The organism is Sphingomonas sp. LaA6.9, from assembly GCF_022601895.1.
Classification (GTDB): domain Bacteria; phylum Pseudomonadota; class Alphaproteobacteria; order Sphingomonadales; family Sphingomonadaceae; genus Sphingobium_A.
In genome coordinates, this window is sequence record NZ_JAKVIO010000004.1 from 1 (window position 1) to 109,957 (window position 109,957).

A 109,957-nucleotide genomic window follows, 5' to 3' on the forward strand; every position below is an offset into this window, starting at 1 on the left:
GGTTTCGACGTTGGTCGCCGAAGCCGACCCCTCCGGCTCACCAGCGCGCGCGGGCAGCCCCGCCTCCGAAACATCGGAACCGATCGTGGTCAGTCCCGGCTTGGGGCTGATCGTGACGCCGCTGTCACCGATCGCGATCGTCAGCGTCGTCGTCGACGTGTCGCCATCGCCATCGGTGATGCGATAGTTGAAGACGTCGTTGACGCCGCCCGGCGTGCCCGGATTTCGGACATAGCTGTAGCTGCCGTCCGACTTGAGCGTCAGCACGCCATATTGGCCGTTGATCGTGACGCCCGCCGCGGTGACGGCTGCGAAGACACCGTTCCCGACCTGCACCCCGGTAACGGTCGCGCCGTCAGCGCCCGGCGTGTCCGCGCCCGGAGCTCCGCTGGTGGTGCCAATGCCGGTGAAGACGTTGCCCGCCTCAGGGCCATAAGTGCCCGCCGCGACAGCGTCGGTGTCGGCGCGCGCGACCGGCGCATCGTCGATCACGTTGATCGTGAGCGTACCCGTCGCGACGTCGCCGTCCACATCGGTTACCGTGACGGTGAATGTGGCCGCAGGGCTGCCGGTCAGCAGATTGTCGGTCAGCGTATAGCTGTAGTCGATCCGCCCGTCGCTGATCGCCGTGATCGTCAGCGTGCCGGAGGGACCGGTGAAGGTCTGGCCGACGCCTGTGACCGGCGTACCGTCAATCGCGACGCTGCCGAGCCCGTCGGGCGCTGAAAAGACGATCGAGCCCGTCGTCGTCTCGCTGCTGGAGTTCGCGTTCGAACCCGCCGGCTCGCCGCCGCGCGCGGGCAATCCCGCCTCGTTGACCGACGCCGAAGCGATCGCCGCGCCCGCCGCATTGTCGGGAGTTACGATCAGGGTCGTGGGCTCGCGATCGGCCAGCGCGGGGAAAATATCGCGCTCCTCATATTGAGGGAAGGCGAGTTCGGTGGGGGGAAGCAGGTCGCCCAGGTCGAAGGGATCGGAGATTGCGCCTGCGGGCGCTTCGAAATTGCCACCCGAACTCTGCGGCGGGCCGGCAGCGGGCTGTGGCTCGTCGCCGACCAGCAGCGCGGCGAGGTTGAGCGGTGGAATTTCGATGCCGCCGATCACGATCTGCGGCACGAAAACCGCACCGTCGACGATGATCATCTGCGAACCATCGGGCAGCAGGACGACGAGGTCGCGACCCGAAACGCTGATCTGGTCGAGCGAGGCACCCTCGGGAAGCGTCACGACGCCATCGGGGCCGGGGATCACACGGAGCGCTCCGGGCGCCATCGCTGCCTGCTGCAGCGCGGCCAGGGCCCGCGCCTCCTGCGGGTTCATGGCCTGTTCGGCATCACCCGTCGCCTGCTGCGAGAGTTCGCGGCCTGAAATGCGTTCGAAATCCATAATCCCCACTCCCCACAATTTCGCCGGCCGAAACCGCGCTGGTCGATGGAAGGGGGATCTGGCCGTCGCAGCGCCCACTGACGCCAAAAAGGCAGCAGGCTACCCAGCTAAAAAACCGATGAATCCCGGCTCTTTAGATGTGGGGAACGCCCCTCCACATTCGCCAAGCGTGGTCATGCTTCCAGCACGACTACTCTTTGCGTCGCTCTCAAGGGCACGGGGCGACCCCACGACTCGGCCCTTATTTGGTTTTAATAATTTGGTAACCAATCCGAGTCACGCGCTTTTAGGGTTAATGCTTTTTAATAATTGTAAACTTTGTTCCCTTCATTACGGAGCCGTGGCGATTCAGCATGGCTGTTTCCGTCGCGCGCCCGAACTGTTCGGGCACAGAAAATTCCGTCGAATCCGATACCTATCGATGGAATCGCGAGCCCGAGGCGGCCCGGCTCGAGGCACTGGTTGCCTGTCCGCGAAAAACTTGCTCCGATGGCGGCGGGGACATTTCACGATCCAAAAAGGGGGACCGATCCGCATGCCAGTCGCCGAGGCACGCAGTGCTGGAAGCATCGATGAAGCGCTGGCCTATTGTCGTGCATTGCTGCGCGATTCGCCCGCGCTCGCCGCGCAGCAGGCCCATGAGATCCTCGCAGCCGATCCGGCCAATGCCGAAGCCTTTCGTCTGCTGGGGCGCGCGCTGCGCGCGACGGGCGATGCAGACGCGGCCGAACAGGCCGAACTCGACGCAATCGCGGCGTCGGTCCACGATCCCCTTCTGATGCAGGCCGCGCACGCGCTGCTCGAAAACGCGCTTTCCGACGCCGAATGCATCCTGCGCCCGCGGCTCAAGGCCAATCCCTTCGACGTCGCGGCGATCCGGATGATGGCCGAACTCGCGGGCCGGCTTGGCCGGTATGGCGATGCAGAGAACCTGTTGCGCCGCGCGCTTGAGCTCGCGCCCGGATTTCAGGCCGCGCGCGCCAATCTCGCCACTGTCCTCTATCGCCAGAATCGCGCGCCCGAGGCGATCGCCGAGCTCGACCGGCTGCTAGACGCCGACCCCGCCAATCCGGCGCACCGCAACCTCAAGGCGGCCGCGCTCGGCCGCGTCGGCGGCTTCGAGGAGGCGATCGCGTTGTACGAGGATGTACTGAAGCGCTTTCCCGAACAGCCCAAGGTCTGGATGAGCTACGGCCATGTGCTCAAGACCGTTGGTCGCCAGCAGGAATCGATCACCGCCTACCGACGCGCGATCACGATCGCGCCCGAGCTTGGCGAAGTGTGGTGGAGCCTCGCCAACCTGAAGACTGTCTCCTTCGACCCCGACGACATCGCCGCGATGACTGCGGCACTTGATCGCGACGACCTTGCCGCGGAAGACAGGTTTCACCTGCATTTCGCGCTCGGCAAGGCGCTCGAGGACCGGGGCGAGGCGGCGACATCCTTTGCGCACTACGCCAAAGGCAACAACCAACGACGCGCGATGATCGACTATGATCCGCAAGAGATCAGCGGGCTCGTCGAAGCGAGTCGCGCGATATTCACACCCGGCTTCGTTGCGGACCGCGCCGGGCAAGGATCGGTCGCGCCCGATCCGATCTTCATCCTTGGCATGCCACGCGCAGGCTCGACGCTGATCGAGCAGATCCTGGCGAGCCATCCCTTGATCGAAGGAACGCAGGAGCTTCCCGACATCTCAGCGATCGCTCGGCGTCTGGGCAAACGAAAGACGAAACAAGAAAAAACCTCTTACCCCGAAAGCATCATCGATCTCGAGTTCGAAGAATTGCATAAACTTGGCGAGGAATATCTCGAGCGTACGCGGGTTCATCGCAAGACCGACCGCCCCTATTTCATAGACAAGATGCCCAATAACTGGGCGCACGTCCCGCTCATCCACATGATCCTGCCCAATGCCAAAATCATCGACGCGCGGCGTCACCCTCTCGCCTGCTGCTTCTCGAACTTCAAACAGCATTTCGCACGCGGCCAGGGCTTCAGCTACGCGCTGGATGACATGGGTCGCTACTACCGCGACTATGTCACGCTGATGGCGCATGTCGACGCGTTGCTGCCGGGCCGCGTGCACCGGGTGATCCATGAGGCACTGGTCGAGGATACCGAGACCGAGGTCCGCCGGCTGCTTGACTATCTGGGCGTCGACTTCGACCCTGCATGCCTGCGCTTCTGGGAAAATGACCGCCCTGTCCGAACGGCAAGCTCCGAGCAGGTCCGCCGCCCGATCAGCCGTGCCGGGCTCGACCAGTGGCAGGCGTTCGAACCCTGGCTCGACCCGCTCAAGGCCGCGCTCGGCCCGGTGCTCGATCATTATCCTGCCGCACCGCCTTTGTGAAATTTTCGTGATATTTTCATCACAGTAGCTTCTCAATCGTTTGCGACAGACGGCTTCGGTCGAAATCAAAATTGACGCGTTGCACAAAGCGACTCAGATTTCCCCCAATATGAACGCTTTCCCCAGGGGGCAGGAAGAATGCGTGTTTCCGATTTCAACCCGAGCAGCAATCCCGTTCGTCTGACCATCGCCGCGCTGCTGGGCTCGACCATGCTCGCGACCAGCGCAACCGCACTCGCGCAGGATCCAGCGGCATCGAACAGCGACGTCATCATCGTGACCGCGCAGAAGCGCGAGGAGAACCTGCAGGACGTGCCCATCGCCATCACCGCGATCGGCACCGAGAAACTCGAGCAGCTCCAGGTCACCGATTTCGACGATTATGCGCGCTATCTGCCGAGCGTCAGTTATCAGACCACCGGTCCCGGCGGATCGAACGTCTATTTCCGTGGCGTCGCCTCCGGCGAGAATGCCAACCACTCGGCATCGCTGCCCTCGGTCGGCATGTATCTCGATGAACAGCCGATCACGACGATCCAGGGCAATCTCGACATCCATGTCTACGACATCGCACGCGTCGAAGCGCTCGCGGGTCCGCAGGGCACACTCTACGGCGCCTCCAGTGAGGCGGGAACGATCCGAATCATCACCAACAAGCCCGATACGTCAGGTTTCTACGGCGCGGCCGATGTCGAACTTAACAGCGTCTCGCATGGTGGCGAAGGCTATATCGGCGAGGCGTTCATCAACGCGCCGCTCTCCGACAGAGCCGCGGTCCGCATCGTCGGCTGGTACAAGAAGGACGCGGGCTATCTCGACAATATCCCCGCGAGCATCACCTTTCCGACCTCGGGCATCACCTTCGACAACGCGCCCTTTGTCGAGAAGGACTATAACGACGTCGAAACCTATGGCGGCCGCGCCGCGCTCCGCATCGACCTCGACGACGATTGGACGATCACGCCGACGATCATGGGCCAGAAGCAGGTCAGCCACGGCCTGTTCGCACAGGAATCGGGGCTTGAGCCGCTCCAGGTCGCACAGTTCAATCCCGAGCGCTTCAACGATCGCTGGTACCAGGCGGCGCTCACGATCGAGGGCAAGATCGGCAGCTGGGATCTGACCTATGCAGGTGCCTATCTCAATCGCCGCATCACCGGCGAGTCCGACTATGTTGACTATAGCTATTTCTACGACGCGCTCTTCGGATATGGTGCCTATTTCTACGACAATAATGGCGATCTGGTGAACCCGAACCAGTATATCCAGTCGGTGGACCGCTTCGAAAAGATCAGCCAGGAATTGCGCTTCGCCTCTCCGGCAGAGAAGCGCGTGCGTTTCGTCGGCGGCCTGTTCTATCAGCGCCAGGAACACAATATCGAGCAGAACTACATCATCGACAACATTGCCGATTCGATCACTGTCGCGGGTACGGACAGCAACATCTGGCTGACCAAGCAGCTGCGCGTCGACCGCGACTATGCGGCATTCGGCGAAATCACCGCCGACGTCACCGACAAGCTGAGCGCGACGATGGGCACGCGGATCTATTACTACAAGAACTCGCTGGTCGGGTTCTTCGGCTACCAGAACCCGGGTTACAGCTCGAATCCCATCTACGCCTGTCAGGGCCCGGTAATCGTCAAGGGATCGCCCTGCACCAATCTCGACAAACAGACCAGCGACACGGATTTCATCCACAAGCTCAATGTGACCTACAAGTTCACCGACGACGCACTGGTCTATGGCACCGTTTCACGCGGCTTCCGTCCGGGCGGCATCAATCGCCGCGGTTCGCTGCCACCGTACCAAGCAGACTTTGTCGACAATTACGAACTCGGCTTCAAGACGAGCTGGTGGGACAACCGTGTCCGGCTCAATGCCGCGATCTACCAGCTCGACTGGACCGACGTGCAGCTATCCTTCATCGGTGCCAACGGCCTGACCGAGATTCGCAATGCGGGCAACGCGCGCATCCGCGGCGGCGAGTTCGATTTCTATGTCCGGGCGGCGGAAGGGCTCACATTCAATCTCAGCGGCTCGTACAACGACGCGAAGATCACAGAGGATTTCTGCGACTTCGCGAACCAGGCGTTCGACTGCACGCTGCCCGGCCCTGATGGTGATCCCAACTCGGTGCTCGCACCTGCGGGAACGCGACTTCCGATCACCGCTAAGTTCAAGGGAAATGCACAGGCGCGCTACCAGTTCGAGGTCAGCGACAGCCTCGATGCCTTCCTGCAGGGGACTGCGGTCTATGAGGGGCGCAGGACGAGCGACTTGCGCCTCAAGGAGCGCGACATCATCGGCGACCTGCCCGACTATACGACGGTCGATCTGAGCGCAGGCCTGAACAACGACAAGTGGTCGGCCGAGATCTTCGTGCGCAACCTGTTCGACTCTCGCGGCCAGGTGGGCAAGCTCGTGCCCTGCGACGAGGACACCTGCGGAGATCCGGATGGCGTGACCGCGATGGGACCGAAGATCTACACCTACCTCACCCAGCCGCGGACCATCGGGATCAAGCTCGGAACCAAGTTCTGACGTCGCGCCGCCGGGATGAAGGCCAGCTTCGTCCCGGCGGGCGAAACCGCTTTGCGTTCGCGATCCATCCGCTAAGCTCACCCCGATGAACCGCCCCGTCCCCGCCCGCGCGCTCGGCTTCTGGATGTGCCTCGCGCTCGTCGTCGGCAACATGATCGGCTCGGGGGTCTTCCTGCTCCCCGCAAGCCTCGCGCCCTATGGCTGGAATGCGCTTTTCGGCTGGATCTTCACCATCGGCGGGGCACTCTGCCTTGCGCATGTGTTGTCACGGCTGTCCTCGGCACTGCCGCGCGCCGGCGGGCCCTATGGCTTCGTCCACGCCGCCTTCGGGCCGCTGCCCGCTTTTGTCATGGGGCTGAGCTACTGGATCTCGGTCTGGGTCGCCAACGCGGCGATCGCGATCGCCGCGGTCAGCGCGCTCAGCATCTTCGCGCCGGGGATCGCGAAGATATCGGGGCTGCCGGCGCTGCTGGCCGCCGGACTGCTCTGGGCCGTCACGCTCATCAACCTGCGCGGCGCACGATCGGCGGGGTGGTTCCAGATCGTGACGACGGTGCTGAAGCTGCTTCCGCTTGTAGCGGTGGTCGTCATTGCGCTGCTTATCGGAGGAGGCGTCGAGAACGCCGAGATTGCCCCCTTCCGTATCACCGAAATCTCGCCTTCTGCAATCACCGCAACGGCGGCGCTCACGCTTTGGGCAATGCTGGGTTTCGAGTGCGCCGCGGTGCCGCAAGGCAAGGTCGACAAGCCCGAAGTCACGATTCCGCGTGCGACCATGATCGGTACGCTGCTCGTCGGGCTGCTCTATATCCTGGTGTGTTCGGCGGTGACGCTGATGCTGCCCGCAACCCAGGTGGCACAGTCAAACGCGCCCTTCGCCGATTTCATCGCGCGCTATTGGGGACCGACGCCTGCCTTGTTCGTCGCGCTCTTCGTTGCGATCGCCGCGATCGGCGCGCTGAACGGCTGGGTCCTGATGCAGGGCGAGGTCGCATTGTCGATGGCGCGCGCGGGCAGCTTTCCGCGATGGTTCGCGAAGACCGATGCGCGCGACACCCCGGTTCGCGCGCTGGTCGTATCGAGCGCTCTCGTCAGTCTGCTCATCTACATGAACTACGACCGCTCGATGGCGAACCTGTTCACCTTCATGGCGCTGCTTTCCACCGCGTCGGCACTCGTGCTCTATCTGCTTTGCGCGCTCGCCAGCCTCAAGCTCGCGCATGAGAACGTCATTCCGCGCTCGGCGGGCTTTGCCGTGATCGCAGGCCTCGGCGTGATCTATTCGCTGTGGACCTTCTACGGCGCAGGCTGGGAGCCGAGCGGGCTGATCCTCATTCTGCTCGGACTCGGCATCCCCGTCTATTTTCTCACCAGGCGCTGGTGCGAGGCCCTTGCGCCCGCCTGAGCCGCGATCAGACCCTAGTCGCGCGCAGCAATCGCGATGATCTCGACCTTGTAGTCGGGGGTGGCGAGCTTCGCCTCTCCGGTGGCGCGCGTGGGGGCGTCCTTGCCGTCGATCCAGGCGTCCCACACCGCATTCATCTCGGCAAAATCGGCCATGTCGGCGAGCCAGATCGTCGCGGAAAGCAGCCGCGACTTGTCGCTGCCCGCCTCGGCGAGCAGCGCCTCGATCTGCGCAAGAATGGCACGGGTCTGCGCGGTCACGCTCTCGCCCGGCGCACCGACCTGGCCGGCGAGATAGACGGTGTTGCCATGGACGACGGCCTGGCTCATGCGCGGGCCGGATTCAATGCGGCGAATGGTCATGGTGCTTCCTTTTGCTCTGCTGGAAATCAGCGCGCCACATAACGCGTCGACGCGGGATCGTAAGCCCCAATCGGCGCGGCGTGCTACGGCTGCCAGCTCAGCCCCGGCGCAGCAGCCGTCCGAAGACGCTCCGGTCCGCCAGAATCTCGTGCGCCGCATTGTGGCCCGGTGCGCCCGTCACGCCGCCGCCGGGATGTGTGCCCGCGCCGCACATATAGAGTCCCTTGAGCGGCCCGCGATAGGCGCCGTTGCCCAGCACGGGGCGCGCGGACCAGAGCTGGTCGAGCGACATGTTGCCATGCATGATGTCACCGCCGACGAGGCCAAATCTGCGCTCAAGCCCCTTGGGGCTGAGGATCTGCCGACCAAGGACCGAGGCACGGAAGCCCGGCGCATAATGCTCGACCGTGTCGATGATCGTGTCGGCTGCAGCGCCTTCTTCCTGATCCCAGTCGCGGCCATCGGGAAGCTCGGGCGCGAACTGCTGGCAGAAGAGGCTCGCGACATGCTGCCCGCTCGGCGCGAGGCTGTCATCGACGGTAGAGGGAATCAGCATCTCGACGATCGGCTTTTTGGACCATCCATGCGCCTTCGCGTCGATAAATGCCTGATCCATATAGTCGAGCGTCGGCGCGATGATGATGCCCGACTGGTGATGCTCGCCGGGTTCGGGCAGGCAGGTGAAGCGCGGCAATTCGCTGAGCGCGACATTCATCCGGAAGGTACCCGAACCCGCCTTGAACGCCTTGATGCGCTTGAGGAATTCGGGGCCGACATCGGCCGGATCCATCATCCGCTCATAGAGCAGCTTGGGTCCGACATTGGCGGCGACGATATCGGCCATGACCTCTTCGCCGCTTTCGAGGCGCACGCCGACGGCCTTGTCGCCGTCGACCAGCACACGATAGACGGGCGCTTCGAGCGTGATCTCCACACCCGCGTCCCGGCACACCTTTGCCATGGCCTGCGTGATCGCACCCATGCCGCCGACGCTGTGCCCCCATGCGCCCTTCTTGCCGTTCACCTCGCCGAAGACGTGATGGAGCAGGACATAGGCGGAGCCGGGCGTATCGGGGCTGGCATAGTTGCCGACCACCGCGTCGAAACCGAAGGCGGCCTTGACCGCCTCGCTCTCGAACCAGCTGTCGAGGAAGGTGCGTGCGGACTTGACGAACAGGTCGAGCACGTCGCGCTGCTGCTCGATCGGCATCTTCGCAAGCCGCCGCCCCTGCCGCGCTGCATCGACCAGCGTCTTCAAGCCATCGCCGACATTGGGCGGCGCCTTGAGCGCGAGATCGCGCAGTACCTCGGCGACATTTTCGAGCGCGTCGTAATAGGCCGGCACCGCCTTTGCGTCGTGCTCGGAGAAACGCCGGAACTCCGCCTGTGTCCGCTCAAGCCCGCCGCCGAGCTTGAGATAGCCGCCATCCTCCTGCGGCAGAAAGTTGGATATGGGGCGTTCGATCACGCGGTAGCCATGATCGACGAGCTTCATGTCGCGGATCACCTTGGGCTGGAGCAGGCTGACGGTGTAGCTCGCGACCGAGTTCCGGAAACCGGGATGAAATTCCTCGGTGACCGCGGCGCCGCCCACGGTGTCGCGCCGCTCGACGATGCGGACCTTGAGCCCCGCCTTCGCCAGATAAAAGGCGCAGACCAGCCCGTTATGCCCTGCCCCGATGATGACGGCGTCGTATTTTTTGGTCACGCGTTTCCCTCTCGACCCGAATATTCTGTTGTTGTGCTCAAGCCGCGACCGGCGCTGCGCTGCGATGACTCCAGCCTGGCGCGGGGGCGCGGTGCAGCCGCGCCTCGGGGATCAGCGCGCGCGTCTTGCGACAAAAGGCGCGCAGGCAGACCTCGCTCTCGCCCAGCGGCCCGACCGTATAGCTCTGGGACATCATGCCTTGCTGCACCCGCGTGATGAGCTCGGTGTCCTCGGTATTGACCTGCCGGTTGATCCGCCAGTTGAGGTAGCGCGCGGCCTTCATCTCGCGGCGCTCATCGGGGAGCGCGTAAGAGATCTCGCGGATCGTCGTCTCGGTCGGCGACACCGGAATGAACTGCATGAAATCGACCTGGTCGGGATAGATGTCGAACGCGACGTTGGGCCACAGCTTGAAATAGAGCCACAGCCGCTGATGATCCTCGGGCAGATGGTCAACGCGCGGCAGGATCCTCTGGTACATGCGTTCGGAAAGATTGGCCGAGGGGCGATCGATCAGCGCACCCCACATGCGGTCGACATGCTCCTCGGCCTCGATGCCGTACCCTTTTCCGAACAGCCGCGTCAGCCCCGGATGCGCCACGGGAATGTGCAGGCCGTCCGAATAATTGTCGGCAACATTCTTCCAGTTCACCTTGCGCGGGCGCATCGTCACGCGGCCCAATGCCTGCATTTCCTCGAAGCGATAGGGCGCCACGCGCTCCTCATAGGGCGCCATCATGCTTGCGACCGACGGACCGCCGCCTTCGAGACGCACGAAGATGAAGCCCTGCCAGATCTCGAGCTCGACCGGGGCGAGCCCGTTGTCCTCGATCACCAGCGTCGGATATTCGCTCTTGCCCGGAACCCCGGTCAGCCGCCCGTCGAGTGCATAGGTCCAGGCGTGATAGGGGCAGACCAGTTTCTTCGCGCAGCCCGAGGATCCGTCGACCAGCTTCGACGCACGGTGCCGGCAGACATTGGTGAAGGCGCGCACCTGCGCATCATCGCCGCGGATAACGAGGATGCTCTCGCCCAGAAACTCGAGCGTATGCCAGTCGCCAACATTGGGCACGTCATTGACATGGCACACCACCTGCCAGCTCGGCCGCATCATCCGCGCCATCTCGACCTGAAAATATTCGGGGTCGTGATAGATCCATGCGGGCAGGCTCCAGCCCTCATCGGGATCGGTGTTGGGCCGCAGATCGGCGAAGGCGGGTCGGGTCATTGGCGCTCCTTGTTATACAAACGTACAACAAGGTGACGCACCGCGCAACAACTGCTATGGACGGGTGCGATGCTCAACCAGACCCGCGCCAGCTTCACCCGCGAGCCCGCCGATGCGCGCCGTCAGGCATTGATCGACGCGACAGCGGCCTGCCTTGCGCAAAGGGGTGTCCCGGGAACCTCGGTGCGCACGATCTGCGCGCGCGCGGGCGTATCGCCGGGGCTGCTGCGCCACTATTTCGCGGGGGTCGACGCGCTGATCGCCGAAACCTATCGCGAGGTGACGGGCCGCGTCGCGGACACCTTCGCCGCCGCGGTGGCTGGTGCGGGCGACAATCCTCGCGCGCGGCTGATCGCCTATGTGACCGCGAGCTTCCGCCCGCCGATCACCGATCCTTCATTGCTCGCGACCTGGCTCGCCTTCTGGAGCCTTGTCAAGACCGATGTCGCGATCGCCGCGATCCACGGCGAAACCTATCGCGCCTATCGCAGCGACCTTGAGGACATGCTCATCGCTTGCGGAATGACCGCCGTCGAGGCGGGACCCGTCGCGATCGCGCTGACGGCGCTGGTCGACGGGCTGTGGCTCGAACTCTCGCTCGATCCCACCACCTTCACCGCCGAACAGGCGAGCGCGATGGTGGTGCGCTGGCTGGATACCCTGCTCGAACGCCCCGCATTCGGATAAAGTTCGCCATTGCGAGGCGCGCAGCGACGAAGCATCCAGTGTCCGGATCTGGGTTGCTTCGCCGCGCCGCGCTCGCAATGACGGTGATGCGGGTTACTTGCTGCCCAGCTCGGTCAGCACCGAGTGCCACTGGCCGAGCGCATCGCCGATCGTGTCGACGGGGACCCGTTCGTTCAGCCCGTGCGCATAGCCGTCCTCGGCGCGCATGAACAGGCTCGCCACGCCATAGCTCGGCACACCCTGCGCGCGGAAGTGGAGGCTGTCGGTTGCGCCCGCCGACATGCTCGGCGTCACCGCGATTCCCGGATAGCGCGCACGCACCGCCCTGGTCACCGCGTTCATCACATCGGGTCGCAGCGGCGAGGCATCGCTCGCGGTCGGATCGTCGAGCACTGTGATCTTCGCGCTGTCATCGGCCATCACCTTCGCGAGCTCGGCCTTGATCGTATCGATCGATGTGCCCGGGAAGATGCGGCAGTTGATGTTGGCGGTCGCGCGCTGCGGCAGCGCGTTCTGCGCGTGCCCGCCGCTCACCATCGTCGCGACGCAGGTCGTGCGGATCTGGCCGACATATTCGGGCTTCGACGCGATAATCTCGGCCGCAGCGCTGTCCGCAGGGTTGGTCGCGTACCGCGCCATCGCCGCGCCCAGTTCACCGCCGACCTGCTTGCTCGCCGCGGTCAGCGAGGCCTTGGTCAGTTCGTTCGCCAGATTGGGAAACTTGTACGCGGCCAGCCGGTCAAGCGCCCTCGAGAGTCGATAGATCGGGTTGGTCGGCGTCGGCGCGCTCGAATGCCCGCCCGCATCGGTGATCGCGACCTCGAAATCGGCATAGGATTTCTCGCCCGCCTGAAGCCCGTAGAACAGCGGCTTGCCCGCCTCGTCGAGCAGCCCGCCGCCGCCGTCCCCGTTAAGCGCCATCCCGGCGCCCTTGAACTTCTGCGCCAGCGCGCGCGTCGTCAGCATCGAGGTTTCCTCGTCGCCCGACAAAGCGAGCACGATGTCGCGCTTCGGCTTGAATCCTTCCTTCTTCAGCCGCGCCATCGTCGCGACCATCATCGTCACGTCATATTTGTTGTCCTCGGCGCCGCGTCCGAAGACATAGCCATTCTCTTCGACCGCGGTGAAGGGATCGCGCGTCCAGTCCGCGGCCTTGGCCTCGACCACGTCCATATGGCCCAGCAGCACGATCGGCTTTTCGCGCGTCGCGCCCTTCAGCGTCGCGACCAGCGTCGCGGTCTCGCCCATCGGCGTGATCTCGATATCGCTGTCGGCATAGCCCGCCGCCTTCAGCACCGAGGCGAGGTAGGCGGCATAGGCGGGCACCTGACCCTGCCCTTCGACCGTACGGAAGCCGACGCCCTTTTTCAGCATGTCTTTCGCTTCGGTCGCCTGCACCGCGCTTGCGGGCTTCGCATGGGCCGGCTGGCTCGCGCCGGCTGCGAGGGCGAGCCCCAGTACTAACGCGGTGCCCGTCCGATACGCCTTGGTCATTCCTGCCTCCATGTCATTGTGCGGACCTTGTGTTCGCTGGCCGGGTTTCTGACAAGGGGGCGTATGGCGGTCGCTCAGCCTTCGATGTCCGACAGTTCGAACCCATCCTGCCCGGCACACCATTGGCGAAGCAGGTGGATCGCATGATCGAGATGCGCGCCGCACTGGTGCGCACCGATCGCATCAAGGCAGTTGAGAGCCTGTTTCATCGCGACAAGCGCATCGGTCGCAAGGCCCGGGCGATGCTGTGGCGCGGCGAGTGGCAATCCCTGATCCAATCTCAATCCTCATTTTCGATCGCGTCCAGTGCGGCCCGGCCCAGCGGACTGATGCCGAACACCTGGTCGGCGACTTCCTCGGCGAGGCCGAGGCGAGCGAGCAGCCCGATCTCGTCCGCGATCCGGCCATCGTTCCGCTGACGCAGATTCAGCGGCGCAATCAACGCACCATCGCTTCGCTGCGCCGCGGCCGCGAGCAGCACCAGTCCCAGATGGCTGATCGCGATCTCGCGCGCGCCGATTCCATCGGGATCGGCCGGCCTCACCTGCATAGTGGCGCGGCCATCAGGGATCGCGGTCGATGCTATATGCAGGACTATCCCGCGCCCGCCGGATTGGTCACCGGGGCTGTCGGGCATCAACGAAGTCGAAATTGGGCCGTTGTCGCTGTTTCACCGCACCGATCCTCTCGCCCCCGCCCTGCCGACAGCCCCGGCGCCTTGCATTGCGACCCACCGAGACCCCAGGCACTTCAGCGCCTGTCGGATCCGCGAATAGTCGAAGGTTTCGGGCAGGAGAACGTCAATATGCGGGTTTGACAATTGTTGACGGTCTTGTCGTCGACTTGGCCAAGATCGCGCATCCACCCGATGCATGACTTGGCGGTATCCACGTACTTCATGGAAGTCGCGCGCCATGTTACAACTATTTACGTTTCGGTCGCGCAGTCGCCTCCCGTGGCGACACCGTTCGTGCTAGGGCGCGCTGGCGGAGCATTTTGCCGTATGGCCTTGTAAAAGCGATTGAACAGCATGCGCATTGCGATCGTTGAAGATGATCCGGACTATCGCGAATATGCGAAGTCCTTGCTGCGAGGCGCGGGCTACATCGTCCACGCCTTCGAGAACGGCAACGCCTTCATGAAGCAATTCCGGCAGGACACGTTCGATATCGTCCTTATCGACTGGAACATGCCCGGAGTATCGGGTTTCGATCTCGTGAAATGGATCCGAAGCGAATGCGGATCAGGCGTGCCCGTCGTGATGGTGACCTCACGCACAGAGGTCAACGACATCGTCGCCGGGCTGCAGGCGGGCGCCGACGATTATATCTCCAAGCCCGTCGACAATGCGGTCCTGCTTGCGCGGCTCAATGCCCTGGGCCGCCGTACCTATCCGTCGGACGCGCCCGGCGCGGTCCAGACCTTCGGTGCTTATGCCTTCAACGTGCCCGCCGAGGAATTGCGGATCGCGGGCGACCCCGTGACGCTGACCTCGAAGGAGTTCAATCTGGCGCTCACGCTGTTCAGCAATCTTTCGCGCCCCTTGTCGCGCAATTATCTGCTGGAGGCCGTGTGGGGGCGCAATCCCGATCTGCCCACGCGAACGCTCGACTCGCACATTTCCAAGATCCGCACCAAGCTCGGGCTTCGGCCCGATCGCGGCTTTCGGCTGACGCCCATCTACAGTTATGGCTATCGCCTTGAATCGATGACAGATTCATCTTCCGTCGCCAGCGACCCGCAATGAGCGCAATGCTCGCGCTCCTTGCCGCGTTCGCCGCCGCTCAGGCGCCGCGCGCGGCCGAAAGCGCAGACATCGTCACCTATCGCGTCAAGCGCGGCGACACGCTGTTCGATCTGGGCGAACGGTATTTCACGCGTCCCGGCGACTATCGGCTCGTTCAGCGCCTCAATCGCGTCGCCAATCCGCGGCGGTTGTCGATAGGCCATGTGCTGCGCATCCCGCGGCGTATTCTGCGGACCGAACCGGTAAAGGGCAGCGTCGTGGCGTTTCGCGGAACCGTGATGATTGCCGAGCGCGAAACGCGGCGCCCCGTCGCGATGCGCGCGTCGATCGGCGAGGGCATGACGATGGAGACCGGCGCGAAATCCTTCGTCACGGTCGAGCTTCCCGACGCGTCACGTTTCAGCCTGCCATCGAGCAGTCGCGTTGGGGTCGCGCGCCTCAGGCGCACGCTGCTGACGGGCGAGGTCGAACGTCGCTTCCGTGTCGAGCAAGGGCGCAGTGACTGGGACGTGACTCCGGGCACAAGGGATCCCTTTTCGGTCGAGACGCCGGTGGCGACGACGGCGGTGCGCGGTACCGGCTTCCGCGTCACCTTTGCGCCCGACGTCGAGGCCATGACAGTGGGCGTGCTCGAAGGACAGGTGGCTGTCCGCAGCCCGGCCACGAGCGAAACCGCGCTGGCGGCGGGCACCGGTGCCGCGATCCGGGCCGATTCCCCGATCGTGGCCGCGACGCTTCTCCCGGGACCGGTGCTCGAACGCCCTGGTGCAGTGCAGAAGGCCGAGCAGCTCGCCTTTGCGGCGCGCCCGGTGCCGGGCGCGTCGGGCTATGGCTTCGAGATCGCGAGCGATGCGGGCTTTATCGACCGGATCGCCGAGACCAAGGCCGATACGCCCGAGGCGCGATTCGACGGACTGCCCGGTGGCACCTATTTCATCAGGACGACCGCGTTCGATGCGCAGGGCCTCGAGGGACTGGCCAATGTCTATGGTTTCGATCGCCAGATGAACACACTTGACCTCGACGCTCCGCAGGCCGGAGGCGTTGACGGGCGCAGGGATTATCTGTTCCGCTGGCGCGGATCGGGCGAGGGCACCGTCGAGTATCGCTTCGTGCTGTCGCGCGACGAAGCGGGGCAGGATCGCGTCGTCGACGAAGCGGGCCTTGCCGAGACCAACATCAGCGTCAGCAATCTGCCGCCCGGCGCGTGGTACTGGCGCGTCTGGTCGGTCCGCTACGAAAATGGCCGCCATTCCGAAACGGTCTCGCCGACCCAAAAGCTGCAAATCGGTGAACCGCAATAGACTTGCCCGGCCAGGCTCGATGGTCTCGCTGCTGAACCGCCGCCGGACCGCGATCGAATGGGTGGCGTTGTTCCTGCTGTCGCTTGGCCTTGTCGCACTTCTGGTGGTGACCCGCGTCGCCGACCGTGCGGACAATCTCGTCTATGATGCGCTGAGCCGGGCCGTGCCGCGCCCGGCAAGCAACGCGCTCGTGATCGTCGCGATCGACAATGCCAGCCTGACCCAGATCGGGCGCTGGCCCTGGTCGCGCAGTGTCCATGCGCAGGCGCTCGAAAGGCTCGCCGAAGCGCGTCCGCGCGCCGTGCTCTACGACATCCTTTTCGTCGAGCCAGCACCCGGGGACGACGCACGCCTCGCCGACGCGATGGCCAAGGCACGCCCGGTTTTCCTGCCGCTTCTGCTCCAGGCGCCCGGCGCCAATGGCGCGTCGTTCGATGAAAAGCTGCCCGTCCCGCCGCTGGCGAAAGCAATGGCGGGCGCGGGACAGGTCATCGCGCGGCCCGATGACGACGGCGTCGTGCGCCGAGCCAGGATCGAAACCGTGATCGGTATGCGTTGCTGGCAACATCTGGCACTGGTCACGGCGCACGCGCTGACCGGCACGGCCACCACGCCATGCGGCAGGGGACCTGCCGAGGGGCTCGTTCCCTATGCTGGTCCTGCGGGGCGCTATCCGACCGTGCCCTTCAGCGCGGTGCTCAAGGGCGAGGTGCCCGCCGAACTTCTCGCGGGCAAGATCGTGCTGGTCGGCGCTTCCGCCTCTGGGCTGGGTGATCAGTATGCGACGCCGATGCAGAGCCGGCGCGATCTCATGTCGGGGGTCGAGTTCCAGGCCAATCTGCTCGATGCCCTGCTCGGGACCGGGCTGCGCACAGAAGCGGGGACCGCGTGGACGCTTGTCTACAGTTTCGTGCCGCTCGTCATATTGTGGATCGGCTTTCTCTACCTTCCGCCACGCAGCAACCTGCTGCTCGCGGCATTGCTCCTGTCGCTGCTGGTGCTCTTCAGCGGATGGCTGCTGATCGAACATGCACTCTGGATCCGCCCCGCGCCCGCGATCATCGTGATGGCGCTGTTCCTGCCAATCTGGGGGTGGCGGCGATTAGCGGCCGCGAGCCGCTACTTCGTCACCGAGCTCAACCGGCTGCGCGAAGAACCCGGCATATTGGGGATGGCGGCGCCGTCGGTGGCCGCGGCAGACCGGCTCGAGCTCCAGATGAACCTGTTGCGCGACGCTGTGCGGCAGGTGCGCGAACTCAAGCACTTCATCGAACAGTCTCAGGCAAGCCTTCCCGATGCGACACTGGTGACCGACGCCCGCGGGATCATTGCACTCGCCAATGATCGCGCACAGCAATTCTGGGAACATTACGCGCTGCGGCGCGCGCAGGGATCGCTGCCTCCCTTGTTGCAGGCGCTCAGGCCGCACATCACCGACGGACTGGCAGAATTCGACGCCCTCATCGACAGCATGGGCGACGGTACCGCGACCGAGCAGGAATGCGAGATCGACCTGGTTGACGGCGGCGCCTATCTGCTCCGGATCAAGCCCTGTTTCGACGTTGACGGGAGCTTCTCCTTTGGCATCGTCCGGCTCACCGACATATCCGAACTGCGCGCGACCGCACGCCAGCGCGACACGATGCTGCAGTTCCTGACACACGACATGCGTTCGCCGCAGACCTCGATCCTCGCGCTGCTGGCCAATGCAAACGAGACCGACATCGCGGGCGACCTATCGTGGCGGATCGCGGGACATGCGCGCCAGACGCTCGATCTTGCCGAAGAGTTCGTCCAGATCGCGCGCGCCGAGGCCGCGGATTACGAGATGGAATTGCTCGACCTGCGCGACGTCGCGGTCGAGGCGGCCGACCAGCTCTGGGCGCAGGCGCAGGCGCGCGGCATGAAGATCCTGCTGGAGGCGGACAAGGACGAACTGCTCGTCCGGGGCAATGCCTCGCTGCTCGCGCGCGCCGTCGCGAATCTTGTCAGCAATGCCGTCAAATATGGCGAGGCCGACGGAGAGGTGCGCATCCGCACTTCGGTCGACGATGCGGGCCGCGCGATCTGCACCGTCGAGGATGACGGGCGCGGCATGTCGCCCGAGCAGGTAGCGCGGCTGTTCGAACGCTTCAGCCGCTTCGTCCCCGCCAATGCCGAGGAAGCCGGGATCGGACTCGGTCTGGTGCTCGTACGCACCGTCGCCGCGGGACATGGCGGCGTGATCGAATGCGCAAGCGAGCCGGGCAAGGGCAGCCGCTTCACGCTGCGGCTACCGCGCGCCGAATCCTAACCAGCGGGCGATTGGATCCGCCCTGCGGCAGCGCCTTCGACGATCGGCGCGACCACCAGTTCTGCCTGGCGCTTGCCATGGCGAGCCTCGGCGCGCACCTTGCGGACGACCGTACCAGTCGCTGGATCGACGAAGCGAAGCGCCAGCGTGGTCACGCGCCGGCCCTGCTTGTCGGGAGTGGCAATCCAGTCTGGTTGTTCGGCGGCGTCACCCGGATTTGCGCGCGTAAAGCTTCCCATCTCGGCGGGACGCTGCGCCCAGGTGGCAAACAGCAGCAGGTCGGGTCTTGCGTTCGGTCCGGCCCTTATCAGCCCGTGCGCGGCGAGCGCAGGCACCAGCGCGGCCTCGATTTCGGGAGATAGCGCAGGCGCCTCGCCCTCGGGTTGCACGAGCGCATAGCGCGTCGATGCGCTGGCCACGTCGCCGCTCGCGACGACCGAATATTGCGGCGCACGCGCACAGCCTGCCAGTGCCACAATGGCGGCCGTCGCAATGCCCCATGTCCTGAGCTTCATCGTCATGGCGCCAGCCTAGCGCCGATGGCCGGAAATAGCGATTCCCTGCCCTTCAGCCGGCGGTGGAAGCCCCCAGCATCCGATCGCGAACATCGAGCATCTCGGTCTTGAGCCGCGTCAGCGTCTCGACGTCGCAGCCCGTCGCGCACAGCAGCGATTCGGGGAAGTCGCGCGCGGTCTCACGCATCACCCTGCCCTGCTCCGTCAGGCGGATACGCACCTGGCGCTCGTCCTCGGGGTTGCGTTCGCGGCGTACGATCCCCGCGGCCTCGAGCCGCTTCAGCAGCGGGGTGAGCGTGCTCGAATCCAGCAGCAATTTCTCACCGATCTCGCCGACGCTGCGATCGTCGCGTTCCCACAGCACGAGCAGCACGAGATATTGAGGGTAGGTGATACCGAGCCGGTCGAGGAGCGGCTTATAGGTACGGTTGAGCGCATGCGCGGTCGAATAGACCGCAAAGCAGAACTGCGCGTCGAGCGATAGCGGGTCACGCGGGGCGTTCGTCATGATATTCTCCTCACCGCGATATAGGCGCAATCATATCGCGCGCAAATATATCGCCCAAACAGATTTTGAAACGATTGATAGATTTTCTTCTTTTGCACGATTAAATCGTGCACGATATAAATGCCCCATCGGCAGCGACCAATCCGCTTCCGCCCACGCTTTGGAAGGAGAAAACGCCATGAAGACGCTCTACACCACCCAGGCCACTGCAACCGGGGGGCGCACCGGTTCCGCCCGCACCGCCGATGGCGCGCTCGAGGTCACGCTTGTCACCCCCAAGGAACTCGGCGGGCCGGGCGGCGAGGGCAATAATCCCGAGCAGCTGTTCGCGGCGGGTTATTCGGCGTGTTTCCTCGGTGCGATCAAGTTCGTCGCCGCACAGAAGAAGGTGCAGGTCGCTGAGGACAGCACCGTTTCCGCCACGGTCGGAATCGGCCCGCGCGACGACGGCCAGGGCTTCGGCCTCGACGTCGCGCTCGCCGTCACCCTGCCGGGCATCGAGCGCACGACCGCGCAGGAGATCGTCGATCAGGCGCATATCGTCTGCCCCTACAGCCATGCGACGCGGGGCAGCCTCGACGTGCGCATCACGCTTCTTTGACTAGCTGACATAACGACACAAAAGGCCGGCCGGGGACAGCCCCCGGCCGGCTTTCTCGCACCTGACGCGATTTTCGCTTGGCCTTGCCGCCTCTTGGCGGCATCGAACGAGCCATGGCGACGATCAACGAGCCACGCCCCGGTGCGCTGGCGCCCTTCCGGCACCCGGTCTTCCGCGCGGTATGGATCGCCAGCCTCGTCTCGAATTTCGGCGGGCTGATCCAGTCGGTCGGCGCATCCTGGATGATGACCTCGATTGCGGGCTCGGCGGACATGGTCGCGCTCGTCCAGGCGTCGACGACGCTTCCGATCATGCTGTTTTCGCTCGTCGCGGGCGCGATGGCCGACAATCTGGACCGCCGCCAGATCATGCTGGTGTCGCAGTGTTTCATGCTGTTGGTATCACTTGCGCTCGCGGGAGTTGCCTGGGCTGGCTGGGTCAGCCCGTGGCTATTGCTCGCCTTCACGTTCCTCATCGGTTGCGGTTCTGCGTTCAACGGTCCTGCCTGGCAGGCGTCCGTCGGTGATATGGTACCGCGCGCCGATCTGCCCGGTGCGGTCGCGCTCAATTCGATGGCGTTCAATATCGCGCGCAGTCTAGGCCCCGCGATCGGTGGCGCGATCGTCGCGGCCGCAGGTGCCGCGACGGCCTTCGCCGCCAATGCCGTGAGCTATCTCGGCCTCATCCTCGTGCTCGCGAGATGGCGGCCCGAACGGCCGGCACGGCTGCTCCCACGCGAGTCGCTGGGCGTCGCGATGGCAGCGGGGGTGCGCTATGCCGCGATGTCGCCGGGAATCCGCGCCGTCCTCGCACGCAGCGCGATCTTCGGGCTCGGCGCAAGCGCGGTGCCCGCGCTCATGCCGCTGATGGCGCGCGACCTCATCGCAGGCGGTGCGCTCACCTATGGCCTGCTGCTCGGCGCCTTCGGACTGGGCGCGGTAGCGGGCGCATTTGTCAGCGGACGCGTGCGCAGCCGATTCACCAATGAAGCGATCGCACGGCTGGCCGCGCTCCTCTTCGCGCTCGCCGGGATGGCCGCCGGGTTCAGTCACAGCGCGCCGCTTACCATGACGGCGCTGCTGGTTGCGGGCGCGAGCTGGGTGCTCGCGCTGTCGACCTTCAACCTTACCGTCCAGCTCTCCGCGCCGCGCTGGGTCGTCGGGCGCGCGCTTTCGCTCTATCAGATGGCGGCCTTTGGCGGGATGGCTTTGGGAAGCTGGTCCTGGGGTGAAACCGCTGATCAATGGGGCATTGCCGCCGCGCTCGCCGCGGCCGCGATGCTCCAGCTCGCGGGTGTGATCGCGGGCTTCTGGATTTCGCTGCCGCAGACCGGGGGGCTCAATCTCGATCTGCGCGATTGGCGCGAACCCGAAACTGCGGTCCAGATCGAGCCACGTAGCGGGCCCGTCGTCGTTACGATCGAATATCGCATCGCGCAGGCGGACATCGTCGAGTTCCTGACCGCAATGGCCGAGCGCCGCCGGATACGACGCCGCGACGGCGCGCGCCACTGGACGCTGCTGCGCGACCTTGGCGACCCCGAACTATGGGTCGAGCGCTACCATACCCCGACCTGGCTCGATTATGTCCGCCACAATCAGCGCCGCACCCAGACCGACGCGATCAATTCCGAGCGGTTGCTCGCGCTGCACATTGGCCCCGCCAAACCCGTCGTGCACCGCATGATCGAACGGCAGACGGGCTCGCTCCCTCCCATGGGACGCACGCCGGGTCCGCGCGAGATCGGCGAGCCGCTCACCGATCCTGCGCGCGGCGCCTGATCCCGGCTTGCGCGCCCCCGGGTGGCCGGGCATGTTCGGCTCCATGCAAACCGACACGCCACGCTCGCTCTATCCCGACATCGAACCCTATGCTGCGGGTCATCTCGACGTCGGCGACGGGCACAAGGTGTATTGGGAACTGTGCGGCAACCGCGAAGGAACACCCGCAGTGTTCCTCCATGGCGGACCTGGCGGTGGCTGCAGCCCGGCGCACCGCCGGCTGTTCGACCCCGCGCGGTACAACATCCTGCTCTTCGACCAGCGCGGCTGCGGACGCTCCACCCCGCATGCCGAGCTCGAAGCCAACACCACCTGGCACCTCGTGCGCGATATCGAAAGGCTGCGCGAGATGGCAGGCTTCGACTCATGGGTCGTCTTCGGTGGATCCTGGGGCTCCACGCTCGCGCTCGCCTATGCGGAGACGCATCCGGACCGCACCAGCGCGTTGATCCTGCGCGGCATCTTCACCATTCGCCGTTCGGAGATCGACTGGTATTATCAGGACGGCGCATCCCGAATCTTTCCCGACAAATGGGAGAAATTTCTCGCACCTATCCCCGAGGCCGAACGCGGTGCGCTCGTCGAGGCCTATCACAAGCGGCTGACGCATCCCGATCGCGCCGTCCGGCTCGAGGCGGCGCGCGCCTGGAGCCAGTGGGAGGGCGGCACGATCACGCTGCTTCCCAATCCGGCGCTCAGCGAGGCCTTTGGTGAGGATGATTTCGCGATCGCCTTCGCGCGCATCGAGAATCATTATTTCGTTCACGAAGGCTGGCTCGAACCCGAACAGCTCATCCGCGATGCACGCAAGCTCGAGGGCATCCCCGGGGTTATCATCCAGGGTCGCTACGACGTCGCGACCCCCGTCAGGACGGCTTGGGACCTGCACCGGGCCTGGCCCGAAGCCGATTTCCACCTCATCGACGCGGCGGGCCACGCCTTTGACGAACCCGGCATCCTCGACAAGCTGCTTGAGGCGACCGACCGCTTCGCGGGCGGCTGAAGCGATCCGTCAGTTCGCCGCGAAGACCCTGGCGAGCCACGCGTCGACAACGGGCGTGGCCGGATAGTCGGGATCGCCGAGCGATCGATTGATCTCCATATGACCGCGAAGCCCGGTGCCCGAAAATGCGCGGACCTCGACCGAGGTGCCCGCCCGGCCAAGCGCTGCGGCCAGCGCCTCGGACTGCGCCTTTCCGTCGGCGCGGTCGACGTGCGGGATCAGGAAGGCCGGCGCATTGGGCGCCGCCGCATGGAACGTCGGTGACAGTGCGCGTTGCCGCGCCGGATCTTCACCAAAGGCCTGCACATAGGTTGCCCGCATGAAGCGGCCGCCCTCGACCATCTGGCGGGGCACGTCATAGCATGCGCCGTCAAGCGCGATGATCCCGCGAATATGGGAGGGCGAAAGTCCTGCGGCACGCAGATAGCCCGGATCGGTTCCGACAAGCGCGACCAGATGCGCGCCCGCGCTGTGCCCCATCAGCACGATCCGGCCGGGATCAATCCCCAGCCGCGCGGCATTACCGCGCACCCATGCCAGCGCCGTCGCCACATCGGCCGCTTGCTGCTCGACATTGGCATCCGGCACCAGCCGATAGTTGACCGATGCAAAGGCATAGCCCTGCTCCAGCATATGCATGACCTTGGCGGTACCCGTCGCGTTGCGCTTGTCACCGCGTTTCCATCCGCCGCCATGGACGAAGACGACGAGCGGTGCGGGCGTCGAGACCTTGGAGCGCCAGAAATCGAGTTTCTGCAGCGCATCCCTGCCATAGGCGTATTCGGTCGCGCCGGCGCCCCGAGGCTCCTCGGCCCCCTCAGCCATTCGCGCTTCTTGCGCATGCGATGTGGCGATGGCGGCACCCAGTATGGCAATGCCGCCCATCAACGCAATTGTCCCTGATCTCACGCGGCGCTCCTCAACGACACAAGGGATCGACCGTCGCTAGCAGGCACTTGCTGAACCTTGGATTGCAAGTTCCGGGCGCACGGCCGGCTATGCCAGCGCCTCGCGGATCGCGTCGAAGGCGTTGGCGTGGATCACGTCGGTAAAGCTGTTGCTCGCCACGGGATGCGATCCCGTGCGGATCACCGCCAGCCCGCTGCCCGGTTCCAGATACAGGCGCTGGCCAAACACCCCGAGCGCAGACAGGCTGCCATAACCCTCGTGATTGACCCACCACTGGCTGCGGTACGATCCGCCGGGGCGCGTAGGAAAGCCCGCTTGTTCGAATAGCGCGCGGTCGCCGCCGACCGCTATATTGTCGAGCGCAGCGGGCGGGATCGCGAGCCTGCCATCGACCCAGCCGCCATCGAGCAGCATCAGCGCGACGCGCGCCAGGTCGCGCGCCGTGGCGTTGAGCCCCGCGCCCGCGATTTCATGCCCTGCGGTGTCGAGAAGAATCTGGGCATTGTCGGCACAGCCCGCCGGTCGCCAGATCCGGTCCCCCAACAATTTGGTGAGCGACTGCCCCGTCGCACGCAGCAGGATCCAGCCGAGCACGTCGGCGACAGGCGTGCGATAGCTGAACAGCGTGCCCGGCTGGGCGTTACGCGTCTTCAACGCCTTCAACGCCTCGAACACGCCGCCGAACCCTGCCTGCGGAGTCCAGTACGCAGCCGAGTAACGGTGCACCTCGGCGTCCAGATCTGCATAATTCTCGTCGAAGGCGACACCATCGGTCATGTCGAGGATCTGCCTTACCGTGCAACCGGCAAAGGCGCTCGCGCCGAGTTCGGGCACGTGCTGCTCGACGGTGCTTTCCGGATCGAGCTCGCCATGTACGATCATGATCTCGGCGAGCAGTCCGAAGAAGGATTTGGTGATCGAAAAGAGCAGGTGCGGCGTCTCGGCGGTCATGCCGTTGGCATAATGTTCATAGACCAGCGCGCCGCGGTGTAGCACGAGGAATGCGTCTGTATAGGTGCGCTCGAGAAACTCGGCCCAGCGCACCATGCGCCCCTCGCCATCGGGAAAGCGGAGTTCCGAAAGGTCACGCCAGCTTTCCTTCAGCACGCGCGGTGCGCTGCTTCGCCGGATCATGCGTGAGGGCACCAGTTCGCGTGCATGCTGAAACGCCCAGCGCGAAAAGGGATAGGTTCGCCAGTTGTCGCGCGTGACGCGGAGTTCGGCCGGCACGTCGGCATCGGGGCCGATCCCCGCATTCGGCCAGTCGAGAGGCGGTGGCATCTTCATCCGGCCCATGGATAGACCGAAATCACCGTGCTTTCATAGCGGCAACATTGTACCGGAAGATCGTTCGGATTCTGTCGCACCGAGGTCCACGGCGGGTTGCGCAAGCGCATATCGGCGCTAGCATAAAAGAAGGGTGGGCCGACGCAGCCGTGCTGTCGGACGAGCGGCGTACAACTCTGCGAACAAACCAGAAAAGTGGATGAGAGGATATCATGGCCGATGTGACACTGGCCGGTGCGCGCAAGTCCTTCGGCGCAGTCACGGTTCTGGAAGGAATCGATCTGGAAATCGCTGACGGCGAATTCGTCGTGTTCGTTGGGCCGTCGGGTTGCGGCAAATCGACATTGCTGCGCGTGATCGCGGGTCTTGAGGATCTAGACCATGGCGAGCTCAGCATTGGCGGGCGCCTCGTGACAGATCTGCCGGCCGCCGAGCGCGGCATCGCAATGGTCTTTCAGTCCTATGCGCTCTATCCGCACATGACGATATACGACAATCTTGCCTTTTCGCTGAAGCTCGCCAAGGCGCCGAAGGCTGAGATCGACAAGGCTGTGCGCGCCGCCGCGAAAACGCTCGGCATCGATCATTTGCTCGACCGCAAGCCCGCCGCGCTGTCCGGAGGCCAGCGGCAGCGCGTTGCGATCGGCCGCGCGATCGTGCGCAAGCCGCGGGTTTTCCTGTTCGACGAGCCGCTGTCCAATCTCGACGCCGCGCTCCGCATGAAGATGCGCTACGAATTCGCGGCGCTCCACCGCCAGCTCGCTACGACCATGATCTACGTCACGCACGACCAGGCCGAGGCCATGACGCTGGCGGACCGGATCGTCGTGCTTTCGGGCGGCAGGATAGAGCAGACGGGACGCCCGCTGGCGCTTTACGAAAACCCGGTCAATCTGTTCGTCGCCGGATTCATCGGCTCGCCGCGGATGAATTTCCTCCCCGGACAAGTCATCGAGGCAGGGCCGCACGGGGTGATGATCGAACTGCGTTCGGGCGACCGGTTGCGCGCGGCAGTCGATGGCAGCGCCGCAAGCGCGGGCGACGCGGTCACGCTTGGCGTCCGGCCCGAACATATCCGTAGCGGTGGCGCCGAAAATTCGCTGACCGCCCGGGTTCGCTTCGTCGAGGCGCTCGGCAGCTCGACTTATGCCCATCTCGACCACCCGGCGCTCGACGATCCGATCAACTGGCAAATCGCCAGCGGTGCGGCGCCCGCTGTCGATGCGGAGGTACAGGTAACCCTGCCGCCGGCGGAGCTGCATCTGTTCGACGCGCTGGGTAGCGCGTTCCGGCGACTGCAGCCATTGGCGCAACGGCACGCGGCATGAACGGGATCGCCGCGCGTCGTCGTTTCGGCAAGGCGCGTAAAGGGACTTGGCAATGGTCGATGTAACCGGTTACAGTTTTTGATTGGACGGACCGGCGCGAACAGCGTCAGTTCCACCTTTTGGCGCGGCGCCAGAGCCATCGTGCGCCGAAATTCAACTGAAGGGGGTCAGATGGCAACGCCGACGATCAGGGATGTGGCTCGCGAGGCGGCCGTATCGGTCGCGTCGGCGTCGCGCGCGCTCAACGGCCACAGCAATGTGACCGACAAGACGCGCAAGCGCGTGATCGAGGCTGCGGCCCGACTCTCCTACGTCCCGCACAGCGGCGCGCGCAGCCTGACGATGCGCCACACCGGCACGATCGGCGTCGTCCTGCCCGACCTCTTCGGCGAATTCTTCTCCGAGATCATCCGTGGCATCGACCGGGCTGCGCACCAGCGCGGTCTGCAGCTTCTGCTCGCCAATATGCACGGCAGTCCCGAAGAGACTGCGAGCGCGATCCGTGCGATGCGCGGCCGCGTCGACGGACTGCTGGTGATGTCACCCAATGTCGATTGCGATTTTCTCGCCGCCAACCTGCCTGGCGGGCTGCCGACAGTGATGTTGAACGGCCATATAGACGGGATCGGGCATGGCTCGCTGTCGATTGACAATTACGCCGCGGCGCAGGCCATGGTCGGCCATCTCGTTGATCGCGGCTATCGTCGGATCGCGCACATCGCTGGCCCCATTGGCAACTCCGACGCGGAAGAACGCCTGCGCGGCTTCCGCCACGCGATGACTGAACTGCTGGGCGATGCCAACCCGCTCGTCTTCCCCGGCGATTTCAGCGAGGACGCGGGACGCGAGGCAGGCCGCAGCATCGCCGCGGATCCCCAGGCCGTGGACGCGGTGTTCGCGGCGAACGATGTGATGGCGGTCGGCTGCATGTCCGCGCTCGAGGAAGCGGGCGTCGCGGTCCCTGCGCGGATTGCCGTCTCCGGCTTCGACGACATCCCGATCGCGCGCTACGTCACGCCCTCGCTCACCACGATGCGCGTGCGCATCGCCGAACTCGGAACACAGGCGTTTGAGACGCTCGCCGAGATCCTCGCCAATCCGCACGGCGCGGCGCGACCGCCGCTGACGCTGATGCCGGAACTGGTGGTGCGCCAATCCACCATGGCGGCCCCGGCGTGACGAGCGCCGATCCGGGCGCGTGAACAGCGATGGCGCATTGATGCGCCGGCGCGAGGCGCTTGGCGCGGTTCTGGCCGGACCATTGATGCTGGGCGCCTGCGCGGGGCGCGCGCCGAACGGCACGATCCGCTTCTGGGCGATGAGCAACGAGGCCGCGAGCGCGCCCATGCTGATGCCGGGTTTCGAGCGCGCCAATCCCGGCCTTCGTGTCGATATCCAGCCGCTGCCGTGGAGCGCGGCGCATGAGAAGCTGCTTACCGGCTTTGCGGGCAATTCGCTTCCCGATGTTGCGCAGATTGGCAACACCTGGCTTGCCGAACTCGTCGCGATCGGTGCGCTGGCGCCATTGCCCGCAAACGAGCAGGCGCTGTTCGCCGACAATTTCGATGCGGTGCTCGACACCAATCGCATTGGCGGCACGCCCTATGCCGTGCCCTGGTATGTCGACACACGGCTGCAATATTATCGCACAGACCTGTTCCAGCGCGCCGGATACGAGTCCCCTCCCACCGACTGGGCGGCGTGGAAAGCCGCACTGCGAGACGTGAAACGCGCTGCGGGCGAAGGCAATTTCGCGATCCTGCTGCCGCTCAACGAGTTCGAGCAGCTGCTCACCCTTGGATTGCAACAGGACGAACCGCTGTTGCGCGACAAGGGCACCCGCGGCAATTTCTCCAGCCCCGGCTTCAAGGCCGCGCTGGGTTTCTACAAATCGCTGTTCGACGAAGGCCTGGCCCCTGTCGTCTCGTCCACGCAGATCGCGAATGTCTGGAACGAGTTCGCACGCGGCCTTTTCAGCGTCTACATCTCAGGGCCCTGGACGATCGGAGACCTCAAGACGCGGCTGCCCGCCTCCTTCCGTACCCGATGGGCCACCGCAGCCATGCCGGGGCCGCATGGGCCGGGCGCGTCGGCGCCGGGCGGGTCGAGCCTTGTCGTGTTCGCGCATGCGCGCGAGCCCGACGCCGCGTGGCGGCTTGTGCGGCACCTGTCGCAGCCGACGGTACAGGCCGAATTCAACCGGCTCACGGGCGACCTGCCCGCACGGCGCAGCGCCTGGGCGCTGGCGGGTCTGACGCGCGATCCGCTGACCGCACCCTTTGGTGCCCAGCTCGAACGCGCGCGCGCAGTGCCCAAAGTGCCCGAATGGGAGCGCATCGTCACCGAGATGCAGGTCGTGGCCGAACGCATGGTGCGTGGCGACTTTTCGGTGGACGAAGCCGCCGCAGAAATCGACGCGCGCGCCGACCGGCTGCTCGAAAAGCGCCGCTGGTTGACGGACAAGGGGCGTGCGCTGTGAGCGCGCAGAACCGTGCCGGATGGGGCTTCACCGCGCCCGCGCTGACGGCGATCGGCCTGTTTTTTGCGTTGCCCGCGATCGCATCGCTGTTTCTCAGTTTCACCGATTTCGACATCTACGCGCTCGCGGATCTTTCGAACCTGCGCTTCATCGGCTTCGACAATTACGCGCGGCTGATCAGCAACCCGCTCTTCTGGCGCGCCATGGGCAACACCGCCTGGTTCGTCATCTTCGGCGTGCCGCTGACCGTCGGGCTGTCGCTGGCTGCGGCGATCCTGCTCGACGCAAGGACGCTCCGGTGGAAGCCCGTCTGGCGCGTCGCACTGTTCGCGCCCTATGTGACGACGCTCGTCGCGACGGCCGTGGTGTGGCGCTATCTGCTCCACACGCGTTATGGCCTCGTCAATTACGCACTCGGCGCATTGGGCATCCCGCCCGTCGACTGGCTGGGCGATCCGCAGGCGTCCTTGCCCGCGATCCTCATCTTCGTCGCGTGGAAGACCTTCGGTTACAGCATGGTCATCTTTCTCGCAGCGCTGCAGATGGTGCCGCAGGAACTCCACGAAGCCGCGCGGATCGATGGCGCGGGCGCATGGATGCGCTTCCGTCACGTCACGCTTCCCGCAATCGCGCCGACCATGCTCCTCGTCAGCATCCTTTCGGTGGCAAGTTTCTTCCAGCTCTTCGCCGAACCCTATGTGATGACGCAGGGCGGCCCCGCGCAGAGCACGGTGACCGTGCTCTATTTCATGTTCGAGGAGGGCTTCAAATGGTGGAACCTCGGCTCGGGCGCAGCCGTGGCGTTCATCCTCTTCATCTGCATCTTCGCAGTGACGCTCCTCCAGCTCTGGATCGCACGAAGGGTCGACCGGGCATGAAAAGCGCGCGCGCCAGGATCAGGATCGGTTCGCTGCTGCTCAACGCCGGGGTGGCGCTGTTCGCGCTCATGACGCTGACGCCGCTGCTGTGGATGGTCGCGGTCTCGTTCATGTCGCCCGGCGAGGCGGCAGCCTTCCCGCCCCCCATCATTCCCGCCGATCCCACGATCGAGAATTATCGCACCCTGTTCCAGACTTATGGCGTCGGGCGCTATCTGGCCAACAGCGCCTTTCTCGCGAGTACCGCGACCCTGCTCGCGCTGCTCTTTAGCGTGCCTGCGGGCTACGCCTTCGCCAAGCTGCGCTTCAAGGGGCGCGACCGCATGTTCCAGCTGCTCGTCGGCGCGCTCGTCATCCCCGGCCAGATCGGCATGTTGCCACTGTTCCTCGAACTCAAGGCGATCGGGATCGTCAACAGCTATGCGGGCGCGCTCATTCCCTGGCTTGCGGGTATCTTCGGCATCTTCCTCGTGCGCCAGTTCTGCCTGTCGGTGCCCGACGAGATGATCGAGGCCGCGCGCGTCGACGGCGCGAGCGAAACGCAGATCTTTACGCGGATCGTGCTGCCGACGCTGCAGCCCATCCTCGTCACCCTCGCCCTTTTCGTCTTCCTCGGGAGCTGGAACGACTTCATGTGGCCGCTGATCGTCCTTTCGGACCAGAATCTCTACACGCTGCCCGTCGCGCTCGCCGCGCTGTCGCGCGAGCATGTCCAGGACAATGAGCTGATGATGGCGGGATCGGTCGTGACGACGCTGCCCGTGCTTGTGATCTTCCTTCTGCTTCAGCGCTATTATGTCCGCGGCCTCCTCGCGGGGAGCGTCAAGGGATGAGGTTGATCGCCTTCTTCCTCCTGCTCGTTTCGGGCAGCCTCGCGATGGCGCAGCCGCGCGAAGGCCAGTATCCGCAGAAAGCCGTTGCGAATGGCGGCTATCGCTTCCAGCTCTTCGTGCCCCAGGGTTATCAGGCCGATCGCGACAAGAGCTGGCCGCTCATCATCTTCCTCCACGGTTCGGGTGAGCGCGGCGACGATATCGGGAAGGTCAAGGTCCATGGCCCGCCAAAGGTTGTGGAGTCGCGCCCCGATTTTCCCTTCATCACCGTCTCGCCGCTGCTTCCCGCCGAAGAGGATTGGGACATCAGCAAGCTCGACGCGATCCTCGATCACGTGACGCGGACGCTGCGTGTCGATCGCACGCGGATCTACCTGACAGGGCTCAGTAGGGGCGGCCATGCGAGCTGGCGCTGGGCGGCGGCCGAGCCCGGGCGCTTCGCCGCGGTCGCGCCGGTCAGCGGGCGCGGCGATCCTTCGACCGCATGCAAGCTGAAGGCAACGCCCGTCTGGGCCTTTCACGGCGATCGCGACGACATCGTCACCCCTTTTGGCAGCTTCGCGATCGTCGAGGCGCTCCGTTCGTGTGGCGGCAAGCCGCGCCCCTCCATCTACCCCGACACCGGCCATGATGCCTGGACGGCAACCTATGCCGACCCCGCGCTCTATGCGTGGTTCCTCCAGCACAGCCGATCCACACCACCCTCAGAAAAACAGGACAAAAAATGAGCCGTAGCATCGCGTTTCCCGACGACTTTCTCTGGGGCTGTGCGACCGCAGCCTATCAGATCGAGGGCTCGCCGCTCGCCGACGGGGCGGGACCGAGCATCTGGCAGCGTTTCTGCCACGATCCCCGCTTGATGGCGGCGAAGGGCGACACCGGTGACATCGCGTGCGATCATTATAACCGCATGGAATCCGACGTTGGGCTGATGAAGCAGCTGGGGCTTCAGGCCTATCGCTTCAGCGTCGGCTGGGGACGTGTGCTTCCCGAAGGCACGGGCCGCGTCAACGAGGCGGGTCTGGGCTTTTACGAGCGGTTGGTCGACACGCTGCTCGACAACGGGATCGAGCCGATGCTGACGCTGTTCCACTGGGACATGCCCGCCGCGCTCGACGATCGCGGCGGCTGGCTGAACCGCGACAGTGCGGAATGGTTCGCCGACTATGCGCGCGTGATGTTCGAGCGGCTCGACGGGCGCGTCAAGAAATGGGTGACGCTCAACGAACCCTGGGTGGTGAGCGACGGCGGCTATCTCCACGGCGTGCTCGCCCCCGGCCATCGCAACATGTTCGAGGCGCCTATCGCAAGCCACAACATGATGCGCGCGCATGGTGCGGCGGTGAAGGCCTATCGCGAGATCGGCGCGCACGAAATCGGCCTCGTCGTCAATATCGAGCCCAAATATCCCGCCACCGAAAGCGCGGCGGACAAGGCGGCGACCGCGCGCGCCGACGCCTATATGAACCGGCAGTATCTCGACCCAGCGATACACGGCTCCTACCCGGCGGAATTGAAGGACGTCTTTGGCGAGGCGTGGCCGCAATGGCCCGAAGAGGACATGGCGCTGATCCGCCAGAAGCTCGATTTCGTCGGGATCAACTATTACACGCGCAACGTCGTCACCGCCGATGAGAGCTGGCCGCTGAGGGCCGGGCCGGTGAAACAGACGCAGGCGACCTATACCGAGACCGGCTGGGAAGTGTTCCCGCAGGGGCTCACCGACACGCTTGTCTGGTTCAGGCAGCGTTATGGCGACATCCCGCTTTACGTGACCGAGAACGGCGCCGCCTTTTATGACTCGCCCGTGGCCGAGAATGGCGAGGTGGAGGATCCCCAGCGCATCGCCTATCTGAAGAAGCATATCGCGGCGCTGAGCGATGCGATTGCCAAAGGCGTCGACCTGCGCGGCTATATGCTCTGGTCGCTCTTCGACAATCTCGAATGGTCGCTCGGCTATGCCAAGCGCTTCGGCATCATCCACGTCAATTTCGAGACGCTTGAACGTACTCCCAAGAAGAGCGCGGTGCTCTACGCCGACGTGATCGCCTCCAACGGCGCGGTGCTGGCAGGATAGCCGCAATGATCGCAAGACCATTGCTCGTGCTCCTGTGCGGAGCCGCCCTCCCGCTCGCGTTCGCCGTACCCCCCGCACGGGCCGAACAACCTCAGCAGGCTGAGCGGGCCGGGCGCACATCTGCCTCGCTCGCACAAGGCTGGCGTTTCCATCTCGGCGACGTGCCGGATGCGCAGGCGGCAACCTTTGATGATCGCGGCTGGGACGCGGTCGCCCTGCCGCACAACTGGAACAGCCTTGGCGAATACCGCACCGAGCGATCGTCGGGGACGCGCAACACGCAGGGGGTGGGCTGGTATCGGCTGACGCTCGACGGCGCTGGGCTGGCGCGCGGCAAGCGCCGGTTCCTCCAGTTCGACGGCGTCGGCAATGTCGCCGACATCTGGGTGAACGGTGTTCATGTCGGGCGGCATGCCGGCGCCTTCTCGCGCTTCCGGCTCGATGTGACCGACGCGCTCAGGCCGGGCGCGGCCAATATGATCGCGATCAGGGCCGACAACAGCAAGCCCGCGCCGGGGAGCAGCACCGAGCATGTCATCCCGCTGCTCGGCGATTTCTTCATCCATGGGGGGATCTATCGCGGCGTTTCGCTGATCAGCGTCGCGCCGGAGCATTTCGACCTGCTCGACCATGGCGGGCCCGGGCTTTACGCACGCACCGCGAGCATCACCGGGGACAATGCCGCGATCGAGGTGCGCGCGCGCCTGCGCAATGCGCGTGATAAGACACGACGCCTCACACTCGCCACGCAGATCCGCGATGCCGGCGGGGCAGTCGTGGCCGAAGACAGGCGTGTCGTCCGGCTGGCGGGCAATGCCGCCCAGGAATTCGACCAGGCGCTTCGCGTCGCGAACCCGCGGCTGTGGAACGGCCGCGCCGACCCGTATCTCTATTCTGTCACCGCCGAGCTGCGCGACGGCGCGCGCGTGCTCGATCGCGTCACCCAGCCGCTCGGCATCCGCAGCTTCCGCATCGATCCCGAACAGGGCTTCTTCCTCAATAGCAAGCACCTGCCGCTCCATGGCGTGTCGCGGCATCAGGACTGGCTGAACAAGGGCTGGGCACTGACCCGCGAGGATCATGAGCGCGACATGGCGCTGATCGCCGAGATGGGCGCGAACACCGTCCGCTTCGCGCACTACCAGCATGCGCCCGAATGGTTCGAGCTTGCCGACAGGGCGGGGATGATCGTCTGGGCCGAGTTGCCCTTCGTCAACAAGGTCGGCTTCACCGATGCGCCAGCCGCACCCGAGCTGGTTGCCAATGCGCGCGAGCAGCTCAGGGAACTGATCCGGCAGAACTACAACCATCCCTCGGTGGTGACCTGGGGGATCGGCAACGAGGTCGATATCGACATGGCCTTTGGCCGCCTTGGCCCCAAGGCCGATGCGCGGCCGCTGCTGAAGGAGCTCCATGCGCTGTCGAAGGCGGAGGATCCCGATCGTCCCACGGTGATCGCGGATTGCTGCGAGGATACGCCCGCGGACAAGCCGGACTATCTGCCGGTACTCTCGGGCAGCGCCGACCTGATGGGCTATAACCGCTATTTCGGCTGGTATTATGGCCAGCCGCGCGATTTCGGTCCACACATGGACGCGCTCCACGCCAAGCATCCCTCGATCCCGCTTTCGGTCAGCGAATATGGCGCGGGCGGGGCGCTGTCGCAGCACAGCGACAATCCGCAAGGGGGACCGATCAATACCTCGGGCCGTCCGCATCCCGAGGAGTTCCAGAGCTGGTGGCACGAGCAGAGCTGGCCGCAGCTCGCGCAGCGCCGCTATCTCTGGGCCAACTGGATCTGGAACATGTTCGATTTCTCGTCGAACATCCGGCAGGAGGGCGACGCCACCGACATCAACGACAAGGGGCTCGTCTCCTTCGACCGCACCGTGAAGAAGGACGCCTTCTATTATTACAAGGCGCAGTGGTCCACCGAGCCTGTCGTCCACATCACCGGCCGCCGCTATGTCGACCGCGCCTACCCCGTCACCGATCTGCGCATCTACAGCAACGCGGCGCAGGTCCGCGTAGCGCTCAACGGGCGCGATCTGGGCGCGGTGCCCTGTCCTGAGCGTGTCTGCGTGATGAAGGACGTCGCGCTTGATACGGGTGCGAACCGGCTGACCGCTACGGCCGATTTCGATGGAAAGGCGGTGGCCGACGCCGTCGACTGGAACGCGCCCGATGCCGCGGGAGGCGTCGAAATCAACGTCGGCGATCTTGCCGGTTTCGTCACGCCCGATGGTCGTCGCACCGGATCGGACAACTGGTTCGACGGCGGCACGCCGCGCCGGCTCGGCAAGGCACAGACCGAAAAGGTGACGGGTGCCGACGCCCGGCTGTTGTCGGGCTATCGCGAAGGCCGCTTCGGCTACTCCATCCCGCTCCCCGACGGCCGCTGGAACGTCACGCTGCTGATGATGGAGCCGCAGGAGAAGCCCACGACGGCCCGCGTTTTCGACGTCACCGCCAATGGCAGGACGGTGCTCCGGGCTTTCGACCCGGTAAAGGCCGCAGGCGGTGCGCTCAGGGCGAGCGCGCAGAGCTTCGATGTGGTTGTGAAGGGCGGTCGGCTCGACCTGCGCTTCGTTCCGCAGCGCGGCGATGCTGTGCTGTCGGCGATCACGATCCGTCCGGCCGAAGTCGCCAGATAACATAAGGGCGCCGCTCCCATCGACAGGAGCGGCGCCCTCAATGCTTGCAAGCGTTGCCCTAGCGGAACAGCGACAGCGGGATCGCTTCACCCATCGCTCGCTGACCCTTGTCATTGGGGTGGAGATTGTCGCCCACCTGCAGATCGGCGCGGAGGCGACGCGGATTGGCAGGGTCAGCCATCACCTTTTCCATATCGACCACCGCATCGACCATGCCCGGCGTACGGATCCAGGCATTGAGCTTCTCGCGCATCGCGTCGCGCCCGGGGCGGTAATAGCCAGCGCCCTCAAAGGGCATCACGGTCATGCCAATCACCTTGATGCCGTGCGCATGCGCGCGCAGCACAAGCTGGCGATAGCCTTCGATCAGTTCCTCGGCCGTGATACGCGTATCGCCCGAGGTGCCGATGTCGTTGATACCTTCCAGCAATACGACATGGCTGACATTGGGGATCGACAGCACGTCGCGATCGAAACGCGCAAGGGCGTTGGGCCCCGCGACCGGCGTGATGATTTTGTTGCCGCCGATGCCCTGATTGACGACGACATGCGGCTTGCCCGCCGCTGCAAGGCGACGCGCGAGCACCTCGCTCCAGCGACAGGGTTCGGGTGCCGTGTTCGAACAGCTCGTGGCATCGGTGATCGAGTCACCGAAAGCGACGACCACCGGCCTCTGCCGCGTGCCGAGCACATCGATACCCGCAACCAGCGGCCGCAACTCGTTGGTCCCGGCCTCGGCCCAGCCCTCTCCCGAGGTGAAGTCGCCGCGCGCCGAGATATGGAGCATGTTGGCGCGGTCGACATGGACGCCGACCAGCGTGGTCGGTTCGGGGAGGTGGACCGCGATCTCGACCAGCTCGAAGGGCTTTACCGCCAGCGTGACCGGATCGCTGACCACCGGCGCACCAATCGCGATCCGCGTCGATGACTGGCCCGAAAAGGTGACGGGCACCACGCGCCCGCTGGCCGATTTCGCGGTGACCCTGCCGATGCGGACGGGCATCCGGCCGAAATCATTGCCGAGCCACAGCCGAATGGCCGAACCGCCGCCATTGACGCGGATCTGGAAACGGAGCGTCTGGTTGTCGACCTCGATGACCTGACGCTCGTTCCCTTGCCAGAGGCTCGACGTCCAGGCGCGGGTCCAACCCTGCCCGGCCGCATAGACGGATGGCGCGGTCGCCAGCAGGATCGCGCCGGCAATCGCGCCAAATCGCCTGTTGGTCATGGCGCTATTGGCCCTTGTCCAGCCAGCCGCCCTTGAAGCCAAGCCGCTCGAGCCCGTTGCGGATATGCGGGTTCTTTCGCATCGTCTTCCAGATCAGGTCGCTGCGATAATTCTCCATCATCGCGAGGATCGGCCCCTGATCAATGCCGATATAGTCGCGCGCGACCCAGCCCTGCTTCGCGTCGACACTGCCCGTCGTCACCGGATCGCCGGTGAAGGTGAAGCTGGGGTTGAACGCGTCCTTGAAGCCATATTCGGTATAGAGCCGATCACCGTACTGCTGCTTCATCGCCATCAGCGCCGGGATCGTGACCTCAGGCGCGAAGGGCACCGAGCCACCGGGCGCGGTGGGAACGACCGTACCGTCGTCGCGCACGATATGCGGGCTCACGCCACGCGCGGCATAGGTGAAGAAGCTGCGCGGGGTGCCGTTGACGCTGTGGACGTCCTTCGAGCCCTTGGGTCCGTCCGATGCGGTCCAGCCCCAGATGTCGCCGCTATAGCCGACCCATTTGGCGGGATTGTCGATGCCATAGGCGCGCTGCGACAGCGTGGCGCGGCGGCTGTTCTCGAAATAATCGATGCCCTTCTTCGCCATGAAATCGTCCTGGATGCCGCGGAAATCGACCCAGACATGCGAATATTGGTGGCCGAACATCGGTTCGAAGGTCAGGTGCTCCTGCCCGTAATAGGTGCCCCAGTCCTTTTCGAGATCGGCGGCCCAGCCCTTTTCCCAGGCATCGGTGCCGATCGGATGTGTCGGCGAACCTGCTGCCAGGATATAGACGAGCATGCCCTCGTTATAGCCGACCCAGTCGTGAGTCTCCCAGCCGCGCTCGGGGCGCCAGCCCATGGTGATCGCGTGCGAGTCCTTGAGGTTCTTCGCCTCGGTCCCGGTGTTGTTGCGCTGCGCCCAGGTCCAGTCGACGCGGGCGTAGATTGCCTCGGCAAGATCGCGGATCTGGCGCTCGGTCGCGGTGTCGCGATCGAAATAGGACTGCGCGAACAGCGCACCGCCAAGGAACAGCGTGGTGTCGACGGTGGAGAGCTCGGTCGTCTTGTGTCGAAGCCCCTTCTCCATATCGAGGAAGTGATAGAAAAAGCCCTTGTGTCCCGCGACACCCGCGGCCTCGGGCCCCTGCGGAAGGTCGTGGAAGAAGCGCAGGCAGGCGAGCGTGCGGTCGGCAGCCTGCTCGCGCGTCACATAGCCGCGCTCGGCGCCAACGCCATAGGCTGTGATCGCAAAACCCACCGCGGCGATGCTTGCGAAGGGCTTGGAGGGCCAGCGATCAGGCGCGAGGCAGGTCGCCGGATCGGTGGTGTCCCAGAAATATTTGAAGGTGCGCTGCGACAGTTCCTCGGCAAAGGCCGATTGCTGCGGCGACATGGTAAAGGCGGCCCGAGCGTTCTCTTTGACGGCGGGCGCCGTCCCAGCGGTCGACACCGTCTGGCATGCGGAGAGGACAGTGGTGGCAAGCAGCAGCGCCGCTGCGCCCTTGGAGAAGAGTCGCATCGTCATATCCTGATAGGTACGCAAACAGATGCCGCCGCGCGACCCGAGTCGCGCGGCGGTAGGTACATTAGAAGCTGAACCCAGCGGTCAGCTTGATCGTCCGCGGCAGGTTGCCGCCAGTGCCGTAATCCGTGCGTTCGCCGAAGATCGTCGGCGAGGCTGCGGTCCGGGTATTGTCAGCGGCATTTTCGTTGAAGTTGACGTAGTTGCGGTCGTTGAACAGGTTGATGATGTCAACGCGCAGCTTGACCCGCGATTCATCCGACAGGAACGTCGTCGGAATATATTTCGTGAATGCAACGTCGATCTGGCGGATGCCATTCTCGGCTTCGATGGCCTTGATGAGACGCTGGAACGGCGCGCTCGTCTCGTTGATGAAGCCCTGCACATAGGGAGCGGACGCGAGCGTCAGCTTGCCCGAAAAGATGAAGCCCCAGGGAAGATCGGCGCTGCCCGCCATGACGAAGCGGTGCTTGCGCACGCCCGACGAACGGATGACGGGATAATCGTCGATCGACGGATAATCGAGCGAGAAGACCTCGTTGAACTTCCGGTTCGCTTCGGCTTCGGTGTAGGTATAGGTGGCGTCAAGGCTCCAGGGCGAAACCGGCGTATAGGTCTTGGTGAACTTGAAATACGCCGAATCCGCGCTGGTTTCGATCCCGTTGGTGCCGATGATGATCGAGCCGAAGCCCGGAGGCGCAAAGCCGAAGGGCGAGCTCGGGGTGGCGTTGGGCGGGAAGAACGAACCGTCCGGACGGCGGTTGCCGAGCAGATAGACGAAGCCGTCCTTGCTCTCGACATGGCTGATGCCGACCTCCGCTTCCATAAGGTCCGCAAAACGTCCGCGGAAGCCGAGGCTGAACTGATCCGAATACGGCATTTTCAGATCGTTGTTGATGAAGCGCAGCTCGCGACCACCGCCATTGCTGCTGACGCGCGCCAGCAGCTGCTGGCGGCCAGCTTCGGTCAGATAGACCGGATCCCACGCCAGACAGGTCGGCCCCGCGGCGCAGCCGTGGAGCGGATCGAGCGCACCCGGCACGAAGAACTGGAAAGTCCGCGTCGTGAACGCGCCCTGGCTGATTTCCTGCTGGAGGAAGTCGAACTGGGTGCGGTCATAGGAACGGCCGGCGCCACCAAAGATCGTGAAGCGGCCATCCTCGTCCAGCTTGTAGCTGAAGCCAAGGCGGGGCTGCCATGCGCCCTTGAACGCCTTGCGCTCCTTGCCCGTCGAGATGAAGTCGCGGATGTCGTAGTCGGCGTTGTTCAGATTGGGATAGTTCGCGGGCGACACCGCGTTCACCGCATCCGGGGGGGTGACATAGTCGAGGAAGGACGGCGTCTCCTCATAGTCCCAGCGAATGCCGACGTTGAGCGTCAGCCGGTCGGTCACGTCCCAGTCATCCTGTGCGTAGATGCCGAACTGGAAATTGTCCGATTTCACCACGGGATTGCCGGGACCGCTCTGCGCACCGAACTGGACGCGCCAGGGAATGGTGTCGTTGAAGCCGCTGGTGCCGTAATCGGCGTTATAGGTGTAGATCGGGTTGGTGTTGTTGAGCTGTAGCGAGCTGAGTTTCACCCATTTCGCCTTCACACCGATCTTGAGGGCGTGGTCGTCGACGCCGGTATAGGTGAAGTCGTTCTGGATGCCCCAGCCCTTCTGACCCTTGTTCTGATAGTTGGCGCTGCCACCGATCTGGAGCAGCGTGTTCTGCGCCGCATTGCCCTGGAACAGAGAGCCATTCTCGAACACGCGCGGGGTCGGCGCCCATTTCGCGTCCTCATAGGTCACCTTGAAATCGTTGACCCAGGTGTCCTCGGTGCGCTCGTAGCGCAGCAGGCCACGCAGTTCTTCGGTGTCGATCAGCGTCGCCGTCGACTCTGCCAGCTGACCGCTGTTGAGGTTCTCGCCGGTCTCGTCGCGATATTTGAGCGAGACCTCGATCAGATCCTTCTCGGAAGGAACGATATCGATCTTGCCGAAATAGAGATCTTCGTTGAAGTCGCGGTTGGTCGAACCGAAGTAGGACTGATACTGCGTCGGGAAGCTCGTAACGGTACGACCGCCGCCAGGCGTGATGTCGACCGGCTGCTGGATGCGCTTGCCTTCATAGGCAACGAAGAAGTGCGCCAAGTCCTTGATGATCGGGCCGCCCAGCGCGCCACCGAACTGCATGTCCTGCGTCTTCACCTTCGGAATGTTGCCGAAGATTTCGGTCGGCCGCTTCGCACGAAGGCTCTGGTCCGAATAATCGACGAAGACTTCGCCGTGGAACTCATTGGTGCCCGATTTGGTGACCGCGGTGATCGCCGCCGAGCTCACCTGGTCGAACTCGGCCTTGTAGTTCGAGCTGATAACGCGATACTCGCCGATCGCCATCTGCGGGAACGGGTTGCCCTGCGTCGAGTCCTGGCCGGTGATACCGTTCTTGAGGACATAGTCCTTCTGCCCGACGCCATCGATGAAGACGTTGACCGAGTTGCTGCCTTGCGCACCGCCCTGGAGGCGCGAATTGCCGCTGCCATCCGTGATGAACGCGACGCCCGGCGCGAGATCAGCGAAGGCGAGGAAGTTGCGGTTGGTCTGCGGCAACTGGTCGATCAGGCGCTCGGTGATGTTGGCGCCGATTTCGCCGGCCTGCATCGTCTGGATCTTGCCAGCGGTGACAACGATGGAGTCTTCTTCGCCGGCCACCTCTTCAGTTGCCGAGAAATCGAAGTTGAGCACTGCATTCTGGGCGACGAGCAGCGTGATCTCGTCGGTCGTGCGCGTGCCGCTCGCGGTCGTGATCTCGAGCTTGTAGCGGCCGGGACGCAGCGATGCGAAATTGTAGCTGCCGTCGGCGCGCACTTCCACAGTGCGGCGATAGCCGCTGTCGAGGTCGATCGCGACCACCTGCGAGGCGCCCGACTTCCCGTCCGCAGTGATCTTGCCGCGCAGCGACGCATTGCTTTCCTGAGCATGCGCAGGCACCGCGACGACGCTCGTCATGGCGGTGCCGATGAGCAGAGCGGCGGCGAATCGCACAATGCGTCGCTCGGCGCAAAAAGTGCGCATAATTCCTTGGGAAAACATGGTTTTCGACCTCCCCTTTTTTGTTGCCACACTCTGTGGAACCGGTTACATTTGCGCGCACAATCGTCCTGAGCCTCCCCTTTCGTCAAGATGCATTTTGGCAACAGGGGACAAAAAACGACGCGTCGCGGCGCCCCGAAAGCGCATGGGATTGCAAGGAATAAGGGCGCGCCGTGCGATCGGATGACGAAAAGAATTACGAACACGAAACGGTTTTGGAGGAAGCATGAAGGGGAAGAAGCAATACGCCCGCCAGTTGCTGGGCGTTTGCACGTTGGCGTTGCTGTGCGGGGCTGTTCCAGCCCACGGCCAGTCTCAGGATGCGCGCGCGAAACGCGCCGCCACTGCACAGAAATCGGATCCCGCGCCGACCGGACAGAACTGGAATGACCCAGCGGAGATGCACCGCTTCATCGACGCGCTGATGGCGAAGATGACGGTGAAGGAGAAGATCGGCCAGCTCACCCAGCTCACCAGCAGCTGGGAGTCGACGGGCCCGACGATGCGCGACAGCTACAAGCAGGACATCGCGGCGGGCAATGTCGGTTCGATCTTCAATGCCTTCACCGCGAAATATACGCGCGAACTGCAAAAGGTCGCAGTCGAGCAGACGCGGCTTAGGATCCCGCTGCTGTTCGGCTATGACGTGATCCACGGCCACCGCACAATCTTCCCGATCTCGCTCGGCGAGGCGGCTACGTGGGACATGGCGGCGGTGGAGAAGGGCGCGCGCATCTCGGCGGTCGAGGCCGCGGCCGAGGGTATCCACTGGACCTTCTCCCCCATGGTGGACATTGCGCGCGATCCGCGCTGGGGTCGCATCTCCGAGGGCTCGGGCGAGGACGTCTATCTGGGCAGCCAGATCGCGGCCGCGCGCGTCCATGGCTATCAGGGCAAGAAGATCGGCGATCTCGATTCGGTACTCGCCACCGCAAAGCATTTCGCGGCCTATGGTGCGGCGCAGGCTGGGCGTGACTATCACACCACCGACATGTCCGAGCGCGAGCTGCGCGACACCTATCTGCCGCCCTTCAAGGCCGCGCTCGATGCGGGCGCCGCGACCTTCATGACCTCGTTCAACGAACTGAATGGCGTGCCCGCCACGGGAAGCAAGTTCCTGCTCACCGACATCCTGCGCGGCGAATGGGGCTTCAAGGGCTTCGTCGTCACCGATTACACCGCTATCAACGAGATGGTGCCCCATGGCTATGCGCGCGACGAGGCGCAGGCGGGCGAGCAGGCGATGAACGCGGGCGTCGATATGGATATGCAGGGTGCGGTGTTCATGACGCACCTTGAAAAGTCGATCGCCGAAGGCCGTGTCAGCCAGGAGCGTGTCGATCAGGCGGTGCGCTCGATCCTCGAGATGAAGTATCGCCTCGGCCTGTTCCAGGACCCCTATCGCTATAGCGACGAGGCGCGCGAAAAGGCGACGATCTACAAGCCTGAGCATCTCGAGGCGGCGCGCGATGTTGCGCGCAAGTCGATGGTGCTGCTCAAGAACCAGGGCGATGTCCTGCCGCTTGCGGCCTCGGCGAAGTCGATCGCGGTCATCGGCCCGCTCGGCGACAGCAAGGAGGACATGATCGGCAGCTGGGCCGCGGCGGGCGACCGCAAGACCAGACCTGTGACGCTGCTCGAAGGGTTGCGCGCGCGTGCGGGCAAGGGCGTCAATGTCGGCTATGCGCGCGGCGCGGGCTATCGCTTCGACGAGGCGGGCAAGACCGACGGCTTTGCCGAGGCGCTGGCGCTGGCGCAGAAGTCCGATGTCATCATCGCCGCGATGGGCGAGCGCTGGGACATGACGGGTGAGGCCGCAAGCCGCACCGATCTCGACATGCCTGGCGCGCAGCAGGCGCTGCTTGAGGAACTGAAGAAGCTCGGCAAGCCGGTCGTGCTGGTGCTGATGAACGGCCGTCCGCTGACGATCGACTGGGCCGCCGAAAATGTCGATGCGATCCTCGAGGCCTGGTATCCCGGCACGATGGGCGGCCACGCGATCGCCGACATACTGTTCGGCGACTATAACCCGTCGGGCAAACTCCCCGTCACCTTCCCGCGGACCGTCGGACAGGTGCCGATCTTCTACAATATGAAGAATACGGGCCGGCCCTACACTGCGGACAAGCAGGGGCAGAAATATCTGTCGCGCTATCTCAACACGCCCAATTCGCCGCTCTATCCGTTCGGTTACGGCCTCAGCTACACCAGCTTCGGCTATTCGCCCGTCACGATCGACAAGAAGACGATCCGCCCGGGCGAGGCGTTGACTGCTTCGGTTACCGTCACCAACACGGGCAAGCGCGACGGCGAGGAGGTCGTCCAGCTCTATGTCCGCGATCTGGTCGGTTCGGTCACCCGCCCGGTGCGCGAGCTCAAGGGCTTCCTGAAGGTGAAGCTCAAGCGTGGCGAGAGCCGCAAGATCAGCTTCACGCTGAGCGACAAGGATCTCGCCTTCCACCGCGCCGACATGAGCTATGGTGCGGAGCCGGGCGATTTCAGCCTGTTCGTCGGCGGCTCGTCGGATGCGACCGCACAGGCCGATTTCACGCTGACCAAGTAAGACGGAGACGATCCGCGATGAAGCCGAGGCGTTTCACGACGGTTCTGATGACCTCGGCCTTTGTTGCGGGCGTGGCGCAAGATGCGGGAGCAAAGTCTCCCGCATCCGCTGCGTCGACCGTGCGTGACCGGCGGCCCAATATCGTCTTCATCATGACCGACGATCATGCGGTGCAGGCGCTCAGCGCCTATGGCCACCCCGTGTCGCGGCTTGCGCCCACGCCCAATATCGATCGTATCGCGAAGAACGGTGCGCGCTTCGACAACAGCTTCGTCACCAACTCGCTGTGCGGCCCCAGCCGCGCGGCCATGCTGACGGGCAAGTTCGGCCATGTGAACGGCTTCAACCAGAACGGCGAAACCTTCGACAACACCCAGCCGACCTGGCCGCTCGCGCTGAAGGAGGCGGGCTACCAGACCGCGCTGGTGGGCAAATGGCACCTCAACTACGCGCCCGTCGGACTCAAGTTTGATTACTGGAAGGTCCTCGACGACCAGGGCGAATATTATAATCCCGACTTCATCACCGAGGCGGGCAGGACCCGCGTCGAGGGCTATGCGACCGACCTGATCACGCAATATGGGCTCGACTGGCTGAAGACCGGGCGCGATCCCGACAAGCCCTTCATGCTGATGGTTCACCACAAGGCGCCGCACCGCAACTGGATGCCCGCGCCCCGGCACCTCACCAGATATCAGGACGTGAACTTCCCCGTCCCGGAGTCCTATTTCGACGATTACAAGGGACGCGCAGCCGCGGCGCGGCAGGAAATGAACATCTACCGGGACATGTATGAAGGGCATGACCTGAAGATGACCAAGGCCGGCTCGGCCGAGCTGCGCTACGACCCGTGGAAGGGCGCGTTCGGCCGCATGACGCCCGAACAGCGCGCCGAGTGGGACGCCGCCTATCGTGCCGCCAACGACCGCATCAATGCGGCCAGACTGAGCGATCGCGACCTCGCGCTGTGGAAATACCAGCGCTACATGCAGCAATATCTTGCGACTGTCGCCTCGGTCGACGACGGCGTCGGCCAGATCCTCGATTATCTCGAGCAGAGCGGGCTCAGCGACAACACGATCGTCATCTACACCTCGGACCAGGGTTTCTACCTCGGCGAACATGGCTGGTTCGACAAGCGTTTCATCTATGATGAATCGATGCGCACCCCGCTGCTCGTCCAGTATCCGGGGCATATCAAGCCGGGCACTAAGGTCGACGCGCTCGTCCAGAACATCGATTACGCGCCGACCTTGCTCCAATATGCGGGCGTCGAGGTGCCACAGGATATTCAGGGGCGGTCACTGAAATCGCTCGTCGAGGGCAGGCCCCCCGCCCACTGGCGCAAGAGCCTCTACTATCACTATTACGAATTCCCCGGCTTCCACGCGGTGCGCGCGCACTATGGCGTACGCGACGACCGCTACAAGCTCGTGCGCTTCTATGGCGATATCGACGCGTGGGAGTTCTACGACCTCAAGGCCGATCCGCAGGAGCTGCACAACCGCATCGACGATCCGGCATATCGCGCGCGGATCGGGACCATGAAACAGGAACTCGAGCGGCTGAGACAGCAATATCGCGACGATACGCCACGGAAGACGCCGGCATCGCAGCCGCAAGACTGAAACGATACTGAAACAAGAGAGTGAAAGGGTAAGGGAGGATGGCGTTCGACGCGCGGAGGCTGTGGATGGCGATAGTGGCGCTGCTGACATTGCCGTGGGTCACGCCCGCGGCCGCGCAGCAAAGCGTGAGCGTCGAGTCCCCCGACAAGATACTCAGCGTCACGCTCGTCATCGACGGCGGCATCGCGCATTATCGCGTCGATCGCAAAGGCGCGCCGGTCATCGCGCCATCGCGACTGGGCTTCATGCTCAAGGGGGGCGGCAAGCTCGAACGCGGCATGAAGATCATCGCGCACGCGACGCGCTCGCTCGACGAACGCTGGGAGCAACCCTGGGGCGAAAGCCGCTTCGTGCGCAACAATTTCACCGAGCTGCGCGCGACCCTTGGCGAGCAGATCAAGTCGAAGCGGCGCTTCGACATCGTCTTTCGCGTCTATGACGACGGTGTTGGCTTTCGATACGAGTTCCCCGACCAGCCCCAGCTCAAGGATGTCATCATCGAGGATGAGCTGACCGAGTTCACGGTCGCGCGGCCAGGCACCGCGTGGTGGATTCCTGCGGGCGAATGGAATCGCTACGAATATCTCTACAACCGCACCGCTATCGCCGAGGTGGGCACCGCACATACGCCGATCACGATGCGCACCGAGGACGGGCTACACCTCGCCTTTCACGAGGCGGCGCTCGTTGACTATTCCTCGATGTGGCTGCGGCATGTCGAGGGGCAGCGCTTCCGCGCGCAGCTCTCGCCTTCCTCGCAAGCCTGGAAAGTCCGCCGCACTACTCCTTTCCCGACCCCCTGGCGCACGATCCAGATCACCGACAGCGCAGCGGCGCTCTACCAGTCGTCCAATCTGATCCTCAACCTCAACGAGCCCAACAAGCTGGGCGATGTGAGCTGGTTCCGCCCACACAAATATGTCGGCATCTGGTGGGCGATGCACCTCGCGCAGGCGAGCTGGGAAAGCGGACCCAATCACGGCGCGACGACCGACAATGCGAAATGCCATATCGATTTTGCCGCGAAGTACGGCTTTCGCGGCGTGCTGATCGAGGGCTGGAATGTGGGCTGGAACGGCAACTGGATCGGTGACAGCGGCCGTAATTTCGATTTCGCCAAGGCCTATCCCGATTTCGACATCGAAGCTGTCGCGGCCTATGCACGCAAAAAGGGCGTGCGGATCGTCGGCCATCACGAAACCGCGGGCAATGCGGGACTTTACGAGGCGCAGCTCGATCGCGCGCTTGATCTGTACCACCGCCTTGGCATCGATTCGATCAAGACGGGCTATGTCGCCGACGCGGGCGGCGTGCTGCGCACCGATGAAGAGGGGCGCGAAATCTGGGAATGGCATGACGGCCAGTTCATGACGCGCCATCATCAAAAGGTGATCGAGGCCGCCGCCAGCCGCCATATCGCGATCAACACCCACGAGCCGGTGAAGGACACGGGGCTCCGGCGCACATACCCCAACTGGGTCAGCCGCGAGGGTGCGCGCGGAATGGAATATGCAGCTTGGGGCTCGCCCCCCAACCCGCCCGAGCACGAGGCCAATCTGGTCTTCACACGCATGCTCTCGGGTCCGATGGACTATACGCCGGGCGTATTGAGCCTGCAGGGCAAGGGCGACAACCGCGTCGCCTCGACAATCGCCAAGCAGCTCGCGCTCTACGTCGTCCTCTACAGCCCCATCCAGATGGCCGCCGACCTGCCCGAGAATTACGAGAAGCACATGGATGCCTTTCAATTCATCAGGGACGTTCCCGTCGACTGGGAGGAGACGCGCGTGCTCAACGGCGAGGTCGGCGATTTCGTCACCTTCGCGCGCAAGGATCGCAACAGCCGGGACTGGTATCTGGGCGCAGTTACCGACGAGACGGCCCGCGACATGCGCGTGCCGCTCGACTTTCTCGAAAAGGGCCGCCGCTACCGCGCGCAGATCTACCGCGACGGCGCGGGCGCGGACTGGAAGAATTCCCCCTTCGACCTCGCGATCGAAAGCCGGACCGTCTCGGCCACCGACACGCTCGATCTGCACCTTGCTGCGGGGGGCGGCGCGGCCATCCGCTTCACCCCCGTGAAGTAATCCGGATCAGCGCGCCTCCGGCCAGGCGAGGTCTGCCACAACGGGAAAATGGTCGGAGGTCTGGAGCGCGCCGCGATGGTCTGTGACCGTGCTCAGCCGCCGTGCCTGGAGCCCGCGTGACAGGATCCAGTCGATCCGGCGGTCGGCCTTGCCCGTATAATTATGGAAGGTGTTTTCGGGTCCGGCGCGCTCGGGTGCCGCAACGAACGCATCGGCCATCGTTGCCGTGAGCGCCGCATGCGCCGCGCTGTCAGGCGTCGTGTTGAAATCCCCCGTCAGCACCACGGGCACATCGGCGGGCAGCGCCGCGAGCCGTTCCGCGATCATCTGTGCGGCCTTGAGCCGGGCGGGCTCATCCTCGGCGCGATAGGGAAAGTGCGTGTTGTAGAGATAGAAACGCCGGCGATCGGCCTTGGTCTCGAACAACGCCCAAGTGACCATGCGAGGATAGAGATGGCCCCAGGTGATGCTCCCCGGCACCGTCGGCGTATCCGACAGCCAGAAGTTGCCGAAGTCGATCAGGTCCAGCCGGTCGCGCCGGTAGAAGATGCCCATATGCTCATCGGCATGGCCGCCGCGGCGATCGATCCCCACCCAGTTGTAGAGCGGGAGTCGCGCGACCAGATCATCGCCCTGCCGCTTGTGAAGCTCCTGCGTCCCGATCACGTCGGGCGCGATCTTGCGGATCGTATCGGCGGCCAGATCGCGTCGATTTTCCCACTGGTTCGCACCATCCTGCGCAACGGGCAGGCGAACGTTGAACGACATGACGCGGATCGCCGTGTCGCCCGAACTTGACTTGGCGGCAGCAGGGCCGACCGCAAGGAACGCACAACAAAGCAGGGCCGGAATCACACGCCGCACAAACATATAAACTCATACCTCCAGAATTTCCGTGAAAGGCATCCCCGGGTGCGGGCGCTTCATTCACGGCATGGGCAAACACGCCGTATCCCATCGAATGAAGGCCGTCGATATGGACATCTGCCGGATCGATCTGAAAATCTCGAGATCGGCACCGTTGCGAAAGCCCGACACAGCGCCTGACGCACTAACGGTGAATTTCACCACTAGTTGGTATTTTTTTCACATCTTATTTACAAGAAACCACAGTTTTTGGCGTAATAATGGAATTGGCACGCTTTCTGCAACCTCCGGTTCATCTCCGTTCGATGGTCGAATGGAAGATACAGGGAGTAAGAATGATGACTGCCAAGTTTGAAAATCTGCAGCGTGCGACCCTTTCGGTCCTTGGTGCGCTGCTGCTCGCCACGGTCTTCGTCGGCACCGCCGTCGTTCCCGCCGAAGCCGTCACCGCCACCCAGCCGGCCGCCTGATCGGCCGGCTCGGGCCTTCAGGTCAAACAACAGGGAATTATTGAAATGTCCGTTCCTTATGCGCTCGACAAGGCCAATGCGAAGATCATGGGTGTGTGCGCCGGCTTTGCGCGCTCCAGCGGCATCGACGTCATGATCGTCCGTATCGCGCTGGTGCTCGCCACGATCTTCGCGCTCGGTCCCGTCGCAGTGCTGATTTATCTGCTGGTCGGCTGGATCGCCAGCGAGGGCTGACCAAATGCCGTCTCCGGGGGGGACGGTGGATCAGGCAGCGACCTGTCACGCGGATCCACGCGCAGGAAATGCCCCTCAACTATTTGAATGGCACCCGATTCAGGCTCGCAGGTAAAGCGCATGGCGCTTCCACTTCAGCCGATCAGGCTCTAGATTGGGCGCGATAAAACCCCACCGAGGATCGTCGCCCATGAGAATCGTGATACCCGCGCTTGTCGCCCTTGCCGCCGCCACATCCTGGCCGGCCGCTGCAGCGCTGCCCGTCGGGGCAAAAGCGCCCGCGATCAACACCCAGGCGTCGCTTGCCGGAAAACCCTTCGCCTTCAACCTGGCGAGCGCGCTCAAAAAGGGCCCGGTCGTGCTCTATTTTTATCCCGCCGCCTTTACCCAGGGGTGCACGATCGAGGCGCATGAGTTCGCAGAAGCCACCGACGAATTCCGCAAGGCAGGCGCAACCGTGATCGGGATTTCGGCCGACAATATCGAAACGCTCAACCGCTTTTCGCGCGAGGCATGTCGCGACAAGTTCGCGGTGGCCGCGGCGAGCCCGGCGACGATCAAGGCCTATGACGTCGTTTTTGACAAGCGCCCCAACCTGTCCAACCGCACTTCCTATGTGATCACGCCCGACGGCAAGATCGCCTATGTCCATTCGGACCTGTCGCCACAGCTTCACGTCAAGAACACGCTCGCAGCGGTGCGCGCCTGGAAGGCCAAACAGTAGCGACATCTGTCGAAAGGTCCGGCGGCAGCGCGATTCACCATGGGCGCTAACGCTTCCTAAACCAGGATCGGTGCATGAAGAATGCGCGATCGGAGGGGTCGGAGGATGCCCATGATGATGCCGTCAACTGCCGCACGTGACGCCCGCGGTGTTCAGCGCGTCAACGTCAGGACCCATGCCAGCGTGCGTGAACAATCGACGCACCGTTTGACCGCCGACCTGCTGGACCTTTCAGTCACCGGATTTCGCCTTTCCTCCACGAGCACGATGTCGGTTGGCGCGCGGATATTCGTCACGCTGCCAGAGCTGGGCGGCCTCGAATCGGTTGTCGAATGGCGCGACGGCGACATTTACGGCTGTTCGTTCGTCCGCCCGCTGCACCCCTCGGTGCGCGACCATCTGGCCGACCGCTATCCCGGCCCTTCCGCAATCTGAGACGCGTACACAGCCGGTTTAACGCGCGCCAGCGCGCCGCCTAACCCGCCAGCCTCGCAATCAGCGCCTCCGCCGCGGCCGGCGCGCGGACCTTGGCGCCGTTGATCATGAAAATGAATACGTCGCGCCCGCCCGCGGCCCATTGCCGCGCTTCCTGCGCCCAGTGATCAATCGCCGCTGCGTCATAGCCCGTCGGCTCATCCTCGCGCGCATCCTGCAGCCGCGCATAGGTGAAGCTTCCGGTCTGATCGGCAATCGTGGGATAGCCGGGCTTGTCAGCGAAAACCACGGCCGCATCCGCGTCACGCGCCATCGCGAGAAACACCGGATCGACAAAGCTTTCATGACGCACCTCGAGCGCGTGGCGCAGCGCAACGCCGTCGCGCTCCGCGGGCAGGAGTTTCAGGAACGCCGCAAAATCCTCCTGTTCAAAGCGCTTTGTATGCATGAACTGCCACAATATCGGCCCCAGCTTGTCACCCAGCTCGGTCAGACCCTGCCCGACAAAGCGCTCGATCGCCTCACCCGCCTCGCCCAGCACCTTGCGGTTGGTGCAATAGCGCGACGCCTTGACGGTGAAGACGAACCCGTCGGGCGCAGCCGCCGCCCATTTGCGGAAGCTTTCTGGCTTCTGCAGGCTGTAGAATGTGCTGTTGATCTCGATCGCGCCGAGCCGTTCGGCAGCGTGCGCCAGTTCGCGCGCATGCGGCAGGCCCTGGGGGTAGAAGGTGCCGCGCCACGGCTCATAGGTCCAGCCGCCAATGCCTATGCGGATCTTATCGCGCGCCATGTCCTCTCCTTCGCGCCATGCTGCGTGGCCTCGCTCCATTCTGATCCACATGCATCGCGATCAGCCAGTCACCGCCATCGATCGCGCGCAGCCCCTTAAGCGGGCGGTTCCAGACATAGGCTTGCGCATCGTAAACGGTACGATCGTGCGTCACCCGCACTTCGATCCTGGCATATTCATGAGGCAAGGGATCGTCGGCGCCGCAGCCCTCATAGACGTCGAGCCAGCCAAGGCTCGCGGGATCCCGCAACCGGAATAGATCACCGGTGACCACACCCTCAGCGGATGGCACGACAGCCGGATAATCGCTTACAGCATAGAGGCGCCCGGCCATAGTCGCCGGGCCGATCCATTCCGCTTCACTGGCAAGTCGCTGCGCCATGGCATTGACGCTGCCGCGGCGCAGCGTCCCGTAGACGAACAGCAACGCCGGCTCGCACACGGTCAACGCAACCCCGTGGTTAGAACGGTCAGGCGGGGATGGGTCATGCGCTTCGGCTCCGGCTGCGGAGCGCTGCATATCATGCGATCAACGCACCGGCATAGGAGCACGTGCGCCAGACGGCCATTGATGCTAGTATCGCGTCCGAAACGACAAGGAAGCCCGCTTATGCCCCGCTATCTCGTCGAGCGCAGCTTTCCGGACGGTCTGCAACTGCCCGCCACCGCCGAGGGCGCCGAAGCCGCAGCGGGCGTGATCGCGCGCAACGCCGAGCGCGGTGTCACCTGGGTGGACAGCTATGTGACGCCCGACAAACGCAAGACCTTCTGCATCTACGACGCGCCTGACGAAGCCGCGATCCGCGACAGCGCAATCGCCAATGGCGTCCCTGTCGACGCGATCCACGAGGTCCGCGTGCTCGATCCCTATTTCCACCACTGAAGCGACTGGCACGCTGCGTCGATCAGAGGTCGAGGAAGGATTCGAAGCCGCCGAAGATCATGCGCTTTCCATCGAAGGGCGCGCTTTCCATGTCGGTCTTGAGCCGTTCGTCGGCCATGACTTTCTTCATCACCTCGTCGCGGACCGCGCGCGAGGGATAGGTGATCCACGAGAAGACCGTGGTCTCCCCATCCTTTTGCTGAACCGCGCGCGGGAACGAAGTCAGTTCGCCATAAGGGACATCGTCGGCAAGGCATTCGACATAGCTCGTTGCGCCATGTTCCATCCAGACATCGCCCGCGGTCTTCGCCAGCTTCTTGTAATCCTCGATCTTGTTGGTCGGCACCGCGAGCACGAAACCATCGACATAGGCCATTGCTCTCTCCTGTTACCGGCATCGAAGCCTTGCCCGCATCAATGCGCGAAGCGCGGCGCGGTTGCATTGCAGACTGGCTCTTGTCGACAGCGCGTGCCAATGCGGTCGTTCACTGAAGGAGCGAGCACGATGAGCGGCGATGAGGATTTCGTCTATGACGAAGCGACGGGCGAATGGATCAGTGCAAGCGAGGCGGCCGCGAAGGCTTCAGCGAGCGATGAGGACGTCGTCGAGGTGCGCGATGCGGTTGGCAACATCCTGGCTGATGGCGACCAGGTGACGCTGATCAAGGATCTCGTCGTCAAGGGCGCAGGCCAGACGCTCAAGCGCGGAACGCTGATCAAGTCGATCCGGCTGACGGGCGATCCGCAGGAGATCGACTGCCGTTTCGAAGGTATCAAGGGCCTTGTCCTTCGCGCCGAATTCGTCAAGAAGCGCTGAAGACGTCCAGATGCCGGTCAGGCATATCCAGTGGGGCATCGCGGCGGTTTTCTTCGTGCTCGGCGGCTGGGCGCTGCTGGCGCCGCAGAACGTGATCAACCTGACGTTCCTGCCGCAATATCGGACGGGAACACCGATCCTTGCCTTCACCGTCGCCTGCTTCGGCGCGCAGGCGATGATCTCGGGCCTGTTCGCCGCGTTCAGCCGCTTCACGCGCGCGACCTTCCTCGCCTATGGCATCGCCCTCATTCCCTTCTTCGTCTTCAATGCATGGTTCACCTTCGTAGACCCCGTATTCACATGGGTCGGCCTGCTCGACGCCGTGGGCAATGTCATCATGCTAGGGCTGTGTGTGCTCGGCTGGCGACGCGCGGCGGAGTGAGGGTGTAAAGGCGAACGGGATGGATGATGCACGCGCACTGATCGATCGGCTCGGCCTGCAACCGCATCCGGAAGGCGGCTGGTATCGTGAGACCTGGCGTGCCGAAGCCCCCTTCGGGACGCGCGCCGCAGGGACCGCGATCCTGTTCCTGCTCGAGGCGGGTCAGCGTTCGCACTGGCACCGCGTCGATGCGGAAGAACTCTGGTTCTGGCATGCCGGCGCGCCGCTGACGCTGGCGATCGCGCCTGCCGATTCAGGGCCCGTCTCCGCGCTTCGCCTCGGCCCCGATGTAATGCGCGATGAAAACCCGCAGGCGCGCGTACCGACGGGCCAGTGGCAGGCGGCTCAGGCCGATGGCGGCTGGACGCTGGTGAGCTGCGTCGTCGTTCCCGGCTTCGAGTTCAGCGGCTTCAGGCTCGCACCCAGGAGTTGGGAGCCCGGTCAGGCCTGACCGGGCAGGCCTCTCACAAGAGCCGGAACTGGCCATCGTCATCCTCCACTTCCTCGTCGAAGTGCAAGCGCCAGCGTGCCAGAATTTCATGTTGGGCGCGGCCCACCAGCGAGTGGATCAGCACGAACTCTTCCGCCTTCCAGGATACCGGTTCGATGTTCCTGCCAAAGGGTTTTCCGTCGCGATAGAACAGCGTCATGTGAGGACTGAGCCGATAGCCTTCGCGCACCGGCAGTTCCGCCTGCGCCCGGCCGCGGCGATGGCCTGCCCCGCCTTTTTCCGCCCCTTGAGTGTGCGGCGCGAGCGCAGCGCAACCGAGGTGGCGCTTCCCTTGATCTGATCCAGCTCCACAATGCAGGGCGCAGCCGCCACCGTGTCTCCCGCCGCGATCAAACGGGCGGCGATGTCGCGGGGAAAGACCTCGAAATCGTCGAGGATGTCCATCGTGACGTGCAACCGATCGGGATCGACGTTCGCCCCTTCGCGCCCGATCCAGATGGCCGACTGGGCAACCTGCCGCGCCACCGTGGGGGGCGGCAATATCGCGAAGAACGGGCGGTGGCAAAGAACCGGGCGACGCGCGGCATTCTGGAACATGGCAACCTCAGACTAGAAAACATGTTCCTATTTTGTTCTCTTTTGCGATGTGAGTCGAGCCCCGCAGAATGGCCAGCACAAAAGAGTCAGCTGTCGTCGGGGCGTGGTGCCGCCGCCCTGCGGAGCGCCTTCGAAATTACCGATGTTGACGACCGGGCCAGCGGCGTGCCGTCGCCAGTGTCGCTCTTTCGCGCGCTCCGGAAAAGACGGCATGCTGCGACGGTTGCCAACCTGCTGATATTTCTGCATTCATGCCGGTGACGGTTTATGGCGGGGGCTGCCGATCGTCATCGAGGGCGTGCGACGGCCGATCCGGCCGCGCGGCAGCGAAGATTAGCGGGGGCGGGAATGAAACGACGGGGGATTGGGGCGGCGCTTGGCGTGCTCGCCATGCTGTCGGGCTGCGGCGGGGGCAGCAACGAAAATGGCGGGGGCACGATCGTCGATGTTCCGGCAGCCACGCCTACCCCGACACCGACGCCCGCATCCTGCTCGCTGCGATCGCGCCAGGACTGGGCGGCGGGGCAGTTGCAGGAATGGTATCTGTTCGGCGAGACGCTGCCCGCATTCCTCGACCCCAGTCCTTATGCATCGGTCGATTCCTATATCGACGCGCTGACCGCGACGGCGCGCGCGCAGGGCCGTGACCGCTATTTCACCTATCTGACCTCGATTGCCGAGGAGAACGCCTATTACCAGTCGGGCTCGAGCGCGGGCTTCGGCTTTCGTCTGATCTACGATACCCAGGCGCGGCGCGTGTTCGTCGCCGAAACCTTCGAGGGCACGCCCGCGCTGTCCGCCGGGGTCGATCGCGGCGCCGAGATCGTCGCAGTCGGCACGAGCACGGCCGACCTGCGCGCCGTATCCGACATCATGGCGACGAGCGGCGCGCAGGGCGTCGTCGACGCTCTTGGCCCTTCGACCACGGGAACGGCGCGCGTGCTGCGCGTGGCCGACGGAGCGGGCACGCGCACGGTGACGCTCACCAAGACCGACTATAGCCTGACCCCGGTTTCAACGCGGTATGGCGCGCGGATCCTCGACGATGGCGGGCGCAAGGTGGGCTATGTCAACCTGCGTACCTTCATCAACACGGCGGACCCAGCGCTCCGCGAGGCGTTTCTGGGCTTCCGCAATGCGGGCGTGACCGAGATCATCGTCGACCTGCGCTACAATGGCGGCGGGCTCGTCGCGATCGGCGAGCTGCTCGGCGACCTGATGGGCGCGAACCGCTTTGCGTCCGACATATTCTCCTACACCACCTTCCGTCCCCAGAAGTCCTCGGAGAACGAGGTGCGGAACTTCATGGCCCAGCCGCAATCGGTGGCGCCGACGCGTGTCGCCTTTATCGGAACCGGCGGGACGGCGTCGGCGAGCGAGCTCGTGATCAACGCCTTCATCCCCTATCTGCGCGCCAATGCAGCGCTGATCGGCACCAACACCTATGGCAAGCCGGTCGGGCAGATCGCGATCGATCGCACCGCCTGCGACGACCGGCTGCGCATCGTCGCCTTTGCGGTCGAGAATGCCGCGCGCAACGCCAGCTACTTCAATGGCCTGGCAGGTTCGATGGACGCCACCTGCCGTGCGCCCGACGACCTGACGCGCCCGCTCGGCGATCCGCAGGAAGCTTCGATCCGGCAGGCGCTCGACTTTCTCGCGGGGCGGAGCTGCACGCCCATCGCGACCGGACAGGCCGCGCGCGCACTGACCGCAGCTGCCGAGCGCGAGCTGCTCAGTCCGCTGCGTCCCGACGTCACCCAGCGCGAGACCCCCGGCGCCTTCTAGCCGCTTATGACGATGCGGGTTGCGGGGCGGGCGCAACCGCAGGCGTTGCAGGATCGAGGATCAGCCCCGTCGTCCGCGCAAAAGCGAGCGAATCGAACATTTCGAGCAGCCGCACCGCCTTGCCGTCACGGAAGCGCCAGATATCGACCTTGGGGGTCTCGACCTCCTCGCCGCTCGGCCGGTAACGCCAGTGGCAGCTGCCGATCCACACCACGGTGTCGCCGTCGCCGACGACCTGCTCGGTGGGAAAGCCGATCATCTCCCAGTCCTGCGCGAGCGCATCGAAATAGACGCGTGCGGCATCGATCCCCACATTGGCCCCGGCGATCGGACTGGGCGTGTCGGGCGCCATCACGGTATACATCTCGATGTCCGGAGCCATCATATCAAGGAAGAGATCGGCGGTGGCGCCCCTGGATTCATGCCAGCGCGCATAGGCGTGGCGGACCTGTTCGGCGGCGGAGGGCAATGTGGCCATCGAGTCGCTCCTTTGCTGAGCGGGCGACTATAGCACGGCCGGCGCCGACACGGTCCGGCCCGGCCCGCCTGCCGGCCCTGCGAATGCGCATTGCAAGTTGCGGGCAGAGGTCTAAGCATCGCGGGGTTGCGTTGCGTCCCATGCAATCGGGCTGCGGCACGCGAGGCTTGTGAAACCCCTGGCGTGCGGCGCGGCCGTTGATCGAGGGATAGACTCATGACCCCCATCATCGCACTGAACCGTGGTTCCCTGGCCGGCATCATATTGCTCGCCGCCGCATGCTCCCCTTCCGCCAGCGACAATGCCGCAAATGGCACCGCCGCGACACCCCTGACCGAAGCCGAAGCGGCAGCCGCGATCGACAAGGTCGAGGCGACATTCACCTCGGGCAATGCGCAGACGATCATGGCCAACTACGCGCCCGGCGCGGTGTTCTTCGATCCGATGGTCACCGAACCCACCGATGATCGCGCGACCGCGACCAAATGGACCGAGGGCTTCGTCGCGATGAAGCCCACCGCCTTCTCGCCCGGCACGCGCCGGATCCAGGTGCTCGACGCCGATACCTTCATCTCGTCGGGGGTCGGCACGATGGACGCGACCGTCGACAACCGCCCGACCAGGCTGTCGATGCGCTATACCGACGTGTACCAGAAGCAGTCCGACGGGAGCTGGCAGGTGGTGCACGAGCATCTGTCGGTACCGCCCAAGGGCGAGACCGCGCCCGCGCCATCGGCGGAAGCGGCCGCCGGGGCCAAGCCGTCGGCGGAGGCAGCGGCTCCGGCCAAACCGCCGGCGGAGGGCGCTGCGCCGGGCAACACCAGCGAATAGCTACGCCACTGAACGGTCATGCGGGGCCGGAAACCGTGTCCGCGGTATTTCGGCCCCCGGACCTTGCCATCCGCCGTCACCGTGCCACTTTGCGGTCACGGCCCGGCCACGGGCAGCATGGCAAACGGGACACCGGCATGAGCAAGGACGACGCGGTCAAACAGGCGGCAGAACGCGTTCTGCAGCTTGAGGCGGAACTCGAGGCCGAGGGCGATGCCCGTACCGGCGGCGACGAACTCGCCTTTGCGCGCGCGGCGCTGCACGAATGGGTGGAAAGCGTGGTCGCAGTGGTCGCCTCGCCGGGCGTTGGCCGGGTAACGCTCATCCACAGCAATGGCCGCGAATCCCGGATCGCCTCGCCCGACTTGCCCTTCCTGCTCTCGAGACCCGCGTCGTTCGAAAAGCAGGGCTAGCGGCCCAAAGTTCACAAAGGTCAGCCCTGCACGTAAAATCCCCTCACTCACCGCGGCGAAACAGATCGATTTTCTCGAACAGGGCGCGAGCGCGCAGCCAATGGTTCAAAGAGCCTGATCCGCGCACCATGACAGCGGCCCCGCATGTAGGACAGCGGACTCGGGCGAGGGGGCAAGCGGGTACCCGCGGTCAGACCGGATCGAACGCCTTGAGGATCGGGCACGGGCCCTTCTTGCCGCTCGCGCACTCGGTGGCGAGGCGGGCGAGCGCGGCGCGCGCCTGTTCGAGCTCGGCGATCTTCGCGTCGAGCGCGACGATCCGTTCGGCGGCGAGGCTGCGCGCGCGTGCGCGGTCCTCGGTCGCGTCGAGCGCGAGCAGTTCAGCAATCTCCTCGAGCGTGAAACCCGCGCCCTGCGCGCTGCGGATGAAGCGCAGCCGGCGCAGCGCGTCGTCGGCATAGCGCCTGATCCCGCCCGACAGGCCCGATCCGCCGCCCCGCTCGGGCGTGTCGAGTAGCCCGCGCCGCTGATAATAGCGCACCGTCTCGACCCCCACGCCGCCCGCGCGCGCCAGCCCCGATATCGTCATCGATTTCATCGCTTGACTCCGTACCATGGTACAGAGCGCATATAGGTCGAGCCCGCTCCCGGGCAAGAAGGAGAAATGCGATGAACAGCGAGAAAACCCCGAACGTCGCCCCCGAAAAGTCGGGCGGCTGCCGCTGCAATCCCTGCACCTGCAAGAACTGCCAGTGCTGAAGGAACGGGCCGCATCCGCAAGGGTGCGGCCCATTTTTCACGGATGCCGGCGACGGGATGGCTTGCGCGGATTTCCAGAGATCGCCTTCACCGAATAGGTAGCGCATCTTTGCGCCAAAGCGCCTAGGCTCTCCACGGGCGCTCCGCCCGCTTTAAGGAAAAGATCATGGCGAAGAGCCAGAAACGATCGAACCGCGAAATCCGAAAACCCAAGGCCGAAAAGGCGAAGAAGACCAACGCATCCAACCCGACGCTGAAACCCGGCGGGCTGGGGATCGTAACGCTGAACACCTGATCGGGGAGGGGCGGGCGCAGGCCGGCCCCGTCACGCACAGGGGATGAAGGGCCCGCAAAAGGCGAGGCATCAGGCAGCGATGGTGGTGAGCGGTGGCAGGCGGCGCGCTGCGCTAGCCCCAGCTAAATCCGGTGACCATGCCCTGACGCGTCTTGCACTTGAAGGTCTTCTTGCTCGTCTTGCTCTTGCCCTTGGAATCGGTCTTCACGACATCGACATCCGCGCGGACCGTGACCACGCCGTCGCTCTCCTTGTCGGTATCCTTCACATCGCGGAGGAAGATGTCGCTCGCGCCGATCGACTTGCCGCGCGATTTCGCCTCGGCAAGGCAGGTCTCGGTGGCGGCATTGCGCGCGTCGGGCTTGGCCGCAGCCGCCGGCTGATCCGGGGAGGCCCCGCTCTGCGCCAGCGCCGCGGGCGCCAGCCAGATGAATGCGGTGCCAAGTATCGCTCGAGTGCGCATAAGCCTGCCCTCCATTTCAAAAGACGAACCGGTCTGCAGCGCATGATGCATGCCCTGACGAAGCGCACTATCGGGGAATACCCTGAAAGCGTGCCGGGGACTGCACGCACGCCATGCGCGGGGCGGGATGCCAGTGTGAGAGGGTGACGCGCTACGGCGCAGCGTACTGAACGAGATCCCAGAGATTACCGTAGAGATCTGCGAAAACGGCGACGGTGCCATAGGCCGCCTCTGCCGGGGGCCGGACGAAGACCACGCCCTTCTCCTTCATCGCGCGATAGTCGCGCCAGAAATCTTCGGTTTGCAGGAACAGGAAGACGCGCCCGCCCGCCTGGTTGCCGATGAACTCTCTCTGCTCGGGGGTGGCGGCGCGGGCGAGGAGGATGGTGGTGGCGCCGCGCGGCGCTCCGGGCGGGGCGATGACGACCCAGCGCTTGTCCTGCTCTGGCTGATAGGTGTCTTCTACCAGCGTGAAGCCGAGGTTCGTGGTGAACCACGCAATGGCTTCGTCATAGTCGCGGACGACAAGGGCTATGTGGGCGAGTTGGGGCATACGCCTAGATACTTTGGGCGGTAGAAATGGCACTCTACACAAGTCGCTATTGAACTAGCCACCCGCCACCGCCCGGTATTTCGCCGATCCACTCCGGCGCGAAGGGCGAGGTGCAGCCCGCCGACGTCGGATAGTCAGGTAAATCGCGTCTGGTCGTTCTTTGAACTTTGCGCAATTTTAGCCATGTTTTCTTCAGCGGCGGCTTGGCTGGCTGCGGTGCTCAACCCTCCACCATGTTGCGCATGGTCCCCCTCCCCGAAGCTGCGCTTCAGGGAGGAACTGGTGGCGCCGAAAAAACACCGGCTGGGTCTGGCGGCGAAGGCGTGCAGGCCTCACGCCACCTTTGGAGCCGGCGCGCCTCGCAATAATCCCTCGGTGCTCAAATCCTCGTCAATATCCGGCCAGTGGATGCCATAGCCGCCGCCCGCCATTTCCCAATGCGCGCGCTGTTCGGGCGTGGCGGCGAGGAGGCGCGGGAACCAGGCGAGAGGGGCGGCGATGGTGCGGCCATCCATGAGATCGACGATCAGGCTGTGCGCATCGCAGCGGACATCGGCGACGCGTTCGTCGGTGATCCTAACCGAAATATTCATGCCATGCCTCCAACAGCATCACCCGATGTTCCGCGACCAGCGCCAATATGCCATCGATCTCGGGCGGGCGAAAGCCGCTGGCTTTGGCGAAGGCGACGGGATCGAGCCATGCCTTCAGCGTGGCGCCAGCCTTATCGACATGGATATGCGGCGGCTCATTTGGTTCGTGGCTGTAGAAATAGAACCGATATCCGTTCAGGCGAAGAATCGTCGGCATAAAATGCTCCCCCGGGGTATTTGCATCGCTTGACGCCGGGCGATGCAAATACCCTATGCCGAGAACCGATTTTATCCCGCGGGCAGGCAAATCTCGCCGCCCTGTTCGCTTCAATCGTGCTCGCGCCCACCCGACCCCATATAGAGCTCGCTGCCGGTTTCGCGGAAGAGCTCGCTCATCTTCTGCATCCCGGCTTCGGCTTCCTCGGCGGCGATGAAGGTGTCGGCGGGCTGGTTCTGCTTGGCCGCGAAATCGCGCACTTCCTGCGTGATCTTCATGCTGCAGAATTTGGGGCCGCACATCGAGCAGAAATGCGCGGTCTTGGCGCCTTCGGCGGGGAGCGTCTGGTCGTGATACTGCTCGGCGGTGTCGGGATCGAGCGACAGGTTGAACTGGTCGCGCCAGCGGAATTCGAAGCGCGCGCGGGACAGCGCATCGTCGCGCATCTTGGCGGCGGGGTGACCCTTGGCGAGATCGGCGGCGTGCGCGGCGAGCTTGTAGGTCACCACGCCGACCTTGACGTCGTCCCGATCGGGCAGGCCCAGATGCTCCTTGGGCGTGACGTAGCAGAGCATCGCGGTGCCGTACCAGCCGATCTGCGCGGCGCCGATGGCCGAGGTGATGTGATCGTAGCCCGGCGCGATATCGGTGGTGAGCGGCCCCAATGTGTAGAAAGGAGCCTCGCCGCACGCTTCGAGCTGCTTTTCCATATTGGCCTTGATCTTGTGCATGGGCACATGACCCGGCCCTTCGATCATCACCTGGACATCCTGTTCCCAGGCGCGTTTGGTGAGTTCGCCGAGCGTGTAGAGTTCGCTGAACTGCGCTTCGTCATTGGCATCCGCGATCGAGCCGGGGCGCAGGCCGTCACCCAGCGAATAGGCGATGTCATACGCCTTCATGATCTCGGTGATCTCGTCGAAATGCTCGTAGAGGAAGCTCTCCTTGTGATGCGTCAGGCACCATTTCGCCATGATCGAGCCGCCGCGGCTGACGATGCCCGTCACGCGCTTCGCGGTCATCGGGATATAGGGCAGGCGCACGCCCGCATGGATAGTGAAATAGTCGACGCCCTGTTCGGCCTGCTCGATCAGCGTGTCGCGGAAGATCTCCCAGGTCAGGTCTTCGGCGATGCCGCCGACCTTCTCCAGCGCCTGATAGATCGGCACGGTGCCGATCGGCACGGGCGAATTGCGGATGATCCATTCGCGCGTGTCGTGGATGTTGCGGCCGGTCGACAGGTCCATGACGGTGTCCGCGCCCCAGCGGATCGACCAGACCATCTTGTCGACTTCCGAAGCGACGTCCGACGCGACCGCCGAATTGCCGATATTGGCATTGATCTTCACGAGGAAGTTGCGGCCGATCGCCATCGGCTCGCTCTCAGGGTGGTTGATGTTCGAGGGGATGATCGCACGGCCGCGCGCGACCTCGTCACGCACGAATTCGGGGGTGACATAATCGGGGATCGACGCGCCGAAATCCTCGCCGTCGCGGATATGGCCGCGGAGCATCTCGCGGCCGAGATTCTCGCGGACCGCGACATATTCCATCTCGGGGGTGATGATGCCGCGACGGGCATAGTGCATCTGGCTGACGTTCATGCCCGCTTTCGCGCGCAGCACCTTGCGGCGGACATTGGGGAAGGGCGCGACGCCGCCCGAACGATCGGGGCCGAGCTGGCCATTGTCCTCAGGGCGAACCTCGCGCTGCGACACTTCCTCGACATCGCCGCGGCCGCGGATCCAGTCGCGGCGGAGTTCGGGCAGACCCGCCATGATGTCGATCGCGGCATTGGGGTCGGTATAGGGGCCCGAACAGTCATAGACGCGCAGGGGCGGCTCGCCCGACGACGGCTCGAGGTCGATCTCGCGCATCGCGACCTTGAGGGGGCCGACATGGATCTTGCGGCTGCCGCGGATTGGCCCGGTAGTGACGTTGAGTTCGGTGCGGGCGGGGATGTCGGCCATGTTCATTCTCTCCAAAACGGGATGGAGAGCGGATGGTTGGCCGCCTCCCTCCCTACGCCGGTGTCAGCCGGATCAGGTTCAGCGGGTCGTGGCCGGTTCAGCCACCTCTCAACCCTGTGCGCAGGGTCCCCCGGGGATGTGGGCGTTGTAGCCGGGATGCCATGCGGGGGGAAGTGCCTTCATCGAGCGCGAACCGCTCATCCTGAGGAGCCGTTGAGCGAAGTTGAAACGGCGTCTCGAAGGACGCACAGAATCATGTCCTTCGAGACGGGTCTTCGCCTTTGCTCAGCCCCTCCTCAGGATGAGCGGTTAGAGAAGTATCAGGCCGCCTTGCCCTGTAGCGCTTTCTGCCGGCGACGCTGGACCGAGCTGCCGATGCCCATCGCCTCGCGGTACTTGGCAACGGTGCGTCGCGCGATGTCGAAGCCCTTGTCGCGGAGCAGGTCGACGAGCGTGTCGTCGGAGAGAATCTTGCGCGGGTCTTCGGTGGCGATCAGCGCGCGGATATGGCTTTTCACCGCCTCGGCCGAAACCGCGTCGCCGCCATCGGCCGACTGGATCGCCGAGGTGAAGAAATATTTGAGCTCGTAGAGCCCGCGCGCGCAGCTGAGATATTTGTTGCTGGTCACGCGGCTGACGGTGGATTCGTGCATGCCGATCTCGTCGGCGACGGTCTTGAGCGTCAGCGGCTTCAGATGTGAAACCCCATGGGTGAAAAACCCTTGTTGCTGTTTAACCAGTTCGGTTGCCACCTTGATGATCGTGCGCTGGCGCTGGTCGAGCGCCTTGACCAGCCAGTTGGCGCTGGCGAGGCATTCGGAGAGCCAGGCCTTTGACGCCTTGTCCTGCTTGCCACCCGACAGCTCGACATAATAGCTGCGGTTGACGAGGAGCCTTGGCAGGGTGGCGCTGTTGATCTCGATCGCCCAGGTCGTCCCGCGTTGCGCGACGAAGATGTCGGGGGTGACCGCCTGGATGCGCTCGCCGCCAAATTTGAGGCCGGGCTTGGGATCATAGTCCCTGAGCTCGCGGATCATGTCCGCCATGTCCTCGTCATCGACGCCGCAGATGCGCTTCAGCTGGGCGAGCTTGCCCTGTCCGAGCAGGTCGAGATTGTCGAGCAGACGCGCCATGCAGGGGTCGTAGCGATCGGCCTCCTTAGCCTGCAGGGCCAGGCATTCGGCGAGGCCGCGCGCACCGACCCCCGTGGGATCGAAGCCGTGGATGACGCAGAGCACGCGCTCGACCGCGGCGAGCGGCACGCCGAGGCGCTGCGCGATATCAAGCAGATTGGCGGCGAGATAGCCGGCCTCGTCGATCTGGTCGATCAGATGCGTGGCGATGAGCCAGTCCCCGCCCGAGAGCACCGCGCCCGCCTGCGCGAGCAGGTGATCGTGGAGCGAAAGCCCGGCCGACACCATGGCGTCGAAATCGGGACCGTCCTCGCCAAAGCCCGCGCCCGCGCTGCCGGTGAGGCCGAGTCCTCCATCGAGCCCGCCGCCGCTGTCGATCATGCTGTCGTGGTGGAATGTCTCGGCATCATAGTCGACGTCGAGCGGCGCGTCGGCCGAGGCGTCTCCGGTCTCGAGCAGGCGGTCGGCGGTGACGGGCTCGTCACCGAAATCGTCACCGTCGAAATCGCCGCCCTCGCCAGGTCCCTCATCGGGTGCCTCGACAGGGCCGCGATCCTCATCGCCGCCGGTTTCGAGCAGCGGGTTCTTCTCCAGCTCCTCGGCGATATAGGCCTCGATCTCGAGATTCGAGAGCGCCAGCAGCTTGATCGCCTGCTGGAGCTGTGGCGTCATCACCAGCGATTGCGACTGGCGAAGATCGAGGCGGGGTCCGAGCGCCATGCTATCTGCCCAGGCGGATCATCTCAGAGCTCGAAGCCCTCGCCGAGATAGAGGCGGCGCACATTCTCGTCGGCGACGAGCGCGGCGGGCGACCCGGCAAAGAGCACGCGGCCGTCATAGATGATGCAGGCACGGTCGACGATGTCCAGGGTCTCGCGGACATTATGATCTGTGATGAGCACGCCGATGTCGCGCTGCTTCAGTTCCTTCACCAGATCGCGGATGTCAGCGATCGAGATCGGGTCGATACCCGCAAAGGGCTCGTCGAGCAGCATGATCGACGGGCTCGCGGCAAGCGCGCGCGCGATCTCGCAGCGACGGCGTTCGCCGCCCGACAGCGCCATGGCGGGCGAATCGCGCAACCGCGACAGGCTGAATTCCTCGAGCAGCTGGTCGAGCCGCCCTTCGCGCGCGGCACTGTCGGGTTCGGCGAGCTCGAGCACGGCCATGATGTTCTGCGCGACGGTGAGCCCGCGGAAGATCGAAGTTTCCTGCGGAAGATAGCCGAGGCCGAGAATCGCGCGGCGATACATGGGCAGCCCGGTGATGTCGTCGCCATCGAGCAGAATGCGGCCGCTATCGGGCTTCACCAGCCCCATGATCGAATAGAAGCATGTCGTCTTGCCCGCACCATTGGGGCCAAGAAGCCCCACGACCTCGCCGCGTGCGACCGAGAGCGAGACGTCGGTCAGCACCTGACGCTTGTCATAGGCCTTGGCGATCGAGACGACCGAAAGCCCGTTGGTCACGGCGCGCGCTGCGTCCGCGGTCAGAGGGACATCCATAGTGGCAACGTCGTTCATTCCCGCTCCAACTTGTATAGAGCCTGATTCACGCTTTCAGCGAAGGCGCGGAGCGCCTCCACCTCAACCGATCAGGCCCTTGTACCGGCCGAACTGCCAAAGATCGGTTAGCGAAATGTGAAGTCTAAGCCAATTGGCAAGATTCGTGCATGGGTTTTTTAACGAGAATCTGAAGATGGACCAATCGCTACATTAGGTCGGACAACGCCTTGCGCAGCGATTTCGGGCTTGCACCGGGGGATACGCCACGGCATGCCACATGCAGAGCTGAACACAGCCCGCGGGGGCGCACAGGGCAAGGCAGAGAATCGCCTTCCCGCTCAACTCCGCAAGACATGGTCGCATTGCAGGACGTGTGACGTGTCGGGAGGGGAATATGAAATTTGCGGTCCTTGCTGCGCTGACAATCAGCGCGGTGTCATTCTCACCAGTGAAGGCTGCCACTTTGGAAGAGGCGCCGTTCGCGATGCGCGACGGGCACAGCCGGGCGGGCGTTTTCGCTGGCGCACGCCTCCGCATCGCGTTCGACCGTAGCGCACCGAAACATGCGAAACTGCGCGCGGGTTTCAGCCTGGCGCCGATACGTTCGGGCCGGATGGCAAGCGGCCGCAGCCTGACGCGTTTCGGGGAAGGAATCAGCCTGAGCTTTGGTGATGGCGACCGTGCGCCGCGGCTGTCATTCGCGGGTCGCGATCTTGCGCGCGACCGGCTCGGCGCCACCGATCAGGACGACGAAGCCGGGAAAAAAGGCGGGGTTGGCACCGCCGTTTATGTCGTTGGGGGCGTTCTGCTTCTTGGCGGGATCGCTGCGCTGCTCGTTGCAGACGCAGCAAGCGACGCTTCGCAATAGCGCCGTCGCGGCTCCGCCACAGCCTCTATAAGATGCGAGTCACCTGAAACCGAAATTCGCCACATTGATTTCGTCATTCCGGGCTTGACCCGGGATCCCGCTTTTCTTCAGTCCGTGCGCGAAAGGAAGCTGGATTCCGGATCAAGCCCGGGGTGACGATGATCAATAGAACTTTGATACCGCCAGATTAGTTGGTCTTGCGTTCAGGCACGGTGAAACGGCCCGTGACGCGGCCACCGGTCCCGCCCGATACGCCGCTCGCGCCGCCGACCGCGCTGCCGTCCATCACCGAACGCCCCGAATTGAGGTCGATGACGAGGCGGCCGCCGCGCAGCTGATTGTTGCCCTGTTCGAGCGTGACCCCGCCCACCATGGTGATGATACGGCGATTGAGATCGTAGATCGCAACGCTGCCGCGCGCGGTTTCGGACGCGCTGCGCACGACGACGCCACCCGAAGCGTCGAGCCGCTGGATGTCGAGCCCGCTGCCCGACGAACTGGCATAGGCGACGGTGAGGCGCGCGGCATCGAGTGCGAGCCCCGCCTGGCGCACCTTCACATTGCCCGAGAATATCGCGCGATCGGCGCGGTCCTGAACCTCGATACGATCGGCTTCGACATCGACGGGCGCGCCGGCATTGTGATTCTTGAGCGCCTGGGCGAGCACGGGGCCGCCAAGCGTGGCAAGCGCCGCCGCTGCTGCGCCGATCGCGCCGAGAAGAATCCGGTTCATCATCCTCATCCTATCTGGCGGCCCCCTGGACGATGTGCAAGCGCGCGCGTCCATCGAGCGTGACCGTGCGGGTGTTGAGGTCGGCGCGCATCGTCGACGCGCTGAAATTGCCGAGCGGCATGTTGCCCGTCACCGCGCCGGTGCTCGTCACCTGGCGCGACTTCAGATCGACCGCGACATTGGTCGTCTCGAGCTGGTAGCCATCGGCGGCGGTGAACAGGATTGGCCCGTCGACCGAGACGGTTTCCTTGTTCATGTCGTAGCGTCCGCGGTCGGCGCGCATCTGCGCGGGTCCATCGGGCAGCCGGATTTCGGCGGAGAGGTCCTGCAGCCTGACGACGGGTTCGCGCGAGGTTGCCTGCACCGCCGAACCGGCATGGAGCGCGAAGGGCTGCCCCTTGCTGTCTTCTCCGCGATAGATGGCGGCGGTCACGCGCATGCGTTCCTTCGCCACCTCGACCTTGTCCTTGGCGAGAACGAAGCTGACCTCGTCGCGAATCGCGAGCGGCGCGATGGCGAGAAAGGCCGCGATCACGCCGATCGCGGAGGGCAGCAACCAGCCAAGGAACCGAATCAGCCGGTCGTGCGAACCGTGCGGCGCGGCCCAGTGCTGGCGCCGGGATCGGACACGATCGGCTATTTCAGACATTGGCGGCGCCTTCAGACATGCGCGAAGATGTCGATCTCGGGCCAGCCCGCGAGGTCGAGGAGCGCCCGGTGGGGCAGGAAGTCGAAACAGGCCCGGGCGAGCGCTGCGCGTCCCTCGCGCTCGAGGCGCGGGTCGAGTTCGGCCTTCAGCCGGTGGAGATAGCGCACATCGGATGCGGCATAGTCCTTCTGCGCGTCCGAAAGTTCGGGGCCGCCCCAATCGGAGGACTGCTGGTGCTTGGAGATGTCCGCGCCGAGCAGTTCGCGGACCAGTTCCTTCAGCCCATGTCGGTCGGTATAGGTCCGCACCAGCCGCGACGCGGTCTTGGTGCAGTAGACGGGCTCGGCCATGACCCCGAGATAATGCTGGATCGCGGCAAGGTCGAAGCGCGCGAAATGATAGAGCTTCAGCCGCGCAGGATCGGCGAGCACCGCGCGCAGATTGGGCGCGGCGTAGTCACTGCCCGGACCGAAGCGTACGAGATGTTCGTCGCCATGTCCGTCCGAGATCTGGAGAAGGCACAACCGGTCGCGCGGGGTGACGAGCCCCATCGTCTCGGTATCAACGGCGACGGGCCCCGGCGCGAGCACGCCTTCGGGCAGGTCTTCTTCATGGAAATGAACGGTCATTCCCGGGGCCTTACGCCTTTCACGCCCCGGGCTCAATCTTCGCTTTCAATCACCCGGTCGACGGCCGCGCGCTTTTTCGTCGCCGCGCGGCGCGAAAGGATGTTGAGCGTCTCGACGAGCGCGGAAAATGCCATCGCCGCGTAGATATAGCCCTTGGGCACATGCATCCCGAAGCCGTCGGCGATCAGCACCGCGCCGATCATCAGCAGGAAGCCGAGCGCGAGCATGACCACGGTCGGGTTGCGGTTGATGAAATTGGCGAGCGGATCGGCGGCGAGCAACATGACGAGCACGGCGACGACGACCGCGATCACCATCACGGGCAGATGATCGGTCATGCCCACGGCGGTCAGGATCGAATCGACCGAGAAGACCATGTCGAGCAGCAGGATCTGGACGATTGCGCCGCCGAAGTTGAGCGCGGCGGTGGCTTCCTTGTCCAGAAGGTCGTGTTCGCTGGGCACAGGATCCATCGCGTGGTGGATTTCCTTCGTCGCCTTCCACAGCAGGAACAGTCCACCCGCGATCAGGATGAGGTCGCGCCAGGAGAATTGCGTCTCGAAGGCGGGTTCGCCATGCGCGCCCGCCGGCCCGACAATGCCGAGGTCGAAGACAGGGGCGGTGAGCCCGACGAGCCACGAGATCATCGAAAGCAGCGCGAGCCGCATGACGAGCGCCAGCCCGATACCGACGCGGCGCGCCTTTTGCCGCTGGTGCTCGGGCAGCTTGTTCGACAGGATCGAGATGAAGATCAGATTGTCGATACCGAGCACGACCTCCATGACGACAAGGGTGAGGAGAGCGGCCCATACGGCGGGGTCGGAGAAGAGTGTCATCAGATCGGTCATGCACGCCATTTGCCCTGTGGCCGGAAAAGCCGCAAGCTCCTCGCCGGGACACTTTCGGGAAAATCGCCGCGATGACCGACCGCAACTCCGCCGACCAGCCCGCCACGGCCTTTGAATTCAACCGGCCGACGATCATCGCGCTGCTCTATCTGGCCAGCTTTGTCACGGGCATCACGGCGGTGATCGGGGCGGTGCTGGCGCATCTATGGGCTGGCGAGCCTGCCCAGGACTGGGAGCGGAGCCATTATCGCTATCTGATTCGCACTTTCTGGCTGGCGCTCGTCGCGGGCGTCGTCGGCGTGGTGCTGACGATCGTGCTGGTCGGATTCGCAATATTGTTCGCGGTGACCGTTTGGGTGGCGGTGCGTTCTGTGGTTTCACTGGTCAAGGCACAGAAGCGCGAGCCGATCGCTGATCCGGCTACTTTGCTGTTCTGAAGGAATTTATCCAAATTGCGACGCGCGTTGAGGAAATATGTCGCAGGCTGCAAGAATTTAGGTTATGACGACTCACTGGCGGGTATTGTTTTCGCGCCAAAGTATCTGTGCCCATCGCCCGGTGTGCAGGTTCTGATATGAATTTTGGGCGACCGGGAAAGACTAACAGGGCATGAGTTTCGACAGAGGACGCCGCGGTGAGCGCGGTGGGCGTGGCAGAGACAAGCGCGACGGTTTCGGCGACGAGAGCTTCGGCGGATTTGAGGACAGAGGCGGCAGCCGGTTCGGCGGTGGTTTCGGTGGAGACCGCGGCGGTTTTGGCGGCGGTGACCGATTCGGCGGCGGTGGCGGCGATCGCTTCGGCGGCGGCGGCGGTGGTGGCTTCGGCGGCCCGCGCGGCGGCGGCGGTGGCGGCTTCGGCGGCCCGCGCGGCGGTGGCGGCGGCATGCCTGCCCAGGTCGTCGGCGAAGGCAAGGGCGTCGTCAAATTCTTCAACAGCCAGAAGGGCTTCGGCTTCGTCGTTCGCGACGACGGCGGCGAGGATGTGTTCGTGCACATCTCCGCGGTCGAGCAGGCCGGCCTGACCGGGCTTGCCGAGGGACAGCCGCTCGAGTTCACGCTGGTGGATCGTGGCGGACGCGTTTCGGCGACCGACCTGAAGATCGAGGGCGAGCCGCTTCCCGTCGAGGACCGCGGTCCTCCGCGCGATCGCGACGCCGCTCCGCGTGGCGGCGGCATGGGTGGTCCCCAGCGCCAGCTGACCGGCGAGAAGGCGACGGGCACCGTCAAGTTCTTCAACGCAATGAAGGGCTTCGGCTTCATTCAGCGCGACGACGGACAGCCTGACGCGTTCGTGCACATTTCGGCGGTCGAACGCGCCGGCATGGGCAGCCTGAACGAAGGCGACCGTCTCGAGTTCGACATCGAAGTCGATCGTCGCGGCAAATATGCCGCGGTGAACCTCGTCCCCAAGCAGGACTGACCTTGATCGCTTCAGGCTGAATCAGCCTGAAGCGTGAATCAAGGTCTCCACTGTTTGAATAGAGCCTGATTCACGCTTTCAGCGGAAGCGCGCAGCGTTTCCGCTTCAACCGATCAGGCTCGGGCTTCACGGCTTCACGAAAAAGGGCCCGGCGCGCAACACTGCACGCCGGGCCTTTTTCGTTGCACGCGATCAGCGCCTGAAGCGCGACGTGAGCCGCGCTTCAGCGAATGATGCGGTTTTTCCTCAGCTGGTCATGCGGCGCAGCGCCTCGATGCGGTCGGCCTCGTGCGCAGGCTTGTCGGTGCGGATGCGCGCTATGCGCGGAAAGCGCATCGCGAGGCCCGATTTGTGGCGGCGGCTTTCGTGGATCGAATCGAAGGCGACCTCCAGCACCAGCGTCTTCTCGACCTCGCGCACCGGGCCGAAGCGGTTGACGGTATGGCTGCGGACGAAGCGGTCGAGCCATTTGAGCTCTTCATCGGTGAAACCGAAATAGGCCTTGCCGACGGGCAGCAGCTCGCCGGCCTCGGTCCAGCAGCCAAAGGTGAAATCCGAATAGAAGCTCGAACGCTTGCCCGACCCCCGCTGCGCATACATCAGCACGCAGTCGGCAGTGAGCGGATCGCGCTTCCACTTGTACCACAGCCCCGCGCGGCGTCCGGTGACATAGGGGCTGTCGCGTCGCTTGAGCATCACACCCTCGATCGCGGCATCGCGGGCACCAGCACGCAGTTCGGCGAGCGCGTCGAAACTCTCCGCCGCGATCAGCGCCGACAAGTCGAAATGCCGGGGATCGAGGCATGGGACGAACGCCTCCAGCCTGATGCGCCGCACTTCCCAGGCCTCGGCGCGCAGGTCTTCGGCGCCATCGAACAAGATGTCGTAGAGACGGACAAAGGCGGGGTAGTCGGCGAGCATCCGGGCAGAGACCGTCTTGCGCCCGAGCCTTTGCTGGAGCGCATTGAAGCTCGCCGCGCCCGCTACCTCTAATCCGCCCGCCTGCCCCTCGCCGCGCACGAGCAGTTCGCCGTCGAGGACCGCTTCCCGAGCAAAGGCCGCGGCGACCTCGGGAAAACTGTGCGTGATATCGTCGCCCGTGCGGCTGTAGAGCCGTGTCTGCCCCGCGACATGGACGAGCTGGACGCGGATGCCGTCCCATTTCCACTCGGCCGCGAATTCCTCGATCGAAATCGGCTCGTCCTCGAGCGGATGCGCGAGCATGAACGGGCGGAAGACCGGCAGATTTGCGGCGCTGGGCTGCTCGCCCGTCCCCTCGGCCCAGGCGAAGAGCGGCGCATAGGGGGGCGTCAGCCCGTGCCATACCTCCTCGACGGCCTCGACATCGAGCCCGAAGCCTTCGGCGAGCGCGGTCTTGGCCAGCCGCGCGGAGACGCCGATCCTGAGCGCGCCCGTCGCCATCTTGAGCAGCGCAAAACGTTCCTCGGGAGCGAGGCGGTCAAGCAGGTCGGCAAGCGCAGCGGGCGCATCCGAGCGTGAAAGTGTCGCCAGCCTCTCAACGATTCCCGAAAGACTGAGGTCGACGTCGGCCGGCGGCGGCGCAGCCGGGTCCGGCCAGATCAGCGAGACGGTTTCGGCGGTATCGCCGACATAGTCGCGACTGAGGCGGAACAGCACTGGATCGACGCGTTCATCGACCATCGCGCGGATCATTGCGGGCTTGACCGCCGGCAGGTCGAGCGCGCCGGTGAGCGCCGCCATAGCCCAGCCGCGATCGGGATCAGGGGTCGCCTTGAGATAATCGGCGATCAGGCGCAGCTTGGCGTTACGCGAACGCGTATAGATGAGACGATCGAGAAGCTCGGCAAAGGCGTGCATCGAGACGCGATACTAACCGCGCCCCGATGGACTTGCCATTGTTCCGCTATTTCACGATGCCTGCGCCTCTCCCGGCCACAAGGCCAAGCACGAGCAACAGCACAAAGACCGCGATCGCGACGAAGAACAGGATCTTGGCGATCTCGACGAACGCGCCGCCGATTCCGCCAAATCCCAACAGCGCCAGCACCAGACCGGCGACGAGGAAGATCAGAGCCCAACGCAACATGATATTCTCCTTATCACCCCGAAGAAGAACCGGTGGGCACAGTCGATTGTTCCTCAGGCGAACAGGGCGACAAGTGCCCAGATGCCGATCGCCGCGAAGACAAGCGCGGCGCCGATGCGGACGGCCTTCATGGGGACGATCCGGGTAATTTGCTCGCCCAGGAACACTGCGGGGACATTGGCGATCATCATGCCCGCGGTGGTCCCCGCCGCTACGAGGCCGACTGCCTGATATTGTGCGCCGAGCGCGACGGTCGCGATCTGCGTCTTGTCGCCCATCTCGGCGAGGAAGAAGGCGATGGTCGTCGTGAGAAACGCGCCGAATCGCCCTGCGACGCCCGCTTCGTCATCGTCGATCGTATCGGGAACGAGCGTCCATGCGGCCATGGCGATGAAGCCGAGCGCAACCGCAAGGCGGAACCAGTAGCCATCGAGCAGCCCGGCGATCCCCGCCCCCGCCCAGGCGGCGAGCGCATGGTTGACGATGGTGGCGGCGAAGATGCCCGCGATGATCGGCCATGGCTGACGGAAACGACAGGCGAGCACGATCGCGAGCAGCATCGTCTTGTCGCCGATTTCGGCGAGCGCGACGAGCAATGTTGAAGACAGCAGGATTTCCATGAGCGCAAATTCCGGCCGGGCAAAAGGCTAAAACCAACGACGCCATGGAACCCCCTGCCCGGCAAGACAGGGGTTCGCAGCGTCATCGGTCTTGCCTGGATCGGCCGGAACCGATCCGATCGCGCCATGGCCTCTCGACCAAGCATGTTGACGCGATCTCCGCGCAAAATGTGCGCGGCGGGCTACTCCCCGGGTGACGGGGAGCGCCTTATGTCATCGCTGAAAAACGGTCAAGCGGTGCGGCTGGCCTCGAACAGGAACCACGCACGCTCTTCGGCAAGGTCGGTCCATTCGTCGAGAATGCCTGAAGTGGCGTTGTCCTTGGCTTCATCGACGATGTCCTTGGCTTCGCGGAGGCTCTCCACCAGCTTCAGATTGTCCTCGCGCAGTTCGGCGAGCATGGCGGTCGCCGACACGAATTCGGCGTCATTGTCCTTCAGTGTCTGACGACGCGCGATGTCGCCGATCGAACGCAGCGTGGTGTTGCCCGTCTTGCGCACGCGCTCGGCAATCTGGTCGGTCGTACCCAGGATCTGCGTCGCCTGTTCGTCGAGCATCAGGTGATAGTCGCGGAAGTGCGGACCCGAGACGTGCCAGTGAAAATTCTTGGTCTTGAGGTAGAGCGCATAGCTGTCGGCGAGGATGCCATTCAGCGCGTCGGCGACCGACTTCGTCGCGTTACTGCCGAGATCCGTCGGGGTCTTGAGCTTTTCCTTGCCACCCTTGGCCATCTTGTCCTCCGTTCAGGGAATGGAATTTCGAGTCGCAAGCATAACGATCAAGCGACGGAAAAGTCGCATGGATTTCCGCAATGCAGCGCAATAAATTTCGCTGGCTGTGATCGAGAAGATTGATCGATGCGGTGCCGTGGGGCCGGGGCGTCCGCCGATCAGATCAGGCGTAGTGCGGAAATCGCGGTCCAGAGGCCCGACACGAGGAAAAGCGCGCCGGTGCAACGGCGGATGGTTGTCAGGGGCAGGCGCTCGAACGCCTTGCTGGCGAGTGCCACGGCCGCACTTGTGAGAACCACGCCCGCCGTCGCGCCCGCAATTGTCGGCCAGAAGGCGTCGGCGCGCAGCGAGATCGCGAAGGTGAGGAACTGCGTCTTGTCGCCGAGTTCGAGCACGAAGAAGGAAAAAAAGCTGACGATGAAGGGGCTGAGGCGAGTGGCGCGCAGCGGCAGGGATGGGGTCTGGCGCATGAGCGCGCCGACGCCCGCAAAGCACAGCGCGAGCGCCAGCATCAGCTTCGCGGCCTCGGGCGTCAGCATGGGTGCGAGCAGCGTTCCGCCGAGCGCCGCAAGTGCGGCGTTGGCAAAGGCTGCCACTGCTATGCCGGCGAGGACGAGCGCGACCCTGCGAAAATGGAGCGCGAGGGCGAGCGCGAGCCACTGCGTCTTGTCCCCGCATTCGGCGAGCAGCGCCGCCACGAAGGCGGGGAAGAAACCATCCATGCGCGCGCCGGCGTCAGCCGGTCATGCGGACATTGATCGCGGCGAGCCAGGCGGAGCCCGCATCGGCGTCGCAACGCTGGCACCCGGCGGCGTCGCGCAGTGTGTCGAGCCAGGGCAGCACCATCGTTCCGCGCCCCGAATCGGCAAGCGCGGACTCAAGCCCCCGTGCGATCTGGACGACCGGGTCGAGCCCGTAATCAAGCGCAGTGCTGCGAATCTCGTCGATATTGGCGCAGAGCTGATCGAGGGACAGATGTGGCAGTTCGACAGCGATCCGATCGATCCGGTCGCAAAGACCCGAACGAACCTGCAGCAATGCGTCGACGGCGATGCCCATGTTCCTGCCCTCCCAAGGTGGATGGGCCGAGCATGCGCCCGCCTTGGTTAAGAAGCGCTAAAGCAATCAGGGCGTCCCGCTGCACAGCGGCGCAGCGCGGATTTCAGCGAGAAGGTCGCGCTGGTTCGCAGCGGCACGCGCGGCATAGTGATCGAGGTGCCATGTCGCAAAGCCGGTGAGCCCTAGCGCCAGGCCGCCGAGCAACGCGCCCTGCCACCGCCGCGTCACGCGGGACGAGGCAGCGGCGGCAATCGCTGCGACACCTGCGAGGCAGCAGAACATTGCCGCCTGTCCTCAGGCCGCGCTTGCGCAGCAGGGCTCCGCGTCCGGAGCGTCCTCATATTCGTCGTGGAGCCTGACCCAGTTCATCGTCTGCCCGCCTTCGTTGCGCCCCTTGGGGACCATGTCGAGAAAGGCGAAGGCGCCCGCCAGCACCTCGTTGCCGCGGGCATAGGCTGAATAGGTGTGATAGACCTGCCCATCGTCGCCCTTGGCGAACACGCTGGTGCCGTGGATATCAGGGGCGAGACCTGACGTCGTGCCGTAATTGTAAAGCGGCTCGTCCGCCGCGATCTGCTCGGGGGTGAAGGACGCGCCATAGTCGAAGTTGAAGCTGGTCCCTTCGGAGGACACCCATTCGAAGCGCCAGCCCATGCGCTCGCGCACCTGCTCGATCCGCGCGAGCGGGACGCGCGATATCGCGGCGAAACTGAGATCGGCATGCTCGAAATGCTGGCGAGCGGCGTCGACATGGTCGGAGAGATACGAACATCCGGGACAGATATGGTCGCTGCCTGGTGTCAGCATGAAATTATAGACGAAGAGTTGCGAGCGGCCGGCGAAGAGATCCGCGAGGCGCTTTGGTCCCGTGGTCGAGGCGAAGACATAGTCCTGATCGACCTTCACCCAGGGGAGCGCGCGTCGCTCCGCGTAGAGCGCGTCGCGCTGATGCGTGAGCGCACGTTCATTTTCGAGATGCGCCTTGCGTGCCGTGATCCATTCGGCGCGCGATACAATTGCATTTGGGGTCATGATTTTCTCCTCTCTTCAGGAGGCGACAAAGGCCTCCAGCTTATCGAGGCACCCGCTCCAGCCCTGATGGTGGCTGTCGCGGACCTCTTCATCGAACAGCTTTTCATGAATGAGCGTGAGTTCAGTGCCGCCGTCGACGGGCCTGAGTTGCACCGTCACCAGCGATTCGCGCTCGGGAAACGTGATCCATTTCCAGGTGAAGACGAGCTGCACATTCTCGACCACGTCGACATATTCGCCGTGGGCGAAATGCTCCTCGCCGTCGGCGGTGCAGAAGCGGATGCCGTATTTGCCGCCCGGGCGCGGATCGGTCTCGGCCGAGAGCACGGGGCTCGAATCGGGCCCGAACCAGCGCAGCAGCTTTTCGGGATCGGTCCACGCCGCAAAGACCTTTGCGGGCGGCGCCTTCATGAAGCGTGTGATCGTCAGACTCGGGCGGGTATCGAGCATCATTCGTCCTGCTCCCCTTCGACAAGTGCTGCGAGGCGATCGAGCCGGTCGCCCCAGAATTTCTCGTACCGGACGAGCCACTGCATGGCGTCCTCCATCGGCCCCGCCTCGATCCGGCAGGTAACCGTGCGCCCGGCCTTGGTGCGGCTGACCAGTCCCGCTTCCGACAGCACGTCGAGATGCTTCATCACCGCGGGCAGCGACATGGCGAACGGCCTGGCAAGCTCACTGACCGAACGCCCCTCGCCACTATCGAGTTGCATCAGCAGCGCGCGCCGTGTCGGATCGGCAAGCGCGGCAAAGGTGCGGTCGAGGTCGGGATGCTGATACTTAACCATCAAGTTAAGTTAACGCATGACGCGGCAGAGAGTCAAGTCGGCGCCCAACGGGGTTGACAATCGGGACTCATTGGCGCAATTGCGCGGCCTTGAACGAGCGGCGGCGACGCCGCTTTTGTTTTTCTTGAGAATCGCAAAAAGGGTTTCGGGTCATGGCCAAGCCGACCACCGTCAAGATCAAGCTCGTCAGCTCGGAAGGCACCGGCTTCTTCTACGTCACCAAGAAGAATCCCCGCACCAAGACCGAGAAGCTCAGCTTCCGCAAGTACGATCCCGTCGCGCGCAAGCACGTCGAGTTCAAGGAAGCCAAGATCAAGTAAGCGCTTCGGCGCTTCCTCCCTGATCTGGAAGTTTCAGGCGTGGCGCCCGCAAGGGTTCCGCGCCTTTTGCTGCGCGCAGAGCAACGCGCGCCAAATGAGATCCGCTCATCCTGAGGAGCCGTTGAGCCCGGCGAAACGGCGTCTCGAAGGACGCACCGAGCCAGTCCTTCGAGACGGGTCTTCGCCTTCGCTCAGCCCCTCCTCAGGACGAGCGGAGAGATTATGATTTGACGCACGAAGCTCTAGAGCAGCGCCCCGACCGAATCGACGAATTTGAGCACCGAGATCGGCTTCGACACATAAGCCTCGGCGCCGAGCGCTCGGATGCGCTCCTCGTCGCCCTTGGCGGCATAGGCGGTGACCGCCATGATCGGGATCGCCTTCAGATCGTCGTCGCCCTTGATCGTCTCGATGAGTTCGAGCCCGCTGACATGCGGGAGCTGGATGTCCATGATGATGAGATCGGGCGCAAAGGCGCGCGCGCGGTCCACCGCTTCGCGCCCGTCACGCACGGGTTCGGCCGAATAGCCATGGGCACGCAGCAGGTCGCAGAATAATTTGAGATTGAGTTCGTTGTCCTCGACAACGAGCACCCTTTTTGCCACTTCGCCCCTTTCCCACTGCAACGGGTGACGGTGTAGGCGATGAAGCCTCTGGAAACAAATCAGGAAGAATCCGAGTCGCTGGCACTCTCCGCGCTGGTCTGGGTCCTGCAGGACGAGGACCGCGCGCAAAGGCTGCTCGCCCTCACCGGGCTCACTGCCGACGACCTGCGCCAGCGCGCGGGCGAGCGCGGCCTGCTCGCCGCGGTCCTCGGTTTTCTCGAGGCGCACGAGCCCGACCTGCTGGCATGCGCGCGCGCGATCGAGACGACGCCGCTGGCGCTGGTCGAGGCGCGGCGCCGACTGGATGGCGGGGAAATCGAATCATGAGCCGTCCGCTGCTCATCACCGATTGCGACGAAGTGCTGCTCCACATGGTCAGCCATTTTCGCGCATGGCTCGACGAAGCGCACGATATCGAGTTCACCGCCGATGGCGGCGATTTCTCCAACGCCATGAAGCGCCGCATCGACGGCAGCTACCTCTCGCGTACCGAGATGTGGCCACTGCTTGGCGGCTTCTTCGATACCGAGATGCACCGCCAGACGCTCGTCCCGCATGCGCGCGAGGCACTGGCCGGGATCGCCGGCTTCGCGGATGTCGTGATCCTCACCAATCTCGAGGACCACCGCCAGGCGCACCGCGTCGAGCAGCTCCGCACCTTCGGGATCGATTATCCCGTCGTCACCAACCAGGGCGGCAAGGGCACCCCCGTCGCGCGGCTGCTCGACCAATATGGCCCCAGCGCCGCGGTATTCGTCGACGATCTTGCGCATCATCACCAGTCGGTCGCCGAGACGACGCCCGATGTTTGGCGGCTGCACATGATTTCGGAGCCGAGCCTCGCCCCCAATGTGCCCGCCGCCGCGCACGCGCACGCGCGGATCGATGACTGGCGCGAAGCTGCGGTCTGGATACGCGAGAAATTCGCGGTACAGGCGCACAACTGATCCCCTCCCCCCAAACCGGAGCATAACCATGAGCACGATCGCCGCCACCCTTGCCGAACTCGGCCTCAAGCTGCCCGTCGCGGCCGCCCCCGTTGCCGCCTATGTCCCTGCGGTCGAGGCGGGCGGGCTGCTCCATGTCTCGGGCCAGCTCCCCTTCAGGGACGGGCAGCTGATGACCGGCCGGCTGGGTGAGGACCGCGATGTCGACTATGGCTATGAGGCCGCGCAGAACTGCGGGCTGATGCTGGTCGCGCAGATCGAGAAGGCGCTGGGTTCGCTCGACCGCGTCGAGCGCATCGTGAAGCTTGGCGTGTTCATCAGCAGCGACGCACGCTTCACCGACCAGCCCAAGGTCGCCAATGGCGCGTCGGAGCTGATGGTCAAGCTGTTCGGCGACAATGGCCGCCATGCGCGCAGCGCGGTGGGCGTTCCCGTGCTGCCGCTGGGCGCGGTCGTCGAGGTGGATGCGATCGTGGCTGTAAAGCCCGCCTGAGCCGCTGGTTTTTGATGAGGGCCCGATTCACGCCTTGCGGCGGAAGCGCCCGGGAGGCGCTTCCGCCTCAGACGACCAGGCCCTATATTCGCTCGCGATGAGCGAAGGCGATATCGTAGCGCGCATGGCGTCAGGGGTTGCGGCATTCGATGCCGCAGCCTGGGATGCGTGTGCGGGGGTAGACAACCCCTTTGTCAGCCACGCCTTTCTGTCGGCGCTCGAGGATTCGGGCAGCGCCACCGCAGCGGCGGGATGGCAGCCCGTGCCGATCGCGATCGACCGGCCGGGCGGCATGGCGGGGGTGCTTCCCGCCTATGCCAAGAGCCACAGCCAGGGCGAATATGTGTTCGATCACGGCTGGGCCGACGCCTATGAGCGCGCAGGTGGGCGCTATTATCCCAAGCTCCAGATCGCGGTGCCCTTTTCGCCGGTGCCGGGTCCGCGCCTGCTGACGCATGACGACGAGGTCGCGCTCCAGCTGCTTGCAGCTGCCGAAACGGTAGTGCGGCAGAACGGCCTGAGCTCGGCGCATGCAACCTTCATCGCCCCCGATCAGGTGCCGCTGTTCGAGGCTGCGGGCTGGATGATCCGCGCCGACACGCAATATCACTGGCTCAACCGCGACTATGGCGACTTCGACGATTTTCTGGACGCGCTCGCGTCGCGCAAGCGCAAGGCGGTGCGCAAGGAGCGCAGCGCGGCGGTGCAGGGGCTCGACATCGTCCACCTCCAGGGCAGCGACATCGAGGAGCGCCATTGGGACGCGTTCTGGGAATTCTATCAGGATACCGGCGCGCGCAAATGGGGCCGGCCCTATCTGACGCGATCCTTTTTCAGCCTGCTCAGCGAACGCATGGCCGACAAAATCCTGCTGATCATGGCGCTCCGCAACGGGCGACCGATCGCGGGCGCGCTCAACATCATCGGTGCCGACACGCTCTATGGCCGCTACTGGGGCTGCGTAGAGGACGTGCCCTTCCTCCATTTCGAGCTGTGCTATTATCAGGCGATCGACGCCGCGATCGCGCGCGGGCTTTCGCGCGTCGAGGCCGGAGCGCAGGGCGACCACAAGCTCGCGCGCGGCTATGAGCCCGTCCCGACATTCTCGGCGCACTATATCGCCGACAAGGGCTTTCGCGCCGCGATTGCCGACTTCCTCGAACGCGAACGGCAGGCGGTGGCGCACGACATCGCGGCGCTCACCGAAATGGGGCCCTTCAGGCGCGACCGCGCTTAGCGCCCGATCGTTTGAGGTGGAAGCGCTCTGCGCTTCCGCCGAAAGCGTGAATCAAGGTCTGACCGTCAGCCAGCGCTGACGCGCTCGATGTCCGCTCCCACCGCCTGGAGCTTTTCCTCGAGCCGCTCATAGCCGCGATCGAGGTGATAGACGCGGTTGACCTGGGTTTCACCCTCGGCCGCCAGCCCCGCGATGATGAGGCTCATCGAGGCGCGCAGATCGGTCGCCATCACCGGCGCGCCGTTGAGCTTGTCCACCCCGCGCACGACGGCCGCACGCCCGCGCACCTCGATATCGGCGCCCATCCGCGCGAGCTCGGGGACGTGCATGTAGCGGTTCTCGAAGATCGTCTCGGTGAGCAGGCTCGCGCCGTCTGCGAGCGTCAGCATCGCCATGAACTGCGCCTGCATGTCGGTCGCGAAGCCCGGAAAGGGTGCGGTCGAGAGCGTGAGCGGGCGCAGCTTGCCATCCGCCGATACATGGATCGAATTGCGCTTTTCCTCGACGGTCACGCCCGCATCGCGGAGCGCCGCGAGCGTCGCGCCCATGTCTTCCGCACGCGCGCCGACGAGTTCGAGCGATCCGCCGGTGATCGCCGCGGCGCAGGCATAGCTGCCCGCCTCGATGCGGTCGGGCATCACCTGATAGGTCGCACCGTGAAGCCGGTCGACGCCCTCGATGATCAGCGTCTCGGTGCCGATGCCGTCGATCCGCGCGCCCATCGCGACGAGGCAGTTGCACAGATCGACGATCTCGGGCTCGCGCGCCGCATTTTCGAGGCGCGTCGTGCCCTTCGCCAGCACCGCTGCCATCACGACGTTTTCGGTCGCGCCGACCGAGACGACGGGGAAGGTGTAGCTGCCGCCGGGCAGCCGCCCGCCGGGTGCGGTCGCCTTCACATAGCCCGCAGCCAGCTCGATCTCGGCGCCGATCGCTTCGAGCGCTTTCAGGTGCAGGTCGATCGGGCGGTTGCCGATCGCACAGCCACCGGGCAGCGACACCGTCGCCTCGCCCGCGCGTGCAACGAGCGGACCGAGTACCAGGATCGAGGCGCGCATCTTGCGGACGATGTCATAGGGCGCGACCGTCGACGTGACACGTCCCGCGCGCATCGTCATCACGCGACCGAAATCCTCGGGTCGCGCGCCCTCGACCATCGTCGAAACGCCGAGCTGGTTCAGAAGATGACCGAAACCATCGACATCCGCGAGGCGGGGCAGGTTGCGCAGCGTCAGCGGCTCATCGGTGAGCAGCGCGCAGGGCATGAGCGTCAATGCGGAGTTCTTCGCGCCCGAAATGGGGAGCTTGCCGGAAAGGCGATTGCCGCCGCGGATGATGATGCTGTCCATCTCCGGGCTTCTACTATTTCGTCACGCTTTCGCAAGCGGCGGCGCTATTGCCCCGTCACGCTCCAGAGCCGCCCGAAGACGCGCGCCAGCGTCGCTGGCAGGCCGGGCGCGGCGAAGAGCAGATCGACGATCTCGGGTCCCTGCTCGGCCCCGATCACGCGCTTGTAACCGCTGTCCCCGGCGCCCCAGTCCACCCGCCCTATCCCGTCCTCGGCCGCGCGGACGAGATTGCGGTAATAGAGCAGCTTCCCCGGACTGTGCTTCGAAAAGACGGGGTCGTAACTGTTGGCGATCGCGTATTTGATGCGCCGCTGGTTGAGATCGAAGGAAAAGGCCGCGGGCTTTCCCTCGACATAAAGGATAGCGGCCCACATGGCAGCGGCGATCTCGGGATCCTCAGCGGCGGCGCGCCAAAAGCCGCCATGACCGGCCTGCGTGAACTTTGCGTCCGCGCCGTCGGTGCGCTCTGCGATCCAGCTCTTCTCTTCTATCGCCGCGAGATCGTCGAAGACCTCGGGCGTCCAGTCGCTGCCGCTGACGAAGCGCCATTCGAGCGCGCCATGCGCGGCGAGATGCTTCTCGTGGAACCGGTTCTTGCGGAGCGTCGAATTGCGCGGCCAATTACCCTCGGCGCAGGCCGCGTCGATATCGAGCAGATAGCTCGTCGCGATGCGGCGCGAAAGCGCGCGCCATCCTGCTGCCTCGGCCACTGTGCGCAACCGCATCAGCGCGGGATCATCGGCATAGACGGGTCCGATACGGAGCAGGCGCGTGTCGCGCCCAAGCGCCTCGAGTGCGGCGCCAAGCTCGTCATCGCGCGCATCCTCGGCCAGCGGGAAGCTGCGAAAGGGCCAGTAGCAGCCGGGCAGCGCCGCAGCGCGCAGCCATGCCGGCCCCCTGGGCACCAGCGGTAGCGCGAGCGCCACGGCGCCATCGGCGCGTGTGACGCTGACCGTCCAGGCCTGGTTGGCGGCGCCATAATGCGCGAGTGCCGCGGCGAACCATCCGCGTCGCAGGAAGCGGTGGGTGTCGGGCGCTGCGGCGGCGGCTGCGTCGAGCGCGGGCGAAAGCCCGCATGTCCGCTCCACCACGCAAAGCGGCGCTGCGCCGGCAAGGGCGTCGGGCATGACGGGCCTGTTCATCGAACGCGCATGTAGCGTGATCGGGTTACCAAGCCGTGAGCCTCTTGACCCGCATGCCCGCGTCGCGTCATTTCAGGCGCATGGAAGCCGCGCCCGCCGTCACCACCATCGCACAAGCGATCCAGCTCTCGGTTGCACCGGTCTTCCTGCTCGCGGGGATTGGCGCAATCCTCAACCTGCTCGCCTCACGGCTGTCGCGCGTCATCGATCGCTCACGCGTGCTCGAAGTCCTCTATCCGCAGAGCACGGGCGTGGAGCATGAGCGTCACGTCTGGGAACTCAGGTTACTCGATCGGCGCATGATGCTGGTCAACGCTGCGATTTTCCTGATCGTGTCGAGCGCGATCGCGATCGCGCTGGTGGTCGCGGTGCTCTTCGTCGCCGAGCTGACGCATCTCAAGATCGGCAATATTGTCGCCATCGCCTTCATCCTGGCAATGCTGCTGTTCGTGTCGGGCCTGATCCTGTTCCTGATCGAGACGCGCGTCGCAATCCAGGCCTTCCGCATCCGCGAGGAACTGCTCGAACGCGGCACGCCATCGCCGAGCGCCAACCGCAAAATGTCTTGACGCGATCGCTGCTCCTGCCGCTTATCGGCTGACGTCGCCGTTCCATTGCGCGCGACGTTTACTGGGGGAAATCAATGTTGAAAGCCGTATTTGCGCTCGCGCTCGTCGCGATCGCCATGCCTGTCGACGCCAAGCAGCGTCGCGTTGTAGAGCCGTTGCCTGCCGAGATCGTAAACAACAACCATGTCGTCGCGGTCACGGTCTCGATCAGCCCGCTGGCGCAGGAAAAGTTCGTCAAGTTCGAGGAGAAGGCCGCCGAGAAGCGCGCCGCGGCCGGGCTGCAGCCGGTAACGCTGGAAACCACGTTCGACACGCGCCCGAACGAAGACGAATATGCCACGCTGCCCTTTCAGACGATGTTCCCGCTGGTCATGCAGGACGTGACGCGCGAATGGGGGCTGACGGGCGGACAACCGGTGAAGCTGGTGGTGACGATCGATACGCTCAAGACCGCGAGCGCTGCGATGGCGATCCTCGTTTCGGGAAGCTCGGACCAGCTTGCGGGCATCGTCGAGGTCGTCGATCCGGCAACGAATGCGAGCCTGGGGTCGTTCTATGTCGACGTCGTCAACAGCCATAGCGGCTGGGGCGGCATGCTGATGCGTGGCGGCGGCGTGCGCGAGAAGCTGGTCGAGGAGTTCGGCCTGGAAAGCGCGCGCATCCTAGCGGGCAGCACCAAGAAGGACCTGAAAGCACGGCAGAAGCAGCGTGAAAAGGCCGCAAAGGCGCGTGCCGAAGGGTCCGACACCACGGGCGCCGGCGGACAATGAGGGTCCGGGCATATGCGAGGGCGGCGATCGCCGCCCTCGCGCTTGCGGGCACGCAGGCCGGGGCGCGGATCGTCGATTATCGCATCGACCCGGCGACGCTGGAAAAGGCCGCGGCCGACCAGCTCGACGGCCCCATGTCGCCCGCACCCGCGCGCGGCTCGATCGAGCTGGCCTTTGCCGCGGGCGCCGACATCGATCATGTCACCATCTCGGCTGGCGTCGCCTGTTCGGCCTACAAGATCGAGAATCCCGTCACCGAGCTGCTGCCGACGCTGCTCGCGGCCTGGGACGCCGATGGAAGGCTGGGCGGCGACGGAGCGGCCACGCTGCGGCTGACCGGCGCCAGCTCGTTCAACCGCTGCGTCCAGCTCAAGGAGTTCGACGGCCGCTGCATCACGCGCGTCAAGCTGGCCGGATCGCTGACGGTGCCCGCCGATGGCGGTTCTGTACGGCAGATTCCCGTCGCCGCGACCGTCGAGCGATCGGGGAGTGTGGGTGCATTTTGCAGCAATCTCGCGCGCTTCGTCGGCATCGTCAGTCGCGAGGCGGGGATCGCGCTGATTGCCGATGCACGGGGCAAGCTCGAACTGCCATAGCGGCAGATATGAAAAGAGGCTGCCGGGCCCTGCGGCCCGGCAACCCCCTGACATGGTCAGCGGCCGGAAGTTCCAGCCCGGGAGACCATGATCGCGCTATTAGCGGCGCGTCTCCCGAACGGACTGAACCGACCTCATTGCTGAACCATGAGACATCGGATCACCTCCTTTCGCTATGTTGAAGCCCTTGGTGCCTTAGGCACGCATCATGTGTGAATCATCCCGAGTCGCGACACAAGACTTGTATATTTATTTTTTTCGGGCAATCATCGACAGCTCGTGCCCAGTCGGCCTCAGCCGCGGCAATCCTCCACAACACGCGCAAATTCGGCCCAGTTGGGAACCACCATATCTTGTGCCCCGTCGAGCTGGACGAGCACGCGTCCGCGGCTGAACGCGATCTTGTCCAGAAAGGGGTCCGAGGCGGCGATGCTCGCCACCAGCTGCGGCGGCGTGGCGCCCGCGTCGGTGGCCGCATAGCTCTGCTCGCCCTCGGTAGCACGCAGCGTCAGGCGCGACGGCTTCGCCGGATCGATCACGCCGGGACGCGCGAGCAGGATGCGCCGCTGGGCGCGATCACAGCGCACCGAGAGTTCCGCCCCCGCGCCGATGCGCCCGAAGGCGGCGGATGAACCGCCGGCACCGGGCAGATAGCTCCAGTCGCCCGCGGCGACGGGCCAGTCGCGCCAGTCGCTCGACAATGGCGCGGGTGCCGGGGGTGGAGGCGGTGCAACCGGAGCCGGGGGCGACGGAGGCGGTGCCTTGGGCGCAACGCACGCGGCGGGCAAAGCCATCAGACCCAGAACCGGAACGAGCATCGAACGACGCATGCTACCCCTCACCAACGAACCGAAAAAGTTGCGCAAGCATAAGGATGATCGTCCCCGGCACAAGCCGCGCCCGTCGCTGCCGTGCGCTTGCCGGTCGCGCATCTCTGTCTCATAAGGCCCGCAAACCAAGGGGGGAGCGAATGTCGATCGACGCCAAACGCCTGAAGTCGATCGTCGGCGGGTCGGCGGGCAATCTGGTCGAATGGTATGACTGGTACGCCTATGCCGCGCTCGCCATCTATTTCGCGCCCGTCTTCTTCCCCAAGGGCGATCCGACAGCACAGCTGCTGAGCACCGCCGCGATCTTCGCGGTAGGCTTCCTGATGCGCCCGATCGGCGCGTGGATCATGGGCATCTATGGCGACCGGCACGGCCGCAAGGCGGGGCTGGCGGTATCGGTGGGGCTGATGTGCGCGGGATCGCTGCTGATCGCGGTCGCGCCGACCTATGCGACCGCGGGAACATGGGCGCCCGCGATCCTCGTCGTCGCGCGCATGCTCCAGGGGCTGAGCGTGGGCGGCGAATATGGCGCAAGCGCGACCTATCTCTCCGAGATGGCGACGCGAGAGCGGCGCGGCTTCTGGTCTAGTTTCCAATATGTCACGCTGATCGCGGGCCAACTCGTCGCGCTGGGGGTCGTGCTCGTCCTCCAGATCTTTCTCAGCGAAGCCGAGCTCGAGGCGTGGGGCTGGCGCATCCCCTTCGCGATCGGCGCGGTGCTCGCGCTCGCGGTCTATGTGCTGCGGCGGCGGCTCGCCGAGACCGCATCGTTCGAGGCGATGAAGCCCGACCGGCGGGAATCGAGCGCGCGCAACCTGTGGCGCGACCATCCGCGCGAGTTCGTGCTGGTCGCCGCGATCACCGCGGGAGGCAGCCTCGCCTTCTACGCCTACACCACGTACCTCCAGAAGTTCCTCGTCAACACCAGCGGGTTCGACCGGCAGACCGCGACCGTGGTGATGACCGCGGCGCTGGTCGTGTTCATGCTCGCCCAGCCCGTCTGGGGACACATCGCGGACCGTTTCGGCAGGAAGCCATCTCTCCTCTTCTTCGGGATCGGCGGGATGCTCGTCTCGGTGCCCGTCTTCTCGGCGCTCGCGGTAGTGAGGACGCCGCTCGCCGCCTTTGGGCTGGTGCTGATCCCACTCCTCATCCTCGCCGCCTACACCTCGATCAGCGCGCTGGTGAAGGCCGAGCTCTTCCCCGCGCATATCCGCACATTGGGCGTCGCGCTGCCCTATGCGGTGGGCAATACGCTGTTCGGGGGCACCGCCGAATATGTCGCGCTGTGGTTCAAGGGCGCGGGGGTGGAGAGCGCCTTCTACTGGTATGTGACGGTCATCATCGGCGTCGCCACCGCCGCCTTCCTGATGCTGCCCGAGACCAAGCGGACGAGCCTGATCTACGAGGACTGATCAGCCCATCAGCGTGCGCGCGAACGCCCGCCAGGGTTCGCTATAGCCGATCGCGACCCTGAGCGGCTCCGAGACCAGCAGGAAACCACCGCCCCACAAGGTCGCCGGATGCAGCCGCCCGCGCGTCGTGAGGTCGTAGGCGACAAGCGCGGCGAGGAACAGGTTGATGAGGACAAGCGCCCCGAACGCGCCCGGCGGGATCGGAAAAGGCTGTGCCTGGTTGGCGATCCGCGCGAGCGCAGGGCCCAAAAGGCTCATCGTCGCAAGCAGCATCAGCCGCTTGTGATATTCGGGGCGCCGCCGCTGCGCCACGCCCGCCACCGCGAACAAGGCGAACAGGCCGGCCGCGACGAAGGGGAAGATCAGGAAGACATAAGGGTCCTCGAGCGTGCCCGCATTGGCGATCGTGTGGACGCGTCTTTCGCTGTGGATGGCGGTGTAAAGCCCCGAGACAAGGATGGCTGCCGCAAGCGCGACGCCCGCGGTGCCCGTCAGACGGTGAATGTCCGGTCTTCCCGCCGATATCAGCCCGGTCTGTGCGACAAGCAACAGCATCCATGCGGTGCTGAGCGCCGCGTGCACATGGATGCGCGGGGTGAGTATGGGGGTGGGCGCGTCGTTCAGGGCGACGAGATAATAGGTCGGCACGAAGCCGATAAACACCACGGCCGTCATGGCGAGCGCCATGCCCGTGAAGAAACGCCTGTCGTTCAGAACCCGCGTCCGCGGTGCGATGCTGGTCGCCATCGGTCCGCTCTCCCCATGTGAGCGCCGTGCCTTGTGCGAACGGCCATAGCATATCCGGGGGCCCGATGCTTGGACGAAAGCGTCAAAGCGCGTCGTGGAAGATGATCCCAAGCGTGAAGCGCTCGCCCGAACGCAACCGGCTCACTCCATGCCGCATCTGGACGCGGTGCCAGCCGCGGCTGCCCTGGACGGGACGCTCGCGCACAGGGAAGACGACGGCGTCGCCCTGACGCAGCGGCACGACCTCGGGGCGCGACTGCATGCGCGGGCGCTGTTCGGCCAGCACGAACTCGCCTCCCGTGAAATCCTCACCCGGACGCGAAAGCAGGATCGCGACCTGCAGCGGGAAGACATGCTCGCCATAGAGGTCCTGATGGAGCGCGTTCCAGTCGCCGGGGCCATAGCGCAGGATGAGCGGGGTCGGGCGAACCTGTCCCGCGGCGCGGCAGCGCTCCAGAAATGCGGCATGCTCCTCGGGATACTCCACGCCCGTCCCGAGGATCGCGGCCCAGCGATTGGCGATCCGGGCGAGCGGCGGATAGAGCGCGGCGCGCAGCGCGGCGACGGGATCAGGCAGCGGATAGCCGAAATAGCGATAGACGCCGCGGCCATAGCCGTGGCGCGCCATGTTGACCTCCGAGCGGAAGCGCTCGCGCGCGTCCCACAGCGCGCGCATTTCGGCGCAAGCGGCGGCGTCGAGCAGCCCGGACAGCAGCGCGCAGCCATGCGCATCAAGTTCTACGGCCTTTCCGGCCCAGTCGATAAGCGATCCGTCCTGTGTCATCACCCGTCCATGACAGAAGGCGACGGCCACGGCATCTCGCACCTTGCGCCCAAATTTCCGCCCATCGGCCAACGGTTTGCCCATAGCTTCAACCTATGGTCGCCCAATCGCTTGCGATACGGCATATCCGCGACCGCCGCGCTAGCCTGTGTCGTCCTAAACGGGAGATCTGCCAATGCTCAACCGCCGTGCATTCCTGCTTGGCTCGGCGGCGGCCGTGGCACTTTCGTCCAATTTGGCCGGCCATGCGCTGGGACAGATGCCGCCGTCCCGCACGCGGCAGCTTGGTGCCAGGGGCCTGTCGGCGCCGATCGAGATCATCGACGATCCCTATGGCGTGCCGCATATCCGCGCCCAGTCGATCCCCGACGCCTTTTTCGGCCAGGGCTATGTCGTCGCGCGCGACCGGTTGTTCCAGATCGACCTTGCACACCGGCGCGAGCTGGGGCGGATGGCGGAGGCGTTCGGGCCCGACTTCGCGGCGCATGACGAGACCGCGCGGCTGTTTCAATATCGCGGCGATATCGATACCGAGCTGGCGCGCGTGCCCGGAAACATTCTCGCGGCGGCGCGCGGCTATGTCGACGGCATCAATGCGCGCATCGATGAGGTGCTGGCCGACCCCACGCTGCTGCCGCTCGAATATGGCATATTGAACATCCGCCCGCTGAAATGGGACCTGCGCGATCTGGTGCTGGCGCGCGAGGCCTCGCTCGGCAATGTCGAGGACGAGATCCGGCGTGCGCGGCTCGCCGCGCTCGGATTGCTCGAGCTCGACGCGGTGATCGCGCCGCTTCGCCCCCAATGGACGCTGCGGACGCCCGAAGGCCTTGATGCGGCTGCGGTGTCCGAGGCGGATCTCGGCGTGCTCGACCTCGGCAGGCTGCCCTTCGACACGCTCAGACCGGCACCCGACCCCGCGGGCCCATCGACCGCCGCGCTCAACCGCGCCAATGCGGGCAGCAATGCGTGGACCGTGGGTCCTCAGCGCACCGCGACGGGTCGGCCGATCCTCACCAACGATCCGCATCTGGGCATTGGCGGCTTCGGCCCGCGCCATGTCGCGCACCTGACCGCGCCCGGACTCGACGTGATCGGCGGCGGTGCGCCCGGCCTGCCCGGGATCATGCAGGGGCACACCGATCGCTTCGCGTTCGGCCGCACCAATTTCCACATCGACCAGGAGGATCTGTTCGTCCTCGAACTGCATCCCGACGATCCCGAGCGCTATCGCCATGGCGGCGTCTGGAAGCGGTTCGAACGCGCCGAAATCTCGATCGCGATAAAGGGCGCGCCAACGAAAACCATCACCGCGCGCTATGCGGTGCAGGGGCCCGTAGTCTCGCACAACCCGGCAAAGCGCCGCGCGACCGTGATCGGCGCGATCGACCTCCAGCCGGGCGCTTGCGGCGCCTTCGCGATGATCGCGATCAACCTGTCGCGCGACTGGGAAAGCCTGAAGGACGCCTTCCGCTTCCATCCTTCGCCGACCAACTTCCACTACGCCGATGTCGACGGCAATCATGGCTGGCAGGTGATCGGCTTCGTGCCCGAGCGCCGCAAGGGCGACGGGCTGATGCCCGTGCCGGGCGACGGCCGTTATGACTGGACGGGCATGCGCAATTTTCGCGCGCTGCCGGGCGAGTATAACCCCGCCAAGGGCTGGTTCGCATCGGCCAACCAGAACAACCTGCCGCCCGACTGGCCGCGCGACCGCATCCCCGCCTTTTCGTTCCGCGATCCCTATCGCTACGAGCGCATCGCGCGGGTGCTTTCGGCGCAGCCCAAACACAGTGTGGCCGACAGCGTCGCGCTGATGCACGACACCTTGTCGGCGCCTGCGCAGCAACTGATCGCGGCGCTGCCCGCGCGCGGGTCGGCCGATGCCGAACGCGCGATCGCGATGCTCCGCGGCTGGGATGCGCGGCTGGAGCGCGACAGCGGACCCGCCGCGCTGTTCGAAATCGTCTGGCGCGAACTGGGCGACCGCATGCTGGCGCTGATTGTCCCGGAAAAGGCGCGCGAACTGGTGACGCAGATCGCGCCTTCGCTACTGCTCCAGCTGCTCGCGCGTCCCGACGCGCGGCTGGGCGCCGATCCGGCAGGCGCGCGCGACGCGCTGTTCGACGCGGCGCTCGCCGCGGGGTGGCGCACGGCGAGCGCGCGGCTCGGCGCAGATCCCGCGGCGTGGCGCTGGGGTACGCTGCACCAGCTGCGCATCGCGCATCCGCTGGCGAGCATTCCCGCGATCGCCAAGGCCTTTCCCGCGATCGAGGGCGAGGGATCGGGCGGCGATTCCTACACCGTCATGGCGCGCTGGGCGCGCGGTGCGCCGGGCTGGGCGGTCAGTGGCGGTGCGAGCTATCTGCAGGTGATCGATGTCGGCGCGTGGGACAATTCGCTGATGCTCAATCTGCCGGGCCAGTCGAACGACCCGCGCTCGCCGCATTATCGCGACCTCTATGGCCCGTGGAGCCGCGGCGAGATGCAGCCGATGCTGTTCAGCCGCGCCGCGGTCGACGCGCGCGCGGTGGGCCGCACGCTGCTCCAGCCGGCGGAGTAGCTTGCAAGCACGCGTCAGGCGCGAGTGCACACCGCGCCAAATTTCACAAAATTCACGCGCATGAGGAAAAATATGCACGCGCGGCCGGCGCCATCGATCGGGCTGGCCGATCGATGGCGGTGACGGGGACCTCGACGGTTCAAGGAGCCGCAATGGCCGGGCAAGCGTGACAGATCGGGGGCGTGTAGGACAGGCGCCTCGGGCGCCTCGTACCGGCCGCGTCACGACCCTACTTTTGGCGATCGGGCTTCTGTGATAGGAAACCGCGCATTGGCCGCATCTTGTGGGGGATGGCATGGCGACGCTTGCGGATTCCGATACCGGTACTGTGCGTAAAACGGGTCTGGCGGACCTGATCGATCGCTGGATCTATGTGTTCACCGCCGCGCTGTTCCTTGGCGCGGTGCTCGCGGGCTTCGTGCCCGCGTCGATCGGAAAGATCGAGGCCGTCCGCGCAGGGATGCGCGCGCCCTTCCCCGTGCTGCTCCATGTCCATGCGGTGCTGATGGGAAGCTGGATCCTGATGCTGCTGACGCAGACGGTGCTGATGGCGACGGGCAGGCGCACGGGGCATACGCAGCTCGGCATCACGGCCTTCATCATCGCGCCCGCGCTGGTGACGGTGGGCTTCTTCCTCGTGCCGACCATGGCGCTCCAGTTCGCGGACGGCATCCGCCATGCCCCGCCCGCGGTGGCGGCGGAGCTGAGGCCAGTCTTCCAGGGCTTCGTCGTCGACATCATGCTGGTCCAGATCAGGGTCGGCCTGCTGTTCGCGGCGCTGATCGCGCTGGCGCTGTGGGCGCGGCGCCGCGACGCGGGCCTGCACAAGCGGCTGATGATCCTCGGCACCGCGACCGCAATCCCCGCCGCGACCGACCGCATCCCCTGGCTGCCGACGACGCTCCCCGACAGCCCGCTGACCACCGACCTCTGGCCGCTGGCGCTGCTCGCGCCGATGTTCCTGTGGGACCTCTACCGCCTCCGCCGGATCCACAAGGCGTGGGTAATCTACCTGCTGTCCTGCCTTGCGCTGGCGGTGCCTATCCACCTGCTCTGGGACACGCCGCTGTGGCGCGAGACGGCGTTGCGGATATTGGGGGTTAGCGGGGTTTAGGGGCGCTGCTCAGACGGCACCCACCTTGCAGACGCCCGCGAAATATTTGAGCGCGGCGGTGGCGTAATAAAAGATCAGGCGGATATCGGCGGCGTCCTCATTGGCCTTCGTCGCGCGTTCTGCGCTCTGCGATGTCGGGGATGCGAGTCCCGGCCGCAACGTGCGGGGGCATCCTACCGCGATCGAAGGTGGCTTATAATCGGGGCAAGTCGGCAGGGGCACTCCCCACCATCGCGAAGCCCCTTACAGCCCACCTGCCCGATTTCCGCTGCGTGCCCGGCTGCACCCGATGCTGCATCTAGTCACTTCCGTTGGAAATCGGCCTCAATGCGCTGGCGCGGACTGTTTCGAAAGCGCATCGCAACGAAGGGCCAGTTTCTGGAGAATGTCGAAAGGAGGCGCGGATGCCATTTCGGCGCCATCGGCGCTGAACGCTGCCTGCGCTGCATCTCGCCCCAGTGTCGAGAGTGTATCGGCGTCGAGAGGTTTCTCTGTGGATGCAACGGATACTGCCTCTCCTCCGTCAAGTGGGGCCGCTCGGCGTTCGACACGTCGCGACTTCCCAAAAGCAATGACTTGATCTCCAATGGAAAGGTCCAATGCGGGCTCACCCTCTATCGTAAGCAGATCGGCTGTGAGCGTGTTGCTTCCGGCCTTGCATATAAGGGCAAGGCCACGGCGAGTTTCCCGATCTCCTAGGACCGCTGCACTTTCCTGCGGCATGTCCACCGCCATCCAACGGTATCGCGGCGCTTCGTCTTTGGCGTGTCCACCCAACAGATGTTGTCGCAGGTCTTCAGCGATGGCCCGAGTCGCGACGCTGTCCGCCTTGTCCGAAAGCTCATCGCGCTTGGCCTCGATAGCTTGCCTCAACGTACCGGGGGCGTTGTTTTGCTGAAGCTCGACATACGTCTCAACAGCCTCGACCCAAACGCCGCCCTCGGCCTCGACGTCCTCAACCGCCCTCGCCCACGGGTCCGTGATTTGCACCAAGCCCTCCGACGATCGCTTGAACATCGCCACAATCAGCCCATCGCGCGGGTAGAACATGCGAATACAAGCCCCAAGACCCGCTGAAAAATGCGATTGGCCGAGCGTCGTCGGCATCGAGGGAATCGGGTGACCATTCCATGCAAGCGCCCCGAATACACGCAGTGGCTCGCTCGGTTGCTTCCCCTTCAGCACCCTAATCGGGCTTAATGTGACCTTCTGATCTGGCCCTTCAATAGTGTCAGGCCCATCAACAATACGAGCGAGCACGATCAGGTCGGCTTCCTCGACAAGTTCGAAGTTTGTCGGAGTTCGATAGCCCTCGACCGCCGAACAGGCGTTCGCAGCCACTGATGATAGCACCGCCAATAGCCCGAAAATAACCAGCCCCCACGATTTCATCATCTCCCCCCAAATTTCCGCTGCGTCTTCCCGTAGCGCGTCTTGCGCGTTCCCGGCTTGCCCTCGTTGCTGCGGCCCATCGTCGGCGCCTTGTGCTCGGTGTCGGGCAGGCCAAGCTCCTCGCGTTCGAGCGCGCGGATCTCGTCGCGGAGCCTTCCGGCTTCCTCGAATTCGAGGTCGGCGGCGGCCTTGCGCATCCTGGCTTCGAGTTCCTCGATATAGGCGCGCAGATTGTGGCCGACCATGTGCGGCTTGTCGTCGTCGATCGGGACGGTGACCTGATCCTTCGACGCCACATGCGCGATGATGTCGCCGATATTCTTGCGCACGGTCTGCGGGGTGATGCCGTGTTCGGCATTATAGACGAGCTGCTTTTCGCGGCGGCGGTCGGTCTCGCGGATCGCGCGCTCCATGCTGCCGGTGATGCGATCGGCATAGAGGATCACGCGGCCGTCGACGTTGCGCGCGGCGCGGCCGATGGTCTGGATGAGCGAGGTTTCGGAACGCAGGAAACCCTCCTTGTCGGCGTCGAGGATCGCGACGAGGCCGCATTCGGGAATGTCGAGCCCCTCGCGCAGCAGGTTGATGCCGACGAGCACGTCATAGACGCCGAGCCTGAGGTCGCGGATCAGCTCGATGCGCTCGAGCGTCTCGACGTCGGAGTGCATGTAGCGGACCTTGATCCCCGCTTCGTGCATATATTCGGTCAGGTCCTCGGCCATGCGCTTGGTGAGCGTGGTGACGAGCGTGCGGTAGCCCGCCTTGGTCGTTTCGCGGCATTCGTTGATGAGGTCGTCGACCTGATCCTCGATCGGGCGGATGGTGACGGGCGGGTCGATCAGGCCGGTGGGGCGGATGACCTGTTCGCTGAACACGCCGCCGGTCTGCTCCATCTCCCATGAGCCCGGGGTCGCCGAGACATAGGTGGTCTGGGGGCGCATCGCATTCCACTCGTTGAAGCGCAGCGGGCGGTTGTCGATCGCCGAGGGCAGGCGGAAGCCATATTCGGCGAGCGTGAGTTTGCGCCGGTGATCGCCGCGCGACATGCCGTTGATCTGGCCGATGGTGACATGGCTTTCGTCGACGAAGAGCAGCGCGTTTTCGGGGAGATATTCGAACAGCGTCGGCGGCGGCTCGCCGGGGAGGCGGCCGGTGAGGAAGCGCGAATAATTCTCGATGCCCGCGCAACTGCCGGTGGCGGCGATCATCTCAAGGTCGAAATTGGTGCGCTGTTCGAGGCGCTGCGCTTCGAGCAGCTTGCCTTCGGCGACAAGCTCTTTCAGCCGCTCGGCGAGCTCGTGCTTGATCCCCTCCATCGCCTGTTTGAGCGTGGGGCCGGGGGTGACATAGTGCGAGTTCGCATAGACGCGGACATAGTCGAGGCTGGCGACCTTCTTGCCCGTCAGCGGATCGAACTCGGTGATCTCCTCGATCTCGTCGCCGAAAAAGGCGATGCGCCAGGCGGTGTCCTCATAGTGCGAGGGGAAGAGTTCGAGGCTGTCGCCGCGCACGCGGAAATTGCCGCGGACGAAGGCGGCGTCGTTGCGCTTGTATTGCAGCGCCACGAGCTTGCGGATGATCTCGCGCTGGTCGACGACCTGGCCTTTCTTGAGGTCGAAGATCATCGCCGAATAGGTCTCGACCGAGCCGATGCCGTAGAGGCACGAGACCGAGGCGACGATCAGCACGTCGTCGCGCTCGAGCAGCGCACGCGTCGCCGAGTGGCGCATCCGGTCGATCGCCTCGTTCACCGAGCTTTCCTTCTCGATATACGTGTCCGAGCGGGGGACATAGGCTTCGGGCTGGTAATAGTCGTAATAGCTGACGAAATATTCGACCGCGTTGTCGGGGAAGAAGTTCTTGAACTCGCCGTAAAGCTGAGCGGCGAGGATCTTGTTGGGGGCGAGGACGAGCGCGGGGCGCTGAAGCTTTTCGACGACCTTGGCCATGGTGAAGGTCTTGCCCGAGCCGGTGACGCCCAGCAGCACCTGATCGCGCTCGCCCGCCTCAGCCTGCTCGACGAGTTCGGCGATCGCGGTGGGCTGGTCGCCTGCGGGCTCGTAATCGGAGACGATCCGGAACGCCTTGCCACCCTCGGCCTTGGGCGGGCGCTCGGGGCGGTGGGGGACGAAGCTCTGCCCCGTCTCGGGCTCGTCGAGCGTGGTGCGAATCTGGATTGCCATGTTGTTCCGATATGGGTGATGCTTCGCGCGGCCGCAACGTAAGGCCGTCCAATCGACAGGAGAAGGGAATGCCGATGAAGCGCGTTGCACTGCTGACACTTTTCGTCCTCGCCGCGTGTAGCAAGTCGCCGGAGGAGAAGGCGAAGGACCCCGCGGCGATGCAGGCCGACATGAAGGAAGCCGCCAAGTTCATGGCGGGGCAATGGGACACGACGGTCGAGATCGTTTCCGCCGACATGCCCGGAATGCCCCCCGAAATGGCGAAGCAGATGACGGGGCGCACCAACACGATCAGCCACTGCATGACGCGGGAAGAGGCGGACAAAAACGCTGAGGAGATGTTCAAGAAGCAGGGCGACGGCAGTTGCACCTACAAGCGCTTTTCCATGGCGGGGGGCAGGATCGACGCGCTGATGGCGTGCACCGGCGGTCAGGGCGGGGGCACGTCCGAGATCGCGATGGCGGGCACCTATTCGGCGAGCGCCTATCAGATGGAAACCGAGATGAAGGTCTCCAACCCGCAAATGCCCCAGGCGCAGATGACGATGAAGGCAAAGACCACGGGCAAGCGCACGGGCGACTGCGCCTGACCGGTTTTTCAGGACGACCAGCGAGAGGATGAAATCATGATCGGCTATGCCACGGTTGGCACCAACAACCCCGAAAAGGCGCTCGCCTTTTACGACGCGCTGCTCGGCGATCTCGGCGCGAAGCGCGCGATGGAGTTCGAGCAGAACAACTTCACCATGTACGGCGTCGCCTTCGACAAGCCGATGCTCGCGGTGACGCGCCCCTATGACGGCAATCCTGCGACCGTCGGCAATGGCGGCATGGTCGCGCTGGTGGTCGACGAGCGCGCCAAGGTCGACAACCTCCACGCGCATGCGCTCGCACTGGGCGGGACGTGCGAGGGCCCTCCGGGCGTGCGCGGCGAGGAAGGCGATCAGGCCTTTTACGGCGCCTATTTCCGCGACCTCGACGGCAACAAGCTCTGCGCCTTCTGCGTCGGCCCGGCCTGACGCAAAATCCGGTTTGGCCTCAAACCGGGGCTGGACCCGGTCGCCGCAGCGGTTACAGTCTCCCACCAAATCCGAAGGGGGGAGACTGACATGCGCCTTGGTTATCTGTTGCTTGCCGCCGCCTGCGTTTCGGCGCCTGCGCTCGCGCAGCCCGACTATGCACCGGCCGTCGAGGCGGATTACAAGGCGTCGCTGGGCGCGCTGTTCGACTATTTTCACCGCAATCCCGAGCTCGGCTTCCTCGAGAGCAAGACCGCGGCGCGCATGGCCGCCGAGCTCAAAAAGGCGGGCGCGACGGTGACCGAGGGCATCGGCAAGACCGGCGTGGTCGCGGTGATGAAGAATGGCGACGGCCCGGTGGTGATGATCCGCGCCGATATGGACGGGCTGCCCGTCGAGGAGAAATCGGGGCTCGCCAACGCTTCGAAGGCGCGGCAGGTCAATCTAGCGGGCGAGGAGGTGCCGGTGATGCACGCGTGCGGGCATGACGTCCACATCACCTCGATGGTGGGCACCGCAAAGCGGCTCGCGGCGATGAAGGACCGCTGGAAGGGCACCGTCGTCTTCGTCGTCCAGCCCGCCGAGGAGCCGATCTCGGGCGCCAAGGCGATGATCGCCGACGGCATCTACACACGCTTCCCCAAGCCCGATTATGCGCTGGCGCTGCATGTCAGCTCGGGGCTCGGGACGGGAAAGGTCAGCGCATCCGAGGGCATCCAGTATTCCTCCGCTGACAGCCTCGAGATCCTTGTCCGGGGCGTCGGGACGCATGGCGCGTCACCGCATATGGGCAAGGATCCGGTCTATATCGGATCGCAGATCGTCGTCGCGCTGCAGTCGATCGTCAGCCGCGAGGTGATGCCGCTGTCGCCCGCGGTGATCACCGTCGGATCCTTCCATGCGGGCACGCGGCCCAATATCATCTCGGACCAGGCGAAGCTGGAGATCACGGTGCGCGCCAATGACGAGGAGACGCGTGCGCAGCTGATCAAGGCGGTCGAGCGCGTCGCCAGGGGCGTGGCGCGGACGCATGGGCTTCCCGAGGACAAGCTGCCCGAGGTCAGGCATGTCGAGGGCACGCCGACCACGATCAACGACGGCGCGCTCGCGCGCAGGCTCAACGCGGTGATGGTCGAGACACTCGGCAAGGACGGCTTCGAGCCCTTCGTCCAGGACGGCATGGGCGCGGAGGATTTCGCCTATTTCATCGAGAAGCAATATGGCGTGCCGGGCTATTATTTCGCGGTGGGCGGGACGCCGCAGGCGGCGTTCGATGCGGAGAAGGCGGGCGGCCCGCCCGTGCCGGGACACCATTCGCCGCTGTTCAGGATCGATCCCGAGCCCTCGGTGACGACGGGGACGGTCGCGATGACCGCGGCGGTGCTCGAACTGATGAAGCCGGGCGCGGCCGGGGAGACTGACTAGACGGCCACCGGGTACTCCGGCGAAGGCCGGAGCCCAGTGTGACCGGTTGCGATGCTCATGACTCCTGGACCTCGGCTTTCGCCGGGGTGCTCTGAAGCTGCCCCCATTCGCCCCCCTCCTCGCAGCCACGCATCTCGGCCTCCAGCTTGCGGCGCCATTTGGCGCGCAGGATCGTCGGGCGCTCGGGATAGCGTTCGTCGAGGAATTCGGCGCCGACGACGCGGTCGGCACGAAAGCTGCGGAAATCGGCGCGCAGCTCGCACCAGCCGATGATCGTGCGCGAGGTGTCGCGATAGCCGATCGTGACGGGCCAGATCACGCGCGAGGTCGCGCGCCCCTCGACATCGCGATAGTCGAGCGCGATCTTGCGCCCGCCATGGATATGCGCGCGCACCGCGGCCATGTCGATCATGTCGGTGGGTTCGTCCCAGAGCGGCGACACGCGCAGTGCGGGATCGTCGATATGCGGGCGCAGCGTCTCGGGCACGATCGCCTCGATCTTGGCGACAAGGTCACGCGCGGCACGCGCGAGCGCGGGATCACCGCGCCGCGCCACCCATTGCGCGCCGAGCACCGCGGCCTCGACCTCGTCCGAGGTCAGCATCAGAGGCGGCAGATCGAAGCCGCGTTCGAGGACATAGCCGATCCCCGCCTCGCCGCGCACGGGGACGCGCTGGCCGATCAGCGCGGCGATGTCGCGATAGACGCTGCGCTTCGAGGTCTCGAGCTCGAGCGCGATGCTGTCAGCGGTGACCGGCCCGCGCGCACGGCGCAGGATCTGCACGATCTGGAATAGGCGTTCGGCGCGTCTCATTGCGTTCATTGCTACCGCCATGCTGCTGACACCATGTTGGCAGCATAGTGGCAGTATAACCAGCCCTCAATGACGAGGGAGACGCGTAATGATCATCCTGTACGGTTGCGGCGAGAGTTTCGGACTTCCCCAGACGAGCGCCTATGTCACCAAGACCGAGGTGCAGCTGCTGATGGCGGGGTTGCCCTATGAAAAGCGCGCTGCACTCCCCGACGATTCGCCCAAGGGGCAGATCCCCTTCATCGACGATGGCGGCACGGTCGTCGCCGATTCGACCTTCATCCGCGAATGGCTCGAGGCGCGGCACGGGATCGACCTCGATGTCGGCCTGAACGTCGCCGAGCGCGCACAGGCCTGGGCGATCGAGCGGATGATCGAGAACCAGCTTGGCTGGGTGGCGGCGTGGGGCCGTTTCATGATTCCCGAGAATTTCGAGAAGGGGCCCGCACACTGGTTCGATTTCCTCCCGCAAGAGGACGCCGCGCTGTGCCGCGAGCGGATGATCGAGGCGGTCGACGGCAATCTCCACGCGGTCGGGATCAGCCGCCACGCGCCCAACGAGATCACATGGCTCGGCGCGCGCTCCATCGCCGCGCTGTCGACGCTGCTCGGGGCGAAGCGCTACCTGATGGCGGATCACCCGACGAGCGTCGACGCGATCGGCTTTGCGATGCTCGCGGGGATCCTTACGCCGTTCTTCGACACGCCGCTGCGCGATCTGACGCTGGGTTATCCCAACCTCGTTGCCTATGTCGACCGGATGATGGCGCGCTACTATCCCGACCACCCTTGGCAGGCGTCGCTCAGCGTCGCGGCGTGAGCTTCAACAGCCGTCCGCCCTCGCCATCCTCGAGCAGCCAAACCGCGCCGTCGGGCCCCTGCGCCACGGCGCGGATGCGGTTGCCCATCTCGAAGCGCTCGGCCTCCTTGGCCTTTTCGCCGTCGAAGCTGATCCGCACGAGCGCCTCGGAAGAAAGTCCGCCCGCAAGTGCGCTCCCCTTCCACTGCGGGAACACATCGCCCGAGTAGAAGATCAGGCTTGAGGGCGAGATGACCGGCGTCCACCAGACCGCGGGCGCCGCGAATTCGGGGCGCGTGTCATGATCGGGGATCGGCTTCCCGTCATAATGATCGCCATTGGAGACGATGGGATAGCCGTAATTGGCGCGCGGTTTGACGAGGTTGAGCTCGTCGCCGCCCTTGGGCCCCATCTCGATATCCCAGAGCTTGCCGCTGGCATCGAAGGCGAGACCGAGCGGATTGCGATGGCCGAGCGACCAGATCTGCGCAGTGACGCCGCCCTGCGCCGCGAAGGGATTGTCGTCGGGCACGCTGCCATCATCGTTGAGGCGAAGCACCTTGCCCAGATTGGCCTTCATATCCTGTGCGGGATCGAATTTCTGCCGCTCTCCTGAGGAGATGAAGAGGTGCCCGTCGGGCGCGAAGACGATGCGGTGGCCATAATGGCCCTGCCCCGAAACCTTGGGTGACTGGCGCCAGATTACCTGAAGCCCCTCGATCTTTGCGCCGACCGCGTCGGTGACCAGCCGCGCGCGCGCAACCGCCGCGCCACGCGTGTCGCCGTTGCCCGGCTCGGCATAGCTCAGATAGATCAGCCCGTTCTCGGCGAACTTGGGGTGGAGCACGACATCGCCGAGCCCGCCCTGCCCGCCATAGGCGACCGCGGGGACTCCCGTGACATCGATCGTCGCGCCGTTGATGGTGTAGAGCTTCAGCTTGCCCGACTTCTCGGTGACAAGCATCTGCCGGCCATTGGGGAGGAAGGCCATGGCCCAGGGCTCGTTGAACTTCGCAATCTCGGCCGCCTCGAAGGGCTTGCCCCCCGCGCTCGTTGTCTGCGCATTCGAGCCGTTGCTCGCCGAGCAGGCGGCGAAGAGGGAGAGAAAGGCAAGCGAGACGGCGGTGCGGATCATGGGGAAGCTCCGGCTGAAATTGCGTTGGCGATTCAATAGCTCATTTGACGCGCGGTTCCAGCGGGATCACGAGCACGTGTTTGGAGCGGCCGCTTGCGCCGGCAAAGGAGAAGCTTGCTTTGTCGTCACCCCGGGCTTGACCCGGGGTCCCGCTTTTTGGGTCAGGCCAGCAAGGCGAACATATCCTGCCGGTCGGGATTGCCGCGTTCGATCAGGTCGAACTTCCAGCGACGATGCCAGTGCTTGAGACGTTTTTCTCGCGCTTTATCACCGATGGACGTGAAAAGCGGGCCCCCGGGCCAAGCCCGGGGTGACGAGGGTGCGAAACGGTAGCTAACTACGACATATCAGACGTAGCGACCTAACCCCGCTGCGCGAACAGCCAGAGGCGGATCGCGCTTGCCAGATTGGGCGGATCGTCGGCGGCGATGCGCTCGACGTCGATGCGCGCGATCAGCGCGTTGACGGGAAGTTCGAGCCGGCCCGCCTCCTGACGCAGCGCGTCCCAGAAGGCGGGCTCGAGGCTGATCGAGGTCTGGTGCCCCGCGATCGTCACCGATCGCTTGACGGGGCCGCTATACAGATCAGCCATCGGATTCCTGCATCCATTGGGGGATATCGCGCTGCGCGTGGAGAACGCGCCAAATGTCGATGCGATCGTCGAGATCGACATAGAAGACGAGAAAGAGATAGCGGTTCAATCGCCGGTGACGAAGGCCCGGCAGATTGAGTTCATGGCCGTAAACGGGCGATCCGATCGCCGGCGTGCGGGCGATCGCCAGCAACGCGACTTCCAGCGAATCTACGAAGCCAAGCGCTACTGCATCCCCCGCCTCGCGACGATAATGGTCGATGGCTTGCTCGACATCGCGTGCTGCCGCGCCACGGATGACCAGCGGCTTCGCCGTCATCCTGTGGCGCGGTCGCGAATCCCGGCGCGCAAGCCAGCGAAGTAGTCCGCATCGGCATGCGCCTCCGCCGGCGACATCGCGCCAGCAAGCAACAGGCCGCGCAGATGTTCGCGGTCCTGATCCTTGCGGATCAGCTCACGTACATATTCGCTGCTCGTGCCATAGCCGCGGCTCGACACCTGCCGGTCGACGAAGGATTTGAGCGATTCGGGCAGCGAGATGTTCATCGTGCTCATGGCCACAACATAGGCGCCATGGCAAAATTTGGCAACGCGCTGCCGCCCCTGCTCAATACATATGCTGCCCGCCGTTGATCGACAGCGTCGATCCGGTGACGAAGCCCCCTTCTTCACAACAGAGAAACGCGACGCCGCGCGCGATTTCCTCGGCGTGACCGAGGCGGCCGACGGGGATCTTGGCGACGATCTTGCTCAGCACCTCGGCGGGAACCGCGGCGACCATGTCGGTGTCGATATAGCCCGGCGCGATCGCGTTGACCGTGACGCCGAACTTCGCGCCTTCCTGCGCGAGCGCCTTGGTGAAACCGTGGATGCCCGATTTGGCGGCGGCATAGTTGACCTGGCCGTACTGCCCCGCCTGCCCGTTGATCGAGCCGATATTGACGATGCGGCCCCAGCCGCGATCGCGCATCCCGGGGAAGGTCGCCTTGGCCATGTTGAAGCAACCGCCCAGATTGGTGTCGATCACTTCCTTCCACGCCTCATAGCTCATCTTGAGCAGCGTGCCGTCGCGGGTGATGCCCGCATTGTTGACGACGACGTCGACGGGGCCGAGATCGGCCTCCACCGCCTTCACGCCGTCGAGGCATGCCTGATGATCGGCGACGTCCCATTTATAGGCGCGGATGCCCGTGCGCTCAGTGAACTCGCGCGCGCGATCGTCATTGCCCGCATAGGTGGCGGCGACGTTCATGCCCAGATCCTTGAGCGCGAGGCTGATCGCCTCTCCGATGCCGCGGGTTCCGCCGGTGACGATCGCTGTTCTGGTCATGGCACTCGCTCTCCCAGTCAAAGGTTTTGCAACGCGAGCCTATGCGGCCTCGATCCAGCCCGCAAGCTCGCGTGCGAGCAATTGCCTAAGCATTGTTACGGATTCGGGACTGGCGTTGAGGCAGGGCAGATACGCGAAATGCGTGCCCCCCGCGGCCGCGAACGCCTCGCGTCCGCGGATAGCGAGTTCCTCCAATGTTTCGAGGCAGTCGGCGGAAAAGCCGGGGGCGAGGATCGCGACCTTCTTTACGCCCTTGCCCGGCAGCGCTTCGAGCACCGCGTCGGTCGCGGGTTCGAGCCACCGGGCGCGACCGAAACGCGACTGGAAGGTCACTTCGAGCGGCCGGCCGAGCGCCTCGGCGAGCAGCCGCGCGGTCTTCTGGCAGTGGCAATGATAGGGATCGCCGAGATGCAGCGTGCGTTCGGGCATGCCGTGGAAGCTCGCGATGAGCGTATCAGGCGCGAAGTCGAGCGCGGCGAGGCTGGCCTCCACCGACGCCTTGAGCGCCGCGATATAGGCGGGGTCGTCGTGATAGGGCGGCAGCGTGCGCAGCGCCGGCTGCCAGCGCATGGCGGCAAGCGCCGCAAAGGCGCTGTCGTTGGCGGTCGCGGTCGTGGCCGCACAATATTGCGGATAGAGCGGCGCGATCAGGATGCGCTCGCAGCCTGCGGCCTTCATCGCAGCCAGACGGTCTGCAATCGCGGGATTGCCGTAACGCATCGCCCAGTCGACGGTGACGCCGGGGCCGAAGGCGCCGCGCAATGCATCGGCCTGTGCGCGCGTGAAAGCGGCGAGCGGCGAGCCATTCTCGCTCCAGACCTGGGCATAGGCATGCGCCGACTTTTTCGGCCGCGTGTTGAGGATGATTCCGCGCAATATGGGCTGCCAGACGATTTGCGGGATTTCGACCACGCGCGGATCGGAGAGGAATTCCTTCAGATAGCGGCGCACCGCGCGCGGATCAGGCGCGTCGGGCGTGCCGAGATTGACGAGCAGAACCCCGATCCGGGGCGTCGGCGTTTCCGGATGGTCTTGCGGGCGCGGCATCATATCGCCCCCGGCGCGAGCGGAAGCGAACGCAGGCGCTGGCCATTGGCCGCCGCGATCGCATTGGCGATGGCGGGTCCGATCGGCGGCACCGCGATCTCGCTGACCCCGCCCGAAGGCGCCTGGCTGCGCACCAGCTCGATGCCGATCCTCGGCGAGCTGGCGAGCTGCGGAAATTCGAGCTGCGCGAAGTTGCGGGGCACGACCATCCCGTCCCTGACCTCGATGGGCGCGCCCGTCGCTGCGGCGATGCCGTAGAGAATTCCGCCTTCGATCTGCTGGCGGACAAGATCGGGATTGATCACCCGCCCGCAATCGACGACAGCGACGACGCTGTCCACGACCGCCTTCTGGTTGCCGTCGACATGCGCTTCGGCGACCAGTGCGACATGGCTGCCCGCCATCGAATGGCAGGCGATGCCCTGCCCGCTGCCCTGCACGCCGCCCTGCCATCCGGCAAGTGCCGCCACGGTCGCAAGGCAGTGCGCGAGGCGCGGGTTCTGGCCCAGCAGCTGCATCCGGAAGGACAGCGGCTCGATCCCCGAAGCAAGCGCCAGCTCGTCGATGAAGCATTCGGTGAAGAAGGCGGTGTAGCTGTGCGCGCCCGAACGCCAGTGCCCCGTCGGCATGTCGATCTCTACCGGATGATGGTCGATCGCGAAGGCGGGGATGCCATAGGGCGGCAGCGCGCCCGCGACCGCATTCTCGTCGGCCGATCCCGGATCGGGGAGGAAGGCGCGCGCGGTTCCGCTAGCACCAAGCATGCGATGCGCCTGTTCGATCGCGGTGGAGGGCGCCGCGATCTTGGCGAGCCAGCCCTCGACCAGCCCGGTCGGCCCGAGCCTGGCGCTCATCCGCGCAAAGGCGGGCGGGCGGAAGCGATCGTGCATCAGATCCTCGGCGCGCGACCAGGTGAGCTGGACGGGCCGGTTCATCTTCGCCGCGAGGATCGCGACCTGTCCCGCAATGTCGTTTTCGAGGCGGTGGCCGAAGCCGCCGCCGCCGAGCACGGGATGGATGACCACCGCGCTTTCATCCATGCCGAGCGCGCGCGCGGCCGCGGTGCGCGCGAGTGCCGGGGTCTGCGACGCGATCCAGAGTTCGAGCGTGCCGCGCCGCAGCCGCGCGGTGGCCGACATCGTTTCCATCGGCGCGTGCGCGGCGAGCCCGACCGAATAGTCGGCGGTGCGTATGGCCTGCCCGCGATAGACCTGCGCCAGATCGCCCTGCTTCGCGATGCGGACGCCATCGCCGTCCATCGCCTTCTGCAACGCCTCGGTGATCCACGCGGTCGAAGCACGCTGCCCCGATCGGGCGAAGCGCGGCTTCATCGCGTCGAGCGCGCGGTTGGCCGCCCACCAGTTGGTCGCGATCGCGGCGACCCAGCTCGGCGTATCGACGACGCCGAGCACGCCGGGCTGTGCCTCGGCGGCCTTGCGATCATAGCCGATCAGCCGCGCATCGCCCAAAGGACCCTGCCGGATCGCGGCATAGGCCATGTCGGGCAGCCGGACATCGGCCGCGAAGGTCGCGGTGCCGTCGATCTTCGAGGGCACATCGAGGCGCGGGAGCGAGCGTGCCACGAGGCGGTTCTCACGCCCCGTGCGCAGCGGCACGGGGTCGGGCACCTTGAAGTCGAGCGCTTCCTCGGCCAGCTCGCCGAAGCGCAGCCGTTCCTCGCCGCGCACGACGAAACCCTCGGCGGTGTCGCAGGCGAGCCAGTCGGCGTCCCAGCGGCGCGCGGCCGCCTTGCACAGCAGCACGCGCGCGGCGGCGCCCGCCTCGCGCAGAGGTTGCTCGAAGGCGCGCACCGAGCTCGAAAAGCCAGTGACCATCAGCGCCTCGCGCGTCGCGAATTCCTGCACGGCCCAGCGCGCGATCCCCGAAAGCAATCCCATCGCCTGCCCCCCGACCGCGTCGCCCGCGAGCAGACGGTTGGCATAGACGGGGCTGATCGGCGCGGCCTCGACGCCGATGGTGCGCCAGTCGGCGCCAAGCTCGTCGGCGAGGATCTGGGGCAAGGCGGTGTAGACGCCCTGCCCGAATTCGCCCTGCGGCACCGCGACGGTCACGCGGCCATCGGCACCGATCTTGAGGAAGGCGTTGAAGATTGTCTCGCCGGGATTGGCGACGAGATTGGGGGCATAGCCGCGCGGCCAGACCGCCCAGCCGATCAGCAGGCCCGCACCGACGCCGCCCCCCACCAGAATCTGCCTGCGGCTGAGCCCCCCGCCGCGTGCCTTCAGCTCATCCCATAGCGCCATATCCGCCTGATAGGCGGGGCTTCGATTTCAGTCCACCGCCTCGAACTGTGCGAGCGCGCGATATTTGGCGCGCAGCGATACCTTGTCGATTTTCTCGGTGCCGAGGCGCGGCAACGGTTCGGGGACGAACCAGACGCGGCACGGCAGCTTGAAGGCGGCCAGCCGCTCGGCGAGGAACTCGAGGAGCTGCGCGATTTCGAGCGCGTCGCCCTTGTGGAGATGCACGACCGCGCCGGGCACCTCGCCCAGACGATCATCGGGAAGCCCGAAGACCGCGCTCTCGGCGACCGCGGGATGCTCGTAGATCGCGGCCTCGACCTCCTGGCACGAGATGTTCTCGCCGCCGCGGATGATGATGTCCTTCTTGCGATCGACGATGAAGAGATAGCCATCCTCGTCGAGATAGCCGATGTCGCCGGAGCGGAAATAACCGTCGGCGGTCATGCACGCGCGGGTCGCGTCCTCGTTGTTCCAGTAGCCGAGGAAATTGCAGATCGTGCGGATCGAGACCTCGCCGCGTTCGCCCTGCGGCACGGGCTTGCCGGCGTCGTCAAGGATCGCAAGGTCGACGAGCGGCTTGGCCGCGGGGCCCGTGCTGTTGGGCTTGGCGATATAATTCTCGTTGAGGTTGCCGCAGCCCACCGCATTGGTTTCGGTCAGCCCATAGCCGAGAATGGGCTTTGCGCCCCCCATCTCGTCCTTCAGGCGCTTCACATGCTCGGGCGGGCGCGGCGCGCCGCCGGCGGCGAAATGGGCGACGGTCGAGAGATCATATTTATGCCGGTTGGGGTGCATCATGATCTCGTAGCTCATCAGCGGCACGCCGACGAAATAGGTAGCCTTTTCGCGCTCCATCAGCTGCATCGCTTCCTCGGCATCCCATTTGGACATCATGACGAGCTTGCGGCCGATCGCGAAACTCTGGAGCATCACGGGAATTTCGGCGGTGACGTGGAACAGCGGCACGTTGAGGAGCGTGCAGGGCTGGGTCGTCAGCGCAAGGCCCTCCTGCGTCGCAAGGTCGAGCAGCGCCAGCGTGCTGATCAGATAGTTGAAGGTGCCCTGTATGACGCCACGATGGTCCGAATAGGCACCCTTGGACTGACCCGTAGACCCCGAGGTGAACAGGATCGTGGCGAGGTCGTCGCCGGTGAGCTGGGGAAGGGCGGTTGCATCGCTGCCGCCACTGGCAACGATAGGCGCGATCGCCTGCGCAATGGGGAGCGCAACGTCGAGCCCGACCACGCTTGCGCCATGTTCGGGATGCTCGGCAAGCCGCTGCACGCGCGCCGCATCGGCGATGACAAGCCGGGTGCCGGTGTCGCGGATGCCGTCGGCGAGCTCGTTGCCCTGCCACCAGGCATTGAGCAGCGTCGCGACGCCACCCGCCATCAGCACGCCCATATAGGTGACGATCCACGCCGGCGCGTTGCGCATCGCGATCCCGACCCGGTCGCCGCGCTTGACGCCATGGCCATCGACGAGCGCGGCCGCGACCTGCTTCGCGGCGGCATAGGTCTCAGCGAAGCTCAACCGCTCGTCGCCCGAAACGAGAAAGGTCGTATCGCCGTGCTGCGCGCAGAAATGCGCAAAATACCAGGAGAGTGCGGGTGGCGCGGCCGCTATCATCGGAAGCTCGACACCATAGCGCTCGATGGTCGTGAGCGGCAGCGGCCCGCCGGGTCCCGTAACCTTCGCGATCGCTTCTTCGATACGCAGATCGAGCGCGCTCGGCATGGGTTCCTCTCCTCTCTTGGTCTTGTCGGTTTCCGACTATATGAAGGCCCAAATCATCAGGGGTAAAGAGCTTGTTTCTCACCTTTTCGGCTGCCGCTACGGCATACACGCATTTCGACAGCCTCGGGCTTTCGCCGATCGCGCTCGACCTCGGTTTCTTCAAGATCCGCTGGTATTCGCTGGCTTATATCACGGGAATCATCCTCGGCTGGTGGTATCTGCTGAAACTGATCGCACAGCCCGGAGCGCCGATGGCGCGACGCCACGCCGACGACATGGTCTTCTACGCCACATTGGGCATCATTCTCGGCGGGCGCATTGCCTATGTGCTGTTCTACCAGCCGTCGATCCTCGCCGACCCGCTCGATGTGCTAAAGCTCTGGGAAGGCGGCATGTCCTTCCATGGCGGCGCGATCGGCGTCTCGCTCTCCATCCTCTACCTCGCCCGCAAGAACGGGCTCAACTGGCTCCGGATCCACGATTATATCGCGTGCTGCGTCCCCTTCGGGCTGTTCTTCGGCCGGCTCGCCAATTTCGTGAATGGCGAGCTGTGGGGCCGCACGACCGATGTATCCTGGGCGATCATCTTTCCCGGATCGGGCGACAATCTGCCGCGCCATCCAAGCCAGCTCTACGAAGCCGGGCTGGAGGGCATCGTGCTGTTCGCGGTACTGTGGTTCATGTTCTGGAAGACGCAGGCGCGCTATGAGCCGGGCAAGCTCGTCGGCACCTTCCTGCTCGGCTATGGCCTCTCGCGCTTCACGGTCGAGTTCTTCCGCCAGCCCGACGCGCAGCTGCTCGAATTCGCCGAACGCACCGGAATGAGCATGGGCCAGTGGCTGACGGTGCCGATGATCGTCGGCGGCCTCTATCTGATCGCGACCGCGAAGAAGCGTCGCCAGCGCGTCGAAGCCGTCTCGGGAGGGCAGAGCGTCGCCTGATCCGGATTCCCTCGCCGCAAGGCTGGCGCGCGCGATCGACCATGGCGGGCCGATGCCCGTCGCGCATTTCATGGCGCAGGCCAACGCGCATTATTATGCGACGCGCGATCCGCTGGGCGCAGCGGGGGACTTCACCACCGCGCCCGAGATAAGCCAGATGTTCGGCGAACTGGTCGGGCTGTGGCTCGCCGATCTGTGGTTGCGCGCCGAGGCCCCGGCGCGCGTCCATTATGTCGAGCTTGGCCCCGGGCGCGGCACGCTCGCGGCCGACGCACTTCGCGCGATGCGCGCGGCGCGGCTCGAACCCGATATCCACCTCGTCGAGACGAGCGCTGCGCTGCGCGCAAAACAGGCCGAACGGCTGCCCGATGCGCACTGGCATGATGGTATCGAGACGCTGCCCGAAACGGGTCCGCTGCTGATCGTCGCCAACGAATTCTTCGACGCGCTGCCGATCCGCCAGATCGTGAGGACCAGCGATGGCTGGCGCGAGCGCGTGGTGATACAGGGGAGCGACGGTTTCGTCGCGGCACCGGGCCCGTTGCCGATGGACGCCGCGGTGCCCGAGGCGCTCTGGAGCGCGGCCGAGGGAGCGATCTTCGAATCCTCGCCCGCATCGACCGCGATCGCCGCCGACATCGCCGCGCGCATCGCTGATCAGGGCGGGGCCGCGATCCTGATCGACTATGGCTATTCGGGGCCCGCGATCGGCGAGACACTGCAGGCGGTGAAGCGCCATGAATATGCCGACCCGTTCGCCGAGCCGGGCGAACGCGACCTGACCGCGCACGTCGATTTCGCGGCGCTGGCGGAGGAAGGGCGCGGCGCGGGCCTGCGCGTCTTCGGCCCCGCGACGCAGGGCGACTGGCTGCACGGACTGGGGCTCGCCGCGCGCGCGACGGCGCTCGTCAAGGCCGCGCCGGAGCGCGCCGGGGAGATCGCGGCGGCGCGCGACAGGCTGGCCAATCCCGCGCAAATGGGGCAATTGTTCAAGGCACTGGCGTTCGTCGCGCCCGACTGGCCCGAACCCGAAGGATTCTGAAGTGACCGATGTCGAAGTGATCCGCGCCGCCGCGCTGGCGGGCGTTCCGCACGGCTTTCTCGGCCGGCGCGGCGGCGTGTCGACGGGCATGCATGCGGGGCTCAATGTCGGGCTCGGCAGCGCGGACGACCGAGAGGCGATCCTCGAGAACCGTTGCCGCGCCGCCGATGCGGTGATGCCGCAAGCGACGCTCGTCACG

Annotated in this window: 114 protein-coding genes, 1 pseudogene and 2 riboswitches (1 of these 117 cut by a window edge); of the genes and pseudogenes, 54 read left to right on the forward strand and 61 right to left on the reverse strand. The window is 64.9% G+C overall.

Annotation, left to right across the window (positions count from 1 at the left end; all coding sequences use genetic code 11):
* A pseudogene (locus MKI88_RS03135) lies at positions 1–1,386 on the reverse strand (Ig-like domain-containing protein); the annotation flags it as partial.
* 535 nt (positions 1,387–1,921) lie between these two features.
* Between MKI88_RS03135 and MKI88_RS03140 the strand changes: the two are divergent.
* From MKI88_RS03140 to MKI88_RS03150, 3 genes are all read left to right on the forward strand, one after another.
* Positions 1,922–3,739, forward strand: a complete 1,818-nt coding sequence (locus MKI88_RS03140; protein WP_407073298.1) for a sulfotransferase — start codon at positions 1,922–1,924, stop codon at positions 3,737–3,739.
* A gap of 138 nt (positions 3,740–3,877) precedes the next feature.
* A complete protein-coding gene (locus MKI88_RS03145; protein ID WP_241629501.1) occupies positions 3,878–6,283 on the forward strand; it encodes a TonB-dependent receptor in 2,406 nt (801 codons plus the stop codon).
* A gap of 85 nt (positions 6,284–6,368) precedes the next feature.
* Positions 6,369–7,688, forward strand: coding sequence for an APC family permease (locus MKI88_RS03150; RefSeq protein WP_241629502.1), 1,320 nt, complete (start codon positions 6,369–6,371; stop codon positions 7,686–7,688).
* Positions 7,689–7,702: 14 nt separating this feature from the next.
* Here MKI88_RS03150 and MKI88_RS03155 read toward each other — a convergent pair whose 3' ends face one another.
* The 3 genes from MKI88_RS03155 to MKI88_RS03165 all read right to left on the reverse strand — a co-directional run bounded on the left by MKI88_RS03155 (position 7,703) and on the right by MKI88_RS03165 (position 10,986).
* Entirely contained in the window at positions 7,703–8,050 is a 348-nt protein-coding gene (locus tag MKI88_RS03155) for a RidA family protein (RefSeq protein WP_241629503.1), read from the reverse strand.
* A gap of 97 nt (positions 8,051–8,147) precedes the next feature.
* On the reverse strand, positions 8,148–9,758 hold the full coding sequence (locus MKI88_RS03160; protein WP_241629504.1) for an NAD(P)/FAD-dependent oxidoreductase: 1,611 nt from the start codon (positions 9,756–9,758) through the stop codon (positions 8,148–8,150).
* 37 nt (positions 9,759–9,795) lie between these two features.
* Positions 9,796–10,986, reverse strand: a complete 1,191-nt coding sequence (locus MKI88_RS03165; RefSeq protein WP_241629505.1) for an aromatic ring-hydroxylating dioxygenase subunit alpha — start codon at positions 10,984–10,986, stop codon at positions 9,796–9,798.
* Between the two features lie 69 nt (positions 10,987–11,055).
* Between MKI88_RS03165 and betI the strand changes: the two genes are divergently transcribed.
* Positions 11,056–11,673, forward strand: coding sequence for a transcriptional regulator BetI (gene betI, locus MKI88_RS03170; RefSeq protein WP_241629506.1), 618 nt, complete (start codon positions 11,056–11,058; stop codon positions 11,671–11,673).
* Positions 11,674–11,766: 93 nt separating this feature from the next.
* Here the strand turns inward: betI and MKI88_RS03175 are convergent, their stop codons facing one another.
* From MKI88_RS03175 to MKI88_RS03185, 3 genes are all read right to left on the reverse strand, one after another.
* Positions 11,767–13,167, reverse strand: a complete 1,401-nt coding sequence (locus MKI88_RS03175) for a M20/M25/M40 family metallo-hydrolase (protein ID WP_241629507.1) — start codon at positions 13,165–13,167, stop codon at positions 11,767–11,769.
* A gap of 74 nt (positions 13,168–13,241) precedes the next feature.
* A complete protein-coding gene (locus tag MKI88_RS03180; RefSeq protein ID WP_241629508.1) occupies positions 13,242–13,445 on the reverse strand; it encodes a hypothetical protein in 204 nt (67 codons plus the stop codon).
* Between the two features lie 2 nt (positions 13,446–13,447).
* A complete protein-coding gene (locus tag MKI88_RS03185) occupies positions 13,448–13,717 on the reverse strand; it encodes a hypothetical protein (protein ID WP_241629509.1) in 270 nt (89 codons plus the stop codon).
* A 480-nt stretch (positions 13,718–14,197) separates the two neighbouring features.
* On the opposite strand from MKI88_RS03185, the gene MKI88_RS03190 reads away from it, so the two are divergent.
* From MKI88_RS03190 to MKI88_RS03200, 3 genes are read left to right on the forward strand one after another with little or no spacing between them, the layout of a single operon-like run.
* The gene (locus MKI88_RS03190; RefSeq protein ID WP_241629510.1) at positions 14,198–14,914 is read left to right on the forward strand and encodes a response regulator transcription factor; all 717 of its coding nucleotides are present in this window, start codon (positions 14,198–14,200) and stop codon (positions 14,912–14,914) included.
* Positions 14,911–16,218 carry a FecR domain-containing protein gene (locus tag MKI88_RS03195; RefSeq protein WP_241629511.1) on the forward strand — a complete coding sequence of 436 codons (1,308 nt, stop codon included), beginning with the start codon at positions 14,911–14,913 and terminating at the stop codon, positions 16,216–16,218. The genes MKI88_RS03190 and MKI88_RS03195 overlap by 4 nt, the downstream gene beginning before the upstream one ends.
* Positions 16,205–18,511 (forward strand): CHASE2 and HATPase_c domain-containing protein, encoded by a 2,307-nt coding sequence (locus MKI88_RS03200; protein WP_241629512.1) that lies wholly within the window; start codon positions 16,205–16,207, stop codon positions 18,509–18,511. The genes MKI88_RS03195 and MKI88_RS03200 overlap by 14 nt, the downstream gene beginning before the upstream one ends.
* On the opposite strand, the gene MKI88_RS03205 is transcribed toward MKI88_RS03200, so the two are convergent.
* Both MKI88_RS03205 and MKI88_RS03210 read right to left on the reverse strand, forming a co-directional pair.
* Entirely contained in the window at positions 18,508–19,032 is a 525-nt protein-coding gene (locus MKI88_RS03205) for a hypothetical protein (protein WP_241629513.1), read from the reverse strand. The genes MKI88_RS03200 and MKI88_RS03205 overlap by 4 nt on opposite strands.
* A 46-nt stretch (positions 19,033–19,078) precedes the next feature.
* On the reverse strand, positions 19,079–19,534 hold the full coding sequence (locus MKI88_RS03210; protein ID WP_241629514.1) for a MarR family winged helix-turn-helix transcriptional regulator: 456 nt from the start codon (positions 19,532–19,534) through the stop codon (positions 19,079–19,081).
* Positions 19,535–19,712: 178 nt separating this feature from the next.
* Here MKI88_RS03210 and MKI88_RS03215 point away from each other — a divergent pair, with 178 nt between their 5' ends.
* From MKI88_RS03215 to pip, 3 genes are all read left to right on the forward strand, one after another.
* On the forward strand, positions 19,713–20,135 hold the full coding sequence (locus MKI88_RS03215; RefSeq protein WP_241629515.1) for an organic hydroperoxide resistance protein: 423 nt from the start codon (positions 19,713–19,715) through the stop codon (positions 20,133–20,135).
* Between the two features lie 113 nt (positions 20,136–20,248).
* A complete protein-coding gene (locus MKI88_RS03220; protein ID WP_241629516.1) occupies positions 20,249–21,916 on the forward strand; it encodes an MFS transporter in 1,668 nt (555 codons plus the stop codon).
* A gap of 43 nt (positions 21,917–21,959) precedes the next feature.
* Positions 21,960–22,919, forward strand: a complete 960-nt coding sequence (pip, locus tag MKI88_RS03225) for a prolyl aminopeptidase (RefSeq protein WP_241629517.1) — start codon at positions 21,960–21,962, stop codon at positions 22,917–22,919.
* Positions 22,920–22,928: 9 nt separating this feature from the next.
* Here the strand turns inward: pip and MKI88_RS03230 are convergent, their stop codons facing one another.
* Positions 22,929–23,744, reverse strand: coding sequence for an alpha/beta hydrolase (locus MKI88_RS03230; protein WP_241629518.1), 816 nt, complete (start codon positions 23,742–23,744; stop codon positions 22,929–22,931).
* 171 nt (positions 23,745–23,915) lie between these two features.
* The gene (locus MKI88_RS03235) at positions 23,916–25,115 is read right to left on the reverse strand and encodes a serine hydrolase (RefSeq protein WP_241629519.1); all 1,200 of its coding nucleotides are present in this window, start codon (positions 25,113–25,115) and stop codon (positions 23,916–23,918) included.
* A gap of 212 nt (positions 25,116–25,327) precedes the next feature.
* On the opposite strand from MKI88_RS03235, the gene MKI88_RS03240 reads away from it, so the two are divergent.
* From MKI88_RS03240 to MKI88_RS03275, 8 genes are all read left to right on the forward strand, one after another.
* On the forward strand, positions 25,328–26,443 hold the full coding sequence (locus tag MKI88_RS03240) for an ABC transporter ATP-binding protein (RefSeq protein ID WP_241629520.1): 1,116 nt from the start codon (positions 25,328–25,330) through the stop codon (positions 26,441–26,443).
* Positions 26,444–26,614: 171 nt separating this feature from the next.
* Entirely contained in the window at positions 26,615–27,622 is a 1,008-nt protein-coding gene (locus MKI88_RS03245; RefSeq protein ID WP_241629521.1) for a LacI family DNA-binding transcriptional regulator, read from the forward strand.
* 40 nt (positions 27,623–27,662) lie between these two features.
* A complete protein-coding gene (locus MKI88_RS03250; RefSeq protein ID WP_241629522.1) occupies positions 27,663–28,922 on the forward strand; it encodes a sugar ABC transporter substrate-binding protein in 1,260 nt (419 codons plus the stop codon).
* Positions 28,919–29,800: a carbohydrate ABC transporter permease gene (locus MKI88_RS03255; protein WP_241629523.1), complete on the forward strand. Its 882-nt coding sequence runs from the start codon at positions 28,919–28,921 to the stop codon at positions 29,798–29,800. Before MKI88_RS03250 ends, MKI88_RS03255 begins: the two co-directional genes overlap by 4 nt.
* The gene (locus tag MKI88_RS03260; protein WP_241629524.1) at positions 29,797–30,633 is read left to right on the forward strand and encodes a carbohydrate ABC transporter permease; all 837 of its coding nucleotides are present in this window, start codon (positions 29,797–29,799) and stop codon (positions 30,631–30,633) included. The genes MKI88_RS03255 and MKI88_RS03260 overlap by 4 nt, the downstream gene beginning before the upstream one ends.
* Positions 30,630–31,361: an alpha/beta hydrolase-fold protein gene (locus tag MKI88_RS03265; protein WP_241629525.1), complete on the forward strand. Its 732-nt coding sequence runs from the start codon at positions 30,630–30,632 to the stop codon at positions 31,359–31,361. The genes MKI88_RS03260 and MKI88_RS03265 overlap by 4 nt, the downstream gene beginning before the upstream one ends.
* Positions 31,358–32,710, forward strand: coding sequence for a GH1 family beta-glucosidase (locus tag MKI88_RS03270; protein ID WP_241629526.1), 1,353 nt, complete (start codon positions 31,358–31,360; stop codon positions 32,708–32,710). Before MKI88_RS03265 ends, MKI88_RS03270 begins: the two co-directional genes overlap by 4 nt.
* 5 nt (positions 32,711–32,715) lie before the next feature.
* Positions 32,716–35,364 (forward strand): glycoside hydrolase family 2 TIM barrel-domain containing protein, encoded by a 2,649-nt coding sequence (locus MKI88_RS03275; RefSeq protein ID WP_241629527.1) that lies wholly within the window; start codon positions 32,716–32,718, stop codon positions 35,362–35,364.
* Between the two features lie 58 nt (positions 35,365–35,422).
* Here MKI88_RS03275 and MKI88_RS03280 read toward each other — a convergent pair whose 3' ends face one another.
* The 3 genes from MKI88_RS03280 to MKI88_RS03290 all read right to left on the reverse strand — a co-directional run bounded on the left by MKI88_RS03280 (position 35,423) and on the right by MKI88_RS03290 (position 41,169).
* A complete protein-coding gene (locus tag MKI88_RS03280) occupies positions 35,423–36,592 on the reverse strand; it encodes an SGNH/GDSL hydrolase family protein (RefSeq protein ID WP_241629528.1) in 1,170 nt (389 codons plus the stop codon).
* Positions 36,593–36,596: 4 nt separating this feature from the next.
* On the reverse strand, positions 36,597–38,105 hold the full coding sequence (locus tag MKI88_RS03285) for a glucoamylase family protein (protein ID WP_241629529.1): 1,509 nt from the start codon (positions 38,103–38,105) through the stop codon (positions 36,597–36,599).
* Between the two features lie 67 nt (positions 38,106–38,172).
* Entirely contained in the window at positions 38,173–41,169 is a 2,997-nt protein-coding gene (locus MKI88_RS03290; protein WP_241629530.1) for a TonB-dependent receptor domain-containing protein, read from the reverse strand.
* 244 nt (positions 41,170–41,413) lie between these two features.
* Between MKI88_RS03290 and bglX the strand changes: the two genes are divergently transcribed.
* From bglX to MKI88_RS03305, 3 genes are read left to right on the forward strand one after another with little or no spacing between them, the layout of a single operon-like run.
* Positions 41,414–43,750 carry a beta-glucosidase BglX gene (bglX, locus tag MKI88_RS03295; protein WP_241629531.1) on the forward strand — a complete coding sequence of 779 codons (2,337 nt, stop codon included), beginning with the start codon at positions 41,414–41,416 and terminating at the stop codon, positions 43,748–43,750.
* Between the two features lie 17 nt (positions 43,751–43,767).
* A complete protein-coding gene (locus tag MKI88_RS03300; RefSeq protein ID WP_241629532.1) occupies positions 43,768–45,378 on the forward strand; it encodes a sulfatase in 1,611 nt (536 codons plus the stop codon).
* 38 nt (positions 45,379–45,416) lie between these two features.
* A complete protein-coding gene (locus tag MKI88_RS03305) occupies positions 45,417–47,465 on the forward strand; it encodes a glycoside hydrolase family 97 protein (protein WP_241629533.1) in 2,049 nt (682 codons plus the stop codon).
* A 6-nt stretch (positions 47,466–47,471) separates the two neighbouring features.
* Here the strand turns inward: MKI88_RS03305 and MKI88_RS03310 are convergent, their stop codons facing one another.
* Positions 47,472–48,335 (reverse strand): endonuclease/exonuclease/phosphatase family protein, encoded by an 864-nt coding sequence (locus tag MKI88_RS03310; protein WP_241629534.1) that lies wholly within the window; start codon positions 48,333–48,335, stop codon positions 47,472–47,474.
* 332 nt (positions 48,336–48,667) lie between these two features.
* On the opposite strand from MKI88_RS03310, the gene MKI88_RS21375 reads away from it, so the two are divergent.
* The 4 genes from MKI88_RS21375 to MKI88_RS03325 all read left to right on the forward strand — a co-directional run bounded on the left by MKI88_RS21375 (position 48,668) and on the right by MKI88_RS03325 (position 50,195).
* Entirely contained in the window at positions 48,668–48,802 is a 135-nt protein-coding gene (locus tag MKI88_RS21375) for a hypothetical protein (protein WP_281063700.1), read from the forward strand.
* 45 nt (positions 48,803–48,847) lie between these two features.
* On the forward strand, positions 48,848–49,036 hold the full coding sequence (locus tag MKI88_RS03315; RefSeq protein ID WP_241629535.1) for a PspC domain-containing protein: 189 nt from the start codon (positions 48,848–48,850) through the stop codon (positions 49,034–49,036).
* Between the two features lie 190 nt (positions 49,037–49,226).
* A complete protein-coding gene (locus MKI88_RS03320) occupies positions 49,227–49,760 on the forward strand; it encodes a peroxiredoxin (protein ID WP_241629536.1) in 534 nt (177 codons plus the stop codon).
* Positions 49,761–49,871: 111 nt separating this feature from the next.
* Complete coding sequence (locus MKI88_RS03325) at positions 49,872–50,195, forward strand: PilZ domain-containing protein (RefSeq protein ID WP_241629537.1); 324 nt, start codon at positions 49,872–49,874, stop codon at positions 50,193–50,195.
* Between the two features lie 40 nt (positions 50,196–50,235).
* Here MKI88_RS03325 and MKI88_RS03330 read toward each other — a convergent pair whose 3' ends face one another.
* On the reverse strand, positions 50,236–50,985 hold the full coding sequence (locus MKI88_RS03330) for a DUF72 domain-containing protein (protein WP_241629538.1): 750 nt from the start codon (positions 50,983–50,985) through the stop codon (positions 50,236–50,238).
* Positions 50,972–51,427, reverse strand: a complete 456-nt coding sequence (locus MKI88_RS03335; RefSeq protein ID WP_241629652.1) for a gamma-glutamylcyclotransferase — start codon at positions 51,425–51,427, stop codon at positions 50,972–50,974. Before MKI88_RS03335 ends, MKI88_RS03330 begins: the two co-directional genes overlap by 14 nt.
* Before the next feature lie 168 nt (positions 51,428–51,595).
* Here MKI88_RS03335 and MKI88_RS03340 point away from each other — a divergent pair, with 168 nt between their 5' ends.
* Complete coding sequence (locus tag MKI88_RS03340) at positions 51,596–51,868, forward strand: DUF4242 domain-containing protein (RefSeq protein ID WP_241629539.1); 273 nt, start codon at positions 51,596–51,598, stop codon at positions 51,866–51,868.
* Positions 51,869–51,890: 22 nt separating this feature from the next.
* On the opposite strand, the gene MKI88_RS03345 is transcribed toward MKI88_RS03340, so the two are convergent.
* Entirely contained in the window at positions 51,891–52,244 is a 354-nt protein-coding gene (locus MKI88_RS03345; protein WP_241629540.1) for a DUF1428 domain-containing protein, read from the reverse strand.
* A 129-nt stretch (positions 52,245–52,373) separates the two neighbouring features.
* On the opposite strand from MKI88_RS03345, the gene MKI88_RS03350 reads away from it, so the two are divergent.
* From MKI88_RS03350 to MKI88_RS03360, 3 genes are read left to right on the forward strand one after another with little or no spacing between them, the layout of a single operon-like run.
* Entirely contained in the window at positions 52,374–52,685 is a 312-nt protein-coding gene (locus tag MKI88_RS03350) for an alkylphosphonate utilization protein (RefSeq protein ID WP_241629541.1), read from the forward strand.
* A 10-nt stretch (positions 52,686–52,695) separates the two neighbouring features.
* Positions 52,696–53,067, forward strand: a complete 372-nt coding sequence (locus tag MKI88_RS03355; protein WP_241629542.1) for a hypothetical protein — start codon at positions 52,696–52,698, stop codon at positions 53,065–53,067.
* A 19-nt stretch (positions 53,068–53,086) separates the two neighbouring features.
* Positions 53,087–53,518 (forward strand): cupin domain-containing protein, encoded by a 432-nt coding sequence (locus MKI88_RS03360; protein ID WP_241629543.1) that lies wholly within the window; start codon positions 53,087–53,089, stop codon positions 53,516–53,518.
* 13 nt (positions 53,519–53,531) lie between these two features.
* Here the strand turns inward: MKI88_RS03360 and MKI88_RS03365 are convergent, their stop codons facing one another.
* Positions 53,532–53,717 (reverse strand): hypothetical protein, encoded by a 186-nt coding sequence (locus tag MKI88_RS03365; protein ID WP_241629544.1) that lies wholly within the window; start codon positions 53,715–53,717, stop codon positions 53,532–53,534.
* Complete coding sequence (locus tag MKI88_RS03370) at positions 53,714–54,115, reverse strand: hypothetical protein (RefSeq protein ID WP_241629545.1); 402 nt, start codon at positions 54,113–54,115, stop codon at positions 53,714–53,716. Before MKI88_RS03370 ends, MKI88_RS03365 begins: the two co-directional genes overlap by 4 nt.
* A gap of 348 nt (positions 54,116–54,463) precedes the next feature.
* Between MKI88_RS03370 and MKI88_RS03375 the strand changes: the two genes are divergently transcribed.
* Complete coding sequence (locus tag MKI88_RS03375; RefSeq protein ID WP_241629546.1) at positions 54,464–55,903, forward strand: S41 family peptidase; 1,440 nt, start codon at positions 54,464–54,466, stop codon at positions 55,901–55,903.
* A gap of 4 nt (positions 55,904–55,907) precedes the next feature.
* Here the strand turns inward: MKI88_RS03375 and MKI88_RS03380 are convergent, their stop codons facing one another.
* On the reverse strand, positions 55,908–56,381 hold the full coding sequence (locus MKI88_RS03380; RefSeq protein WP_241629547.1) for a nuclear transport factor 2 family protein: 474 nt from the start codon (positions 56,379–56,381) through the stop codon (positions 55,908–55,910).
* 216 nt (positions 56,382–56,597) lie between these two features.
* Between MKI88_RS03380 and MKI88_RS03385 the strand changes: the two genes are divergently transcribed.
* Both MKI88_RS03385 and MKI88_RS03390 read left to right on the forward strand, forming a co-directional pair.
* The gene (locus tag MKI88_RS03385) at positions 56,598–57,212 is read left to right on the forward strand and encodes a DUF4440 domain-containing protein (RefSeq protein ID WP_241629548.1); all 615 of its coding nucleotides are present in this window, start codon (positions 56,598–56,600) and stop codon (positions 57,210–57,212) included.
* A gap of 137 nt (positions 57,213–57,349) precedes the next feature.
* Positions 57,350–57,625 carry a hypothetical protein gene (locus tag MKI88_RS03390; RefSeq protein ID WP_241629549.1) on the forward strand — a complete coding sequence of 92 codons (276 nt, stop codon included), beginning with the start codon at positions 57,350–57,352 and terminating at the stop codon, positions 57,623–57,625.
* A 190-nt stretch (positions 57,626–57,815) separates the two neighbouring features.
* Here the strand turns inward: MKI88_RS03390 and MKI88_RS03395 are convergent, their stop codons facing one another.
* Positions 57,816–58,223, reverse strand: coding sequence for a MerR family DNA-binding protein (locus MKI88_RS03395; protein ID WP_241629550.1), 408 nt, complete (start codon positions 58,221–58,223; stop codon positions 57,816–57,818).
* A 327-nt stretch (positions 58,224–58,550) separates the two neighbouring features.
* Here MKI88_RS03395 and MKI88_RS21380 point away from each other — a divergent pair, with 327 nt between their 5' ends.
* Complete coding sequence (locus MKI88_RS21380; RefSeq protein ID WP_281063701.1) at positions 58,551–58,679, forward strand: hypothetical protein; 129 nt, start codon at positions 58,551–58,553, stop codon at positions 58,677–58,679.
* Positions 58,680–58,791: 112 nt separating this feature from the next.
* Here the strand turns inward: MKI88_RS21380 and MKI88_RS03400 are convergent, their stop codons facing one another.
* From MKI88_RS03400 to lptB, 7 genes are all read right to left on the reverse strand, one after another.
* Entirely contained in the window at positions 58,792–59,142 is a 351-nt protein-coding gene (locus MKI88_RS03400; RefSeq protein WP_241629551.1) for a hypothetical protein, read from the reverse strand.
* A 151-nt stretch (positions 59,143–59,293) separates the two neighbouring features.
* On the reverse strand, positions 59,294–59,695 hold the full coding sequence (locus tag MKI88_RS03405) for a VOC family protein (protein ID WP_241629552.1): 402 nt from the start codon (positions 59,693–59,695) through the stop codon (positions 59,294–59,296).
* A 332-nt stretch (positions 59,696–60,027) separates the two neighbouring features.
* Positions 60,028–60,288, reverse strand: coding sequence for a DUF2442 domain-containing protein (locus MKI88_RS03410; protein WP_241629553.1), 261 nt, complete (start codon positions 60,286–60,288; stop codon positions 60,028–60,030).
* A complete protein-coding gene (locus MKI88_RS03415) occupies positions 60,272–60,505 on the reverse strand; it encodes a DUF4160 domain-containing protein (RefSeq protein ID WP_241629554.1) in 234 nt (77 codons plus the stop codon). Before MKI88_RS03415 ends, MKI88_RS03410 begins: the two co-directional genes overlap by 17 nt.
* Before the next feature lie 110 nt (positions 60,506–60,615).
* Positions 60,616–62,475 carry a phosphomethylpyrimidine synthase ThiC gene (gene thiC / locus MKI88_RS03420; RefSeq protein WP_241629555.1) on the reverse strand — a complete coding sequence of 620 codons (1,860 nt, stop codon included), beginning with the start codon at positions 62,473–62,475 and terminating at the stop codon, positions 60,616–60,618.
* 32 nt (positions 62,476–62,507) lie between these two features.
* Positions 62,508–62,617, reverse strand: a riboswitch (TPP riboswitch).
* A gap of 178 nt (positions 62,618–62,795) precedes the next feature.
* Entirely contained in the window at positions 62,796–64,328 is a 1,533-nt protein-coding gene (gene rpoN, locus MKI88_RS03425) for an RNA polymerase factor sigma-54 (RefSeq protein WP_241629556.1), read from the reverse strand.
* Between the two features lie 23 nt (positions 64,329–64,351).
* Positions 64,352–65,131, reverse strand: coding sequence for an LPS export ABC transporter ATP-binding protein (gene lptB, locus MKI88_RS03430; protein ID WP_241629557.1), 780 nt, complete (start codon positions 65,129–65,131; stop codon positions 64,352–64,354).
* A 376-nt stretch (positions 65,132–65,507) separates the two neighbouring features.
* Between lptB and MKI88_RS03435 the strand changes: the two genes are divergently transcribed.
* Positions 65,508–65,981 (forward strand): hypothetical protein, encoded by a 474-nt coding sequence (locus MKI88_RS03435; protein WP_241629558.1) that lies wholly within the window; start codon positions 65,508–65,510, stop codon positions 65,979–65,981.
* Positions 65,982–66,168: 187 nt separating this feature from the next.
* Here the strand turns inward: MKI88_RS03435 and MKI88_RS03440 are convergent, their stop codons facing one another.
* From MKI88_RS03440 to MKI88_RS03455, 4 genes are read right to left on the reverse strand one after another with little or no spacing between them, the layout of a single operon-like run.
* A complete protein-coding gene (locus tag MKI88_RS03440; protein WP_241629559.1) occupies positions 66,169–66,717 on the reverse strand; it encodes an LptA/OstA family protein in 549 nt (182 codons plus the stop codon).
* A 7-nt stretch (positions 66,718–66,724) separates the two neighbouring features.
* Complete coding sequence (lptC, locus tag MKI88_RS03445; protein WP_241629560.1) at positions 66,725–67,363, reverse strand: LPS export ABC transporter periplasmic protein LptC; 639 nt, start codon at positions 67,361–67,363, stop codon at positions 66,725–66,727.
* A gap of 11 nt (positions 67,364–67,374) precedes the next feature.
* Entirely contained in the window at positions 67,375–67,992 is a 618-nt protein-coding gene (locus MKI88_RS03450) for a ribonuclease D (protein ID WP_241629561.1), read from the reverse strand.
* Between the two features lie 32 nt (positions 67,993–68,024).
* Positions 68,025–68,840 (reverse strand): TerC family protein, encoded by an 816-nt coding sequence (locus MKI88_RS03455; protein WP_241629562.1) that lies wholly within the window; start codon positions 68,838–68,840, stop codon positions 68,025–68,027.
* A 71-nt stretch (positions 68,841–68,911) separates the two neighbouring features.
* Between MKI88_RS03455 and MKI88_RS03460 the strand changes: the two genes are divergently transcribed.
* Together MKI88_RS03460 and MKI88_RS21385 are read left to right on the forward strand one after the other, a co-directional pair.
* Positions 68,912–69,277 (forward strand): hypothetical protein, encoded by a 366-nt coding sequence (locus MKI88_RS03460; RefSeq protein ID WP_241629563.1) that lies wholly within the window; start codon positions 68,912–68,914, stop codon positions 69,275–69,277.
* A 172-nt stretch (positions 69,278–69,449) separates the two neighbouring features.
* Positions 69,450–70,259: a cold-shock protein gene (locus MKI88_RS21385; RefSeq protein ID WP_281063702.1), complete on the forward strand. Its 810-nt coding sequence runs from the start codon at positions 69,450–69,452 to the stop codon at positions 70,257–70,259.
* A 246-nt stretch (positions 70,260–70,505) separates the two neighbouring features.
* On the opposite strand, the gene MKI88_RS03475 is transcribed toward MKI88_RS21385, so the two are convergent.
* The 10 genes from MKI88_RS03475 to MKI88_RS03520 form a co-directional block, all read right to left on the reverse strand.
* On the reverse strand, positions 70,506–72,098 hold the full coding sequence (locus tag MKI88_RS03475) for a cisplatin damage response ATP-dependent DNA ligase (protein WP_241629564.1): 1,593 nt from the start codon (positions 72,096–72,098) through the stop codon (positions 70,506–70,508).
* A gap of 46 nt (positions 72,099–72,144) precedes the next feature.
* The gene (locus MKI88_RS03480; protein ID WP_241629565.1) at positions 72,145–72,327 is read right to left on the reverse strand and encodes a DUF1328 domain-containing protein; all 183 of its coding nucleotides are present in this window, start codon (positions 72,325–72,327) and stop codon (positions 72,145–72,147) included.
* A 53-nt stretch (positions 72,328–72,380) separates the two neighbouring features.
* On the reverse strand, positions 72,381–72,947 hold the full coding sequence (locus MKI88_RS03485; RefSeq protein ID WP_241629566.1) for a TMEM165/GDT1 family protein: 567 nt from the start codon (positions 72,945–72,947) through the stop codon (positions 72,381–72,383).
* Positions 72,948–73,044: 97 nt separating this feature from the next.
* A riboswitch (yybP-ykoY riboswitch) is annotated at positions 73,045–73,151 on the reverse strand.
* Between the two features lie 26 nt (positions 73,152–73,177).
* On the reverse strand, positions 73,178–73,678 hold the full coding sequence (locus MKI88_RS03490) for a Dps family protein (RefSeq protein WP_241629567.1): 501 nt from the start codon (positions 73,676–73,678) through the stop codon (positions 73,178–73,180).
* A gap of 158 nt (positions 73,679–73,836) precedes the next feature.
* Positions 73,837–74,400, reverse strand: coding sequence for a TMEM165/GDT1 family protein (locus tag MKI88_RS03495; protein ID WP_241629568.1), 564 nt, complete (start codon positions 74,398–74,400; stop codon positions 73,837–73,839).
* Positions 74,401–74,413: 13 nt separating this feature from the next.
* Entirely contained in the window at positions 74,414–74,737 is a 324-nt protein-coding gene (locus tag MKI88_RS03500) for a hypothetical protein (protein ID WP_241629569.1), read from the reverse strand.
* A gap of 66 nt (positions 74,738–74,803) precedes the next feature.
* Complete coding sequence (locus MKI88_RS03505; protein ID WP_241629570.1) at positions 74,804–75,019, reverse strand: hypothetical protein; 216 nt, start codon at positions 75,017–75,019, stop codon at positions 74,804–74,806.
* A 12-nt stretch (positions 75,020–75,031) separates the two neighbouring features.
* Positions 75,032–75,769 (reverse strand): thioredoxin family protein, encoded by a 738-nt coding sequence (locus tag MKI88_RS03510; protein ID WP_241629571.1) that lies wholly within the window; start codon positions 75,767–75,769, stop codon positions 75,032–75,034.
* A gap of 15 nt (positions 75,770–75,784) precedes the next feature.
* Entirely contained in the window at positions 75,785–76,222 is a 438-nt protein-coding gene (locus tag MKI88_RS03515) for an SRPBCC domain-containing protein (RefSeq protein ID WP_241629572.1), read from the reverse strand.
* A complete protein-coding gene (locus MKI88_RS03520) occupies positions 76,219–76,557 on the reverse strand; it encodes a helix-turn-helix transcriptional regulator (protein ID WP_241629573.1) in 339 nt (112 codons plus the stop codon). Before MKI88_RS03520 ends, MKI88_RS03515 begins: the two co-directional genes overlap by 4 nt.
* A 152-nt stretch (positions 76,558–76,709) precedes the next feature.
* Here MKI88_RS03520 and rpmG point away from each other — a divergent pair, with 152 nt between their 5' ends.
* Positions 76,710–76,877: a 50S ribosomal protein L33 gene (gene rpmG / locus MKI88_RS03525; protein WP_119760738.1), complete on the forward strand. Its 168-nt coding sequence runs from the start codon at positions 76,710–76,712 to the stop codon at positions 76,875–76,877.
* Between the two features lie 242 nt (positions 76,878–77,119).
* Here the strand turns inward: rpmG and MKI88_RS03530 are convergent, their stop codons facing one another.
* Complete coding sequence (locus MKI88_RS03530; RefSeq protein WP_241629574.1) at positions 77,120–77,482, reverse strand: response regulator; 363 nt, start codon at positions 77,480–77,482, stop codon at positions 77,120–77,122.
* 39 nt (positions 77,483–77,521) lie between these two features.
* Between MKI88_RS03530 and MKI88_RS03535 the strand changes: the two genes are divergently transcribed.
* From MKI88_RS03535 to MKI88_RS03550, 4 genes are all read left to right on the forward strand, one after another.
* The gene (locus tag MKI88_RS03535) at positions 77,522–77,809 is read left to right on the forward strand and encodes a DUF3572 domain-containing protein (protein ID WP_241629575.1); all 288 of its coding nucleotides are present in this window, start codon (positions 77,522–77,524) and stop codon (positions 77,807–77,809) included.
* Entirely contained in the window at positions 77,806–78,429 is a 624-nt protein-coding gene (locus tag MKI88_RS03540) for an HAD family hydrolase (protein WP_241629576.1), read from the forward strand. The genes MKI88_RS03535 and MKI88_RS03540 overlap by 4 nt, the downstream gene beginning before the upstream one ends.
* A gap of 28 nt (positions 78,430–78,457) precedes the next feature.
* Entirely contained in the window at positions 78,458–78,922 is a 465-nt protein-coding gene (locus MKI88_RS03545; RefSeq protein WP_241629577.1) for a RidA family protein, read from the forward strand.
* 97 nt (positions 78,923–79,019) lie between these two features.
* Positions 79,020–80,159, forward strand: a complete 1,140-nt coding sequence (locus tag MKI88_RS03550) for a GNAT family N-acetyltransferase (RefSeq protein ID WP_241629578.1) — start codon at positions 79,020–79,022, stop codon at positions 80,157–80,159.
* A gap of 65 nt (positions 80,160–80,224) precedes the next feature.
* Here MKI88_RS03550 and murA read toward each other — a convergent pair whose 3' ends face one another.
* Both murA and MKI88_RS03560 read right to left on the reverse strand, forming a co-directional pair.
* Positions 80,225–81,508: a UDP-N-acetylglucosamine 1-carboxyvinyltransferase gene (gene murA, locus MKI88_RS03555; RefSeq protein WP_241629579.1), complete on the reverse strand. Its 1,284-nt coding sequence runs from the start codon at positions 81,506–81,508 to the stop codon at positions 80,225–80,227.
* A 44-nt stretch (positions 81,509–81,552) separates the two neighbouring features.
* Entirely contained in the window at positions 81,553–82,650 is a 1,098-nt protein-coding gene (locus MKI88_RS03560; protein WP_241629580.1) for a GNAT family N-acetyltransferase, read from the reverse strand.
* An 80-nt stretch (positions 82,651–82,730) separates the two neighbouring features.
* Between MKI88_RS03560 and MKI88_RS03565 the strand changes: the two genes are divergently transcribed.
* The 3 genes from MKI88_RS03565 to MKI88_RS03575 all read left to right on the forward strand — a co-directional run bounded on the left by MKI88_RS03565 (position 82,731) and on the right by MKI88_RS03575 (position 84,585).
* Positions 82,731–83,219: a DUF2721 domain-containing protein gene (locus MKI88_RS03565; protein ID WP_241629653.1), complete on the forward strand. Its 489-nt coding sequence runs from the start codon at positions 82,731–82,733 to the stop codon at positions 83,217–83,219.
* A gap of 74 nt (positions 83,220–83,293) precedes the next feature.
* On the forward strand, positions 83,294–83,989 hold the full coding sequence (locus MKI88_RS03570; RefSeq protein WP_241629581.1) for a hypothetical protein: 696 nt from the start codon (positions 83,294–83,296) through the stop codon (positions 83,987–83,989).
* Entirely contained in the window at positions 83,986–84,585 is a 600-nt protein-coding gene (locus MKI88_RS03575) for a hypothetical protein (RefSeq protein WP_241629582.1), read from the forward strand. The genes MKI88_RS03570 and MKI88_RS03575 overlap by 4 nt, the downstream gene beginning before the upstream one ends.
* Positions 84,586–84,878: 293 nt before the next feature.
* Here the strand turns inward: MKI88_RS03575 and MKI88_RS03580 are convergent, their stop codons facing one another.
* Positions 84,879–85,415 (reverse strand): hypothetical protein, encoded by a 537-nt coding sequence (locus tag MKI88_RS03580; RefSeq protein ID WP_241629583.1) that lies wholly within the window; start codon positions 85,413–85,415, stop codon positions 84,879–84,881.
* A 140-nt stretch (positions 85,416–85,555) separates the two neighbouring features.
* Between MKI88_RS03580 and MKI88_RS03585 the strand changes: the two genes are divergently transcribed.
* A complete protein-coding gene (locus MKI88_RS03585) occupies positions 85,556–86,830 on the forward strand; it encodes an MFS transporter (protein WP_241629584.1) in 1,275 nt (424 codons plus the stop codon).
* Here the strand turns inward: MKI88_RS03585 and MKI88_RS03590 are convergent, their stop codons facing one another.
* Both MKI88_RS03590 and MKI88_RS03595 read right to left on the reverse strand, forming a co-directional pair.
* Entirely contained in the window at positions 86,831–87,577 is a 747-nt protein-coding gene (locus MKI88_RS03590) for a hypothetical protein (RefSeq protein WP_241629585.1), read from the reverse strand.
* Positions 87,578–87,659: 82 nt separating this feature from the next.
* A complete protein-coding gene (locus tag MKI88_RS03595; RefSeq protein ID WP_241629586.1) occupies positions 87,660–88,361 on the reverse strand; it encodes a 2OG-Fe(II) oxygenase in 702 nt (233 codons plus the stop codon).
* A gap of 175 nt (positions 88,362–88,536) precedes the next feature.
* Here MKI88_RS03595 and MKI88_RS03600 point away from each other — a divergent pair, with 175 nt between their 5' ends.
* Both MKI88_RS03600 and MKI88_RS03605 read left to right on the forward strand, forming a co-directional pair.
* Positions 88,537–90,924, forward strand: a complete 2,388-nt coding sequence (locus MKI88_RS03600; protein ID WP_241629587.1) for a penicillin acylase family protein — start codon at positions 88,537–88,539, stop codon at positions 90,922–90,924.
* A 295-nt stretch (positions 90,925–91,219) separates the two neighbouring features.
* Positions 91,220–92,038, forward strand: coding sequence for a hypothetical protein (locus MKI88_RS03605; protein ID WP_241629588.1), 819 nt, complete (start codon positions 91,220–91,222; stop codon positions 92,036–92,038).
* 9 nt (positions 92,039–92,047) lie between these two features.
* Here the strand turns inward: MKI88_RS03605 and MKI88_RS03610 are convergent, their stop codons facing one another.
* The 3 genes from MKI88_RS03610 to uvrB form a co-directional block, all read right to left on the reverse strand.
* Positions 92,048–92,197, reverse strand: coding sequence for a hypothetical protein (locus MKI88_RS03610; protein WP_241629589.1), 150 nt, complete (start codon positions 92,195–92,197; stop codon positions 92,048–92,050).
* A gap of 165 nt (positions 92,198–92,362) precedes the next feature.
* Positions 92,363–93,433, reverse strand: coding sequence for a hypothetical protein (locus MKI88_RS03615; RefSeq protein ID WP_241629590.1), 1,071 nt, complete (start codon positions 93,431–93,433; stop codon positions 92,363–92,365).
* A complete protein-coding gene (uvrB, locus tag MKI88_RS03620) occupies positions 93,430–95,613 on the reverse strand; it encodes an excinuclease ABC subunit UvrB (RefSeq protein ID WP_241629591.1) in 2,184 nt (727 codons plus the stop codon). Before uvrB ends, MKI88_RS03615 begins: the two co-directional genes overlap by 4 nt.
* 74 nt (positions 95,614–95,687) lie before the next feature.
* Here uvrB and MKI88_RS03625 point away from each other — a divergent pair, with 74 nt between their 5' ends.
* From MKI88_RS03625 to MKI88_RS03635, 3 genes are all read left to right on the forward strand, one after another.
* Positions 95,688–96,203, forward strand: coding sequence for a DUF3617 domain-containing protein (locus MKI88_RS03625; protein ID WP_241629592.1), 516 nt, complete (start codon positions 95,688–95,690; stop codon positions 96,201–96,203).
* 36 nt (positions 96,204–96,239) lie between these two features.
* On the forward strand, positions 96,240–96,632 hold the full coding sequence (locus MKI88_RS03630) for a VOC family protein (RefSeq protein WP_241629593.1): 393 nt from the start codon (positions 96,240–96,242) through the stop codon (positions 96,630–96,632).
* 90 nt (positions 96,633–96,722) lie between these two features.
* Entirely contained in the window at positions 96,723–98,057 is a 1,335-nt protein-coding gene (locus MKI88_RS03635) for an amidohydrolase (RefSeq protein ID WP_241629594.1), read from the forward strand.
* 55 nt (positions 98,058–98,112) lie between these two features.
* Here the strand turns inward: MKI88_RS03635 and MKI88_RS03640 are convergent, their stop codons facing one another.
* A complete protein-coding gene (locus MKI88_RS03640; protein ID WP_241629595.1) occupies positions 98,113–98,880 on the reverse strand; it encodes a YafY family protein in 768 nt (255 codons plus the stop codon).
* A gap of 79 nt (positions 98,881–98,959) precedes the next feature.
* Between MKI88_RS03640 and MKI88_RS03645 the strand changes: the two genes are divergently transcribed.
* Positions 98,960–99,691, forward strand: a complete 732-nt coding sequence (locus MKI88_RS03645) for a glutathione S-transferase family protein (protein ID WP_241629596.1) — start codon at positions 98,960–98,962, stop codon at positions 99,689–99,691.
* Here the strand turns inward: MKI88_RS03645 and MKI88_RS03650 are convergent.
* From MKI88_RS03650 to MKI88_RS03685, 8 genes are all read right to left on the reverse strand, one after another.
* The gene (locus tag MKI88_RS03650; protein WP_241629597.1) at positions 99,675–100,805 is read right to left on the reverse strand and encodes a PQQ-dependent sugar dehydrogenase; all 1,131 of its coding nucleotides are present in this window, start codon (positions 100,803–100,805) and stop codon (positions 99,675–99,677) included. The two genes, MKI88_RS03645 and MKI88_RS03650, sit on opposite strands and share 17 nt — an antisense overlap.
* A 361-nt stretch (positions 100,806–101,166) precedes the next feature.
* Positions 101,167–101,397, reverse strand: a complete 231-nt coding sequence (locus MKI88_RS03655; protein ID WP_241629598.1) for a ribbon-helix-helix domain-containing protein — start codon at positions 101,395–101,397, stop codon at positions 101,167–101,169.
* Positions 101,390–101,716, reverse strand: coding sequence for a type II toxin-antitoxin system RelE/ParE family toxin (locus MKI88_RS03660; RefSeq protein WP_241629599.1), 327 nt, complete (start codon positions 101,714–101,716; stop codon positions 101,390–101,392). The genes MKI88_RS03655 and MKI88_RS03660 overlap by 8 nt, the downstream gene beginning before the upstream one ends.
* Positions 101,713–101,952, reverse strand: a complete 240-nt coding sequence (locus tag MKI88_RS03665; RefSeq protein WP_241629654.1) for a type II toxin-antitoxin system ParD family antitoxin — start codon at positions 101,950–101,952, stop codon at positions 101,713–101,715. The genes MKI88_RS03660 and MKI88_RS03665 overlap by 4 nt, the downstream gene beginning before the upstream one ends.
* Before the next feature lie 52 nt (positions 101,953–102,004).
* Positions 102,005–102,727, reverse strand: coding sequence for an acetoacetyl-CoA reductase (gene phbB, locus MKI88_RS03670; RefSeq protein ID WP_241629600.1), 723 nt, complete (start codon positions 102,725–102,727; stop codon positions 102,005–102,007).
* A gap of 39 nt (positions 102,728–102,766) precedes the next feature.
* On the reverse strand, positions 102,767–103,774 hold the full coding sequence (gene hemH, locus MKI88_RS03675; protein ID WP_241629655.1) for a ferrochelatase: 1,008 nt from the start codon (positions 103,772–103,774) through the stop codon (positions 102,767–102,769).
* Entirely contained in the window at positions 103,774–106,038 is a 2,265-nt protein-coding gene (locus MKI88_RS03680; protein WP_241629601.1) for a molybdopterin cofactor-binding domain-containing protein, read from the reverse strand. Before MKI88_RS03680 ends, hemH begins: the two co-directional genes overlap by 1 nt.
* Before the next feature lie 27 nt (positions 106,039–106,065).
* The gene (locus MKI88_RS03685; protein ID WP_241629602.1) at positions 106,066–107,775 is read right to left on the reverse strand and encodes a class I adenylate-forming enzyme family protein; all 1,710 of its coding nucleotides are present in this window, start codon (positions 107,773–107,775) and stop codon (positions 106,066–106,068) included.
* Positions 107,776–107,846: 71 nt separating this feature from the next.
* Here MKI88_RS03685 and lgt point away from each other — a divergent pair, with 71 nt between their 5' ends.
* The 3 genes in view from lgt to pgeF are tightly spaced (at most 52 nt apart) and all read left to right on the forward strand, a layout consistent with a single transcriptional unit that may run on beyond the window.
* Complete coding sequence (lgt, locus tag MKI88_RS03690; RefSeq protein ID WP_241629603.1) at positions 107,847–108,716, forward strand: prolipoprotein diacylglyceryl transferase; 870 nt, start codon at positions 107,847–107,849, stop codon at positions 108,714–108,716.
* Positions 108,717–108,768: 52 nt separating this feature from the next.
* Complete coding sequence (locus tag MKI88_RS03695) at positions 108,769–109,758, forward strand: class I SAM-dependent methyltransferase (RefSeq protein ID WP_241629604.1); 990 nt, start codon at positions 108,769–108,771, stop codon at positions 109,756–109,758.
* 1 nt (position 109,759) lies between these two features.
* Positions 109,760–109,957 carry the start of a peptidoglycan editing factor PgeF gene (gene pgeF / locus MKI88_RS03700; RefSeq protein ID WP_241629605.1) on the forward strand. 570 nt of this gene lie beyond the right edge of the window, so only the first 198 of its 768 coding nucleotides appear in the window; it begins with the start codon at positions 109,760–109,762; its stop codon lies off the right edge, out of view.

Excerpts from the sequence above, each read along its gene's own strand:
- MKI88_RS03565 (WP_241629653.1), top strand. The coding sequence starts at position 82,731 with ATGGAAGCCGCGCCCGCCGTCACCACCATCGCACAAGCGATCCAGCTC.
- MKI88_RS03605 (WP_241629588.1), top strand. The coding sequence starts at position 91,220 with ATGGCGACGCTTGCGGATTCCGATACCGGTACTGTGCGTAAAACGGGT.
- MKI88_RS03305 (WP_241629533.1), top strand. The coding sequence starts at position 45,417 with ATGGCGTTCGACGCGCGGAGGCTGTGGATGGCGATAGTGGCGCTGCTG.
- MKI88_RS03455 (WP_241629562.1), bottom strand. The coding sequence starts at position 68,840 with ATGACCGATCTGATGACACTCTTCTCCGACCCCGCCGTATGGGCCGCT.
- MKI88_RS03290 (WP_241629530.1), bottom strand. The coding sequence starts at position 41,169 with ATGCGCACTTTTTGCGCCGAGCGACGCATTGTGCGATTCGCCGCCGCT.
- MKI88_RS03580 (WP_241629583.1), bottom strand. The coding sequence starts at position 85,415 with ATGCGTCGTTCGATGCTCGTTCCGGTTCTGGGTCTGATGGCTTTGCCC.
- thiC (WP_241629555.1), bottom strand. The coding sequence starts at position 62,475 with ATGGCCGACATCCCCGCCCGCACCGAACTCAACGTCACTACCGGGCCA.
- MKI88_RS03230 (WP_241629518.1), bottom strand. The coding sequence starts at position 23,744 with ATGGCTGAGGGGGCCGAGGAGCCTCGGGGCGCCGGCGCGACCGAATAC.
- MKI88_RS03630 (WP_241629593.1), top strand. The coding sequence starts at position 96,240 with ATGATCGGCTATGCCACGGTTGGCACCAACAACCCCGAAAAGGCGCTC.
- MKI88_RS03405 (WP_241629552.1), bottom strand. The coding sequence starts at position 59,695 with ATGCCCCAACTCGCCCACATAGCCCTTGTCGTCCGCGACTATGACGAA.
- MKI88_RS03685 (WP_241629602.1), bottom strand. The coding sequence starts at position 107,775 with ATGCCGAGCGCGCTCGATCTGCGTATCGAAGAAGCGATCGCGAAGGTT.
- MKI88_RS03310 (WP_241629534.1), bottom strand. The coding sequence starts at position 48,335 with ATGTTTGTGCGGCGTGTGATTCCGGCCCTGCTTTGTTGTGCGTTCCTT.
- MKI88_RS03320 (WP_241629536.1), top strand. The coding sequence starts at position 49,227 with ATGAGAATCGTGATACCCGCGCTTGTCGCCCTTGCCGCCGCCACATCC.
- MKI88_RS03485 (WP_241629566.1), bottom strand. The coding sequence starts at position 72,947 with ATGGAAATCCTGCTGTCTTCAACATTGCTCGTCGCGCTCGCCGAAATC.
- rpoN (WP_241629556.1), bottom strand. The coding sequence starts at position 64,328 with ATGGCGCTCGGACCCCGCCTCGATCTTCGCCAGTCGCAATCGCTGGTG.
- MKI88_RS03145 (WP_241629501.1), top strand. The coding sequence starts at position 3,878 with ATGCGTGTTTCCGATTTCAACCCGAGCAGCAATCCCGTTCGTCTGACC.
- phbB (WP_241629600.1), bottom strand. The coding sequence starts at position 102,727 with ATGACCAGAACAGCGATCGTCACCGGCGGAACCCGCGGCATCGGAGAG.
- betI (WP_241629506.1), top strand. The coding sequence starts at position 11,056 with ATGCTCAACCAGACCCGCGCCAGCTTCACCCGCGAGCCCGCCGATGCG.
- MKI88_RS03535 (WP_241629575.1), top strand. The coding sequence starts at position 77,522 with ATGAAGCCTCTGGAAACAAATCAGGAAGAATCCGAGTCGCTGGCACTC.
- MKI88_RS03365 (WP_241629544.1), bottom strand. The coding sequence starts at position 53,717 with ATGACGCTGTTCTATCGCGACGGAAAACCCTTTGGCAGGAACATCGAA.
- MKI88_RS03175 (WP_241629507.1), bottom strand. The coding sequence starts at position 13,167 with ATGACCAAGGCGTATCGGACGGGCACCGCGTTAGTACTGGGGCTCGCC.
- lptB (WP_241629557.1), bottom strand. The coding sequence starts at position 65,131 with ATGAACGACGTTGCCACTATGGATGTCCCTCTGACCGCGGACGCAGCG.
- MKI88_RS03415 (WP_241629554.1), bottom strand. The coding sequence starts at position 60,505 with ATGCCGACGATTCTTCGCCTGAACGGATATCGGTTCTATTTCTACAGC.
- MKI88_RS03615 (WP_241629590.1), bottom strand. The coding sequence starts at position 93,433 with ATGATGAAATCGTGGGGGCTGGTTATTTTCGGGCTATTGGCGGTGCTA.
- MKI88_RS03695 (WP_241629604.1), top strand. The coding sequence starts at position 108,769 with ATGCCCGTCGCGCATTTCATGGCGCAGGCCAACGCGCATTATTATGCG.
- MKI88_RS03250 (WP_241629522.1), top strand. The coding sequence starts at position 27,663 with ATGCGCCGGCGCGAGGCGCTTGGCGCGGTTCTGGCCGGACCATTGATG.
- MKI88_RS03390 (WP_241629549.1), top strand. The coding sequence starts at position 57,350 with ATGAGCAAGGACGACGCGGTCAAACAGGCGGCAGAACGCGTTCTGCAG.
- MKI88_RS03275 (WP_241629527.1), top strand. The coding sequence starts at position 32,716 with ATGATCGCAAGACCATTGCTCGTGCTCCTGTGCGGAGCCGCCCTCCCG.
- MKI88_RS03190 (WP_241629510.1), top strand. The coding sequence starts at position 14,198 with ATGCGCATTGCGATCGTTGAAGATGATCCGGACTATCGCGAATATGCG.
- MKI88_RS03595 (WP_241629586.1), bottom strand. The coding sequence starts at position 88,361 with ATGACACAGGACGGATCGCTTATCGACTGGGCCGGAAAGGCCGTAGAA.
- MKI88_RS03600 (WP_241629587.1), top strand. The coding sequence starts at position 88,537 with ATGCTCAACCGCCGTGCATTCCTGCTTGGCTCGGCGGCGGCCGTGGCA.
- MKI88_RS03495 (WP_241629568.1), bottom strand. The coding sequence starts at position 74,400 with ATGGATGGTTTCTTCCCCGCCTTCGTGGCGGCGCTGCTCGCCGAATGC.
- MKI88_RS03240 (WP_241629520.1), top strand. The coding sequence starts at position 25,328 with ATGGCCGATGTGACACTGGCCGGTGCGCGCAAGTCCTTCGGCGCAGTC.
- MKI88_RS03285 (WP_241629529.1), bottom strand. The coding sequence starts at position 38,105 with ATGCGACTCTTCTCCAAGGGCGCAGCGGCGCTGCTGCTTGCCACCACT.
- MKI88_RS03505 (WP_241629570.1), bottom strand. The coding sequence starts at position 75,019 with ATGTTCTGCTGCCTCGCAGGTGTCGCAGCGATTGCCGCCGCTGCCTCG.
- MKI88_RS03265 (WP_241629525.1), top strand. The coding sequence starts at position 30,630 with ATGAGGTTGATCGCCTTCTTCCTCCTGCTCGTTTCGGGCAGCCTCGCG.
- MKI88_RS03570 (WP_241629581.1), top strand. The coding sequence starts at position 83,294 with ATGTTGAAAGCCGTATTTGCGCTCGCGCTCGTCGCGATCGCCATGCCT.
- MKI88_RS03450 (WP_241629561.1), bottom strand. The coding sequence starts at position 67,992 with ATGACCGTTCATTTCCATGAAGAAGACCTGCCCGAAGGCGTGCTCGCG.
- murA (WP_241629579.1), bottom strand. The coding sequence starts at position 81,508 with ATGGACAGCATCATCATCCGCGGCGGCAATCGCCTTTCCGGCAAGCTC.
- MKI88_RS03355 (WP_241629542.1), top strand. The coding sequence starts at position 52,696 with ATGCCGGTCAGGCATATCCAGTGGGGCATCGCGGCGGTTTTCTTCGTG.
- pip (WP_241629517.1), top strand. The coding sequence starts at position 21,960 with ATGCAAACCGACACGCCACGCTCGCTCTATCCCGACATCGAACCCTAT.
- MKI88_RS03540 (WP_241629576.1), top strand. The coding sequence starts at position 77,806 with ATGAGCCGTCCGCTGCTCATCACCGATTGCGACGAAGTGCTGCTCCAC.
- MKI88_RS03385 (WP_241629548.1), top strand. The coding sequence starts at position 56,598 with ATGACCCCCATCATCGCACTGAACCGTGGTTCCCTGGCCGGCATCATA.
- MKI88_RS03440 (WP_241629559.1), bottom strand. The coding sequence starts at position 66,717 with ATGATGAACCGGATTCTTCTCGGCGCGATCGGCGCAGCAGCGGCGGCG.
- MKI88_RS03315 (WP_241629535.1), top strand. The coding sequence starts at position 48,848 with ATGTCCGTTCCTTATGCGCTCGACAAGGCCAATGCGAAGATCATGGGT.
- MKI88_RS03395 (WP_241629550.1), bottom strand. The coding sequence starts at position 58,223 with ATGAAATCGATGACGATATCGGGGCTGGCGCGCGCGGGCGGCGTGGGG.
- MKI88_RS03325 (WP_241629537.1), top strand. The coding sequence starts at position 49,872 with ATGATGATGCCGTCAACTGCCGCACGTGACGCCCGCGGTGTTCAGCGC.
- MKI88_RS21375 (WP_281063700.1), top strand. The coding sequence starts at position 48,668 with ATGATGACTGCCAAGTTTGAAAATCTGCAGCGTGCGACCCTTTCGGTC.
- MKI88_RS03490 (WP_241629567.1), bottom strand. The coding sequence starts at position 73,678 with ATGGCCAAGGGTGGCAAGGAAAAGCTCAAGACCCCGACGGATCTCGGC.
- MKI88_RS03680 (WP_241629601.1), bottom strand. The coding sequence starts at position 106,038 with ATGGCGCTATGGGATGAGCTGAAGGCACGCGGCGGGGGGCTCAGCCGC.
- MKI88_RS03140 (WP_407073298.1), top strand. The coding sequence starts at position 1,922 with ATGCCAGTCGCCGAGGCACGCAGTGCTGGAAGCATCGATGAAGCGCTG.
- MKI88_RS03660 (WP_241629599.1), bottom strand. The coding sequence starts at position 101,716 with ATGACGGCGAAGCCGCTGGTCATCCGTGGCGCGGCAGCACGCGATGTC.
- MKI88_RS03155 (WP_241629503.1), bottom strand. The coding sequence starts at position 8,050 with ATGACCATTCGCCGCATTGAATCCGGCCCGCGCATGAGCCAGGCCGTC.
- hemH (WP_241629655.1), bottom strand. The coding sequence starts at position 103,774 with ATGCCGCGCCCGCAAGACCATCCGGAAACGCCGACGCCCCGGATCGGG.
- MKI88_RS03475 (WP_241629564.1), bottom strand. The coding sequence starts at position 72,098 with ATGCACGCCTTTGCCGAGCTTCTCGATCGTCTCATCTATACGCGTTCG.
- MKI88_RS03350 (WP_241629541.1), top strand. The coding sequence starts at position 52,374 with ATGAGCGGCGATGAGGATTTCGTCTATGACGAAGCGACGGGCGAATGG.
- MKI88_RS03375 (WP_241629546.1), top strand. The coding sequence starts at position 54,464 with ATGAAACGACGGGGGATTGGGGCGGCGCTTGGCGTGCTCGCCATGCTG.
- MKI88_RS03500 (WP_241629569.1), bottom strand. The coding sequence starts at position 74,737 with ATGGGCATCGCCGTCGACGCATTGCTGCAGGTTCGTTCGGGTCTTTGC.
- MKI88_RS03220 (WP_241629516.1), top strand. The coding sequence starts at position 20,249 with ATGGCGACGATCAACGAGCCACGCCCCGGTGCGCTGGCGCCCTTCCGG.
- MKI88_RS03625 (WP_241629592.1), top strand. The coding sequence starts at position 95,688 with ATGAAGCGCGTTGCACTGCTGACACTTTTCGTCCTCGCCGCGTGTAGC.
- MKI88_RS03480 (WP_241629565.1), bottom strand. The coding sequence starts at position 72,327 with ATGTTGCGTTGGGCTCTGATCTTCCTCGTCGCCGGTCTGGTGCTGGCG.
- MKI88_RS03210 (WP_241629514.1), bottom strand. The coding sequence starts at position 19,534 with ATGACGAACGCCCCGCGTGACCCGCTATCGCTCGACGCGCAGTTCTGC.
- MKI88_RS03585 (WP_241629584.1), top strand. The coding sequence starts at position 85,556 with ATGTCGATCGACGCCAAACGCCTGAAGTCGATCGTCGGCGGGTCGGCG.
- rpmG (WP_119760738.1), top strand. The coding sequence starts at position 76,710 with ATGGCCAAGCCGACCACCGTCAAGATCAAGCTCGTCAGCTCGGAAGGC.
- MKI88_RS03270 (WP_241629526.1), top strand. The coding sequence starts at position 31,358 with ATGAGCCGTAGCATCGCGTTTCCCGACGACTTTCTCTGGGGCTGTGCG.
- MKI88_RS03380 (WP_241629547.1), bottom strand. The coding sequence starts at position 56,381 with ATGGCCACATTGCCCTCCGCCGCCGAACAGGTCCGCCACGCCTATGCG.
- MKI88_RS03510 (WP_241629571.1), bottom strand. The coding sequence starts at position 75,769 with ATGACCCCAAATGCAATTGTATCGCGCGCCGAATGGATCACGGCACGC.
- MKI88_RS03370 (WP_241629545.1), bottom strand. The coding sequence starts at position 54,115 with ATGTTCCAGAATGCCGCGCGTCGCCCGGTTCTTTGCCACCGCCCGTTC.
- MKI88_RS03165 (WP_241629505.1), bottom strand. The coding sequence starts at position 10,986 with ATGACCCGACCCGCCTTCGCCGATCTGCGGCCCAACACCGATCCCGAT.
- MKI88_RS03590 (WP_241629585.1), bottom strand. The coding sequence starts at position 87,577 with ATGGCGACCAGCATCGCACCGCGGACGCGGGTTCTGAACGACAGGCGT.
- MKI88_RS03360 (WP_241629543.1), top strand. The coding sequence starts at position 53,087 with ATGGATGATGCACGCGCACTGATCGATCGGCTCGGCCTGCAACCGCAT.
- MKI88_RS03460 (WP_241629563.1), top strand. The coding sequence starts at position 68,912 with ATGACCGACCGCAACTCCGCCGACCAGCCCGCCACGGCCTTTGAATTC.
- MKI88_RS03650 (WP_241629597.1), bottom strand. The coding sequence starts at position 100,805 with ATGATCCGCACCGCCGTCTCGCTTGCCTTTCTCTCCCTCTTCGCCGCC.
- MKI88_RS03205 (WP_241629513.1), bottom strand. The coding sequence starts at position 19,032 with ATGACGATGAAGCTCAGGACATGGGGCATTGCGACGGCCGCCATTGTG.
- MKI88_RS03245 (WP_241629521.1), top strand. The coding sequence starts at position 26,615 with ATGGCAACGCCGACGATCAGGGATGTGGCTCGCGAGGCGGCCGTATCG.
- MKI88_RS03515 (WP_241629572.1), bottom strand. The coding sequence starts at position 76,222 with ATGATGCTCGATACCCGCCCGAGTCTGACGATCACACGCTTCATGAAG.
- bglX (WP_241629531.1), top strand. The coding sequence starts at position 41,414 with ATGAAGGGGAAGAAGCAATACGCCCGCCAGTTGCTGGGCGTTTGCACG.
- MKI88_RS03520 (WP_241629573.1), bottom strand. The coding sequence starts at position 76,557 with ATGGTTAAGTATCAGCATCCCGACCTCGACCGCACCTTTGCCGCGCTT.
- MKI88_RS03300 (WP_241629532.1), top strand. The coding sequence starts at position 43,768 with ATGAAGCCGAGGCGTTTCACGACGGTTCTGATGACCTCGGCCTTTGTT.
- MKI88_RS03550 (WP_241629578.1), top strand. The coding sequence starts at position 79,020 with ATGAGCGAAGGCGATATCGTAGCGCGCATGGCGTCAGGGGTTGCGGCA.
- MKI88_RS21385 (WP_281063702.1), top strand. The coding sequence starts at position 69,450 with ATGAGTTTCGACAGAGGACGCCGCGGTGAGCGCGGTGGGCGTGGCAGA.
- MKI88_RS03280 (WP_241629528.1), bottom strand. The coding sequence starts at position 36,592 with ATGACCAACAGGCGATTTGGCGCGATTGCCGGCGCGATCCTGCTGGCG.
- MKI88_RS03150 (WP_241629502.1), top strand. The coding sequence starts at position 6,369 with ATGAACCGCCCCGTCCCCGCCCGCGCGCTCGGCTTCTGGATGTGCCTC.
- MKI88_RS03640 (WP_241629595.1), bottom strand. The coding sequence starts at position 98,880 with ATGAACGCAATGAGACGCGCCGAACGCCTATTCCAGATCGTGCAGATC.
- MKI88_RS03185 (WP_241629509.1), bottom strand. The coding sequence starts at position 13,717 with ATGCAGGTGAGGCCGGCCGATCCCGATGGAATCGGCGCGCGCGAGATC.
- MKI88_RS03400 (WP_241629551.1), bottom strand. The coding sequence starts at position 59,142 with ATGCGCACTCGAGCGATACTTGGCACCGCATTCATCTGGCTGGCGCCC.
- uvrB (WP_241629591.1), bottom strand. The coding sequence starts at position 95,613 with ATGGCAATCCAGATTCGCACCACGCTCGACGAGCCCGAGACGGGGCAG.
- MKI88_RS03195 (WP_241629511.1), top strand. The coding sequence starts at position 14,911 with ATGAGCGCAATGCTCGCGCTCCTTGCCGCGTTCGCCGCCGCTCAGGCG.
- lptC (WP_241629560.1), bottom strand. The coding sequence starts at position 67,363 with ATGTCTGAAATAGCCGATCGTGTCCGATCCCGGCGCCAGCACTGGGCC.
- MKI88_RS03545 (WP_241629577.1), top strand. The coding sequence starts at position 78,458 with ATGAGCACGATCGCCGCCACCCTTGCCGAACTCGGCCTCAAGCTGCCC.
- MKI88_RS03410 (WP_241629553.1), bottom strand. The coding sequence starts at position 60,288 with ATGAATATTTCGGTTAGGATCACCGACGAACGCGTCGCCGATGTCCGC.
- MKI88_RS03560 (WP_241629580.1), bottom strand. The coding sequence starts at position 82,650 with ATGAACAGGCCCGTCATGCCCGACGCCCTTGCCGGCGCAGCGCCGCTT.
- MKI88_RS03575 (WP_241629582.1), top strand. The coding sequence starts at position 83,986 with ATGAGGGTCCGGGCATATGCGAGGGCGGCGATCGCCGCCCTCGCGCTT.
- MKI88_RS21380 (WP_281063701.1), top strand. The coding sequence starts at position 58,551 with ATGGCGAAGAGCCAGAAACGATCGAACCGCGAAATCCGAAAACCCAAG.
- MKI88_RS03665 (WP_241629654.1), bottom strand. The coding sequence starts at position 101,952 with ATGAGCACGATGAACATCTCGCTGCCCGAATCGCTCAAATCCTTCGTC.
- MKI88_RS03340 (WP_241629539.1), top strand. The coding sequence starts at position 51,596 with ATGCCCCGCTATCTCGTCGAGCGCAGCTTTCCGGACGGTCTGCAACTG.
- MKI88_RS03330 (WP_241629538.1), bottom strand. The coding sequence starts at position 50,985 with ATGGCGCGCGATAAGATCCGCATAGGCATTGGCGGCTGGACCTATGAG.
- MKI88_RS03215 (WP_241629515.1), top strand. The coding sequence starts at position 19,713 with ATGAAGACGCTCTACACCACCCAGGCCACTGCAACCGGGGGGCGCACC.
- MKI88_RS03655 (WP_241629598.1), bottom strand. The coding sequence starts at position 101,397 with ATGGCTGATCTGTATAGCGGCCCCGTCAAGCGATCGGTGACGATCGCG.
- MKI88_RS03235 (WP_241629519.1), bottom strand. The coding sequence starts at position 25,115 with ATGAAGATGCCACCGCCTCTCGACTGGCCGAATGCGGGGATCGGCCCC.
- MKI88_RS03435 (WP_241629558.1), top strand. The coding sequence starts at position 65,508 with ATGAAATTTGCGGTCCTTGCTGCGCTGACAATCAGCGCGGTGTCATTC.
- MKI88_RS03645 (WP_241629596.1), top strand. The coding sequence starts at position 98,960 with ATGATCATCCTGTACGGTTGCGGCGAGAGTTTCGGACTTCCCCAGACG.
- MKI88_RS03635 (WP_241629594.1), top strand. The coding sequence starts at position 96,723 with ATGCGCCTTGGTTATCTGTTGCTTGCCGCCGCCTGCGTTTCGGCGCCT.
- MKI88_RS03345 (WP_241629540.1), bottom strand. The coding sequence starts at position 52,244 with ATGGCCTATGTCGATGGTTTCGTGCTCGCGGTGCCGACCAACAAGATC.
- MKI88_RS03260 (WP_241629524.1), top strand. The coding sequence starts at position 29,797 with ATGAAAAGCGCGCGCGCCAGGATCAGGATCGGTTCGCTGCTGCTCAAC.